Below are 114754 nucleotides of genomic sequence, written 5' to 3'. Positions count from 1 at the left end.
CTGCTCTCCTCACTGTGGTTCATGTGGGTGGCCTGCGGGCTGGCGCGCGAGGGCAGGCTCTACCTTGAGAAGACCCTGGAGCTGTCACCGGAACCGTGTCCCGAGCGGTGCAAGGCGCTGTGGGTGCTCTCCTACATCAACAGTGCCCAGGGCAACATCACCGGCGCCATCGAGGCTGCCGAGAAGTGCAGCGCGGAGGCGGTGCGCATCGGCGACTCGGGTGCGGTGATCCTGGCGACGAAGATGCTCGGCACGGCGGCCTTCCTCCAGAACGACCTGCACAAGGCGAGCGCGCTGCTCGGTGTCGCCATCGAGTTCCACAAGAGCGGCAGGGAGCTGAACCCGGGTCTGCTGCCCTCGATCGTCGAGCTGTCGATGGTGCTGCTCATGCAGGGCGACCCCGGCGAGGCCGAGACGCTGCTGCGCGACTGCATCACGGTGTGCACCCAGCGCGGTGAGCTGTGGTTGCGCTCCTACGCCATCTACGCGCTGGCCAGCGTCTCGCAGGCGATGGGCCGTCCCGCAGAGGCCATGACGAACGCGCGTGAGGCGCTGCGGCTGAAGGGTTACTTCCACGACGTCCTGGGTGTCGGCCTGGCGATCGAGGTGGTCGCGAGGCAGGCCCTCGAAGCGAACCAGCCCGAGCTGGCCTCGCGGCTGATGGGCGGTGGCCAGGCGCACTGGCGCACGTTCGGGTTGCCGCAGCTCGGTTCGCCCTTCTTCAACGCCGAGCACGACCGCTGCGTCAAGGAGTGCAAGGAGCTTCTGGGTGAGCAGGCGCACGAGGAGGCCTTCGCCGCCGGGAAGAAGCTGAGCCTGGAGGAGCTGATCGCCCTCGCACTCGGGGAGCACGGGCAGGAGACCGCCGACCCGCTCCTCCAGGACTGAGGCGTCCCCTCACTCCTCGGAGAGCCGCTTCTGCCAGGCCACCGTGTAGCGGGAGCTGGTCAGTGAGTAGTCGACGCTTCCGCTGATCCAGAACTCCAGGCCGCGCACGTAGGCGCGCACCGCCTCGGAGCCGAGCGCCTCCAGCGAGGGACGCCGTTCGATCATGTTGGCGATGGCCTGGTTGCGCATCGTGCCGATCCGCTCCATCGCGGTCTGCCGGGAGACCTTTCCGTGTACGGCCAGCACGTTCACCAGGTTGTTGCGGGCGTTTCCGCCCTCGCTCTCCTTGGCGTAGGAGATGAGGTCGTTGTCCCAGACGACGACGTCGTTGGCGCTCTCGGTGATCGCGCGCATGGCGGGGTGACGCCACTCCTCGGGGGTGAGGCGGTGGCCCGCCGCGATGTCGATCAGGGCGAAGACCGTGAGCATGGCGCCGGTCCTGCGCCGCATGAACAGGTAGTCCTCAAGGGAGGGGACCACCTCGTCCTCGCGGTTGGCGGCCTCCCAGACCTGCGCGAAGAGGTAGTCCTTCGTGACGGCGCACCAGCGGTCGAGCTGGTCGCCGTCGGCGTGCGCGGCGATCCTGTTCTTGATCTCCAGCAGCGTCCTGGCGAACCGGTCCTCGACCACGTATCCGCCGTCCAGGCCTTCGAGGACGGCGTAGAACTGGGGCAGCGCACGGGCTATCTCGGCGGCTCTGCGGTCGGACTCGCAGAAGGCGTCGTCGAAGGCGAACAGCCACACGCACCAGTCGGTCACCAGGCGGAGCAGGTCGTGTTCCGCGTAGGGGTAGGTCCGGCCACCGAGCCAGCCGTACCTCGCCTGTCTGTAGCGCTCGACCGTCTCGGCGTCCCTGAGCATTCCCGAGGCGATGAGCCACTCCAGGGTCTCCCGGTCGACTCTCTCGACGTGGGGACTCACCTCACTCGGGAAGGGGCAGGGGAGCGGGGGGATGTGCAGACGCTGATCGGACTGAGGTGTAGTAGTAGTTCCCACCTGTCAAGGATCGCTGAACGCCAGATGATTTCAATATGTCGCCATATAGGAGACATCACAAATCGGGATAACGTTCAAACCACTTCAGATACTGTTCGTGGCCGAACATCTGTGCGGCCTCCCTCGCGGAGGGGGTTCCCTGGTCCGGATCGGCGCCCGCGTCCAGGAGTGCCCTGATCACCTCGGGTTCCTTCTTGAAGACCGCCCCGGACAGCGGGGTCTGCCCCCTGTCGTTCGCCAGGCCGGGGTCGGCGCCGAGGGCGGTCAGCGCCCTGACGGTCTCGGCGTGGCCGTGGTAGGCGGCGAGCATCACGAGGGTGTCGCCCCGGTCGTTCCTCAGGTTGGCCGGGACCCCGGCCTCGACGTACGCGCGGAGTCTGTCGGTCTCGCCCGCTCTGGCCAGGTCGAACAGGCGGGTGGCGAACTCCTCCAGCTCAGGGTCGGACTGCATGCGAACCATTCTGCCCCGGTAGGGTTCCCTGTGATCGCCGGGGGCAGGCGGAATTCCGAGGAATTCACCGGACGGCCCGGGGGTTCATGTTGTGGAGAGACGACCGAGGAAAGGCTGGGAGACGGTGTTCGACCCGACGGATCTCTACCGGCTCAGCGAAGAGGTCCCTGAGCTGACCGATCCGGTGCTTCTCTACCACTTCGACGGGTTCGTGGACGCGGGCGGCGCGGGGCGGCTCGCCCTCGGCCACCTGCTGAGCGAGCTGGAGCACCGCGTCGTGGCGACGTTCGACGTGGACCGCCTGCTCGACTACCGGTCCCGGCGTCCGATCATGACCTTCGACACCGACCGCTGGGTTTCCGTGGAGAGCCACGAGCTCGCCCTGCGCCTGGCCCACGACACGACGGGAACCCCGTTCCTGCTGCTCACCGGCCCCGAGCCCGACCGCGAGTGGGAGCTGTTCGCCGAGGCCCTCGGCACGCTCGTCACCCGCCTCGGCGTCGGCAGGCTGGTGACCCTGCACGGCATCCCGATGGCCGTGCCGCACACCCGCCCGCTCGGGATCACCGGTCACGGCAGCCGCCCCGAGCTGGTCTCCGGCCAGGGCAGCGCCTTCGGCAGGGTCCAGGTCCCCGGGAGCGCCGCCGCGCTCGTGGAGTTCCGGCTCGGCGCCCAGGGGCACGACGCCCTCGGATACGCCGTGCACGTCCCGCACTACCTCGCCCAGGCGGAGTATCCCGCGGCGGCGCTGGCCGCGCTCGACGCGGTCACCAGGAGCACCGGCCTGGCGTTCCCGCTCGACGGCCTGCGTGAGGCGGCGACCAGGACCGACGCCGAGATCGCCGAGCAGATCAGCGCCTCCGACGAGCTCTCGACGGCCATCAAGGGCCTGGAGCAGCAGTACGACGCCTTCGCGGCGGGCTCGCAGCACGAGAACCTGATGGCCGAGACCTCCGAGATGCCCACCGGTGACGAGCTGGCCGCCCAGTTCGAGGCCTTCCTCGCCGAGCGCGACGAGCAGCGCGGTGACTGACCGGGCAGGGCGGGTGTCCCGCGATGGGTGAGACGGTGCCCGCCCTGCGTGTCGGTCTCGTCGGGTACGGCGTGGCCGGATCGCTCTTCCACGCCCCACTGATCGCCGCGACCCCCGGGCTGAGCCTGTCGACCGTGGTGACGCGCTCCCCCGAGCGGGCCGCCGAGATCGCCAAGAAGTACGGCGCGCGGGTGGTCGGCGACGCCGAGGAGCTGTGGGGCGCCTGCGACCTGGTCGTGGTCGCCTCCCCCAACCGCACCCACGTCCCACTGGCCGAGGCCGCGCTGCGCAGCGGGGTGCCGGTCGTGGTCGACAAGCCGCTCGCGGCGACCGCGGCGCAGGCCAGGGGGCTGGCGGAGCTGGCGCGTGAGCGCGGCCTGATGCTGAGCGTGTTCCAGAACCGGCGCTGGGACGGCGACTTCCTGACGATCAGGCGGCTGCTGTCGTCCGGGGAGCTGGGCACGGTGAACCGCCTTGAGTCCCGGTTCGAGCGCTGGCGGCCCGTCCCGAAGGGCGGCTGGCGGGAGGCGGGCGGCGCCGAGGAGGTCGGCGGCCTGCTGTACGACCTCGGCAGTCACCTGGTCGACCAGGCCCTGCGCCTGCTGGGGCCGGTGACGCACGTCTACGCCGAGTCCGACGCCAGGCGGGCCGGGATCTCCGCCGACGACGACACCTTCGTCGCGCTGACGCACGCCGAGGGCGCCCGCTCCCACCTGTGGGTGAGCGCGGTCTCGCCCATGCCCGGCCCCCGGTTCCTGGTGGCGGGCTCGAAGACCGGTTACCTGAAGCACGGGCTCGACGTGCAGGAGGAACGGCTGCGCGCCGGGCTCTCCCCCAGCGCCCCCGGCTTCGGCGACGAGCCGCCGCAGCGGTGGGGCACGCTGGGGGCCGGTGAGGACCTCCATCCGGTCCGCACCGAACCCGGCGCCTACCTCGACTTCTACCGTGGCGTCGTGGCGAGCCTGCGCGAGGGGGCGCCCGCCCCGGTCGATCCCTGGGAGGCGGTCGAGACCCTCACGGTCCTGGAGGCCGCCCGCCGTTCGGCCACCGAGGGCGTCGGCGTGAAGCTCTAGTCACGCAGGCGCGAACGCAGGGCCTGGGAGTCGTTCTCGTTCCACCCCTGGGCGCCGAGCCAGGCCAGCGGCCCGCCGAAGCGGTTGTCGAGCACGTCGAGGAACTGCTCGATGTACTCCGCGCGTGGCCGGTGGTCGTCGGCGGGGCGGGCGTCGAGGTCGTCACGGTAGGTGGGGCTCGACCGCAGGCGCGCCAGGATGTGCTCGATGCGGTCGCCGGTCGCGACGTAGTCGGAGACGATCGCCTCCCGGGTGACCCCGGCGACCTCCAGGGCCAGGGCGCTGACCACGCCGGTGCGGTCCTTGCCCGCGGCGCAGTGCACGATGGCGGCGCCGTCGTCGTGGGCCAGGGCCCGCAGCGCGGCCAGGACCGAGTCGGGGCGGTTGTGGAGGTAGCCGTAGTAGAAGCCGGTCACCCGCAGCTCGGCGAGGGTGTCCTCGTCCATGTCCTGCCAGGGCAGCACCCGCTCGGCGTCGATCCTGTCGGCCTCGACGTCGGTGTTCACGCCACCCTCGGCGAAGAGGGTGAGGTGGTGGATGCTCACCTCGGGGAAGCGGGTGAGTGGTCCCGGACCCTCCAGGGTCACCTCGGCCACCGAGCGCAGGTCAACGACGTGGCGGAGCTTGAGGTCCCCGACGAGCAGGCCGAGGTCGCGTTCCGTCAGTCCCTGCAGGTTGTCCGACCGGTACACCCGGCCGAAGCGTGTGGTCCCGCCGTCCTTCGTCGTGAGCCCGCCGAGGTCACGGACGTTGACGGCACCTTCAAGATGAATCCATCGCGTCAGTTCGTTCATCACTGAAGAGCTTATACGTCGGGGTATGACCAGTCAGTGAACACCCGGGACCATTTGTCGCAAATAACGGCGCCTATTACTCAGTGTCCTATTTTCTGGGACGCCGGGGGTTTTCTCAGGAGGTCGTTCTCTCCGCGCACTCCTCCGCCCTGCGGAGCAGTTCGAGCGTACGGCCGGTGCCCGCCTGGTTGCCAAGACTGCGGTAGATGCCCTGGGCCCGCCCGAGCAGCGTCAGGGCCGTCCCGCAGTCGCCCGCCTCCAGGTGCTGCTCACCGAGGTAGCGCAGGCTCCTGGCCATCCACCACCGGTCGCCCAGCTCCTCGAACTGCCCCACGGCCCGCGTCAGCGCCTGCTGTGCCTCTCCGGTACGGCCCAGCCTGCCGTGGGCGCGTCCCGCCGACAGCTCGGCCCTGGCCACACCCCAGGAGTCGCCGATCGCGGCCAGCATCTCGGCGGCCCGCCGTACATAGGTCAGCTCGCGCAGCCCGTTGGCCGGGTTGCCCACCTCACCGGCCGCGCGCAGGCACCGGGCCTCCTCCCACAGCTCCCCGCGCAGCCGGAACATCTCCGCGGCCCGGTCCAGGCTGAACCCGGCCCGGGTGAAGTTCTCCGCCGCGGCCTTGGCGTCGCCCTGGAGCTCCAGGGTCCGCGCGGTCGCGCCGAGCACCTCGCCGTAGACACGCAGGGTCTGCGCCTCCGAGTAGCGGTTGCGGTCGCGCTGGAAGACCCCCAGGGCGTCCTCAAGGAGCTGACCGGCCTCCTCGGGCCTGCGCTGGGCGAGCCTCAGCTCGGCCAGGTTGCGCTGGCTCCTGGCCGTCCACCAGCGGTCGTCCTCGCCCTTGAACGCGGTGATCGCCCCGATCAGGTAGCCCTGGGCCCGGTCGAGGCTGCCCTCGTTGAACAGGGTCATGCCGACCGAGCGCATCGCCCGTGCCGCCCACCAGGACTCCCCCAGCTCGGTGAAGACGTCGAGCGCCAGTTCGGCGTCCTTCCTGGCGCCGTCGCGGTCGCCCTGTCCTCCGGCGACCGCGGCCCGGTCCAGCAGCGCGATGCCCAGGGCCCGCCGGTCGCCCAGCCGGGTGGCGGCCTCGCAGACGATCTCCGCGACCGCCCGCCAGTCGGACCAGTAGGCCCGCAGCGAGTGGCACAGCGAGCAGAAGGCGCGGCCCAGGCTCCAGGTCAGCTCCCACATCTCCAGGCTCCTCGCCTGGTGGATCATGGCGACCAGGGTGCGGCGCTCGGCGTTGAGCCAGTCGGCCGCCGACGCCTGGGTCAGCTCGCCCGAGGCGGCCAGCTCCGTCCGCCTGCCGCTGCGCCCCCAGTCCTGCGGCCAGCGGGCCACCGCGGCGGCCTCGGCGCGGCGCCGGTAGCCGGACAGCACCCGCTCGATCGCCGCCCTCCTGTGCGTGTCGTCGTCGCGGGCGAGGGCCACCTCACGGGCGAAGATCCGGACCAGGTCGTGCAGGCGGTAGCGCATGGCGCCGGAGAAGTCGACGCCGGAGGAGTCGGCGAGCTGGGCGTCGATGAGCACCTCAAGCTGGTCGGCCCCCTCAAGCTCCGAGGTCGCCAGCAGCTCCCCCGGCACCCAGCCGGGCACGTCGGGGGCGGTGAGCAGGCTGAGCGTGCGCAGCAGGCGGCGCTGGATGCCGGTGCAGTCGTCGTAGCTCAACTGGAGCGAGGCCCGCACGCTGCGATCCTGGCCGCCGCCGAGTTCGAGCTGGTCCAGACGGCGCCGCTCGTCCCTGAGGCGGTCGGCCAGTTGGCGCAGGGTCCAGTTCTCCCGGGTGGCCAGGCGCCCGCCGCAGATGCTGATGGCCAGCGGGAGATGGTCGCACATCCGCACGATCTCCTCGGCCGCCTCCAGGTCGGCGGCGACCCGCTCACCCCCGGCCAGCCTGGCGAGCAGCTCCACGCCCTGCGCCGAACTGAACACCGAGAGCTGCTTGTCGTAGGCGTTGCGCAGGAACAACGGGTTCCTCGATGTGACCATGACCACGCATCCGGGGTCGGCCGGGATCAGCTCCATGACCTGGCCCGCCTCCTGGGCGTTGTCCAGGCCGATCAGGATGCGCCGGTCCTTGGTCCAGGTCAGCCAGAGCCTGCGCAGCTCGGTCAGGCCGCCGGGGTCGGTGGTCAGCCGCACGCCCAGCGCCCGCAGGAAGCCGATCAGCACCTCCTCGGGGCGGACCGGCGCCTCGACCGTGCCGCGCAGGTCGGCGTGGAGCCGCCCGTCGGGGAAGCGGTCCGCGACCTCCTGGCCGAACCTGGCGATGAGCGCGGACTTGCCCACGCCGCCTCTGCCGTACACCGAGACGACCAGCGGCGGGCGGTGCTCGGCGCGGAAGCGGTCACGGCGGTGCTCGGCGAAGACCCCGCGCAGCTCGGCCAGCGACTCGACGCGCCCGGTGAAGTGCGCGGGGATCGGCGGCCACTGGTCGGGCGGCCGCCAGAGCGCCCCGTCGTCGGTGACGGCCTCCTGCCGTCGCGCCCGCGAGGTCGCCCAGGCGATCGACCCTGCCAGCAGGCCCGAGGCCGTGACGATCGCGACCGTCCACCACGGCGACAGCGAGACCACGTCGGGCAGGGCCGTCAGGACGCTGACCCCGGCCGCGGCGATCCCCAGTGTCACCGGGGCTGCGAGCGGTATCCGGCGCCTGGGCGAGCCGGTTTCACGACGGTCAGGCACGTTCGGCGGACCGGGCATCCACACCCTCCGGAGAGAACCACACCGCGTCGCGGTCCCCCGACTCCGACGCGTCGTCCCTGCCTTGATTCAACCAGACGCCCGGTGGCTATTGATCACCTAATAGATGGATATTTCGGGAAATGGTGGCCTCCCCACCCTGAGGAGCGGGGAGGCCGTGACTGGGGTCGCCTACAGGCCGACCACGTGACAGGTCGCCCTGGCCGTCTTCGACGGGTCGCTCTCGGAGGTCGCGGTCAGCGTGACCTTGGCCAGGCGGGTGCCGCCGGAGGCCCGCTGGGCGTTGACGGCCACGAGCGTCTGCTCGCCGAAGCCCGCGGTCGCGAGTTGGTTGGGCAGCGAGGCGGTCCAGCCCTTCCCCTCGACGGTCGCCGAAAGACGGTAGACGTCCTCACCCAGGTAGGCGCTCACGTCCTCGGGGTGGTTGCCCTTCGCGGGGGCGTTCCTGCCGGTGTTGAACAGCGGGAAGCGGCAGGTGGACAGCCCCCTGTCCGTGGGCAGACCGGCCGTGGGCAGCAGCCGTACCCCACGCTTCTGGGGACCGGCACCGTCCAGCGAGCGGATCGCCACCGTGTAGGACAGGACGCCCTTGCGGTCGCGCCGCACGTCGAGGACGTAGAAGTGGAGCCGGTTGGCCTTGTCCACGTACTCGAACTCCGAGCCCGAGTTGGTGCCCGCGTGGAACAGCGCGTCGGACAGCTGCCGGTAGTCGCCGATCGTGATGGGCACGGCGGTGCCGTCAGGCAGGACGTAGTCGGTCATCCCGATGTCCTGGGGGTTGGCGTCCACGACCCACTCGAAGGGCGCGTTGTCGGCGTTCTTGGTCTTGGCCAGCAGCACGCCGGAGTCGGGGGTGAAGGAGTCGGCGCCCATCCGGTCCACGACCTCGACCGTGTAGTTGTCGTAGCCGCCGCCGTCGCAGAACGCGTCCTTGGTGATGTCGCAGGCGGGAGCGTGGTCGCCGTCGCCGAAGGCGATGTTGACGCCCGACAGGTCACGCGGTCCCGGCTGTACGGCTCGCGCGGTCACCCTGGCCACGACGAGACCCGACTGGGCCAGCGCCTCGCGGGACAGGCGCAGCACGTTGCGCTCGTCAACCATCTCCAGTTTGATCTTGTTGCGGAGCATGTGCTGGGCGCCCATGGAGCCGCCGGAGGTCGGAGGGATCAGCCAGCGGCTGTGCGGGCCGCCGGGGCCGTTGAAGCTGCCCCGGCTGAGCATCTCCCAGATGCCGGTGTAGGCGCGGCGTGGCGGCACCCCGAACGGGTTGTTGTAGTTGTCGCCGATACCGAGGATGTGGCTGAACTCGTGGGCGTAGACGCCCTGGCCCGAGCTCTCGGCCTGGGTCGAGGAGCCGCCCCCGGCGTTGGGCCAGATGGAGGAGGCCGACGCCCAGGAGGTCCACTCCACGTAGCGGGTCCTGGCCCAGTTGGGCAGCGCGGGGTCGGGCGGGCCGAAGTCGTCGGTCACCGCCTCCTTGGTCGGGAACTTGATCGACCCGAACTCCTGCCAGGTGGCCGACTCGTCCTGTCCGGCGCTCAGGTAGAAGACGAAGTCGAAGCCCGCGGGGACCTCCTGGCCCTCGGCCGCGGTCCAGGCGGCCCTGCCGTCGGTCCTGATATTCCTGTCGCATTTGTCCCCGGCCGGGCAGCCGGTGCCCGCCTGGAACTCCATGGCGTACTCGTGCGACTTGCCGGGCATCTGGTAGGGCCCGAAGGCCGTCAGGTCGACGCCGTAGCGTCCCCCGGAGTCCTCCATCCAGTACTCGTGGATGGTGTGTCCACGGTTGAGCTGGTTCGGGGTGTTCAGGAAGTCCCTGTAGAACGTGGCGACCTTGTCACGGGGGATGTCGTGGGCCTCGGCGCTGGGGTTCCTGAAGACCGTCGAGCCCTTGGGCTGGGTGACCACGAACTGCTGGTTGGGGTAGTCGAGCAGGACGAGCGCGCCACGGAAGGTCCGCTTCGATCCCTTGACGGAGGGGTCGGCCCACTTGGTTCCCGGGGGCTTGCGGTAGTCGGCCCACGTCATGTGGTCCGGGTTCTTCCAGTTCTGCGGGTCGATGGGCGGCGGGTCGCCGGGCCTGCCGCGCAGGGCGGTGTCGGCGGGTTCGTCCTGCTGCCACGGCTGGGTCCGAGGCCACTGGTCGAGGCGCCAGGGGTGCTCGGGGTCGGTTGACGGATCGGCGGAGGCGGGGGCCGAGACGATTCCGATCGGGATCAGCACCGCGGCCGCGATCAACGCTTTCAGTAACCTGGGGGGACGAGTCACGAAAAATGACGCTATAGATCGCTTTCCGACTGATCAATCGACTTCTGTAGGAAGGTCGTCTGTCAGATGTAGGAAGAGAATCTTCCTGACTTCGCCGGTGCGGCGTTTGAGATCACCAGGTCGCTACACTTAATCTCTCTTAAAAGGGACAAACAGCCAGGAGTGCCTATGCCCACGCCCGCCGGCCGGATCGCCGGTGCGCGTGCGCTCCCAGCGGTCAGCGTGCACACCGCGCCGCTCGTCCTGCCGGTCTGCGAGCCTCCCGTCGAGGACGGCGCCGTCGCGGTCAGGGGAAACCGGGTGCTCCGGGTCGGGCCGCGATGGCAGATCGAGAGCGCCTTCCCCGGCGTCGCCCCCACCCGCTGGCCCGGCATGATCGTCCCCGGCCTCGTCGACGCCCACCTCAGGCTCGACCGCGCCTACAGCCCCGCCTTCGCCCACGGCGTCACGGCGGTCGCCGGGGTCGTGGGCGACCTCGACTCCGCCTCCGTCTTCGGCGCGACCGGCATGGGCGGCATCACCTACCTGGAGACGCGCTGCCCCGACGAGGGCACCTGGGAGCGCGAGGGACGCGACCAGCTCATCACCGCCATCCGCGAGGTCGACCACCCGGGGGCCATCGGCATCGCCGCCCACTCCCCCGACCCGGTCGTCATGGAGGACCTGGCCATCCTGTCGCGGACCTTCGGCCTGCGCCTGCACATCGAGCTCGGCCGCCACCCGCTGGCCTTCCTCGACGAGGTGGGCGCGCTCGGCCCCGGCTGCCACGTGGCGGTCTCCAGGCCGCTCGACGAGGCCGACCGCAAACTCCTGCGCATCAGGGGTACGGCGGTGGCCATCACCTCGCCGTTCGCCGTCGAGGGGCTGCTCGACGGTGACGAGACGGTCGCCTTCGGCACCAGGACGGGCGGCGACCCACTGACCCTGGCCAGGACGCTGCTGCGCGAGTCCCCCACGTCCGGCCGCGTCCTCGTCGAGGCGGCGACCACGGGCGGCGCCAAGGCGCTCGGCATGGCTCACGGCCCGCACCGCGTCGGCTGCCTCGGCCAGGGCAGCCGCGCCGACTTCGCCGTCTTCACGGTCGAGGCGAGCGCCCGTACGGCCTGCACCGCACTGCTCGTCGAGGGGGCGGGCCGCTGCGTGGCCACCTTCGTCGGCGGCCGTCCCCGCTGGCGGCTCGACGAGGGCACCAAGAGCGCGGACGGCGGAGTGCGGCGTCCGGCCTGAGACCTACCGGGAGCGATCAACGTGCACCAGAACGGGCAGCCCTTCGACGACCTGCTCGCCGAGACCATCCGGTCCCTCTCCGCGCTGGAGGATCCGGGAGATCCGGCGCCGGAGACGCTTCGGGGCAGTGGCCAGGCGGCGGACGGCCAAGTGAGCGTCCTGGTCGGCCCTGACGGACGGCTGGCCGAGCTGAACCTCAATCCGCGGGTCATGCGGATGGCGTCGGAGGACCTCGCGCGGGAGATCCTCACCGCGGTGAACGCGGCTCTCGACGACCTCCGCGCGGGTATCCCCGGCCTGGACCCCGCGGCGATCCTGGACCCTCGGAGGCTCACGGAGAGCCTGGAGGACGTCCAGGCCGACGTGGCGCGCCGCCTGGACGAGTTCGCCTCGGGGGTCGAGCTCGCCGTACGACGTCTGGAGGAGCGGTGACCGACAGTCACGGGGTGGACGTCTCGCGCGCGGACCTCAGGAGCACGGGCGCCGGGCTCTCCGGGACCGGCACGAGCCAGGCGGAGAACGTCCGGGCCCTGCGCGCCTTCCTTGAGGGCGAGGGCGACCCCTGGGGGGACGACGAGCTGGGCAGCCTGGTCGGCGCGACCTACCACGCGGTGACCCGGCACGCGCTTGAGGTCTACGAGTCACTGGCGGAGCGTCAGGTGACGACGGGCGACGGCGCCGCGTTCATGGCCGCGAGCTACCAGGTGGCGGAGCAGCGGAGCGAGGAGGAGGCCGACCGGATCACCCGGTCCCTCCAGGACGTCAACGGCGCAGGTCCCCGGGGGGCAGGATCACCCCCACCGGTCCCGAGGGATTGATCGCGACACCGACGGCCGGGGGCAGCAGGGCGATCAGGTCACCGCCAAGAATCCGCTGCCAGCCCGTCGCGCCCTCGGGAAGCTCACCGGGCAGGTGTTCCTGGGCCGTGTAGACGAAGGCCGCCCGCCCCTCGCCCGTGTCGAACACCGGGATGCCCCCTCCGGGACCCGCGGCCACGATCACCTCGACCTCCCGGAGCAGGGGGACGATCCTCTCCCCCGTGTCGTAGCCGGTCGCGCTGAGCTGGACCGCCGCGTCCAGCGGGTCGGACGGCTCGGGGTAGCCGAGCGCCACCGGCGAGGGCCGGTAGTTCGGATTGCGGCGGAACTCCCCGGTGATCTCACCGCGCCCGTCGGCCTGCCACGCCCCGACGACGCCGTACGGTGGCACCTCGCCCTCGGGGTCGAAGAAGGGGTCGATCGCGTACAACCACGCCCCGGGACTGCGCCGCGCCTGTTCCCGCAGCTCGTCGGTGAGCGGCGGGGGCGGCAGGGAATCGTTCACTCAACGTCTCCTGATCATGCCTGTGGGTAGCCGGGATAGGGATCGAAGTGCGGATTGGGGATGAAGTGCTCCGGCGTCTTCGGCACGCCCTCCGGCCAGGCGCCGGAGACGTAGCGCCGGTGCACGCCACCGGGGAAGGCGATCTCCTGCTCGTGGTGCAGGCGGGCGCTGCCCGTGGCGAAGGTGCGGTTGGCGTCGATCCCACCGGGGGCGTCCACCTCGTAGGTGTAGCGGCGCGGCAGGACGTTGGAGATGTCCCGGCGCGTGCTGGTCCCCACGAAGGCGGAGGAGGAGCCCCGGTGCACGTAGGCGTCCAGGTCGGTCGCGGACGGGTCCCGTGGGTGGAACCCCTGCTCGAACACCTCGTCCGGTGACCTGTTGTCGGCCCGGTAGAGCGGTTCGCGGTCCCTGCGCCAGATCGGATAGGGAGTGATCGTCCTGACGTCCACACTCCTGTCGGCGGCGGCCTCCAGGTAGTTGTCCGGACCGCGCGGCGGCGTGGGCGGGCGCTGCGGGCCCTTCGGGCTCTTCGGTAGCAGGGGCGGCCCGGCCCCCGCGCGCTCGGCGGGCTTCCGCAGGAGCTTGGAGGCCCGCTCGAAGAGGCGCAGCGCGCTCCGCCTGAGCAGTTCGACCGCCTTACGGATGATCTGCCGTACGGCCTGGCGGGCGTTGCCCACGAGGGCGGGGACGGCCGTCAGGGAGGCTCCGCCCGTGGGGCCCGAGGCCGTGGCGAGCCGCCGCAGGTTCAGCGCCAGCCGTACGAGAACGGCGATCAGTGAGACCTTCATGGCGAGCACGGCCATGGCCGAGATCTGCTGGGCGTAGCCGATGAACAGGGCGGCGGCTATCGCGTCGCCGGACCGTTTCGAGGTGTCCCGCCAGTCGTGGTCGAACGCCTTGATGTCGTCGCCGTCGTTGCGGAACGTGGTCTGGGCGACGTGGGTTTCGGCGGCCGACGTGTTACGGCTCATCGTCGTCGCGAACGTGATCCACCGCTGTCCGGACGCGTGGAGTTTGTCCTCGTCGATCACCGGCCAGGGGGTGACGAGGCTGAGGACGGCGGCGAGCTCGGGCGGAGGTTGCAGTGCCACGGTGACCTACGAACCCGACGACCGACGCGGCATGACCTTGATCCTAACGCCCCTCGACCAGGCTCAGCAGATCTCTCAGTTGCTCCCGCTGGTCGGGGGTGAGCACGGAGAACAGCTCCTCGGCCGCCTGCCTGCGCGCCTCGCGGACCTGCTCGTAGCGGGCCTCTCCCTCGGGGGTGAGCGCCAGGAGGGTCGAACGGCGGTTGGCCGGATCGACCTCGCGCCGCACCAGCCCCATCTCCTCAAGGGCGTCGATCACCGGGGTCACCGAGCGCGGCACGATCCTGAGCGCCTCGGCGAGCTGGACCATCCTGAGCGGCGGTTCGGCCTCGGCGATCACCCGCAGCGCCCGCACCTGCCCGGGGGTCAGGCCCAGCGGGCCGAACCGCGCGCCGTACCCCCGGCGCAGCCGATGGCTGACCCCTCGCAGCAGCTCGGCCAGTTCCGTCTCCACCCCCTGAACGTATCTCATTGTCCACAGGAATGAATATGAGTTAACCTCTGTTTGAGAGAACATCAGAAAGGGGTTGCATGCCTGAACGAACCGAAGGAACCTTCTCCCACGAAAGACCCGATATGACCGACGAACCCCGTGCGCCGCTGCGGCGCATCGTCACCCTGTTCCGTCCCTACCGAGGCCGCCTGGCCGTGGTCGGCGCCCTCATCGGTCTGTCCTCCCTCGTCTCACTCGCCTCGCCGTTCATGCTGCGCGAGGTCCTCGACGACGCCATCCCGCACGGCAGGACCGGCCTGCTGACGCTGCTCGCGCTCGGCATGGTCGCGGTCGCCGTCGTCACCAGCGTCCTGGACGTCGTGCAGACCCTCGTGTCGAACACCGTCGGCCAGCGCGTCATGCACGACCTGCGCACCGGCGTCTACGCGCACCTGCAGCGCATGTCCCTGGCCTTCTTCACCAGAACACGCACCGGCGAGGTGCAGTCGCGCATCGCCAACGACATCGGCGGCATGCAGTCGGTGGTCACCTCCACCGCCGCCTCGATCGTCTCCAACCTGACCACCGTGATCGCGACGATCATCGCCATGGTCGTTCTCGACTGGCGGCTGACTCTCGTCTCCCTCCTGCTGCTGCCGGTCTTCGTGTGGATCAGCCGCAAGGTCGGCCAGGAGCGCAGGAAGATCACCTCGGAGCGGCAACGCAAACTGGCCGCTCTCTCCTCGATGGTCCAGGAGTCGCTGTCGGTCAGCGGCATCCTGCTCGGCCGCACGATGGGCCAGTCCCCCGAGCTGACCGGGCGGTTCACCGCGGCCTCCGACGAGCTGGCCGACCTCGGGGTCCGGTCGAGCATGGCCGGGCGCTGGCGGCAGTCCACCATCCAGATCGTCATGTCGGCGATGCCCGCGGTGATCTACTGGGCGGCCGGGCTGACCTCCGCGGTCTCCATCGGCACGGTCGTCGCCTTCACCACCCTGCAGATGAGCCTGTTCCGGCCGACCGTCTCCCTGCTGCGGCTCGGCGTCGACGTGCAGAGCTCCCTGGCGCTGTTCGGCCGCATCTTCGAGTATCTCGACCTGCCCGTGGACATCCACCCGGGCCGCAAGTCGCTGAAGGACGTGCGCGGCGAGGTCCGCTTCGAGCACGTGGACTTCTCCTACGCCGGGCCCGACGCGGAAGCCGTTCCAACGCTGTCGGACGTGGACCTCACCGTGCCCGCGGGCACGACCCTGGCCGTGGTCGGCGAGACCGGCTCGGGCAAGACGACGCTGAGCTACCTGCTGCCCCGGCTGTACGACGTGACCGGGGGCCGGGTCACCGTTGACGGCGTCGACGTCCGTGAGCTGAGCTTCGAGACGCTGGCCGAGGTGGTCGGCGTGGTCTCCCAGGAGACCTACCTCTTCCACTCCTCGATCGCCGACAACCTCCGCTTCGCCAAGCCGTCCGCGACCGACGCCGAACTGGTCGAGGCGGCCCGCGCCGCCCGCATCCACGACCACGTCATGTCGCTGCCCGACGGCTACGAGACGGTGGTCGGCGAGCGCGGCTACCGCTTCTCCGGGGGCGAGAAGCAGCGCCTGGCCATCGCCCGCACGCTGCTGCGCGACCCGCCCGTGCTGATCCTCGACGAGGCGACCAGCGCCCTGGACACCCGCACCGAGCGTGCCGTCCAGGAGGCCCTGGACACCCTGTCGCGGGGCCGTACGACGATCACCATCGCCCACCGCCTGTCAACCGTCCGTGACGCCGACCAGATCGTGGTCCTCGACCACGGGCGCGTCGCCGAGCGCGGCACCCACGACGAACTGCTCGCCGCCGACGGTCACTACGCCGCTCTCGTACGGCGCGACGCCGCCCTCGCCCCCGCCTGACCGCTGATCGGAAAGCGCTCTCCGGGGGCGTTTATCCCGGTCATCATGGGTAGCCATCCCTTGCGCATCCCATGATCGGTGAGGGGGGACGGACATGACCGTCGAGAACCTGTGGACCTACCGTGCCGGTGTCTTCGAGGACGAGAGCCTGAGCGTGATCGGCTTCGACGTCGAGACCACCGACGGCGTGATCGGCACGGTGGACGAGGAGAGCAACGTGGCCGGTGACAGCTTCGTGGTCGCGGACGTCGGCTTCCTGAGCTTCGGCAAGAGGGTCCTGCTGCCCGCCGCGGCCGTCACCCGGATCGACCCGCACGCCCGCAGCGTCCACTTCTCCCTCGGCAAGGAGGAGATCGAGGGGGCGCCGGAGTTCGACGAGAACACCTACCGGTCACCCGCCTACCGCGCCCGCCTCGACGACCACTACGGCCGCCTGCCGGTCGCCTGAACCCATACGAGAGGGCCGTCCCAACCAGGACGGCCCTTCTTCGGTTCTCTAGGCCGGGAAGGTTCTAGGCGGGAAAGTCGAACTCGCCGTCCTTGACGCCGCCGATGAACGCTTTCCACTCACTTCGCGAGTAGACGATCACCTCACCATCGGGACGATGGCTGTGCCGTACGGCCACCCGCCCACTCCCATCAGCGAACGGCCCCGCCTCCACACAGCTTCCGCCCATGTTCTCGCTGCTCTTCGTACTGATGTGCCAGGCCACCTGGGCCAGGTCCTCAGAAATGGACATGCCATACCTTTCATTCGCTCACCGTGAAAGCTCCCTCGCTATCGCGGCGATGAATTCAACCGATTCCTCGGGACTGAGCGTGAGCTTCAGCGCCTCTTCGTACATCCTCACAAAGCTCTCGCTGTCCGGCGACTCCACGTAGATGGCTCCCTTCGGGGTTTCGGCATAGCCGACCCCAGGAAAACCCTCTCCCAGGGTGAAAATCCGGAATGCGCCTGTAACGCAGGCATGCACTCCCACGCTGAGCGGCAGAACGCGAATCTCCACATTCGGCCTGGCCGCCTGGTCCACGAGGTGACGGAGCTGTTCCACCTGGCATTCCCTGCCGCCGACCTCACGACGCAGCACCGCTTCGTCGAGAATCACCATGAAACGCGGCGGATTCTCTCCTTCGAGGATCTTCTGACGCCCCATACGGAACTCGATCCAGCGGTCGATCTGCGCCTCGTTCGCGTCGCGTTCGAGCGTCGAGATCACCACCCGCGCGTACCGTGGGGTCTGGAACAGACCGGGCAGGATCATGCTGTCGAAACCCCGGATCTCAAGTGACCGGGCCTCCAGCCAGGCGAAGTCGACCAGCGCACCGGTCACCTCTCCGTCGTAGCCGTCCCACCAGCCCTTCTTCCAGACCTCCTGGCTGAGCCTGACGAACTCTTCACGGCGCCTGGGGTCAGCGACGCCGTACAGGTCGAGGAGGGCCAGCAGGTCGGGGCGGCGGATGGGGTAGCCGCCCGTCTCGAAGCGGCTGACGGTTCCTGGATCGCGCTGAAGATACTCGGCGGCGTCCTTGAGAATCAGGCCGTTGGCCTCGCGTAGATCCCGCAGTTGCTGACCGAGCCACTGGGAACGCAGAGTAACCCATTTCACCGCAGCCATAACTCACCTTTCCGGGCATACCCACGCAATACACGGAACTTTCCAAGTAAAGATGCTGGACAACTTGTCGAGCCGTCTGTACGCGTGCCACTATACACACGGTAATTACAAGGTCACGGTGAATACATCACCGGAAAGCCCTCCGCCGAGCGAAGGCAAAAGAAAGGCCGGGACGGGCTCTGCTTGAAGGGCAGCCCGCCCCGGCCTCCGACACCGGAAGGGAAGCACCCGCATGGAGCACCTCACTGATCCATTCCGATCCCCCGATTATCCCTCACCCCCAGGCCCGGTGCGCGCGTTCGCGCTGGTCCAGGAGATCGACGAGGGAGAGACCGAGGTCGTCGCCTACGGTCTCGAACTGCCGACCGGCATCGCCGCGACCGTGGGCGTCGTCCAGGGGTTCGGCAGGTGGCAGAGCGCCCGCAACGCCGCGAAGCGGCTGCACTCCGACCTCGTCTGGCTGACCTAAGCCGACAGGGCGCTCTCCCTGGGACCGGTGTGGGACAGGCGCCGGTACCACTCGTTTCCCAGGGCGAGCGCCCGCAGGTCGTCCGGCAGGGACAGCAGCATGTTCAGCGACGCGCCCCGCTCGATCTCGGACTCGTGGGCACGCATGGCCGCCAGCTTGCGTTCCACCCACGGCCCGACGTCGAGATGGGTGGTGATCTCCTCGTCGGGGATGCCCAGCATCGCCTGGCCCGGCTCGGGGGGCGCACCGAACACCTTCTGCCACTGCGCGAGCACGAGGGAGCGGGGAACGGTCACCAGATAGAGGGCACGGGTGCGCCAGGCCGTCCCCGCATCCTGATAAAGCTGGTCATATCCGGCTGCCTCGACCGCGGCTAGGGTCACCCGGTGCGTGCGGATGTGCTCGGGATGCCCGTAGGCACCGTATCCGTCATAGGTGAGCACGACATCGGGTCTGAACTCCCGGATGTGCTCGACGACCCGTCCCACGGCCTCGTCGAACGGCGCCTCAAGGAAGCCCGGCACCCCGTATCCCGAACCGGGATAGCCCAGCAGCCTGGGCTTTCCCGCGCCGAGGATCTCCAGGGAGCGTTCGAGCTCGGCGACCCTCCGGGGGTTCTCCATCCCGGTGCACGTGACGACGGCGGTCGTGGCGCCCTCGTCGGCGTATCTCGCCAGGGTTCCCCCGGTCCAGATCGCCTCGTCGTCCGGATGAGCGTGCACGCACAACAGCCTGAGCCTCATCCGATCACCGTAATTCAGGCTTCGGGCTCCTGCGGAGGGGCGTAGAAGGCAGTTGTACGGCTCTCCGCCGCCCGGGCCTCTGCCTCGTCGGTGCCCGCCGCCACGCTCGCCTCACGCCAGCCCTGGCTGCTGAGCGCGATGAACCGCCTGCCCTCCTCGGAGAGCGTCCAGGCCAGCCCGTCCTCCTGACTCACGGCCTGGCCCGACGACAGGTGCAGGGCGAGGCCGACGAGCGCCAGGTCCCAGCCGACGCCGACCGCCCCCGGGCCGAACTGGGCCCAGAGGTCGTCACCGACCTGGGCGATGTGCTCCAGCGTGAAGCGCGTCCCACCGCCGGGCTCGGCGTCGAGGCTGACCTCGATCCAGCTCATCCCCCCGCCGAACTCCCAGGTCGCGGTGAAGCCCCTGGGCGGGTCACACGTCTCGATCACGCCGCCCGCGTTGCCTTCGAGCTGGTAGCGGCCCTTCAGCCGCAGGTCGCCCGAGATCGGCAGGAACCACCTGGGGATGCGCTCGGGGTTGGTGCAGGCGTCCCAGACGTCCTCGATGGAGGCGTCGTAGGTCTGGCTGATGGCGGTGACCCGGGCCTCTCCCTCGTCGAGCACACGGGTGCCGACGCGACGCCGTACCGCGTTGATCTGGTGGGTTGTCTCGATCATGAACTGCTCCTGTCGTCGTTTGGGGGCTCTTGTCCGGCCAGGCGGCGCTCGCGCCTGCCCCGGGCCAGCTCGGTGGCCAGGGCGTCCAGACGCGGGGCCCAGAAGCCGCGGAAGCGGCCGAGCCAGGCGTCCAGGTCCCGCAGGGGTTCGTACCGCACGGTGTAGAAACGGCGGGTCCCCTCGGGGCGCACGTCCGCGAAACCGTTGTCCCGCAGCACCCTGAGGTGCTGGGAGACGGCGGGCTGCGAGATCTCGAACTCCCGCTGGATGACCGCGCACACCGCACCCGAGGTCATCTCGCCGTCGGCGAGCAGCTCCAGGATCCTGCGGCGCACCGGGTCACCCAGCACATCGAACGCGTGCACGAGAAAAAACTATCGACAGTCGCTTATATAAGTCAATCCCGATATATACGGCGAGTGAGCCCGGCGAGGCGGACGATCGCGGGCAGCGGGAACAGCAGCAGATAGAGGTTGGGGATCCACCAGGCCAGGGAGAAGTCCCCGCGCAGCGTCCAGAAGGCGACGGCCATCAACCCGGAGGCCGAGGTGAGGACCAGCGAGACCAGCATCAGCCGCTCGGCCTCGGGCACTCCCCGGCGCAGCAGGTGGAGGCTGAGCAGGCCGGTCGCGCTGGCGAGCAGGTCGATCCAGAGGAACGACCAGTTCCACGCGACCATCAGCGGGTTGGCGTAGTCGGCGAAGGCCCAGGCCGCAGGGACGAGCCCCAGCCCCGTCACCGAGAAGTAGACCAGGAACCCCACGTCGGTGAGGAGCATCAGCCTCCTGGTCACCGCGATCTCACCGGCCACTGTCGATCATCTCCAGGAGGTGACGGCGGACGCGCCCGTGCAGGTCAGCATCGGGTACGGCCAGGCCGAGCAGCCGAGCCGCCCACCAGCCGTCGACGGCCAGCCGCACGAGGGTGGCCACGGCCGGATCGACCCCGTCCTCGGTCAGCCTGCGCTGCCAGGCCGCGTAGCGCTCCCGCAGCGGCGCCAGGCCCGCTGGATCGACGAGCACCCCGGCGAGCAGGGCGGCGGTGATCCGGTCGGCGGGCAGGCTCTCGGCGGGCTCCGGGGTCTCCGGGATCGTCGCCGTGACGTAGGCCCGCAGCACGTCGCCGGGACGGTCTCCCGCGTCGGCCAGCGCCGCGTCGAAGGCCCCGACCAGGCGCTCGACCATCCCGGCGACCAGGGCCTGTTTGGTGGGGAAGTGGTAGAACAACCCACCCTTGGAGACCCCGGCGCGGCGCGCGACGGCCTCCAGGGTCAGCGACTCCGCCCCCTCGGTGAGCAGCACCTCGGCCGCCGCGTCGAGCAGCCGGTCCTTCGAACTCGGTCGTGGCATACCTGAAACTATACCGGCCAACCGGTACAGTTTCGAGTGCGGGATTGCATCTCGCAAAACGGGTAGGGCGGGAGTATGAGTGAGATGCCTCCGGACCGTGAAGGTCTGAGCGACGAGCAGGCGACCGAGGTCGAGGGGTGGACCGACGACCTCGGCTTCGACCACGAGATCCTCCCGGACGACCCCGAGCACCGGGACACCCTCGACGAACGCCTCTGGCGTGAGGCGCGCGACCGCGAGCACACCCCGCGCCCCGAGGACCGACTCGTGGCGCCGGACGAGGGCATCGGCCCCGACGAGACCTCGGAGGAGTACGCCACGGACATCGGCCCCGACGGCGGCGACCTGTCCGCAGAGGAGCGCGCCATCCACATAGAGCCGGACTGACCCGGCCCGGGGTTCAGGAGAGGGCTTTCACCAGCTCCGGGAAGCCGTGCACCACATGGTCGGCCAGGGCCGCCTCGGGGCGCAGCGCGTGCAGGTGGCCCCACGGCCCCCTGCGGATCAGCGCCGTGCGCATGCCCGCCGTACGGGCAGGCAGGATGTCGTTGTCGAGCCGGTCGCCCACGTAGAGGATCTCGCCGGGCTCGCGCCCGCAGACCTCCCCCACCCTGGTGAAGAACGCCGGGTCGGGCTTGGCGATCCCCCAGCCGTCCGAGGTGTGCACCGAGTCGACAGGAAGGTCCATCGCGACCAGCGCGTCGTAGGCCTGCGGCGGCTGGTTGCCCGCGACGACCAGCTCGTAACCGAGGTCACGCAGCGCCGCCAGGCCGGGCCGTACGTCCGGATAGAGGTCGTCGGCGTCGAAGTTGACCCGCAGTCCGTCCGGGTCGTCCCGCCGCCAGGCCTCCTGCTCGGCCTCGACGTCGAACCCGGGCCGCAGGAGCTGGAAGGCGTCCTCGAAGGACCTGTCGAGCGCGGCCATCCCGCCCAGCACCCCGAGCATCGTGAACCGGGTGACCCCCAGCCGATCGGCCCACCGCGACCAGATCCGCGTCTCGTCGACCAGGGTCTCCCCCACATCGAACACCACGGCCTTGACCACGACACTCCCCCTTCGATCGGCCAGCCGATCCTACTTTCCGCCTCCCTTCTGAGGGCGGATCCGCATGTCCTTCCGCCCCCGGGTAGTTCATGGAACACTCACAGTGCCTGTTCGGACACGAAGGGATACAGGTCGATGGTCATGACAGCCCCGCAGCGATCCGCTCAGCACCGCGCCCTCGGCAAGCAGCCCGCCTCCCGGAAGCCGGAGGAGCAGGGTGACCCCGGCACACCGAGGGAGCTCTTCGAAGCCCTGCCCCCCACTCTCCGCCTTCGCGCCGAGATCGTCGACGGGAACCTCATCGTGAGTCCTTCCGGCATCCCCCAGCATGGCCGCATCGCCATGCGCCTCGCCTTCGCGCTGTTTCCCCTACTGGAGAAGCACGACTGGGAGAGCTTCGTGGGAAACGTCGACGTGTGCATCGAGGGGCCGAGAGACACCGTCGTTCCCGACTACTGTCTGGCTCCGGTGGACGCGCCGCTCTGGGGAGAGCGCGAGCTGCTCTCCTCCGGGTTGATCATGGCGGCCGAGGTGGTCTCCGCGGGAAGCATGGAGATGGACCGCGCCACGAAGCCCAGGATCTACGCGGGCGGCGGGATCCCGATCATGCTGATCATCGACCCCGTCGCCTCACCTCCGACGGTGACGATCCTCAGCGACCCCGAGGACGGCGCCTACCGGAGCATGAACCACGTCCAGTTGGGCAAGCCGGTCAGGCTTCCCTCCCCCGTCGACTTCGACCTCGACACCTCGATCTTCCTCTGAGGCCTCCGGCCGCTCACAGTTTCTCCATTGCCTTGCGGATGCGTTTGTCGGAGATCGAGTACGGCGTGCCGAGGGTTTGGGCGAAGTAGCTGACCCTCAGTTCCTGGATCATCCAGCGGATCTGGCGGACGTCGTCGCCGGTACGGCGGGCGGGAGGAAGCTTCTCCACCAGCTCGTGATACTCGTCCTCGATGTCGTGGACCCGGTGCATGCGCTCCTCGTCGCGGAAGCGGTCGTCGGGCAGCTTCTCCAGGCGGCGCTGGGCGCCCCTGAGGTAACGCAGCAGGTCGGGCAGGCGCCGGTAGCCGGTCTCGGTGACGAAGCCGGGATGGATGAGATCGTCCACCTGGTCGCGGATGTCCTCAACGGCCGGGGTCGAGGCGCCCTCGGGCAGCAGGGTGACGACCGTGTGCCAGACGGCGAGGATGTCCCTGACCCTGTCGACCACCTCGGCGGTGGTGTCGAACAGCTCCGCGCGGACCTTGTCGTGCAGGGTCGTGAAGGCGGGGCCGTCCCACACCGGCCCGCCGTACCTCGTCATCAGCTCGTCGGTCGCGCAGGCGACGCAGTCGTCGAACAGGGCGACGGCACCGGCGTGCGGGCTGCGGCTGAGCGCGAGTTTCGCCTGGTTGTCCAGGCGGCCGAGCACCCACTTGACCGGGGAGGGGGTGTTGAGCAGCAGGAGCTTGCGGGTGCCCTCCCACATGGCCCTGCGCTGCTCGACCTCGGTCTCGAACATCCGCACGGCCACGGTGGCGCCCTCGTCGGCAAGGGCGGGGTAGGCCTTCATCCTGCGCTGCTCGAAGGTCTTTGGCAGCTCCCCCACGTTCCAGGTGGTCAGGCCCGAGCGTTCGAGGCCGTCTGCCGCCTTGGAGAGGGTCTGGCGCAGCCGGGGGGCGAGCTTGCGTTTCAGCTCGGCCAGGTCTTTGCTCTCGGCCAGCTTGTGCTTGCGGCCGTCGACAACCCGGAAGGTGATCTTCAGGTGGTCGGGGACCAGGTCGGGCTGCCAGGCCTCCCTGGGCACCTGGATGCCGGTCAGGTTGAGCAGTTCCCGCTCCAGCACCGCGAGCAGCGGCTCCTGGGTCGGCTTGGCCCGCTGGAGCACCTGCTTGGCGTAGTTGGGGGCGGGCACGAAGTTGCGGCGGACGTGCTTCGGCAGCGACCGGATGAGCGCGGTGAGCAGTTCTTCGCGCAGGCCGGGGATCTGCCAGTCGAAGCCCTCGACGTTGACCTGGTTGAGCAGGGAGAGCGGGATGTGCGCGGTGACGCCGTCGGCGTCGGTTCCCGGCTCGAACTGGTAGGTCAGCGGGAAGCGCAGACCGCCCTGGCGCCACACGTCGGGGTAGTCGCGCTGGCTGACCTCGCCCGCCGCCTCGCTGATCAGCATCGACTTCTCGAAGCTCAGCAGGTCGGGCTGGTCGGTCCTGGTCTTCTTCCACCAGAGGTCGAAGTGGCGTCCCGAGACGACGTCGGCGGGGACGCGCTGGTCGTAGAAGTCGAACAGCGTCTCGTCGTCCACGAGGATGTCGCGGCGCCTGGCCCGCTCCTCAAGCTCCTCGACCTCTTCCAGGAGCTTGCGGTTCTCCTTGAAGAAGGCGTGGTGGGTCTCCCAGTCGCCCTCGACCAGGGCGTGCCTGATGAACAGTTCCCGGCTCAGCTCCGGGTCGATGCGGCCGTAGTTGACCTTGCGCTGCACCACGATCGGCACGCCGTACAGGGTGACCTTCTCGTAGGCCATCACGGCGCCCTGGTTCTTCTCCCAGTGCGGCTCGGAGTAGGTGCGCTTGATCAGGTGCGGGGCGAGCGGCTCGACCCACTCCGGCTCTATCTTGGCGTTGACCCTGGCCCAGAGCCTGGAGGTCTCGACCAGCTCGGCGGACATCACCCACAGCGGCTGCTTCTTGGCCAGCGCCGAGCCGGGGAAGATCGCGAAGCGGGCGTTGCGCGCGCCGATGTACTCGGTGATGGGCCTGCGGGGGCCGTCGTTTGTGGTCTTCCTGTCGATGTCCTTGACGCCGACGTGGGACAGCAGGCCGGACAGCAGTGAGATGTGGATCTTCTGCTCGTCACCGGGGGTGTCGCTCTGCGCGACGCCGAGCGACTTCGACATCTGGCGGAGCTGGCTGTAGACGTCCTGCCACTCGCGTACGCGCAGGTAGTTCAGGAACTCGCTCTTGCACAGCCGCCGGAAGGCGCTCGACGACAGCTCCCGCTGCTGTTCCTGAAGGTAGTTCCACAGGTTCAGGTAGGAGACGAAGTCCGACTCCTTGTCCGCGAAGCGGCGGTGCTTCTCGTCGGCCGCCTGCTGCTTGTCCGCGGGCCGTTCCCTGGGGTCCTGGATGGACAGCGCGGCGGCGATGACCATGACCTCGCGGACGCAGCCGTTGCGGTCGGCCTCGATCACCATGCGCGCCAGCCGGGGATCGACCGGCAGCCCGGCGAGCTTGCGGCCGAGCGGGGTCATCTGCCGGGACTGGTCGAAGGCGCCGAGTTCGAGCAGCAGGTCGTAGCCGTCCCTGACCTGGCGCTGGTCCGGCGGCTCGACGAACGGGAAGGCCGCGATGTCGCCGAGGCCGATGGAGGTCATCTGCAGGATGACGGAGGCGAGGTTGGTGCGCAGGATCTCCGGGTCGGTGAACTCGGGCCTGGTGACGAAGTCGTCCTCCTCGTACAGGCGGATGCACACGCCCTCGGAGACACGGCCGCAGCGTCCCTTTCGCTGGTTGGCCGACGCCTGGGAGATCGCCTCGATCGGCAGGCGCTGGACCTTGGTGCGGTGGCTGTAGCGGGAGATCCGGGCGAAACCGGGATCGACGACGTACTTGATGCCCGGCACGGTCAGCGAGGTCTCGGCGACGTTGGTCGCCAGCACGATCCTGCGCCCGGAGTGCCGCTGGAACACCCGGTGCTGCTCGGCCGCCGACAGCCTGGCGTACAGCGGCAGCACCTCGGCGTCCTTGCGTCTGGACAGCGCGTCGGCGGTGTCGCGGATCTCCCGCTCGCCGCTCAGGAAGACCAGGATGTCGCCCGGCCCCTCCGCGCACAGCTCGTCCACGGCGCTGCTGATCGCCTGGATCTGGTCGTCGTCCTCGCCGAGAGGGCGGTAGCGGACCTCGACGGGGTAGGTGCGCCCGGAGACCTCGATGATGGGCGCGCCGCCGAAGTGCTTGGAGAAGCGCTCGGGGTCGATGGTCGCCGAGGTGATGACGACCTTGAGGTCGGGGCGCCTGGGCAATAGCTGCTTGAGGTAGCCGAGGATGAAGTCGATGTTGAGGCTGCGCTCGTGGGCCTCGTCGATGATCAGCGTGTCGTACTGGGCGAGGTCGCGGTCGCTCTGCAGCTCGGCCAGCAGGATGCCGTCGGTCATCACCTTGACGAGGGTGTCGTCGCCGACCTGGTCGGTGAAGCGCACCTTGTATCCGACGGCCTCGCCCAGCGGCGTGTCGAGCTCCTCGGCGACGCGCTCGGCCACGGTCCTGGCGGCGATCCTACGGGGCTGGGTGTGCCCGATGAGGCCCCGGACGCCCCGGCCCAGCTCAAGGCAGATCTTCGGAAGCTGGGTCGTCTTGCCGGAACCCGTCTCCCCGGCCACGATCACGACCTGGTTGTCGCGGATCGCCTCCAGGATGTCGTCCCTGCGCTGGCTGACCGGCAGCGCCTCGGGATAGGTGATCACGGGCACGGCGGCTCTGCGGTCGGCGACCCTGCGCTCCGCCCGCTCGATGTCGGAGGTGATCTCCGCGGCGATCTTCTGCTGCGCCGCGCGGTTCCTGACCCGGCGCGCGCCGTCGAGCCTGCGCCGCAGCCGTCGCTGGTCACGCAGCGTGAGCTCGGGCAGGCGTGCCTGGAGTTCGGCGAGTGGAGATGTCAACGGAGGCGTTCCCATACTGCGACCAGAATACGTTCGGCCCGAGGGGCACGGACCAACCGCCCATCGTGCCCGAGGCGGCCCCCCGCCGCACTCCAATATTCCCCTATCTTCCGGTACGGCCCCAGCCTCGCCTTGTCCGGGTACGGCCTCAGCCCCGTCTTGTTCGGGTACGGCCTCAGCCGCGTCGCACCGGGCCGCGTCGTCGCATCAGCGCCAGGGCCCCGGCGCCCGCGATCATCACGGCCGCGCCCGTCTCCCAGCCGGGGGTGAAGCCCGGTTCCCGGTGCCGGGGAGCCGTCTCCCAGCTCTCGACCGCCCGGGCCGCCCCCCTGGCCAGGGCCAGGCCACCCCCCAGACCGCCCCCACCGCCGCGCCGGCCGTACCCGTCCACGACGTAGAACTCGCCGTAGAGGGTGCCGCCGTCACCCCGGCAGCCCACCTCGACCGTGTGCGGGCCGCCCCTGGCGCCGTAGTCGATCTGCGCCCAGCCGACGGCGACGCCCGAGTCGTCCTCCTCAAGCTCGGGCTCGTTCTGGAAGGCGTCCGACCGGGCGTAGGCGGGTCCCCGGCAGTCGTAGGCCGTGATCCTGAGGTCGGCGCCGGGCCCGGCGCGGTACGGCGAGAGCCGTACCTCCTCGCCGCCCTCCCCGTCCGCCACGGCCGTCCCCGCCGTCCCGGTGACCGCGAGGGCGGTCATCCCGGCGACCACCACCCAGCGGGCCAGCACGCAAGTCGACTGCAACACGTCTCCCCCAGCAGATGCGATCTTGCCAACTCCCGCTACCTACCCAGGCCAGAGGGCGTGTCCGTCAAAGGAAGATCCAAATCTTCGCGGCCTTTCCGGCATATGACACTGTTGTGGATCTTCAACGGCTATCTAGGGCGCGGCGGCGGCCATCGCGGCTCCCACGATGCCCGCCTCGTTCTGCAGGGTCGCCGGGACGACGCGGGTGTTCACCTTCACCAGCGGCAGGAACTTATCGGCCTTCTTGCTGACCCCGCCCCCGATCACGATGAGCGAGGGAGAGAACAGCGCCTCGACGTGACGGAGATACTCCTCGACCCGTGCCGCCCACTTGCCCCAGCTCAGCTCGTCCTTCTCCCTGGCGTGGTCGGAAGCCCGCTTCTCGGCCTCCTTGCCCCTGAGCTCCAGGTGGCCGAGCTCGGTGTTGGGCACCAACTGGCCGTTGACGAACAGCGCGCTGCCGATGCCGGTGCCGAAGGTCAGCATCAGCACCACCCCGCCCTGCCCCCTGCCGATCCCGACCTCCATCTCGGCCACGCCCGCCGCGTCCGCGTCGTTGAGCACCACCGTCGGCAGGCCCGTGACCCCGGCGAACAGCGCCCGCGCGTCCGTGCCGATCCACTCGTGGTCCACGTTCGCCGCGGTGCGCGCGACGCCGTCGATCACGACCCCGGGGAAGGTGACCCCCACCTGACCGGTCCAGCCGAAGTGCCTGACGATCTCCGCGACCACCTCGGCGACCGCCTTCGGCTTGGACGGGATCGGGGTGGGGATCCGCAACCGCTCCTGGGTCAGCTCCCCCCTGGCGATGTCCACCGGAGCCCCCTTGATGCCCGACCCGCCGATGTCGATTCCCAGCGTCTCCATGACGACCTCCTCCTGTTCCGGGCTCTTCCCCCCGGCACGTCCCTGATACTCGCTTGCAGTGGGCGGTCAACCGGTTTGAAAGCGGCCCGGCCGAAACTGTGGACACCACCGCAGGAAAGGATCGCTCCGATGACGATCACCCGGGCCTTCGCCGGTCTCGCCGCCGCCACCGCCCTCGCTCTTTTCGCCGCCCCCGCCGTCGCGAGCGCCGCGACCGTCTCCCAGGAGACCGCCGCCACCGCCTGGGGTCCCTACGACTCCGCCGGGCACCGGGCCCGGGCCGCCGGTTCCCTGACCGTCTCGGGCGAGGACCACGCGGACCTCCCGGTCGCCGCGAAGGCCCGCGTCACCGGCAAGGTCCACGACAGGACCAAGGACGCCTCCTGCGGCTGGGTGGTCTTCCGGATCACCTACCGGACCGCCGACGGCAACCTGCCCTTCAAGCAGCGCGGGATCCGCAACTGCACCTACGGCACGCCCAAGTCCTTCACGTTCACCGACAAGAACGTCTACGAGATCGAGACCAAGGTCTGCTCCGAGGCCAAGGCCGCCAAGCCCTCGCTCAACTGCGTCTACGGCGGCACCTGGAAGGTCGTCTACCTGTCGAAGTGAGCGGCCCTCAGCGTTCGGTCACCCGGCCCTCGGTGACGTGCAGGTGCCTGGTGGTGCGCACGGCGCCGAGCATCCGGCGGTCGTGGGTGACCAGCAGGAGCGTGCCGGGGTAGGAGGCGAGCGCGGACTCAAGCTGCTCGATCGCCGCCAGGTCCAGGTGGTTGGTCGGCTCGTCGAGAACGAGCAGGTTGACCCCTCTGGCCTGCAGCAACGCGAGCGCGGCCCTGGTTCGCTCCCCGGGTGACAGGGTCGCGCCCGTACGCGTCACGTGGGCCGCGCGCAGGCCGAACTTGGCCAGCAGCGTCCGCACGTCCGCCGGGGTCATCCCGTCGGCCGCCGCCGCGAAGGCGTCCGCCAGGGGCTCCTCCCCCAGGAACAGGCCGCGCGCCTGGTCGATCTCACCGACGACCACGCCGGGGCCGAGTGAGGCGTCGCCCTCGTCCGGCGGGATCCGGCCGAGCATGGCGGCCAGCAGCGTGGACTTGCCGGAGCCGTTGGCCCCGGTGATCGCCACCCGCTCGGCCCAGCCGATCTGCAGGTCCACCGGCCCGAGGGTGAAGGGGCCGCGCCGTACCACCGCGCCGCGCAGGGTCGCCACGACCGCTCCCGCCCTGGGCGCGACCGCGATCTGCATCCGCAGCTCCCACTCCTTGCGGGGCTCCTCGACCTCGTCGAGCCGTTCGATCATCCGCTCGGTCTGCCTGGCCTTGGCGGCCTGCTTCTCCGTCGCCTCGGTACGGAAGTTCCTGCCGATCTTGTCGTTGTCCTGCGCCTTGCGCCGGGCGTTCTTGACGCCCTTCTCCATCCAGGCGCGCTGCATCCCGGCCCGCTGCCTGAGCGAGCTGAGCGTGTTCGCGTACTCCTCGTACTCGTCGCGGGCGTGCTGCCTGTCGAGCTCACGTTCGGCGAGGTAGGCCTCGTAGCCGCCGCCGTAAGAGCGGATCCGCCGCTGGGGCAGGTCGATCTCCACGACCCGGTTCACGGTCCTGGCCAGGAACTCGCGGTCGTGGCTGACCAGGACCGTGCCCGCGCGCAGCCCCGTCACGAAGCGTTCGAGCCGTTCGAGACCGTCCAGGTCGAGGTCGTTGGTCGGCTCGTCCAGCAGGAAGACGTCATAGCGGCTGAGCAGCAGCGAGGCCATCCCCGCCCGAGCCGCCTGGCCGCCGGACAGCGCCGTCATCGGCCGGTCGAGCCCGGCTTCGAGGCCCACCTCGGCGACGACCTCCCGCGCGCGTTCCTCAAGGTCGGCGCCGCCGAGCGTGAGCCAGCGCTCCAGGCTCACGGCGTAGTCGTCGTCGGCGCCGGGACGCCCCTCGACCAGCCCCTCGGTCGCGGCGTCCAGGTCGCGCTGTGCCTGGGCGACCCCGGTGCGCCTGGCCAGGAACGTCGCGACCGTCTCGTCCTGCCTGCGCTCACGCTCCTGCGGGAGGTAGCCGACCACGGCGGTCGGCGGGCTGAGCCGTACCGACCCGTGCTCGGGGGGCAGCGTCCCGGCCAGGATGCGCATCAACGTTGACTTGCCCGCGCCGTTCACCCCGACCAGGCCGACCACGTCGCCGGGGGCGACGACCAGATCCAGGCCGGAGAACAGTTCGCGGTCGCCGTGCCCCGCGGCGAGATCCTTGGCGACGATCGTGGCGCTCATGGGGGAAACGCTATCCGTGATCCCCCGCCGGGCCGTACTCCATCACGGACAAAAACCCCAAACACGCCTATTCCCGACAAATCGGACAAGATTTACTTCGAGGTCGAAGAAAGGGACGACTTACCTTCATCGCCTTGACCTGCGGGTTTACCGACAAACGTTACTCCGAGGCAACTTTCTTCGGGCTTTTTCAAGATTTGTAGCAACTTTTGCACCTAGCAGCCTGTCTTATAGAGGTGGAAGCGATCGCCCCTGATCGTTTTCGGCAACGGGGAAAAGGAAACGTCTTCATGAAACGAATCACCGTCGGTCTACTGTCCGCAGCCCTGGGCGGCTCCCTCCTGCTGGGCGCGAGCCCGGCCTCCGCCCAGCGTGCGTCCCTCAGCGTGCACATCGACAGCGTGAACCCCAACCCCGTCGTGGTGACCGAGGGCCACGACACGAACGTCACGGTCGAGGTCCGCACGACGGAGGCGACCCGCGTCGAGCTCCGCCTCAGGCCCGCCGTCAACACCCTCGCCGCGCAGGACGCGCCCGAGGCCAAGCTCTTCCACGAGGGCGACCTGTGGCGCTTCAGCACGCGCTTCGACAGCGATGACATCGAGGGCCGCTGGCTCGCCATCGCCGACGCCTACGACAAGGACGGCAAGAAGCTCACCGACCAGGTGAACTTCTCCGTCAAGCACGAGCAGGCCAGGAAGGCCGAGACGCGCATCGCCAGCTTCCGCGTCAGCCCCACCGCGGTCCGCAAGGGCCGCTCGGTCTACTTCACCGGCCGCCTTGAGGTCCGCGACCGCCGCCACTGGGCGGGCGTGCGCAACGAGGAGGTCGGGATCTACTTCCGCACGCGCGGCTCCAGCGCCTGGAAGTGGGTCGCCTCGACCGACACCGGCTGGCGTGGCCAGTTCCGCACCAAGGCCCGCGCCACCCGCGACGGTGAGTACCGCGCCGTCTTCGAGGGCGACCGCAGGCTCGACGACAGCACCAGCCGTTCGGTCCGCGTCCGCGTCTGGGGCGGAGGCTGGCACCGCTGACCCTGCGAGGTCTCCGGTCACAGGCGGCGCCCGCCCCCTTCGGGCGGCCCCGTGTGATGGCGCGGAAGCCCGGGACACCCCGGGCTTCCGCCCCTTTTTCGCGTCAGGACGACACCTCCGGCGCGACCCCGCCGCGACACCGTCGTGGTAGCGCTCCCACATCTTCCCAGGTACGGCGGACGCAAGTCCGGTAATGCTTGCTGCTGAAAATATTGCCTATGACTACACATTGGGCATTACGCTCAGGCTAGAGATCTTCACGACTGTCCAGGCGGAGGGTGAACGTGGCCGACGAAGAGTGGACGCAACGCGGGATCGACGTCAACACTCCAAGCGTCGCCAGGTTGTACGACTACTACCTTGGCGGGAAGGACAACTTCCCCGCCGACCGTCTCGCCGCCGAGGAGATCCTCGCCTCCGTTCCCCAGGTGCGCACCGCCGCCAAGGAGAACCGCGCCTTCCTCGGCAGGGCCGTCAGGTTCCTCGCCCGCGAGGGCATCGACCAGTTCCTCGACATCGGCACCGGACTGCCCACCCAGGGCAACGTCCACGAGGTCGCGCAGGAGATCAACCCGGAAGCCCGGGTCGCCTACGTCGACCACGACCCGATCGTCCTGGCGCACGCCAGGGCCCTCCTGCGGGGGGCGAAGGGAGAGGTCAGGGTCGTCTCCGGCGACCTGCGGCGGCCCGAGGAGATCCTGGAATCCCCCGAGATCCGCGACCACCTGGACCCCTCGAAGCCCGTGGCCCTGCTCCTGGTGGCCATCATGCACTTCATCACCGAGGCCGACGACCCCCGGCGCATCGTCGCCACGCTCAGGGACGCCCTGCCCTCGGGAAGCTATCTGGTCCTCTCCCACGGCACCCACGACGACCGCTTGGAGGCCGCGAGGAAGGGCACGGAGGTCTACAAGCGGGCCAGCTCACCGCTCGTCCTGCGGTCGCGGACTGACATCCGGCGGTTGTTCGACGGGTTCGACCTGGTCAGGCCGGGGCTCGTCTGGCTGCCCGAGTGGCGCCCCGACGACTTCCCGATCTACGACGACCCCTCGGAGTCGCTGATCGTGTGCGGCGTGGGCAGGAAGCCCTGACACCGCGCCCGCGGCGCCCCGGGAGAGAGGCCGGTCAGGCCGGGGAGCCCGCGGCCGTGATCTGGGGTCCGAAGACGAAGTCGGGGTCGATCTGGGCCGCCAGATCCTCTCCCGTGGCCCGGTTCGCCCAGGCCCGCGCGTTGCGCAGATGGAACTCCACCGTCTGACGGCCGAAGCGCTCCCAGTCCTTCTCCCGGCCGTCCACCGCCTCCAGCAGTGTCCCAAGGCCGGAGGAGACCTCCGGCTCCAGGTCCTCCAGCCCGAACGGCCGGCCCTGCTCCATCCCGCGCACCACACCCGAGTGCCCCAGGCACACCAGCAGGTCCGAGCCCACGTGCTCGCGCAGGAACGCCACGTCCTGGGGGCTTTGCACCTTGTTGCCGACCACCGCGACCGCCACCCCGTAGTCGGCGGCGTACTCCCGATACTGCCGATACACCCCCACCCCCTGGCGGGTCGGCTCGGCCACCAGGAACGTCAGGTCGAACCGGGTGAACAACCCCGAGGCGAAGGAGTCGGCCCCGGCCGTCATGTCCACCACCACGTACTGCCCCGGCCCGTCCACCAGATGGTTCAAATACAGCTCGACCGCCCCCACCTTGGAGTGGTAACACGCCACCCCCAGATCGGACTCACCGAACGGCCCCGTCGCCATCAGCCACGGCCCGTACGGCGCCGCCACCGCGAACTCCTCATGGATCGGGTCCGTCGTGGGGAGGCCGGTGACGGCGGCGGGCGGCAGGTCCAGCAGCCGCGAGCCCCAGCCTGGTGGGGTGGTCTTGACCATCGCGGCGGCCGAGGAGATGCGCGGGTTGTCGCCCCGCAACCACTCCTTGATCTCCGTCAGGTGCGAGCCCATCGGGCGGGGAAGCGCCTGATCCTCCATCCCCAGCACCATGCCCAGGTGCTGGTTGATGTCGGCGTCGATCGCCACGACCGGCAGCCCCCGGCTCGCCACATAGCGCGCGAACAGCGCCGACACGGTCGTCTTCCCACTGCCGCCCTTACCGACGAATGCCACCCTCACGACGCCGATCCAATCTGATCCGAGCCAGTCGACAACGAACTTGCGATCAGGTTGCCATCGGCGGTCAAGGCAGGCATACCCCGCACTTGACCATCATCCAGCGGTATGCCCCGAACGGGTCAGCGGTCGCGACGGGTGACAAGCCGGGCGAGTGCCCTCAGCTCGGCGGCGGCCCTGGGGGCGGGGTCGGCCTCGCGCAGGTGGCGCAGCGCGCCGGTCAGCAGTTCGTCGGCCCGTTCCTGGCTCCAGGCCCGGCCGCCCGCGGCCTCGACGAGGTCGGCGGCGTGGGCCAGGTCGGCATCGCTCAGCGGGTGCTCCCGGTGGTAGAGACCCGCCAGCTCACGCCCGGCGGGAGTCTGGGAGGCGAGCGCGGCCACCACGGGCAGGGACTTCTTGCGGCTGCGCAGATCAGAGTAGACCGGTTTGCCGGTCACCTCGGGGTCGCCCCAGATGCCCAGCAGGTCGTCGACCAGTTGGAAGGCCAGCCCCAGATCGGCACCGAAGGCGCGCAGCCGTTCGACCTGCTCCGGGGTGCCGCCGCCGAGCAGGGCGCCGAGCGCGCAGGAGCATCCCAGCAGGGCGCCCGTCTTGCCCGCCACCATGGCCAGGCACTCGGCCAGCTCGACGTCCTGACGCCCCTCGAAGGCCACGTCCGCGTTCTGGCCTTCGAGCAGGTCCTGGATCGCGGCCCCGAAGACACGGGTCGCCTCCTGGGCCGTCGGGTGCCCACCGGCGGACAGGGCGTCGTAGGCCAGCGCCAGCAGGGAGTCTCCGGCCAGGATCGCCGGGCTGATCCCGAAGACGCTCCAGGCCGTCGGGCGGTGCCTGCGGGTCCGGTCGCCGTCCATCACGTCGTCGTGCAGGAGGGAGAAGTTGTGCGCCAGCTCGACGGCGACCGCCGCGGGCAGCGCGGAGGCAGCGCTCGCGCCGACCGCCTCCGCGGCCAGCAGGACGAGCGCGGGCCGGATCGCCTTGCCGCTGTCGGCCCTGGTCGGCCGGGCCTGCTCGTCCCACCAGCCGAAGTGGTATCCGGCGATGTGCCGCATCGAGGAGGGCAGCGTGTCGATCGCGGACCGCAGGACCGGCTCGACCGTGTCACGGCTCCAGCGGAGCACCTCGCCCACCGAGCGGCCCTCCTCGGTGGCCCTCCTGGTCGTCTGGCGGCCCTCCCCTGCCGGTCCGGCCGCCAGGTCCTGCCTGGACGCCGGTCTCCGGCCGGTGGCCGGGGAACACTCCCCGGCCACGGGTCCGGGCATGTCAGCCGTGGTGCTCGCCGTCTGGCCCCTGTCAACCGCCGTCATGTCTTCACGCCCTCGTAGCGGTCGGTCATGAGGTCGAACTCCTCATCTGGCGTGTCCGGGTGGGTGTGCGCGCGTGGAGACCCGTCTCCTGTGGCGTCACACGCGCGCGGGTCCCGGGTGAGCATGCCCGTCCGGTAGCACCCGTATTCGGATGCTACCGGCCTGCACACCCATTTCTCGATATGCGTGAGCGCCATTCTCCGATGAGATTTTCCGCACCCTGGACACGACACGAAGAAAGTGAGGGGCGCGAAAGACCTCATGTCCGGTTCTCAGTGCCCGAGTTCGACGTCTTCCAGGATTCCGAGAGCGTCGGGAACCAGAACCGCGGCCGAGTAGTAGGCGCTGACCAGGTACGAGATAATGGCCTTCTCGTTGATGCCCATGAAACGGACCGACAGGCTGGGCTGATACTCGTCCGGGATGCCCGTCTGGTGCAGGCCGACGACCCCCTGGTCGTCCTCTCCGGTCCGCAGCGCGAGGATCGACGTGGTGCGGCTGCCGGTGATCGGGATCTTGTTGCACGGGAAGATCGGGACACCCCGCCAGGCGGGGACGGTGTGCCCGCCGAACTCGGCGCCGACGGGGTAGATCCCCCTGCGAGTGCACTCCCGGCCGAAGGCGGCGATGGCGCGCGGGTGCGCGAGGAAGAACTGCGTCCTCCTACGGCGGCTGAGCAGCTCGTCGAGGTCGTCCGGGGTGGGCGGGCCCGTCCTGGTGTGGATGCGCTGCTTGAGGTCGGCGTTGTGCAGCAGCCCGAACTCGGTGTTGTTGATCAGCTCGTGCTCCTGGCGCTCGCGCAGCGCCTCGATGGTCAGCCTGAGCTGCTGCTCGACCTGGTCCATCGGGTCGTTGTAGAGGTCGGCGACCCTGGTGTGCACGCGCAGCACGGTCTGGGCGACGCTGAGCTGGTACTCGCGGGGGGACAGCTCGTACTCGACGAACGTGCCCGGCAGGTCGGGCTCACCGCTGTGTCCCGCGGACACCTCGATGGCGGCCTCGCCGTACTTGTTCTGCGGGCCCTTCGGAGTTGTCTCCAGCGCTCGCAGGTGCTCGCGCAGCTCCTGCGAGCGCTCGACGAGCTCGCGGAGGGCGTCTCCCGGCAGGAACAGCGCGGTGCCCGCGGTCTGGGCCTTGACCGTGAAGTCCCAGTCGCCCCGCTGCCCGGTCAGCGCCTCGTCGCCGAAGTGGTCACCCCCGGCCAGCACGGCCAGCACGACCTCGTCACCGTACGGCCCGGCACCGATCTTGTTGACCTTGCCGTGCGCGACGAGCACCACCTCGTCGGCGGGCTCACCCGCCTGGACCAGCACGTCCCCGGCGGAGAAGTCCCGCTGGGTGAAGCGGTCGGCGAGCGCCTGCAGCACCTCGGGGTCGTCGAACTGGCGCAGCGAGGGCAGTTCGCGCAACTCGGCGGGCACGACCCGCACCTCGGAACCGGCGGTGGTGAAGCTCACCCGCCCGTCGCCGAGGGTGTAACTGAGGCGCCGGTTGACCCGGTAGGTGCCACCGGAGACCTGCACCCACGGCAGCATGCGCAGCAGCCACCGGGAGGAGATCTCCTGCATCTGCGGAACCGTCTTGGTCGTGGTCGCGAGATTTCGCGCCGCGTCCACGCCGAGGCTCAGCTGCGACCTTCCGGGATCGAGCTCCGTCACAACACACCGTCCATCCGTAGTCGGATCGAAAAGGGCCGGGAACCTGAATCAGAGAAAAGGAGACCGGGGGGATTGACCGCGACCGAATTCACAGCGCCATTCCGCCCCTGACACGGGGGTTCGGGCACAGGCAGTCGTCGCGGAGCGATCCAATCTTGGTGGTTCGTTAAATAGGTTGTCAAGCATTAAACATCATTCGGTGAAATACAAAAATCGCCATTGTCGGAAAATTCGGATCGAACGGCTATAAAGGATTCTTTGGGCGGAACCCTAAGTCATCATGCGCTGTCCACACATAAGTGATCTTTTACAGGGCGGCCCCGGGTCCGGAGACGGCCGCGCGGCGCGCCGTACAGTGGCGGGATGGGGTTGGTCGAGACGGTCGGACTGGTTCTGCACCCGCGCCGCGACTCGAAGACGGCCATCGACGCCGTCATCGACTGGGCGCGCGGGCGTGGTGTCACGGTGCTCGGCCTGCCTGAGGAGGTCGGGCGCATCGACTGCAGCGCGGTCGCGGTCGACGCCGAGACGCTGGTCGGCAGGGCGGACCTGCTCGTCAGCCTGGGCGGCGACGGCACCATGCTGCGCACCATGCGCCTCATCGCGGGACGGCCGACGCCCATCCTCGGGGTGAACCTCGGCAGGCTGGGATTTCTGCCCGAGATCGACGTCGAGGGGCTGCCCAGGGCGCTGTCGGCCATCGACGGCCACCGCCACACCGTCGAGCCCCGCATGGCGGTCCAGGCCACGCTGCCCGGGGCGGGCACGGTGACCGCGTTCAACGACGTCGCCCTGGTGCGCGTCCCCGGTGACGGGCTCTCGGCGGTCGCGGTCTCCGTCGAGGGGCACCCCTTCGTCAGCTACGCCGCCGACGCCGTCATCGTCGCCACCTCGACCGGATCGACCGCCTACAGCTTCTCCGCGGGAGGCCCCATCGTCTCCCCGACTGTCGAGGGGTTCCTCGTCGTGCCCGCGGCCGCCCACTCGGCGTTCAACCGGGCCATGGTGCTCTCGGCCGACGAGGAGGTCACGCTGGAGCTGCTCCCGGCGAGCGGCACGCTGGCCGTCGAGGTGGACGGCGCGGTCGCGGGCCAGCTGTCCCCGGGAGACCGGCTCACCGTCACGGCACTGCGCGCGGCCGCCTGGGTCGTACGGCTCGGCGACACGACCTTCTACGAGCGCGCCCGCCGCAAGCTCCGCGTCAACGGCAGCGCGGAGGTCGAGGAGCGGGACCCGCCGGTGTGACGGCGGCCCCGCTCCGCGCTCTCAGCCGTGTGAGGAGCCGTTGACGGTGAGGACGCGCTCCTGCTGGGTCTCGATCGCCGGGAAGGTGCCGGTGTCGACGATGCCGTGCTCCTTGAAGGCGGCCTCGATCAGCGCGTGGGCGCGGGGTTCGAGCTTCCACAGGGCGCGGTACTCACGGGCGGTCGCCAGCGAGATGCCGATCTCGTGGGCGATGTCGGAGGCCCTGGGGACGAACTTGCGCTCGATCTGCTTGTCCCAGTACTCCCTGGCGGCGCGCAGCAGGGCCGCGCGCTGGGCGGTGTCGACCACGGGCGCCGGAGAGTCGAGCATCTCGACCTCGCCCTCGTCGTCGTCGTCCATCCCCGCCGCGGGCAGCGCGTGCGCCATACGCGGCTGCTCCTCCTCCGGAGCCCACGGGACCGGCGGGGTCAGGTCGATCAGGGCGGAGGTGTTGTAGAGCGCGCCTATCTGGGACAGCAGCGCCTCCTGGCGGGCGCTGTCGACCGCCAGGCCGGTGTGCTCGACAGCCCGGTCCATCGCCTTGTCCAGCTTGGTGAGCGCGCCGCGCATCTTCCTGTCCGAGGCCCCCGCCTCACGCAGGGCACGGGCGCGCTTGGCCGCGAGCGCGACCCTGGTCAGGCGCCGGTGGGCGTCCACCTCGCTGGCCGTACGGTCGCTGACCTCGGCGAGGCCGACGCGGACCAGCATGCGCTCGGGGGTGAGCCGCCAGTTGATGCGGTGCCGTCCGGTGATGCGGTGCCGTTCGATCGCCATGCCCCGCTCCCACAGCCAGGCGGCGACCAGCGGGGCGGCCAGGCGGAAGACGGCCTCGGCGAGGCTGCGGGCGTCCATGCTGGACAGTACGGCGGACAGACCGGTAAGCGTCCACACGGCGATGCCGTCGATGCCCGCGGAGTAGTTCTCCCGCATGTTGCGGCGGGCCCGCACCGCGCTGGTGATCACCGCGACCTCGATGAACGCGAAGAGCAGCAGCCGCAGCGGGCCGTCGAAGCCGAGCACGTCGCCGGAGAAGCGCCACATGCCCTGGGCGGACACGCCGGTGGCGATGCTGGCGGCCACGATGGTGAGGATGTCCTCGGCCGGGCGGGGCGCGACGTAGCGGTGGAAGAACTGGTTCGCGGCCCGGTAGAGGGCTCTGACCGCGAGGTAGGCCACGCCGAGAAGCGCCAGGCCGATCACACAGATGATGACCGTTACGACCGGTTTGTCCGACGCGAAGGCGGTGATTTCGTCGATGGGGGGCATCTCACTCACTGTCCGTCAGTCTCGATGTCCGACAGGATATGAATGCGATCATTCCAGAATGTCGGCAACTTGTTCGCCAAACAGGGGCCTACGTCCGTGACGAGATCGTACGGAAGTGACGGTCGTGGCCCGCGCGGGGCCTCCCGGGCACACTTTCCGCCTCCGGAAAGGCGAAGGGCCGCCCCCGGACCTCACGTCCGGGGACGGCCCTCGCGGACCGGCTAGCGGCCCTGCAGTGCCTTGACGTTGTCGCCGAAGCTCCAGCTCTTCGACCCGTCCCAGTTGATGGACCAGGTCATCAGGCCCTTGAGCTGACCGCCGAAGGCGTTCCAGCTCTGGGAGACCAGCGAGGGAGACATGTAGCCACCTCCGGCGCCGGGCTGCGCGGGCAGACCGGGAACCTGCTTGTCGTAGGGAACCTTGATCGTGGTGCCCTGGATGACCAGACCGTTGTTCAGGCAGGTGGTCTGGGCGGTGAAGCCCTGGACCGTGCCCGCGGAGTAGGAGTCACCGGAGCAGCCGTACATGCTGCCGTTGTAGTACTGCATGTTCAGCCACCACAGGCGGCCGTTGTCCGCGTACTTCTTGATGATCGGCAGGTAGGCGCCCCAGATGGAGCCGTAGGTCACGCTTCCGCCGGTCACGTAGGCCGTCTCGGGGGCCATGGTGAGGCCGAAGTTGGAGGGCATCTGGGCGAGCACGCCGTCGATGATCCGGATGAGGTTGGACTGCGAGGCGGACAACTGGTTGATGTTGCCGCTGCCGGACAGACCGGTCTCGATGTCGATGTCGATGCCGTCGAAGTTGTACTTCTTCAGGATCGGCACGACGGTCGCGACGAACTTGTCGGCGACGGTGCTGGAGCTGAGGTCGATGCCCGCGGTCGCGCCGCCGATCGACATCAGGATCGTGGCACCGGCGGCCTTGGCCGCGCACATCTCAGCGGGGGTCGAGACCTTGACCGTGGCGTCCATGCCGTCCTCCCACAGCACGGTGCCGTCGGAGCGGATGACCGGGAACGCGGCGTTGATCACGTTGTAGCCGTGCTGGAGGATGCGGGGGTCGTTGATCGGCGTCCAGCCGAACGGCGGGTGCACGCCGTTGATGGCGCCGTCCCAGTTCTCCCAGTAGCCCTGGATGACCTTGCCCGCGGGCCGCGACTTCACCGCGCAGGTGCTGCCGGTGGGCGTGACGGTCGGGGTCACAGTCGGGGTCACGGTGGGCGTCACCGTCGGGGTCACGGTCGGCGTGACCGTGGGCGTCACGGTGGGGGTGACGGTCGGGGTGACCGTGGGGGTCACGGTCGGCGTGACGGTGGGGGTGACGGTCGGCGTCGGTCCGGGCGGGCCCTCGACGCTGATGTCGTCGGCGTAGTAGGTGCCCTGGCCGTACCAACCGTGCAGGTAGATGACCGCGCTGGTCTGGTTGGCGCCGGTGTTGAGGGACACGCTGAGCTTCGTGTACGACGAGGCCGAGGAGGTCCAGGTGGACGAGCCGCCGTTCACACCGAGGTAGACGTAGCTACCGCGCACCCAGGCGCTCACGGTGTAGGCGGAGTTCGGCTTGACGGTCACGGTCTGGGCGCACTGGGCGGTGTCGGAACCGCTGGCCGCGCCGGCGAGCGCGCCGCTGCCGGAGTGCACCGGCGAGCTGACCACCGAGCCCAGCCCTCCGGTACATGACCACGGCGAGACTGATCCGGCCTCGAAGTCCGGGTTCACGACCACGTTGGCCGCGAAGGCCGACGTCTGCGTGATGAGGACACCTACCGCTGCCAGCAGGAATGACACTGCCAGCGCCAGTAGGCGGGGGGTTCGCTTCATGGGGGGTGACCCTTCTGTCGCCCGGCACGACAAGTCGCCGGGCATTGACGACGCGGCGGGTTACGGGCCGCGTTGGTGGGGGCTTGCGAACAACAGGTGCAACGAAACCGAATTATCGAGACAAATTCCGCCAATGTCTACGAAAAGTTCTATTTCGGCACTGACGACTTCATTTCGGCACTGTTGACAAGCGCGTCCCCGCGTGTCAGAGGAGAGCCCCCGTCAGGCCCCTTCCTCCGCGAGGACGTCCAGGATCTCCTGACCGTACTTGGCGAGTTTGTTCTCGCCGACGCCGCTGACCGTGCCCAGCTCCGCCAGGCTCGACGGCATCCTTGCCGCGAACTCCCGCAGGGTCGCGTCGTGGAAGATCACGTACGCGGGCACCCCCTGCTCCTTCGCCGTGGCCGCGCGCCAGGCCCGAAGCCGCTCGAAGACCGGCACCGCCTCCTCCGGCAGGTCCTCCTGGGTCATCCGGCGGGGCTTGGCGCCCTTGGCGCGGGCCTCCCCCTGGGGCTGCTTGTGGAGCTGACGCCGCATCATGACCTGCCGCCTGCGTCCGAGCACCTCGGAACTCGCCTCGGTCAGCAGCAGCGTGCCGTAGTCGCCCTCGACGGTCAGCAACCCCTGGGCCAGCAACTGCCGTACCACGGCACGCCACTCGGCCTCGCCGAGCTCGGTGCCGACGCCGAACACCGTCAGCGAGTCGTGCCTGTGCTGGAGCACCTTGGGCGTGCTCCTGCCCAGCAGGATGTCCACGATCTGCCCGGTGCCGAACCTCTGGCGCCGCTCCCGGTCGAGTCTGAACACGGTGGACAGGACCTTCTGCGCGGCGACCGTGCCGTCCCACGACTCGGGCGGGGTCAGGCAGGTGTCGCAGTTGCCGCACGAGTCGCCCCGCTGGCCGAAGTAGTCGAGCAGGCGAACCCTGCGGCACTCCACGGTCTCGCAGAGCGCCAGCATCGCCTCAAGGTGGGTGCCGAGACGCCTGCGGTGCGCGTCGTCGCCCTCCGAGGTGTCGATCAGCTTGCGCTGCTGCACCACGTCCTGCAGGCCGTACGCCAGCCAGGCCGTCGAGGGCAGGCCGTCCCGCCCCGCCCTGCCGGTCTCCTGGTAGTAGCCCTCGACCGACTTGGGCAGGTCGAGATGGGCGACGAAACGCACGTCCGGCTTGTCGATGCCCATCCCGAAGGCGATGGTCGCGACCATGACCAGCCCGTCCTCCCGCAGGAAGCGCGACTGGTTCTCCGCCCTGGTCCGCGCGTCGAGCCCCGCGTGGTACGGCAGGGCCTGGACGCCGTTGTCCGTCAGGAACTCGGCGATCTTCTCGACCGAGGAGCGCGACAGGCAGTAGACGATGCCCGCGTCGCCGGGGTGCTCGGCGCGGATGAGCTTGAGTAGCTGCCGCTTCGGCTCGTTCTTCGGCTCGATGCGGTACTGGATGTTCGGGCGGTCGAAGCTGGCCACGAAGTGCCGGGCCTGCTCAAGGTTCAGCCGGGAGGCGATCTCGGCGTGGGTGGCCGGGGTCGCGGTCGCGGTCAGCGCGATGCGGGGCACGTCGGGCCAGCGCTCGTGCAGCGTGGACAGCGCCAGGTAGTCGGGCCTGAAGTCGTGCCCCCACTGGGCCACGCAGTGCGCCTCGTCGATGGCGAACAGCGAGATCTTGCCCCGGTCGAGCAGCCGCAGCGTCGCCTCCGTCCGCAGCCGCTCCGGCGCCAGGTAGAGCAGGTCGAGCTCACCCGCCAGGAAGGCCGACTCGACGGAGGCGCGCTCGTCGTAGTCCTGCGTGGAGTTCAGGAACCCGGCCCGCACCCCGAGGGCCCTCAGCGCGTCCACCTGGTCCTGCATGAGCGCGATGAGGGGGGAGACGACGACGCCGACGCCCTGCCGTACGAGAGCGGGGATCTGGTAGCACAGGGACTTGCCGCCACCGGTCGGCATCAGCACCAGGGCGTCGCCACCCCCGACGACGTGGTCGATGATCTCCTGCTGCCCCTGCCTGAACGAGGCGTACCCGAAGACGCGCTGCAGCACCTGTGCCGCCTCGCTCCCCCAGGTCTCGTCCCCGGCGTCGTGGATGTCAGGACCGTTCTCGGAGGTGGGCACCGCGCCATTGTATGAGGACACAGTGCCCACACCGGTGGGAACCGGAGAACGCGCGCCTCCCGGTCAGACGAGTCCGAGGACGACCTTGGCGATCCTTTCTACGGTGCCGAAGTCACCGGCCGAGATGCGGTTCTTCGTCACGCCGACGCTGAGGCCGGTCGCGGTGTCGGCGAAGGCGGCGGTCCCCCCGCTGCCCGCCATCCCGAACAGCGTCCGCGCGGGCAGGGCCTGGGTGAGGCCGATCGAGTAGCCGAGCCCCCAGGTGGCCGGGGCCCCGGTCACCTCGTCCACCCCGGTCACCGCCGGGGAAGACAGCTCGCGCAGCCGTTCCGGGGAGACCAGTTCCCCGCCGAGCAGCGCGTCGTACATGCGGGCGACCGCACGGGCCGTCATCGTGGCCCCCGCCGGGATGTCGGAGCCCAGCACGTCGGCGCGGTTGCTGAACGCCGCGTCGGGCATCGCGGCGAGGGGCGCCGCCGTGTAACCGTGGACCACCCTGAAGAACGGGATCTGGGCCAGCGTCTCGGCGGGCAGCTCCATCGGGGGTCCCACCTCCTCGATCCTGGCCAGTCTGCCCAGCTCGGAGCCGGGAACGCCGAAGAACAGCTCGCCGGCCACGCCGAGCGGCTCCGTGAGCTCCTCGCGGAGCACCTGTGAGACGCGCTTTCCTGTGACCCGGCGCACGACCTCGCCGAGGATGTAGCCGTAGCTCTGCGGGTGGTAGCCCGAGCTGGTCCCCGGCTCCCACCAGGGGGTGGCGTCGGCGACGGCCGCGCACATCCGGTCCCAGTCGCACAGGTCCTCCGGGGTGGTGCCGACCGGCACGCCGGGGATCCCGGTCGCGTGCGTCAGGGCGTGCCGTACGGTCGCCTTCTCCTTGCCGTGGGCGGCGAACTCGGGCCACACGTCCGCGATCGGGGTGTCGTAGTCGACGATCCCGCGCTCGGCCAGCACGTGGACGAGCGTCGCGGTCACGCCCTTGCCCGTCGAGGTGGCGTAGACGGGGGTGTCGGAGGTGAGGGGACGGCCGGTCTCCGGGTCGGCCACGCCACGGGCGACGTCGGCCAGGAGTTCGCCGCGACGGTAGACGGCGACCTGCACGCCGCGCTCCGCCCCCGACTCGACGAGTTCGTCCACGACGGTCAGTACGGCCCGCTGAAGATCGGTCATGGTGATTCCTTCCTTGGTTGCTCCCCCGTAGGACGAGGGCCGCGCGGAAAAGGAATCGGTCCCGCGCCGGGATCAGAGCATCGGGCACGTGCCGGGATCAGAGCGAGGACGGCAGACCGAACGCGGGAAAGACGTCTCCCCCGTAGGTGGTGATCTGGGTGACCAGCCCGTCCTCGACCCGCAGGACCCCCATCCAGGAGGGTGAGAAGACCGTCTCGCCCGGTCTGCGGAGATACGCGGCGGCGGCGGGCTGACGGTTGGCCCCGGTGGTGAGCACCCGCCAGTCGCCCCACGCCTCCGGTCCGACCATCGCGGGCGTCCACGACGCCATGAACGCCGTACGGCCGAGCAGCCAGATGGGCGTGGGCGGCATCGTCTGCCACACGTCGGCCCGCAGCACCTCGGCCAGGGCGGAGGGGTCCGCCTTCTCCAGGGCCTCGACGTAGCGCCGCAGCACCGCCTGCTCTCCCCGGGACGGCGTGGCCCGGGGCGCCCAGTCGAGGCGCCGCGCGGGCAGGTGCTCCCTGAGCGTCGGCCGGGCGCGCTGCAGGGCGCTCTTGACCGCCGCGACGGTCAGTTCAAGCGAGGCCGCCGTCTCCTGCGCCGACCAGCCGAGCACGTCGCGCAGGATCAGCACCGCCCGCTGCCTGGGCGGCAGGTGCTGGATCGCGACGAGGAAGGCCAGCTCGATCGTCTCGCGGTCCACGACCTCCTCGGCCGCGTCCAACAACGTGTCGGGGTAGGGCTGCAGCCACGGCACGGCGCCCGAGGCGGGCGGTTCAAGCCCCGGGTCCGCCTCGATCGCGGGGGCGGGACGTGGCTGCGGGCGCCGTGGGTGCGCCCTGAGGTGGTCCAGGCAGGCGTTGGTCGCGATCCGGTACAGCCAGGCGCGCAGCCCGCCCTCCTCACGCAGCGCCCCGCGTCCACGCCAGGCCCGCAGGAACGTCTCCTGCACCAGGTCCTCGGCCTCGTCGAAGGAGCCGAGTATCCGGTAGCAGTGCACGTGCAGCTCGCGCCGGTGCTCCTCGACCCGCTCGCCGAAACCGTCCCCGCTGGTCATGGGCGGCATTCTAGGCCGCCCCGGAGATCACGGGGACGGCCGCGACGGGGGTGCCGTCGCGGCCGTCTCGGATTCCGCTACGGAAAGGTCAGGAGACCGGGGGCGGCGGGGGCGGGGTCTCCGTCACCGTGGCGGTCGGCTCGGGAGCGGGGGGCGTCGGGACGTCCGTCGGCGTCTCGGTCGGGGGCGCGGTCGGCGTCTCCGTGGGAGGTTCCGTCGGCGTCTCCGTCGGAGGCGGGGTCGGGGTGGCCGTGGGGGTCGCGCAGAGAGCCGGGGTGCGCCACTTGCCGCCCGGCCACCGCGACAGGGACGACCACCAGTCACCGCGCCAGAGTTTCCTGCTGGGCCGTGACAGGTCGAAGACGTGGGCGGCCGTGGCCGTCTCACCCGTGGCCGTCGCGGTCACCGAAATCCAGTCCCCCTGCTTGATTTCGTTGCCGCGCCTGCCCGCGTAGACCTTCGTGGAGTCGTCGATCGTGTACACCTTCTCGAAGCCGTCCTGGCTTCGCACGGTGACGGAGCCCTCCGTCAGCGCCGTCGCCTCCCCCGTCTGGGAGAGCACCGTGAACCCGCAGCCGTCCTTCGACGGCAGCACGAACTCCCCGTGCAGGGTTCCCGGGAAGGCCACCCGGGGGACCCGGGGCGCCGGGGTGGCGGTCGGGACGACGGTCGGTGTGGGGGTGGGGGTCGGGGTCAGCGTCGGGGTCGAGGTGGGGATGTCGGTCGGGAGAGGCTGGCTCGCCGTGGGTGTCGGCGTCTCGGGCCCCGTGGGGGCGGGGACGGGCGCCGCCGAGGCGGCACCTCCGATGCCCCCTGACGCCACCAGCACGACGGCCGCCGCGAGGCTCAGCGAGCGCGGGACGCGCCGCCGCGTATCGTCTGGTCTGTCATCGTTCGTTGGCTTCACCATGTCCTCCATGTGTGTCCTCCATCGGACTTGACAGCAGGTCCTCATCGGAGGATGGACACGGCGAAGCGGGCCTTCCCCGATGAGGCGCGGAGAAGACTTCCCCCTTCCATCCGGCCCATGCCACCAGAAAACGCGACTGACTATCAGAATCCGCCCTTCTCCCAGGTCACACCTATTCATGCCAAATACGAATAAATCGGGAAAGGGGAACTTCCTGCGCTGAAGACCGGATCGTGACATGATCGACGGGAGACCGGTGCGCCCTCTTTTCACGCGAACCGCTTCCCAGAATCCGGCCGCCCTTTTCCCAGGCCTGGCCATACGACAAAAATATGGGAATTCATGGGGTTCTACTCCCCGGCGGCCGGTGTCACCGTTGGGGCAGCCCTGGCCGGCCACGGCTCCTTGCGGACAAGGAGTCACAGCGAATGAACCCTAGAGTCCCCAGAGTCAAGGTGGGGGCGACCGCTCTCCTGACGGTCGTCGCCATGGGCGCCTCGGCGCTGACAGGCGTCCCCGCGCGAGCCGTACCCGACGCTTCGGCCTTCGCGCCACCGGGGGCCGAGGCACGCGAGCGCGCGGTCTCGGGTGTGGCGAGGGTCCTGGCAGAGCGGGCCGGGGAGCTGCGCGTCGGGCGGGGAGACGCCTTCGCGCCTCCCGTGGTCACCTCGGGCGTGCGGGGCCTGCAGTACCTGCTGTACCGAAGGACCCACAACGGACTGCCGGTGTACGGCGGCGACGTGATCGCCTCGACCGACAGCGGCGGCACCGTGGTCCACACCGTGATCACCGGCCAGCAGGCCTCCCTTGAGGGCGTCGCCACCACGCCCGTGATCGACGCCACCAGAGCCGCCGCCGTCGCCGAAGGCCAGGTCAGGGCCGTGCGTGAGGTCGGCACACCCAGCCTGGTCGTCCACGCCACGACCACGCGCCCCCGGCTCGCCTGGGAGGTGGCCGTCACCGGCGGCACCGAGCAGGCCCCCGAGGCGCTGCGCGTCTTCGTCGACGCGCGCGACGCGACCGTCATCGACACCTACGACCAGGTCAGGTACGGCACCGGCAACAGCTTCTACAACGGCAACCCGGTGACCATCCAGACCACGGGCTCGGGAAGCGCCTACGTCATGCGGGACCCGTCCCGGCCCGGGCTCGCCTGCGGCGGCCAGAACGGCGCCCCCTACTCCAAGCCGGTCGACACCTGGGGCAACGGGCTGGGCACCAACCTGGAGACGGCCTGCGTCGACGTCCTGTTCGCGGCGCAGAAGGAGTGGGACATGCTGCGCACCTGGCTGGGCCGCAACGGCCTCGACGGGGCGGGCCACTCCTTCCCGGCGCGGGTCGGCCTGAACACCGTCAACGCCTACTGGGACGGCTCGGCCACCTTCTTCGGCCACAACCCGGCCAACACGCGGCAGCTCACCTCGCTCGACCTGGTCGGGCACGAGTACGGCCACGCCGTCTTCCAGTACTCCGGCTCCAACGGCGGCAACGCGGCCGAGGCCCTGTCCCTCGACGAGTCGACGGGCGACATCCTCGGCACCGCGACCGAGCACTACGTCAACCACGCCCCGCCCCTGGACCCGCCCAACTATCTGGTCGGTGAGGACCTGGACATCGGTCCGAGCGGGGTCCGCAACATGTACAACCCCGCCCTGCAGGGCGAGCCCAACTGCTACACCCCGGGGTCGTCGAGTCCCGGACCGCAGGACCACTGGTTCTATCTGCTCGCCGAGGGGACCAACCCGCCGAACAACCCCCCGAGCCCGGTCTGCTACGGCCCGTCCCCGCTGACCGGCATCGGCATCCGCAAGGCCACGGAGATCTTCTACAGCGGCCTGCAGTACAAGAACGCCCCCTGGACCTACGCCAAGGCACGCATCGCGACCCTCAGGGCCGCAAAGGCGCTCTATCCGAAGAGCTGCGCCGAGTTCAACGCGACCAGGGCCGCCTGGAGTGCCATCTCCGTCCCCGCCCAGCGCGGCGAGCCCGTCTGCTGACCGGCCACTACTCGAACAGGGTGTGCCCGTCGCCGCGCCGGTGACGGCGGCGGGCCACCACGACCAGGTCGACCAGCGCGACGAGCGCGAGCACGGCCATCACGACCGCCAGCCAGGTCAGCCCCGCCGTACCGGCCAGGACCGCGAACACCCCGCAGACGACCAGCCCGAAGATCGCCAGCGCCATCCGCAAATTGAGCGCGCTACGTGGCCGTTCCCCGGTCGGCGAGATCTCCGACCAGATCCTGCTCTGCCCGTTCTCCGGCGCCCTGACCTCGTACGAGGTCTTCCCATGCTTCCTCATGACGGCCAGGCCTCTTCGGGCTATCCCTGTCCACCCAACGGGACGGGCGAAAAGACCATCCCCCTCTTTTCCTCCCTACCCATGCCGGAACAGGCCTCACAGGGAAGGGAAGAAAGGGAAAAGGTGCTGGGTGGGCACTACTGGGTTCGAACCAGTGACATCTCGCTTGTAAGGCGAGCGCTCTACCGCTGAGCTAAGCGCCCCGTCATCCCGCCACAGGGACGGGACAACACCTTACGCCACCGGAGGGGACTTCAGCACATCAAGCGACCACGCGGTGCCCGCCTCCGGCCAGCCCGCCGCGCGCCAGCCGAGCAGGGCCGCGCCGAGCATGCCCGCGTTGACGCCGAGGGCGGCCTTGCGCAGCGGAGGCGCCGCGCGGAAGGCCAGGCGCTTCCTGAGCCGCTCGGCGAGGGGTACGGCCAGCAGGTCCCCCGCCTCGGCCAGGCCACCACCCAGGACGATCGTCTCGGGGTCGAGCAGGAGGGTGTAGGTCGTCAGGGCCAGGGACAGCGCCTCCACGGCGTCGTCCCACACCGCGTTCGCCACCGGGTCACCCGAGGCGATCAGCTCGGCCACCTGCTTGGAGGTCGCGTGCGAGCCGGACCTGGCCGAGTAGCGGCGGCCGATGGCCGAGGCGGAGGCGTAGGTCTCCAGACAGCCGACCTGGCCGCAGGCGCAGGGCTCCCCGTCGGGGAAGACCGGGATATGACCGATCTCGCCGCCCCAGCCGACGCTGCCGCCGTACGGCTCGCCGTGCAGGACGATGGCGCCCGCGATACCGGTGCCGATGGGGATGAACAGGAAGTCGGAGACCTCGCGGCCCGCGCCGAGGACGCTCTCTCCCAGGCCCCCGGTGCGCACGTCGTGGCCGAGCATCACCGGCACGTCCAGCGGGACGAAGTCCTCAGCCTTGACGTCGCGCCAGCCGATGTTCGCCGAGTAGAGCGCCCTGTTCGGGGTGACCAGTCCCGGTACGGCCAGGCCGACGCCCGCGGGATCGCCGCCGCCCGCGACGGCGAGGTCGTCGATGAAGGAGCGGATCGACTCCACGACCGCCGCCGGGCCCCTCTCGCGCGGGGTGTCACGCCGCTCGGTGAAGGCGATCTCCCCCGAGTGGGTGACGACGCCTCCCTTCATGGACGTGCCACCGACGTCAAGGGCCACAACGAAGGAGCTCATGCGCGCATCCAGCAGGTCGAAGGAAGGGGTCCGAGCCTGACCATAGTGCATGGCAATAACGCCACATCACTACAGATGCCCATAAATGCGCTTAAAGCAGATTTATGAGCACTAATGAACGCGTCCCAGGACCCGATCGAGCGCGGCCTCGACCTCGTCGGCCAGCTCCTTCGACAGGCCGGAAGGCCGGGACCCCCCTGCCGCCGCTGGCCGTACCGCCCCGCAGGAACGGCACTCGACCTCGCCGAGCCTGCAGATGAGCGCGGCCGAGCCGCACGAGGAGCACGTGTCGAGATCGAGGTCGTGCGTACGCTGACAGTCCGGGCAGACGAGGACCTGGGCCTCCCCGCGCACCCCGCGCTTCCACGGACTGGCGCCACGGACGGGGTCGGTCTGCCTGGCCCCGCAGGAGAAGCAGGGCATGATCGCCTCCGAAATGTCGTGGACCGCGGACGCCCCATGGACGCCCGCGGGCCCACCGCTGCTTGGAACTCAGGAAAGGTCGGCGAGCACCTTGAGGTACTCGGCGATGTCTCGCGCCTGAGGGATGGGGTTCACGACGCTCCAGCGGACCACGCCTTCGCCGTCGATGACGAAGGTGCCGCGCGTCGCGATGCCCTTCTCCTCGTCGAAGACACCGTACGCCCGCGCGACCTCCCCGTGCGGCCAGAAGTCGGAGAGCAGCGGGAAGGTGTACCCCTCCTGGTCGGCCCAGGCGCGGTGGGTGAAGACGGAGTCGACCGAGGCGGTGAGCACCTGGACGTCCTCGGGCGCCCTGGCGACGAACTCGTCGCGAAGGGCGCACAGCTCGCCGTGGCAGACACCGCTGAACGCGAGGGGGTAGAAGATCAGTACGACCTTTTTACCCCGATGGTCCGAAAGCTTGACCGGGGTGCCGTGCTGGTCCTTCAGCTCGAAGTCCGGAGCCGGGGAGCCCACATCCACCGTCATGGTCAAAGGTCCTTTCATCGGATGACAGACAGGACCATCATCCTGCCGTACGGCTCACCGCGAGCCGTACGGCAGGGCGAACCTTATCGGCGTGCTTTGGGTGTGACCAGCCGCGTTCCCGACCAGTCGGGGGCAGCGCTGATGCTGCTCGTCTGCGACAGGCCCGCCGTGGTGGCGTCCTCCCCGATGTCACTGGGCTCCACATGCCCGTCGCGACCGGCCTTGGGAGTGAGCAGCCAGATCTGGCCGCCGTCGCTCAGGTTGGTCACCACGCCGCTCAGGGCGTCGAACAGATCGCCGTCGCCGTCGCGCCACCACAGCAACACGACGTCAACGACGTCCTCGAAGTCTTCATCGACCAGTTCGTTGCCGGTCAGCTCCTCGATGGAGTCGCGCAGATCGTCGTCGGCGTCCTCGTCCCAACCGACCTCCTGCACCACCTGACCCGGCTTCAGACCGAGTCGTTCGGCCAGGCTGCGTTCGCCCTGCGCCTGACCCGCGGTCGCGCTCACGTTTGTCCCTCCTGCTTGAATGGCCCCGCAGCTACACGGTGCTCAGAGTGCTTCGGCACAGTCCACACGCTGTGACCCTCGGTCGTCAACGGTCGCCACGGCAACGACTGGGCTACGTATGAATTAGTCCGACAAAAATGACAAACGGACCTGGCGTTCCCGATTGTCGACGTTGAGGTCCACCAGCGCGATGGACTGCCAGGTGCCCAGTGCGAGCCGTCCGGCCAGGACCGGGACTGTCGCGTACGGCGGAATGAGAGCCGGCATGACATGTGAGCGTCCATGCCCCCTCGAACCGTGCGCATGCCTCCACCTGTCGTCGGCCGGGAGCAGGTCCTCCAGCGCCGCGAGCAGGTCGTCGTCACTTCCCGAGCCCAGCTCGATCAGCGCGACACCGGCTGTCGCGTGCGGGACGAAGACGTGCAGCAGCCCGTCACCCCCGCACGAACGGACGAAGTCCTCGCATTCCCGGGTGATGTCGTGCACCCTCTCTCGGGAGCCCGTCGTCACCTCGATCGTCATGGATCTCACATACCGATCCTACGATCCGCGCTGAGCTGGGACGACGGACGAGCGCCGGGGCAGGGGCCCGGATCCCTACCCCGCACGCCGCCATCTGCCCATCCCTCGAAAGAACAGTGTGTTTCGTGTCTCCCGGGCCGTCGCGGGGAACCGAAGCCCATGTACCCTTTGGGGACAATTCGTCCTACCATCGGTGGTCTACGCCACTTATGGGGCCCTGCCAGCAGGGACTTCCTGGTTACCGGCCAGTAGAGATGCACTTTCCGGGGTAAGCGACCAGGATGGAAGACGACCTACACCAGACAAAAGTCCATCCTCGGAAGGCGAGACCCAGTGGCTTCCGGACGCCAGCGTTTCTCGGTTATCAGCGACGGCCTACCCAGCCAGCTCCCTGATGTCGACCCAAGCGAGACCCAGGAGTGGCTCGAGTCGCTCGACAACGTCATCAAGACGGAAGGTCGCACTCGTGCCCGTTATCTGATGCTTCGCCTACTGGAGCGGGCCCGCGAACATCAGGTTGGGGTTCCCGGCCTGCGCAGTACCGACTACATCAACACCATTCCTCCTGAGCGGGAACCGTGGTTCCCCGGCGACGAGTACGTCGAGCGCAGGATCCGCGCCTACATCCGCTGGAACGCGGCCGTCATGGTGACGCGCGCGAACGCCCGCACCAACGTCGGCGGGCACATCGCCACCTACGCCTCCGCGGCCTCCCTGTACGAGGTGGGCTTCAACCACTTCTTCCGCGGCAAGGACCACGGCGAGTCCGGTGACCAGGTCTTCATCCAGGGTCACGCGGCGCCGGGCATCTACGCCCGCGCCTTCCTTGAGGGCCGCCTCAACGAGGCCCAGCTCGACGCCTTCAGGCAGGAGCGTTCCCACGGCTTCAGGGGCCTGCCCTCCTATCCTCATCCGCGTCTGATGCCGGACTTCTGGGAGTTCCCGACGGTCTCCATGGGTCTCGGCCCGATCGGCGCGATCTACCAGGCCCGGTTCAACCGTTATCTCCTGAACCGGAAGATCAAGGACACCAGCCGCAGCCACGTGTGGTGTTACCTCGGTGACGGCGAGATGGACGAGCCCGAGTCGCTCGGCGCGATCGGTCTCGCGGCCCGTGAGGAGCTGGACAACCTCACCTTCGTCATCAACTGCAACCTGCAGCGCCTCGACGGCCCGGTACGCGGCAACGGCAAGATCATCCAGGAGCTGGAGTCCTACTTCAGGGGCGCGGGCTGGAACGTCATCAAGGTCGTGTGGGGCCGTGACTGGGACCCGCTGCTGGCCGCCGACGTGGACGGCGTGCTGGTCAACAAGATGAACACCGTCCCCGACGGCCAGTTCCAGACCTACTCCGTCGAGAGCGGCGAGTACATCCGCGAGGACTTCTTCGGCGGCGACCCGCGGCTGCGCAAGATGGTCGAGCACCTGTCCGACGAGGACATCCGCAAGCTGTCGCGCGGCGGCCACGACTACCGCAAGGTGTACGCGGCCTACAAGGCGGCGCGTGAGCACGTCGGCCAGCCGACGGTCATCCTCGCCCAGACCATCAAGGGCTGGACGCTCGGCAAGGACTTCGAGGCGCGCAACGCCACGCACCAGATGAAGAAGATGTCCAAGGCCGACCTGAAGGAGTTCCGCGACCGGCTCTACCTGCCGATCCCGGACTCCGCACTCGAAGGCGAACTTCCGCCCTACTTCCACCCGGGCGAGAACGACCCCGAGATCCAGTACATGATGGAGCGCCGCGCGGCCCTGGGCGGCTTCCTGCCCAAGCGCGTCGTGCGCGCCAAGCCGATCACCCTGCCGGGTGACGCCTCCTACGCGCAGCTCAAGAAGGGCTCGGGCAAACAGAACGTCGCCACGACCATGGCGTTCGTCCGGCTGCTCAAGGACCTCATGCGCGACAAGGAGATCGGCCACCGGTTCGTGCCGATCATCCCTGACGAGGCCCGCACCTTCGGTCTCGACGCGATCTTCCCGACCGCCAAGATCTACTCGCCGCACGGGCAGACCTACGACGCCGTGGACCGCGAGCTGCTGCTGTCCTACAAGGAGTCGACCGAGGGTCAGATCCTGCACGAGGGCATCAGCGAGTCGGGGTCGATGGCCTCGACCATCGCCGTCGGCTCGTCCTACGCCACGCACGGCGAGCACATGATCCCGATCTACATCTTCTACTCGATGTTCGGCTGGCAGCGCACGGCCGACCAGATGTGGCAGCTCGGCGACCAGATGGGCCGGGGCTTCCTGCTCGGCGCGACCGCTGGCCGTACGACGCTGAACGGGGAGGGCCTGCAGCACGAGGACGGTCACACTCCGCTGACCGCCTCGACGAACCCGGCCGCGGTCTCCTACGACCCGTCGTGGGGCTTCGAGCTGGCCCACATCGTCAAGGACGGCCTGCGCAGGATGTACGGCGAGCAGCCGGAGAACATCTTCTACTACCTGACCGTCTACAACGAGCCCTACGCCCAGCCCGCCGAGCCCGAGGGTCTCGACGTCCAGGGCCTGCTCAAGGGCCTGTACCACTTCGCCCCCGCCCCGGCCTCCACCGGTCCGAAGGCCAACATCCTGTCCTCCGGCGTGGCGGGTCCGTGGGCGATCGAGGCGCAGCGGATGCTGGCCGAGGAGTGGGGCGTCGCGGCCGAGCTCTGGTCGGCGACCTCCTGGACGGAACTGCGTCGCGAGGCGCTGGCCGTCGAGGAGCACAACCTGCTCAATCCCGACGCCGAGCAGCGCGTGCCGTACGTCACGAAGGTGCTCTCCGCGGTCGAGGGGCCGTTCGTCGGCGTCAGCGACTACATGCGGGCGGTGCCCGACCAGATCTCCCAGTGGGTCCCCGGTGACTGGGCCTCGCTCGGCACCGACGGCTTCGGTCTGTCGGACACCCGTTCCGCGCTGCGCCGCCACTTCCACGTGGACGCCGCCTCGATCACGCTGGCCGTGCTCACGCAGCTGGTCAAGCGTGGCGAGCTCGACGGCCGGGTGCTGAAGGAGGCCGTCGCCAAGTACCACCTGAGGAACGGTGTCACCGAGGCCGGTGGCGCCGAGAGCAACGACACGCAGTCCCTGGGACTGTGACCTGATCACCCGCCGGGCGGGTCCTTCTTCGGAGGGCCTCGCCCGGTTAGGGTGGAATCGCTTCCCCCGGCGAACAATCTGATTCGAGGGGGGCGCCCAATGCGAAGAATTCTGCCCGCCGCCACCGTGGCGACGGCTCTTTCCGTCGCGCTGACCGCCTGCGGCAGCGCCAACGGGCCCGGTGGATACGGGGCCGTTGCGAACATCTCAGATCCGAGCCCCAGCCCTCCCCCGCCCTGGTCGCCCGGCTCCGGCTCGCCGTCGGCGGCCAAACCCGACCAGATCTCCTGGGGTCTGTGCACCGACATCAGACGTCCCGACGGGGCGACACCCCGGCCCGACCCCAGGTTCCAGTGCGGACGGCTGCAGGTCCCGCTCGACTACCGCAGACCGGACGGCGACAAGCTGGACATGGCGGTGATCCGCGTCCAGGCGACGGAGCCCGGCAAGCGGCTCGGCTCCCTGGTGTTCAACTTCGGCGGCCCCGGCGCCTCCGGCGTCGACACCATGGCCCAGTCCTACAAGATCTTCAGCAGCCTGAACGGCAGATACGACCTGGTCAGCTTCGACCCTCGGGGGGTCGAGCGCACCGCGGGCGTCAGGTGCGGCACCGACAGGGACATGGACCGTTTCCTGTCCATGGACACCATGGTCACCAACGAGGCTGAACGGGCCGAACAGAACGAGACCATCAAAACCTTCGTCGACGCCTGCGAACGGACCTCGGGCAAGATCCTGCCGTACGTCGGCACGGTCAACGCCGCCCGCGACATGGACAGGCTCCGCGCGGCACTCGGCGACAAACGGCTCAACTACTTCGGCATCTCGTACGGCACGCAGCTCGGCGCGGTCTACGCGACGCTGTTCCCCAAGAGGGTGCACCGCTTCATGCTCGACGGCCCGCTCGACCCGAGTGCCACGCTTGAGCAGCGCTCTCTGGCCCAGACGACCGCCTTCCAGCACTCCTACGACTCCTTCCTGAAGAGCTGCATCAGGGGTCCCGGTGAGTGCGAGGTCGGGCCGGACGTCACGAACGCGAACAAGAACGTCAAGTCCTTCCTGGACGACCTGCGGATCAACCCGCTGCCCGTCGGCGACCGCAAGCTCACCCAGGGCCTGGCCGTGACCGGCATCGCCGCCGCGCTGTACTCCGACCTGACCTGGCCGCTGCTCGAACAGGGCTTCGGCCGTGGCTTCAAGGGCGACGGCCGGATCCTGCTGTATCTCGCGGACGCCTACAACGCGCGCATGCCCGACGGCTCCTACTCGACGATCATGAGCAGCTTCCCCGCGATCACCTGCGTGGACACCTCGGAGCGGCCGGCGCGGGAGCAGCTCAACGAGACCGAGAAGGCCGCCCTGGAGATCTCCCCGCTGTTCGGCGGCTCGGGGATGGGCTCGCTGTGCGCGGTGTGGCCGGTGCCGGGCAGCGACGAGGCCAGGCGGATCGACGCCAGCGGTTCGGCCCCGATCGTGGTCATCGGCGGCACCGGGGACCCGGCGACGCCGTACGAGTGGGCGCCGAAGCTGGTCTCCCAGCTCAAGACCGGCGTGCTGGTCACCTACAAGGGCGAGGGGCACGGGGCCTACCTGTCGGGCGACTCGTGCGTGAAGCGGGTCACCGACGGCTACCTGCTCGACGGGAAGGTCCCCGAGAACGGCACAGTCTGTCCCTCACCGTGACCTCCTGACTTCCGGCGAGAAGCCCACGAGGCAATAAATGGTTTGACATTTCCTCAACTGTGCTATCTCGGCACTAAGATGAGCTCCGTGAAGGTGCGGGTGAACTGATGCGCGAGCCATGGCATCCCGCCGCGGATGACATCAAGCTGGCCGAGGTCATGCACGCGCTTGCCGATCCGGTGCGCCTTGAGATCCTGACCAGACTCGCCAGGGGCGAGGGCGGGAACTGCGGGGAGATCGGCAGCGGCATCGACGTGCACAAGTCCACGATGTCCCACCACTACCGGGTCCTGCGGGAGGCCGGGGTCACGCTGACCACCATGGAGGGCCGTTCACGCCTGGTCAGACTGCGGCGTGGCGACCTGAACGCGCGATTTCCCGGCCTGCTCGACTCGGTGCTGAACGCGCTGCTCTGAGGCTTCCCCGGCTCAGAGGGCGACCGCCACGGCCCGTGCGATCCGCGCCGCCGAGCGGGACACCAGGTCGAGCGCCCCACGGGTGTCGGCGTACGGCAGTCGCCCGTCCCGCTTCACGACGCGGCCCGCCACGAGCACGGTGTCCACGTTGGCCGGGCCCGCGGCGGTCACCACGGCGCCGACCGGGTCGTGGACCGGCGCGAGGCCGAGGTCCCCGGCGCGGAGCATGACGAGGTCGGCCTGTTTCCCCGGCCGCAGGGAGCCGATCCTGTCGTCCAGGCCGAGCACCGCGGCCCCCTCGACGGTGGCCATCCGCAGCACCTCGGCCGCGGTGAGCGAGCCGCCCCGGCCCCGCTCGGCGGCGAACGCGGCGCGCATGACGGCGAACATGTCACTCGGCGCCGCGGTGACCGTGTCCACGCCGAGCCCCGTCGTGACGCCGAAGCCACGGAACCTACCGGTCTTTGGCAGGCCAGGTAGTCGCCCAGCGTGGTGTCGGCCGCGACCGAGCGCAGGACGCTCTGCCACAGGTGCCGGTGCGTGTCGACGAGGCCGGGCAGCACGATCAGGCCCGTGGCGTCGAGGACCTCGACATCCCCCGCGTCCAGGCCCGTCCCGACGGCGGTGATCACCCCGTCCTCGACGAGGACGTCCGCCTCCGGCAGGACCCGCACCTCGGGGTCGGTGTCAACGACGGTTCCGTTGGCGATGAGCGTGCGCATCGAGCATCTCCTCATTCCAAAAGTAATCAGAAAAGCTTTTGTAAAAGCTATCAGGAAGGAGAGCTATCCTCAATCCATGGCAGCGGGAGACAGCGCCGGACGTGACCACGTCGACGAGATGATGGAGGGGTGGCGCAGCGAGCTGCCCGAGGCCGCGACCGTCCAACTTGAGATCATCAAGCGCGTCGGGCGGCTGAAGTCCATGGTCGAGGAGGTCACCCAGACCGTCCTCGGCGAGTACGGCCTGACCTACGCCGAGTTCGACGTGCTGGCGACGCTGCGCAGGGCGGGCACCCCCTACCGCCTCAAGCCCAGCACGCTCGCCGCCCGTTCCTCACTGACCACCGGGGGGACGAGCAACATCCTGCAGCGGCTGACCGCGGCCGGGCTCGTCGAGCGTGAGCCGGACCCGGCGGACGGCCGCAGTTCCTGGGTGCGCCTGACACCGCTGGGTTCTCGCCGCTCCGAGGAACTCGCCCTGGCCACGACCGAGGCGCACGAGAACCTGCTGGCGGGCGTCTCCGAGGAGAGCGCGCGGGCCCTGGCCGACCTGCTGCGCGAGGTGCTGCTCACCCTCGGGGACCGGGCCTCGCGCCGGGGCTGATTCCCCAGAGCGGGTCCGCCGGGTGCTCGGGGGCGGTCTCGCCGGTCTCCTCGGCCCTGCGGACGCGGTCGAGCCTGAAGGCGCGGGCGTCCTGCCTGAGCCCGCACACGCCCACGAGATACCAGTGGCCGCCGCGCCCGCCGACCAGGACCGTCGGCTCGACCTCGCGGACGCTCACGCGTCCTCGCCGGTCCTCGTACTCGATCCTGAGCACCCGCCCGTGCAGCAGCGCCCGCTCGACGACCGCGGAGACCCTCGGGTACGGCTCGGCCTCCGCGGCGGGGCCTGGCCGTACGGCGAGCTCCTGCGTGGAGACGGAGGCGGGCAGCGCGGCGTGGAGTTTGCGCAGGGCGTCGCGGGCGGGACCCTCCCCCAGCGGGGTGAGCGCGGCCACGACCGCGGCGGCCTCCCGCGGGGTGAGGTCGAGCGGTCCCAGCGTCGTGCCCTCGGCGAGGAGGTAGCCGCCGTGCCCGTCCGCCGCCGTGCGGACCGGAATCCCGGCCCGCCGCAGGTCGGAGACGTCACGTTCGACCGTGCGGACGCTCACCCCGAGCCTGGTGGCGAGCTCTCCCGCGGGCAGGGCCTCGGGCGCGGCGGCGCGAAGCTCCCCGAGCAGGGTGTGGAGCCGGTCGGTACGGTTCACACTTGCGACGTTACGCGCTGATACCGACACTCCCAACGTATCCCGCCGGTTGAACACACAGTTGGGCGGTTGAACGGACAAAACAGCACCGATACCCTGTGGCGACGCATCTCATTGGAGCTCGATGGCCACAAGTCCTATGTATCCCATGGCCTCCGGTCAGCCCCCCGGTGGAAAGCCCGGCGCCAGCCCCTCGGGGTCCAAGGCGACGAAGGTCATCACCCTCACCGGGATCGGCGTCGTCTCCCTGCTCCTGATCGGCTACTGCTCGGCGCAGGAGGACTACGAGGAGGTCGGGGCCGAGTGCGTCGATCTCAACAGCTACCAGCCGGACGGCTCCTACACGATCGTCGACGACGACTACTGCGACGATGACGACAACGTGACCCACTACCACGGCTCCCACGGCGCCTACCGGTGGTACTACGGCGGCACCAGGATCGGGGCCAGGATCGGGCACGGCACCACGGTGCGCCCCTCCGACGTGCGGATCGTGACCCGCAAGGGCACGGTCATCCAGCGGGGCGGCTTCGGGAGCCGCTGGGGCAGCGGCGGAAGCTGACCCGGACGGATGAGACGCGAGACCTCACCTCCCCGCGACGGCTGGGAGGCCATCATCGAGAGCCAGGGTCTGGCCTACCACCGTACGGCCCACCCCGGCGGCCTTGAGCGTCCCTACTGGGACGAGGGCGCGCACTACGTCTTCTCCATGGACGAGGTGCTCAGCCTTGAGGCACAGGTGGAGGAACTGCACCGGATGTGCCTGGGCGCCGTCGAGCACGTCGTCGAACGGGGCCGCTACGCCGACTTCGCCGTGCCCGAGTGGGCCGCGCGGGAGATCGCCGCCTCGTGGGAGCGCGGCGACCCCCACCTGTTCGGCCGCTTCGACCTGCGCTACGACGGGACGGGCCCGGCCAAGCTGCTGGAGTACAACGCCGACACCCCCACCAGCCTGCTGGAGAGCTCGGTCGTGCAGTGGTTCTGGCTGCGTGACCGTCACCCCGGCGACGACCAGTGGAACTCCATCCACGAGCGGCTGATCGACAGATGGCGGAAGATCGCCGAGGGGCTGCCGACCGGTCCCTCGCACTTCGCCTGGACCAGGATGGACGAGACGGGCGAGGAGGCGATGACGATCGCCTACCTCCAGGAGACCGCCGAGCAGGCCGGGCTGAACACGATCGCCGTGGCCATGGAGGACATCGGCTGGGACGGCCTCAACCTGCGCTTCGTCGACATGGAACGCCGGGTGATCCGCTCGCTGTGCAAGCTGTACCCCTGGGAGTGGGCCGTCGCCGACCCGTTCGGCGCCCAGGCGGTGCGCCAGCAGGTCTCCTCGACCTGGATCGAGCCGCTGTGGAAGATGCTGCTGTCGAACAAGGCGCTGCTCGCGGTGCTCTGGGAGCTGTATCCGGACCACCCCAACCTGCTGCCCGCCTATCTCGACGGCCCCCGTGACATGACCTCCTACATCGTCAAGCCGTTGCTTGGCAGGGAGGGCGCGAACATGCGGGTCGTCACCCCCGGCGGGAACGTCGAGACCCCGGGCGGCTACGGCGCCGAGGGGCACGTCTACCAGGAGTTCATGGCGCTGCCGCTCTTCGACGGGTGGCGGCCCGTGCTCGGCGCCTGGGTCGTCCACGACGAGGCGGCCGGGGCCGGCATCCGCGAGACCTCGGGGTTCGTCACCGACGACACCTCCTCCTTCGTCCCGCACCGCATCGAACTCTGAGGGCGGCAGCCCTCAAGCCCCAAGAAAGAGCGACCATGACCCCCAACCCCCAGCCGCTCACGGCCGTCGAGGCCATCTCGCTCGCCGAGACCCTCGGCCGCGGCGCCCTCGCCATCGCCTCCTACGCCGCGCTCGGCGTGATCCTGATGATCATCGGCTTCTACGTGATCGACCTCGCCATCCCCGGCAAGCTCAGCAAGCTGATCAGGGAGGACCGCAACCCCAACGCCACCATGCTCACCGCCTCCGGCCTGACCGCCGTCGGCCTGATCGTCGCGGCCTCCATCTGGTCCTCCGGTGGGGCGCTGCACGAGGGACTGCTCGCCACGCTGGTCTTCGGGCTGGCCGGCATCGCCGTACAGACCGTGGCGATGGTCGCCTTCGACAAGGTCGTGGGGATCTCCGTCCGCGAACTCGTCACCGAGTCCGACCTGCAGCCCGGCACACGTCTTCTCGCGGTCACCCACGTGGTCATCGGCCTGATCACCGCCGTCGCCGTCATCTGAACGCCGCCCGGGATCAGCGCCGCGGCTGGCGCATCCCGCGCGACCTGGCACTCTTAGTCACGTGAGGGAGCGGAGCGAGCGAGCCAGCAGGAACAGCGACGCCGTGGCAGGGGCCGGGCAGGGAGATCTCGCCTCGGACCGGACACGGCAGGACACCACACGCAGGCTGGAACGAGCCATGGGAGCGCTGGGAACGGCCGCCATGGCGAGGATGGACGAGCGGCTGATGTGGTTCCGCGCCCTGTCGGCCGAGGACAGGTCGTGGGTCGGGCTGGTCGCCCAGGCGGGCATCGCCGCCTTCGTCGAGTGGTTCCAGCACGCCGGGGAGGGCCGCCTGACCCCCAGCATCGAGTTCTTCGGCACCGCGCCGAGAGAGCTGAAGCGGTCCATCTCGCTGCAGCAGACTGTCGACATCGTCCGCATCGTGGTCGAGGTCGTCGAGGCGCAGACCGGCGACCTGGCCGCGCCTGGCGGGGAGGACCAGCTCCAGCAGGCGATGCTCCGCTACACCCGGGACGTCGCCTTCGCCGCCGCGCAGGTCTACGCCCGCGAGGCGGAGGCGCGCGGCGCCTGGGACGCGCGGCTTGAGGCGCTGATCGTGGACGCGCTGGTCAGGGGTGAGGTCGACGACGGCCTGCACTCGTGGGCCGCCGCGCTCGGCTGGACCTCCTCCCCCGTCGTCGTGCTGGCCGGGCAGACGCCGGACGACGACCCGCAGGCCGTGATCGACGGGCTGCGCGACCGGGGCCGCAGGTCCGGTCTCGACATGCTGGCCGGGGTCCAGGGCGGCCGTCTGATCGTGATCGTGGGCGGCGCGGACAGCGTCGGCGCGGCGGCCAGGCACGTGGTGCCGCGTTTCGGCCCCGGCCCCGTCGTGATCGGCCCCGAGGTGAACGACCTGCAGGCCGCCGCCAGCTCGGCCAGGGCCGCGATGGCCGGGCTGCGGGCTGCGGCGGGCTGGCCGGACGCCCCCCGGCCCGTCCACGCGGAGGACCTGCTGGCCGAGCGGGCCATCGACGGCGACACCGACGCCAGGAGCCAGCTGATCGAGAACGTCTACGTCCCGCTCGCGGGCACGCCGCTGCTCGACACCCTGGCGACCTACCTGGAGCAGGGCACCTCCCTGGAGGCCACCGCCCGGTTACTGTTCGTGCACCCCAACACGGTTCGCTACCGTCTGCGCAAGATCACCGAACTGACGGGCTACCAGCCGACCGAGGGGCGCTCGGCCTTCACCCTCCAGGTGGGGCTCATTCTCGGCCGTCTGTCCGAAACAGACATTACGTAGGGGTTTTTCGGAAATATCCTGGAAACCCCCGTTGTAGGCTTCCTACAAGAGAGTGAACACAAAGTTCGTCAGAATCCCCATCCGTGTAGCGAAGTTCTACAGGGCACGCTGGGATTCGTGCTCGTACTCGTCGCGCCGGGCCAAGGCGCCCAGACTCCAGGTTTCCTGACCCCGTGGCTTGAGATACCGGGTCTGGCGGACCGCCTGTCCGCGTGGTCCGACCTGATCGGCCTCGACCTGATCTCCTACGGAACCACCGCGGACGCGGACGAGATCCGCGACACCGCGGTGGCGCAGCCACTGCTCGTAGCCGCCGGGCTGGCCGTCGCCGAGGTCCTCGGGGCCTCCCCCGACATCGTCGCCGGGCACAGCGTGGGCGAGCTGACGGCCGCCGCCCTGGCCGGGGTGCTGACCCCCGAGCAGTCCCTGACCCTCGTGCGCGAGCGTGGCCTGGCCATGGCCGAGGCCGCCGCGGTCACCGAGACGGGCATGATCGTCGTCCTCGGCGGCGAGGAGGAGGACGTGCTCGCCTCCATCGACAAGCACGGTCTCACCCCCGCCAACGTCAACGGCGCCGGGCAGATCGTCGCGGGCGGCACCCTGGCCCAGATCGAGGAGTTCAAGGCCGACCCGCCCGCCCGCGCCAGGCTCATCGCCCTGTCGGTCGCGGGTGCCTTCCACACCGAGCACATGGCCCCCGCCGTCGGCCGTCTGCGTACGGCGGCCGCCGCCGTCACCCCGAACGACCCCGCCGTCACGCTGCTGTCCAATGCCGACGGCGCCGCGGTCGCCAGTGGCGCGGAGTTCGTCGAGCGCCTGGTCAACCAGATCGCCAACCCGGTCCGCTGGAACGCCTGCATGGCGACCATGGCCGACCTCGGCGTCACCACCATGATCGAGCTGACCCCCGGCGGCACCCTGACCGGCCTCGCCAAGCGCGCACTGCGCGGTGTGAAGACCGTCCCCCTGAAGACTCCGGACGACCTGGACGCGGCACGAGAGGCCCTCAAGTGAAAGTACGGCAGGGCTCCCCTGGCGCGAAGATCCTGGCGCTGGGGCACTACCAGCCGTCCAACGTGGTCACCAACGACGACCTCGCGGCGACCATGGAGACCAACGACGAGTGGATCCAGAGCCGGGTCGGCATCAAGGAGCGCAGGGTCGCCCTCGACTCCGAGTCCGAGATCGACCTCGCCGTGCAGGCGGGCGGCAAGGCCCTTGCCGCCAGCGGGCTCGCGGCCTCCGACATCGACCTGGTGATCGTCGCCACCTGCACCCTTGAGACCCAGATCCCCAACGCCTCGGCCAGGGTCGCCGTCCGCCTCGGCATCGAGTCCCCCGGCGCCTTCGACGTCAACACCGCCTGCTCCGGCTTCTGCTACGCCCTGGCCGTCGCCGACAACGCCATCCGCACCGGCTCCGCGACCAACGTCCTGGTCATCGGCACCGAGAAGCTCTCCCAGTGGATCGACTGGACCGACAGGAGCACCGCGGTGATCTTCGCCGACGGCGCGGGAGCTGCGGTCGTCGGCCCCTCACAGACCCCGGGCATCGGCCCCGTGGTGTGGGGCAGCGCGGGCGACAAGGCCGAGGCGATCATGATCAAGGACCGTGACTCCTCCCTGTCCCAGGAGGGCCAGACGGTGTTCCGCTGGGCCACCACGGCCCTGCACCCGGTGGCCAGGCAGGTCTGCGAGGCCGCCGGGGTCGATCCCGCCGACCTCGCGGCGTTCGTGCCCCACCAGGCCAACCTGCGCATCATCGAGGCCATCGCGCGCAAGATCGGCGCGGAGAACGCCGTCGTCGCCAAGGACATCGTCCTGGCGGGCAACACCTCCGCCGCCTCGATCCCGCTGGCCCTGTCCCGGATGGTCGAGCGCGGCGAGGTCCAGTCGGGCGGACTCGCCCTGCTACTCGGCTTCGGCGCCGGCCTGACCTACGCCGGTCAGGTCGTCGAGATCCCCTAGAGCTTGTACGGCCCCGGCCGTACGAAACGCTTGTACGGCTTCGGCCGTGCAAAACCCAAGAAGACCCAACATCATCACCCAATCCCAAGGAGAACACTCGACATGGCCCTGACCGAGCAGGAGATCCTCGCTGGTATCGGCAAGATCATCAACGAGATCACCGGGATCCCGGCCTCCGAGGTCAGCCCGGAGAAGAGCTTCGTCGACGACCTCGACATCGACTCGCTGTCCATGGTCGAGATCGCCGTCGCCGCCCAGGACGAGTTCGGCGTCGAGATCCCCGACGAGCAGCTCAAGAACCTCAAGACCGTCAAGGACGTCATCAACTTCATCCAGAACTGAACGAAGGTCTCTGGACACCCACCGGCTTCGGCCCGCGAATCACAAGGAGCGCAGACAGTGAACACAGACCAGGTACGCGTCGTCGTCACCGGGCTCGGCGCGACCACGCCCCTCGGTGGGGACGTCGCCTCGTCCTGGTCGGCGCTTCTCGCCGGTCAGTCGGGGGTTCGCAACCTCACCGAGGACTGGGTCGACTCAGTCCCGGTGAAGTTCGCAGCCACGGCCGCCGTGGACCCGACCGAGGTTCTGCCCCGGCCGGAGGCACGGCGGCTGGACCGCGCGGAGCAGTTCGCGCTGGTCGCCGCCCGTGAGGCCTGGGCGCACGCGGCGATCGAGAAGGTCGATCCCGAGCGTCTCGGCGTGGTCGTCGGCAGCGGCATCGGTGGCATCACCACCGTCCTGGCCGCCTACGACACCTTCAAGGAGCGGGGCTGGCAGCGGCTCTCGCCGTTCACCGTGCCGATGCTGATGCCCAACGGCCCTGCGGGCTGGATCGGCATCGAGCTCGGTGCCCGCGCCGGCGTGCACGCCACCGTGAGCGCCTGCGCCACCGGCGCCGAGTCGATCGGCTACGGCATCGAGATGATCCGCTCGGGCCGCGCTGACGTGGTGGTCGCGGGCGGCACCGAGGCGGCCATCCACCCGCTGAACATCGGCTCCTTCGCCGCCATGCGCGCGATGTCCACCCGCAACGACGCCCCCCAGCTCGCCTCGCGGCCCTGGGACAAAAGTCGTGACGGGTTCGTGCTCGGCGAGGGCGCGGGCATCGTGGTGCTGGAGTCCGAGGAGCACGCCCGCGCGCGTGGCGCCAAGGTCTACGCGGTGGCCGCGGGTGTCGGCTACTCGGCCGACGCGCACCACATCGCCCAGCCCGACCCCACCGGCGCGGGCATCGTGCTGGCCATGCGCCGCGCCCTGGAGAACTCCGGCCTGACCGGCGCCGACATCAAGCACATCAACGCGCACTCCACCTCGACCCCCGCGGGCGACGTGGTCGAGACGCTGGCGATCAACGAGGTCATCGGCGACCACCCGCTGGTCACCAGCACCAAGTCGATGACCGGCCACCTGCTCGGTGGAGCGGGCGGCATCGAGTCGGTCTTCACCATCCTGGCGCTGCACGAGCGGATCGCCCCGGCCACGACCAACATCGAGGAGCTCGACGAGGGCGTCGCGGTGGAGATCGTGCGCGACAAGCCGCGTGCCCTGCCCGACGGCCAGATCGCCGCGATCAACAACTCCTTCGGGTTCGGCGGACACGACGTCGCTGTGGCCTTCACCAGCGTCTGACAGGAGCCCGTATGACTGTGCTCGACAACAGGGCGGTGGGCGACGCCTCAGCGGACGAGGCCACCGATCCCCGTGACCCCCAGGTGCGTCTGGCCGCTCTCCTCGACGAGGGTTCGGTCAGGCTGATCTCCCCCGTGGACCGCAGTGGTGTGCTGGCGGCGACGGGCCGCGTCGAGGGCGTCCCCGTCGTGGTCTTCGTCAGCGACGCCCGCATGCAGGGCGGCGCCATGGGGAGCCAGGGGTGCGAGCACATCGTCCACGCCTACGACGTCGCGGTCCGTGAGCGGGTGCCGGTCATCGGCGTGTGGCACTCCGGCGGCGCCAGGCTCGCCGAGGGCGTCGAGTCGCTGCACGCGGTCGGCCGGGTCTTCGCCGCGATGACCAGGGCCTCCGGTGTCGTCCCGCAGCTCTCCGTGGTCGTGGGCCCCGCCGCCGGTGGCGCGGCCTACGGCCCCGCGCTGACCGACATCGTGATCCTGGCCGACGAGGGCCGCATCTTCGTCACGGGTCCCGACGTGGTGCGCAGCGTCACCGGCGAGCAGATCGACATGGCCGCCCTGGGCGGTCCCGAGCCGCACAGCAAGCGCAGCGGCGTGGTCCACGTCACCACCAAGACCGAGACCGACGCCTACCTCCAGGCCCGGCACCTCGCGGTGCTGCTCGGCCACCAGGGCAGGGTCCGCACCGACGTCGAGGACGTCGACTTCTCCGGCCTGCTGCCGGACAACCCGCGCCGCGCCTACGACGTCAAGCCGCTGGTCAAGGGCATCCTGGACGAGCCCGGGGTCGAGCTGCACGCCAAGTGGGCGCCGAACGTCGTCACCACGCTCGGCCGCCTCGGCGGCAGGACCATCGGTGTGGTCGCCAACAACCCGCTGCGCCTCGGCGGCTGCCTGGACGCGACCTCGGCGGAGAAGGCCGCACGGTTCGTCCGGATGTGCGATGCCTTCGGGGTGCCGCTGATCGTGCTGGTCGACGTCCCCGGCTACCTGCCGGGTGTCGGTCAGGAGCACGACGGCGTCGTCCGCCGCGGCGCCAAGCTCCTGCACGCCTTCGCCGAGGCCTCGGTCCCGCGCGTCACCCTGATCACCCGCAAGGCGTACGGCGGCGCCTACGTCGCGATGAACTCCCGCTCCCTGGGCGCGACCAAGGTCTTCGGCTGGCCGACCGCCCAGATCGCGGTCATGGGCTCCGTCGCCGCGGTACGCGTCCTCAAGCGGCGCGAGCTGGCCGCCGCCTCCGAGGAGGAGCGCGCCGCCCTGGAGAACAGGCTCGCCGAGGAGTACGACGCCCAGGTGGGCGGGCTCCAGAAGGCCATCGAGCTCGGTGTCGTGGACGAGGTCATCAAGCCGGAGGAGACCCGGAGCGCGGTGGCCAAGGTGCTCGCCCGGGCGACCCCGGCCCGAGGTGCCCACGGCAACATCCCCCTGTGATCTGACTTTTCATCACACACCCCCGCGCGGCCCACGCCGCCGGGGGTGTCGTGTTCTCTCGCGGGAGCGCTCTCCCAGCCGGGCGTGACCGTACGCCATGGGGGCGTGAGGGCGGTCACGGTGGGTGACGGCCCTCCCCCTCACACGGCGGCGTGCAGCCAGCGGACCGGGGCGCCCTCACCCGCGTATCGGAAGGACTCAAGCTCGGCGTCCCACTGCTTGCCGAGCATGCGATCCAGCTCCTCCTCAAGGACCACCCTGCCCTGGCGCGCCATCAACATGGCCGAACGCAACCGGTCCTCGGGGACCAGGATGTCTCCCGCGGCCCCGATCACCGCCGTGAAGGCGCCAAGTGAGGGGGTGTAGGCATGGCGTGACCCGTCGGCGCCCGGTGTGGCGTCCTCCGTGATCTCAAAGCGGATCCGTTGCCAGCCCATCAGTGACGAGGTGATGGCCGCCGCGGTTCCCGGGCGGCCCTCCCACTCGGCCTGTGCGCGCACGTGACCGGGCGCGGCGGGCTGTGGAGTCCAGGTCAGGTCTACGGGCACGCCAAGAACGCCCGCGACCGCCCATTCGATATGAGGGCACAGCGCAGGCTGAGCTGAGTGGACGTAGAGCACGCCACGAGCAGACACCGGACCTCCCGTTTCGTACGAGGTGCGCCTTCCCCAACGGCCTCGCCAGGATGATCACAAGTGACTGAAGGAAGACTACCGTCGGTTGTGACGCCGCACCAGAGGGGGGTCATACCGAGATGTTGCGACGCGCAGGCGCGTCTGCGGCATCCTCTGAGAGGAACACACCCATCGACCTGGTGATCAACTCTGGAGTACCGGATGGACGCCGACATCACCCGTGTGGAGCCCGTCGCGGGAGTGATCTCGCTGATCAGGCCAGGCCAGTTGCTCACCGACGCCCCCGGCGCGACGGCCGCCGCGCGCTGGACGATCGCGCTCGCCGAGACCGACGGGGTCTTCCGCGTACGGCTCTCGCCCGGGGTCGACGTCTGCGACCTGGCAGCCACGCTACGTGACCAAGGTCACACTGCGTCACCCAACCACGTGCTGGTCGGCCAGCCCCTCTTCTTCGGCGGCCCGGCCTCGCGCCCCTTCCCCGTCGATCCCGTTCCCCCGTCCACGGAGGCCCTCGGGGAGGTGCCGGTGACCGTCGCGATCGCCGACACCGGCCTGGCCCCGCACCCCTGGTGGCGGGAGTCGGCCTGGTTCAGGGAGGGACGGCAGGAGACCGAGGTCCCCGACGGCGACGGCGACGGCCTGCTGGACGCCCAGGCCGGGCACGGCACCTTCGTCACCGGCCTGGTGCTGCGTTCGGCCCCCGAGGCGCGGGTGCGCCCGCTGCGGGTGCTGGACGGCCGGGGCATCGGGGACGAGGCCGGACTGCTGCGCGCCCTGGGCAGGCTCGCGAGCGACCCGCCGCAGGTGCTCAACCTCTCCCTCGGCTGCCACACCTTCGACGACAGGCCCTCCCCGCTGGTCGAGGCCGCGCTGGCCGGGCTGGGCGCGACGGCCGTCGTCGCCTGCGCGGGCAACACGGCCTCGGCCCGCCCGTTCTGGCCCGCCGCCCTGCCCGGGGTGATCGCGGTCGGCGCGCTGGACGCGGCGGAGCAGGCCAGGGCGCCCTTCTCCGCGCACGGCCCGTGGGTGGACGCCTGGACGCGCGGCGAGTGGCTGCGCAGCGCCTTCCTGCGTCATGGAGCGTTCCGCGGTTACGCGGCGTGGAGCGGGACCTCCTTCTCGGCCGCCGTGGTCAGCGGGGCGATCGCCGCCGCGACCGGAGAGCGCTCCCCCCTGGAGGCCGCAGCCCACGTCCTCGACCCCGCGCGCAACCGCCAAATTCCCGATCTGGGGGTTGTCGTGCCCACGCCAAGGTAAAGTCTCACCCAAGGTCTTCACGTGAACACGGAGTGTGTTCTTCGCGGTCTCGGAGGCGCCGGTGAGCGACCAGCAGACGATCGACGCCGCGCTGGCAGGCGACCAGGCCGCGTGGGACGCGCTGGTGACCCACCACTCGGGCAGGCTCTGGTCGGTGGCCCGCGCCCACGGTCTGAGCGCGGCCGACGCCGCGGACGTGGTGCAGGGCACGTGGCTGCGGCTGGTCGAGAGCCTGCACACCATACGCGACCCCGAGCGGATCGGCTCGTGGCTGCTCACCACGGTGAGGCGCGAGGCCTGCCTCCTGAGCAGGCGCACCCGGGGTGAGCGGCTCGTCGCCGACCCCGCCGCCGAGCAGGCCGATCACAACCCCACGCGGGCCGACCTCGCCGTCCACCCCGATCCGGCACTGATCGTGCTCACCGCGGACGAGGGCCGCCGCCTGTGGCGCACCGTCGAGACGATGCACGAGCCCTGCCGTTCGCTGCTCCTGCTGATGGCCACCGCGCCGGACGCGGGGGTCCACCAGCTCGCCGTACGGCTGGGCATGCCCAGCGGCAGCTACGGCCCCACCAGGGGGCGCTGCCTGAACCGGCTACGCACCATGCTCACCGCCCAGGAGGCGCAACCGTGACCACCCGACATCCCCCCGCGATCGACGACGAGTCCCTGGTCGCCGCGCTCCGCCTGGCCGCGGGCAGGGATCCCGTCCCGGCGCACGTCCTGGCGGAGGCCAGGGCGGCCTTCGCCCTCCGGGTGCCGGGCGCCTCGACGGCGGCGCCGGTGGCCACGGCCGTCCCCGCGGGGGTGCGGTCGTCCGAGGAGGCGCGATTGCTGCGCTTCACCGTGGGTGCCCTCGTCGTGGAGCTGGAGATCGTCCCCGTGGACGGCCTCGTCGACCTGGCCGGTCAGGTCTCGCCCCTTCCCGAGGCGGGCACGACGGTCGAGGTGCGCACCCCGCACCTCACCGAGTCGCGTGAGGTCTCCGCGACGGGCCAGTTCGCCGTCACCGGGCTGCCGCCCGGCTGGTTCAGCGTGGTGTGCAGGCGCCCCGGTCACGGTCCGGTCGTCACCAGCTGGACCCGGATCCGTCCCTAGGTGGTTCCTGACGAGGCGGTCGCCGCCGCGGAACGGGCGCTGGAGATGTCCGGCAGCGACCCCGCGCGGGCCGCCGAGCTGGCACGTGAGGTGCTGCGCCCCGCGGCGGTCTCCGGCGAGGCTGCGACGGTCGCCCACCGGGCGCTGGCGCTGGCCGCCAGGGAGCTGGGAGACCTGCCGCTGGCCGAGAGCCATCTGCGCAGGGCCGTCGGCATCGCGTTGTCGGCGGGCCTGCGGCATCGGGCGGCCCAGGCCCGTCTCTCCCTGGTCCACGTCAGCGCCGAGCTCGGCCGTCCCGCGCAGGCCCTCACCGTCGCGGCCGCCGCCGAGCCGTACCTCGATCCGGCCGAGGTGGCCAAGCTGGGGGTCCACCGGGCGGTCGCCCTGGCCAGGCTCGGCCGCTACGCCGAGGCCGCCGAGCAGTGCGACCGGGCCATCGGCCTGCTGGAGGACGATCCCAGGTTCCTGGCGGGGGCGCTGCTGAACCGGGGTCTGGCACGGGCCTTCCTCGGGGAGTTCGAGGCCGCCGAGGCCGACCTGACCCGCTGCGCCGAGCTGGCCGGACGGGCGGGTCTCGACCACGTGCTCGCGCTCGCCGAGGGCAACCTGCCTTTCCTGGCCGCGCGGCGCGGTGACCTGCCCGCCGCCTTCGCCGCCTACCGGCGGGCGGAGAACAGCCTGTTCGGCTATCCCGAACGCCTCGCCACGATGCGCTGTGACCTGGCCGAGGCGCTGGTCGCGGCCCACCTGCCGGGTGAGGCGCGGGTGCTGCTCGACCTGGCGGTGCCCGAGCTGACCGCGGCGGGCGCGCGGGGCGCCCTGGCCGAGGCCCTTCTGCTGCTGGCCAGGGCCGAGCTGCGCACGGGTGAGCCGCACCGCGCCCTGCGGACCGCGGAACGCGCGGGCGCCGCGCTGGCCGCGCAGGGCCACGCCGTCCTGGTGCCGCTCACCACGGAGATCGTCCTGCGGGCCCGGCTGGCCCTCGGTCCGCAGGACCGGGAACTGCTCACCGAGTTGCTCTCCTGCGCCGACGACCTCGACGCCGCCGGGCACGCGGAGGTCTCCGGGGAGCTGCGGCTCACCGCCGCCGAGGTCGCGCTCCTGGTCGGTGAGCGCGCGGTCGCCGACGGCCAGCTCGACCGTCTCGCCCGGGGCCCCGGACTGGTCTCCCGGCACGCCTCGGCGCTGAGGCGGGAGCTCGCCGGAGACAGGCGTGGGGCGTTCGCCGAGGTCAGGGCGGGTCTCGCCGAGGTCGCCGCCCGTACGGTCACGGCTGAGGATCCCCGGGTCCGCGCCCACGCCGCCAGGGCCGGGGAGCCGCTGGCCGGGTTCGGGCTCACGCTGGCCCTGCGGACCGGGCGGGGCCGTACGCTCCTGGCCTGGGCCGAGCGCTGGCGGGCCGTGGCGGGTGGCTCGGGACGGCCGCTGGCTCCTGACGTCGAGGAGCTCAGGGCGGCACTCGGTGACGCGGTCCTGGTCGAGTTCGCCAGGAACGGCGACGAACTCCTCGCCGTCGCGGTGGCGCCGGAGCGCGTCGCGCTGCGCCGCCTGGGCTCCTTCTCCGTCGTCGCAGAGGCCGTCGTGCGGCTGAGGTACGGCCTGCGCAGGGCGCATCTGCGTGACGGGAGCGCGGCCTGTGTCGCCGGGGAGGCGGCCCTGCTCGAACGGCTGCTGCTCGGCCCCCTGGCGGGGATCGTGGGTGACAGGGCGCTGGTCGTCGTGCCGACGGGGGCGCTGCACACGCTGCCGTGGCCGGTCCTGCCGTCGAACTCCGGGCGCCGGGTCTCGGTGGCCTCCTCAGCCGCGGCCTGGCTGGCCGGAGGGAGGGGCCGGGCCATACGGGCAGGCAGAGTTGTGGTGGCCGCGGGGCCCGGGTTGCGGCACGCCGAGGCGGAGGCGGAGATGGTCGTTACCCGTCACCCCGGCGCCGAGCGGGTCGCGGCGCTGCGTCCCGAGGTGGTCGCGGCGCTGCGCGGGGCCGAGGTCGCGCACCTGGCCGCGCACGGCACGTTCTGCTCGCGCAGCCCGCTGCTGTCCGGTATCGATCTTGAGGACGGCAGGCTGATGGCCTACGACCTGCTGCGGCTGCGCACCCCGCCCGGGCTGGTCGTGCTGTCGGCGTGTGACGCCGGGATGGCCCACGCCCCCGCGGACGGCGCCCCGCTGGGGCTGGCCGGTGCCTTCCTATCTCTGGGGACGCGGTGTGTGGTGGCCAGCCTGGTCCCGGTGCGCGACGAGGAGACCCTCGACCTCATGACGGTCTTCCACGAACTGCTGGCCACGGGCCACTGCCCCGCCCAGGCGCTCGCCACGGCGAACGCAAAGACGGGGGTGACCGGTTTCGTCTGCCTGGGCTACGGCGATCAGCCGGTGGCGACGGGCCGTGAGGGGTCGGCGACCCAGTTGGACCAGGAGCCGACGTAGAGGGCGGCGGGAATGCCCGCGACCTCAAGGGCCAGCACCTCGTGGGCGGCCGTCACACCGGACCCGCAGTAGGCGCCTACCCGCACGCCGGGGACGGCGCCGAGCGTGTTGAAGCGCTCACGCAGGAAGTCGGGCAGGTGGAAACGCCCCGAGGGATCGACGTTCTCACCCGTGGGGGCGCTGACCGCGCCGGGGACGTGTCCCGCGACGGGGTCGATCGGCTCGACCTCTCCCCGGTAGCGCTCGGCGGCGCGGGCGTCGAGCAGGACCCCGTCCCCGGCCAGCTCCGCGGCCTGGTCGGCGTCGAGGACGGGCATCCCGCCGGGGCGCGCGACGAAGTCGCCCTGAACCGCCTCCTGGTCGCCCTCGGCGAGGGGCAGCCCCTCCGAGACCCAGGCGCGCAGGCCGCCGTCCAGGACCCGGACGTCCGGGTGGCCGAAGTGGCGCAGCGTCCACCAGGCCCGTGCCGCGGCGGTCGAGTCGGCTTCGTCGTAGACCACGACCGTGCGGGAGCCGGAGACGCCCAGGCGGCGCGCGGCCTCCTGGAAGTGGTCGGCGGCGGGCAGCGGGTGGCGGCCCGCCTCCCCCGGCGGGGCGGCGAGGTCGGCGTCCAGGTCGCAGAAGACGGCGCCGGGGATGTGTCCCTCGCGGAAGAGGTCGGCCCCCGGCGGGCCGCCCAGCTTCCAGCGGACGTCCAGGACCGTCGCCCCGGTCAGGGCGGACAGCTCGGACGGGGTGATCAGCGGGCTCATCGGGTGCTTACCTCCAGCAGGGGAACGTGCTGCTCCGCGGCGGTCAGGGAGCCGTGGACGCCGATGAACGACGACTCCAGCGTCTCTCTGGCCGAGGCGACGATCACGCAGTCGGTGTACGGCACGGCCAGGACGTCGCCGATCCTGGGCAGCCAGTCCTGCCGCACGCGGGGCCCGAACCAGCCGGACTCGACGGCCTCCTGCCGGGAGACGACCCACGCCCTGCCCTCCAGGAGCTCACTCCAGGTGCCGAGCACGGCCTGGGTGGCGCCCGGCGCGGTGTAGACGTGCCTGACCCTGGTGTCGCCGCCGAGCAGGGCCACGCCCTCACGCAGCGCGGTGTAGCGCCCCTCCTGGCTGTCCACGTCGATCCACTCGGTGGCGTTGACCATGCCGTGGTCGGCGGTGACGTACATCGCCGAACCCTGCGGGAGGGTGCCCGCCAGCCGTTCGGCGAGGTTGTCGGCGGCGGCGAGCCGTTCGAGCCACTGCGGGGAGCCCCAGCCGAACCTGTGGCCCGCGGCGTCGAGGTCGCCGTAGTAGACCGTCACGTGGGAGCGGGGCCTGGCCAGGGCCACGCGCGCCCCCTCGACCCGGTCGTCGAGGGTGTCGGCACCGATGAACTCGGTGCCCCGGTAGACGGCCCGGTTGAACGCGGTCGGCCCGAACTCGGAGGGGGCGACGTAGCTCACGGAGACGCCCGCGGCGGCGGCGCGCTCGAAGACGGTCGGGGTCGGCTGCCACTCGTCCGGCGGGACCGTCGGGCCCGCCGAGGTCCAGCGCAGGCAGTTGAGCAGGTGGCCCGTGCCCGGCATGGCGAGCTGGTAGCCGAGCATGCCGTGCTCGCCGGGCGGCAGGCCGGTGCCCAGGGTGCTGAGGCTGGTCGCGGTGGTCGCGGGGAAGCCCGCGGTGAGCACCCTCGGCCGTCTCGCGGTCAGGAACGGGGCCGTCTCCGGGTGGGCGTCGAGCAGCTCGGCGCCCAGGCCGTCGACGAGGAACACCAGGACGCGCTTGGCGGGCTCCAGCCCCAGGGGGTTGTCGCCAGGCCCCGAACCCATCCCGAGCACGGCGAGCAGGGAGCGGGACAGGTCGGCCAGGGAGGCCGTGCCGTACGCCGGGAGGAGCGGGGCCGTCATGAGGCGGCGTGGGCGGTGGCCTCGGACAGTGCCTTGGCGAAGGCGAGCACGTGTGAGACGGCCTCGGGGCCGTCGGCGGCCTCGCTCACCCTCAGGGACAGGTCGTCGGCCGTGATAGCGCCGGTGTATCCGTGGTCGGCCTCGCAGTTCTCGTCGCCGCAGGTCGCGGGTTCGAGGTCCACGTGGGAGATGGCCCCCCAGCCGATGGTGAGGGTGACCTCGTTCGGCGGGACGCCCGGCACGTAGGAGGCCGGATCGGGCACGACCCTGGTCACGGCGACCGACTGGATCCGGCTCAGGCGCACGGCCTCGGTGGTCGTCGAGGCGTGCGAGACCGAGACGCCCTCGACCGGTGAGTGCTCGTCGGTGTGGCAGACGAGCAGGCGGCTGGGGGTGAGCACCAGGACGGTGACGTGTCTGCGCACCTCCATGGCGGGGTCGAAGGTGGCCTCGTGGTGCACCACGTAGGCGCCCACCTGCTCCTTGCCCAGGGCGGAGTCGACCGCGTCGGCGACCAGGTCGGGATAATAGCCGCTGCGATCGATTGCCTCGCGCAGACCGGCGGCCGAGAGTCGGGTTTCCCTCATGGGTCCATCCTGCCCTGTCCGGGGCATCGCTTTCGCCTGGAGGCCGGGAGGTTCGGCCATCGGCGAAAAGACGCTCCCCGCGAAATGCGGTTTCCCCGAAGTAGGTAGGCGGTTAATTCGGGTTTTGGCGTTAATTGTATTGATAAGGCGGTGGCGGGGTTTTCATCACCACCCGCGTCCCGCCCAGCCGAGACGGCGCGGTCCCGCGTCCACCCGCGGCCCCTCCTGACTGCTCAGTACGGCACGCGCCCCGAGCACGATCACCTCCGACTCTCCCACCAGCACCGGGTCGAGGTCGAGCCTGGCCACCTCGGGAAGGTCGTCGGCCAGTCGCCCGACCCGGATCAGCAGCTCCTCAAGGGCCTCGACCGCGACCGGCGGATAGCCGTACTCACCGAACAGCAGGGGAGCCGCGTGCGGCGACCTGACCAGTGTCGCGGCGTCCTCCGAGGTCAGCGGGGCCAGCCGGTAGGCCTCGTCGTGCAGCAGGCGGGCGGTGACCTCCCCGAGCCCGAAGGAGACGACGGCGCCGAAGGCCGAGTCCTCGATGACGCTGACCACGGTCGGCACCGCGGGCTGCGGGACCATCCGCTGCACCGCGAGCACCGCGTCCTGGCCGAGCTGCTCCTTCAGCCCCGCGAAGGCCTCGCGCACCCCGTCGGGACCTGTCAGGCCGAGCCGTACCGTTCCGGCGCGTTTGGCCGCCTCCGGGTCGGCCGCCTTCAGCACCACCGGCCAGCCGAGCCGCTCCGCCGCCTCGACGGCCTCCTCGGGGGAGGCGGCCACCTCGGCGGGCCACACGGTCAGCCCGTAGCAGGCCAGCAGCTCGGAGGGGTCGATCCGCACATCCCCGTGCGGCTCTCCCAATCTCGACAGCACCAGCCGTCGCGCGGCGGCGGTGTCCACGCCCTCGATCTCCTCGGGCACCCCGGGGGGCCGCTTGCGCCAGCGGGCGTGCCGTACGACATGGGCCAGGGCACGGACCGCCTCCTCGGGGGCGGCGTAGGACGGGATGGACCCCCGCTCGGGCGTCGCGCCGGTCCGCAGTCCCTGGGGCACGCCGACCCTTCCCTCGAAGGTGGCCAGGACCGGTTTGCCGCAGTCGCGGGAGACCCGCAGCAGCTCGGCGGCCACCTCGTCGGCGGGGCCGGGGATCGGCGGCATGTAGATGACGACGACCGCGTCCACATCCTGCAGGACCGAGGTCAGCGCGGCACCGAACTCGGCGGCCCCGGCCCGCGCGCCGAGGTTGACCGGCGGCGCCGGGTCCAGCCCGGCCCGCACGCAGGCGTCGGCGGCCAGCAGCGCCAGCGCGTCGGAGTTGCCGACCAGGCCGACCCTCGGACCCTTCGGCAGCGGCTGGTAGGCCAGCAACTGGGCGACGTCGAACTGCTGGATGAGGTCGTCCACCCGGATCACCCCGGCCTGCTCGAACAGCGAGCTGAGCGCGGTGTCGGGCAGTCCGAGCACCGGCGCCGCGTGACCTCTGGGCACGTTCTGGGTGGTTCCGCCGCTCTTGACGACCACGATCGGCTTGCGCCGTGAGATGCGCCGCGCGAGACGGGCGAACTTGCGGGGGTTTCCCAGCGACTCCAGATAGAGCAGGATCACGTCGGTCCTGGGGTCCTCCTCCCAGTACTGCAGCAGGTCGTTGCCCGAGACGTCGGCGCGGTTGCCCGCGGAGACGAACGAGGAGATGCCCATGCCCCGCTGGGCGACCCGCTGCAGCAACGCGGTGCCCAGGGCGCCCGACTGGCTGAAGAAGCCGACCCTGCCGTGGCCGGGGATGGTCGCGGCCAGCGTGGCGTTCAGCCTGACCGAGGGGTCGGTGTTGGCGATGCCGAGGCAGTTGGGGCCGACGACGCGCAGGCCGTACGCGCGGGCGATGCGGGCCAGCTCGTCCTGCCGCTCCCGCCCCTCAGGACCGGTCTCGCCGAACCCGGAGGAGACCACGACCAGCCCGCGCACCCCTTTCTCCGCGCACTCCTTGACCACCTCGATCACCCCGTCGGCGGGTACGGCCAGCACCGCGAGGTCCACTTCCCCGTCGATGGCCGTCACGCTCGGGTAGGCGCGCACCCCGGCCACCGCCCGCGCCTGCCGGTGCACCGGGTAGACGGGACCGGTGAAGTCGGCGGCGAGCAGGTTGCGCAGCACGGTCTGGCCGACTCCACCCGGTTCCCTGCCCGCCCCGACGACCGCGACCGAGCCCGGCGAGAGCAGCCGCTCGATGGAGCGGGACTCGGCCCGGTGCTCGCGGGAGGCGGTCACCTCCTGGGAGGTCTCGGTCGGGGTCAGGTCGAGGGTCATCCGCACGACGCCGTCGGCGAAGCGGCTCTGCGCGGTGTATCCGGCCTGCTTGAGCACGGCCGTCATCTTGCGGTTGGCGGGCAGCACGTCGGCGACGAAGCGGGTGATGCCCCGCTCCCTGGCCGTCTCCGCCAGGTGTTCGAGCAGCACCGAGGCCACCCCACGGCCCTGGTGGGCGTCCTCGACGAGGAAGGCGACCTCCGCCTCCCCCGGTCCCATCCGGTCGTAGCGGATCACCGCAACCATGTCGGCGCCGATCGTCGCGATGAGCGCGACGCGGTCGACGTAGTCGACGTTGGTGAACCGGGTGACCTCACGCTCGGACAGCCGGGGCCTCGGACCGAAGAAACGGAAGTAAATGGACTCCTCGGACAGCCGGGAGTAGAACGAGCGGAGCCGATCGGCGTCGGCCGGTTTGATCGGTCGTACATGGGCGGTGCCGCCGTCGGAAAGGACGACGTCCGCCTCCCAGTGAGCGGGATACTGAGCAGCCTCCACAGTCCCGAGAGTAGACGTCAGACGCGTATGCCAGATCGGCAGGGCGGTTCGCGCCCGGTTCACGCAACGCTTGTGCATCGACTATGGCACGCTGTCCGGTCCGGACCCCATACGCTGGCCGGAAGCTGTTAAGTTTTTCGCGGCTAGAGGCACGTCAGCATCGAAGGCAGCAAGGCGGTGACATCATGACGCGGGTGGTCGTGGTGGGCGATCTGATGACCGATGCGGTCGCACGAGCCCGCTACCCATTGGCACGAGCCAGCGACACACCGGCGATCGTCACCATGCACGGCGGCGGCTCCGGAGCGAACATCGCCTCCTGGCTCGCGGTCGAGGGGGCCGAGGTGGCCTTCATCGGGCGCAGGGGTGCCGACATCACGGGCCGTAACCGCGACATGGAGCTGATGGGCTACGGGGTCGACGCCCGCCTCGTCATGGATCCCGAGCGCCCGACCGGCACCTGCGTGGTGCTCGTCACCCACAAGGGCGAGCGCACGATGCTGTCCGACCCCGGCGCCAACGCCGCCCTCTCGCCGGAGGACCTGCCCCGCGACCTGTTCACCCAGGGAAGCCACCTGCACCTGTCCGGTTACACCCTGATCAACGAGGGTTCCCGCGAGGCCGGGCTCGCCGCCCTGGAGATGGCCCGCCGCTCCGGGATGTCGGTCTCCGTCGACTGCTCCTCCTCGGCCCCGCTTGAGCGCACCGGCGCCGAGCCGTTCCTGGAGTGGACGCAGAACGCCAAGCTGCTCTTCGCCAACGCCGACCAGGCCAAGGTCCTGACGGGCCGTGACGACCCCGCCGCTGCCGCCAAGGTGCTGACCGCCTGGTTCCCGCAGGTCGTCGTCAAGCTCAGCGACGAGGGCGCGCTGTGGTACAACGGCCGTGCCGAGCCGATCCAGGTGGCCGCGGAGGCCGTCGAGCGCGTGGTCGACGGGACCGGGGCCGGTGACGCCTTCACCGCCGGGTTCCTGCCCGTCTGGCTGGAGAACAAGCCGCCGACCGAGGCCCTCGCCGCGGGCTGCCGCCTGGCCGCCAAGGCCATCTCCCACCTCGGCGCCCGCCCCCGCCTCTAGATCTTTCTGAGGTACGGCCCTGCGCGGGCCGTACCTCCACATGTCTCTAGGCCGTGACCGCGAGGGTGAGCGGAAGCACCGCTGGGGCACCCGCGTGGCGGAGCATGGCGGCGGCCAGGGTCAGCGTCCAGCCGGTGTCGAGACGGTCGTCGACCAGCAGCACCGGCCCGCCCACCTCCGCGACGGCCTCGGACAGCGCGGCGGGCATGGCCAGCGTGGCACGGACCGCCTGGACCCGCTGGGCGCTGTTGAACTGACGCCCGGGAGGCCCGGAGCGATATCCCAGATCACCCAGGTACGGCAGGCGTCCCACCTGGGCCAGCCGCTCGGCCAGGCTCCGGACCAGTTGGGGACGGCTCGCCGAGGGAACCGCGACGACCGCGGCCGGGCGGTGTCGCCACTCCCAGTGCGAGAGCACCGTGACCACGGCCGCGAAGACGTCGTCGGGGACCGGGCCGTCGGGGGCGCCCTCGGCCAGCAGCCCGCGCAGCCTGTTGCCCCAGCCGATGTCGGTCAGCCTGCCCAGCGCCCTGCCCGGCTCGGCCCCCAGCTCGGGCTTGATGCGCCCCCTGAGGTCGCTCAGGCCGCTCGGCCACTGCTTGCGCGCCTCGATCTCGACCCCGGGGCGGCTCAGGCTCTCGGCCGCCCGCTCGACCGCCCGCGCGTCCACCTCGGGTGAGCGGTGCGCGCCGGTGCAGTTGTCGCAGCGCCCGCACGGCGTGGCGCTCTCGTCGTCGAGGCGCAGCCGCAGGAACCGCTCGCGGCACTCGGTGGTCTCCAGGTAGTCGAGCATGGCCCGCTGCTCGGCCTCGCGTTCGGCCGTGACCCGGGCGTAGCGGCCCGCGTCGTAGGCCCACTCCTCGCCGGTGGCCTCCCAGCCGCCCTTGACCCGGCGCACCGCGCCGTCCACGTCGAGGACCTTGAGCATCGTCTCCAGCCTGCTCCTGCTGAGATCGACCCGGTTCTCCAGCGCCGCCGTGGACAGCGTCCCGCCCTCGGACAGGGCGTCGAGCACGGCCCGCACCACGGGCTCCGGCGGGAAGGCGAGCGAGGCGAAATAAGCCCAGATCTCCCGGTCCTCCGCGCCGGGAAGCAGGATCACCTCCGCGCGCTCGACCCCACGCCCGGCCCTGCCGACCTGCTGGTAGTAGGCGACCGGGGACTGCGGGGCGCCCACGTGGACCACGAACCCGAGGTCGGGCTTGTCGTAGCCCATCCCGAGGGCCGACGTCGCGACCAGCGCCTTGATCTTGTTGTCGAGCAGGGCCTGCTCTGCGGCGAGCCGTTCCGCCTGCTCGGTCTGGCCCGAGTAGGACAGCACCTCGTGCCCCTGCTCCCGCAGGTAGGCCGCGATCTCCTGGGCCGCGGCGACGGTGAGGGTGTAGACGATGCCGGAGCCCGGCAGCTCGTGCAGCGTCTGGGCAAGCCAGGCCAGGCGCTGCTCCGCGCCGCGCAGCCGTACGACACTCAGGTGGAGGCTCTCGCGCTCCAGCGGGCCGCGCAGGACGAGGGTCTCACCGGAGTGCGTGTCGTCGGCGCTGAGCTGCTCGGCGACGTCGTGGGTGACCCTGGCGTTGGCCGTCGCCGTGGTCGCCAGGACCGGGACACCCTCGGGCAGGTCCTGGAACAGCGTGCGCAGCCTGCGGTAGTCGGGCCTGAAGTCGTGACCCCAGTCGGAGATGCAGTGCGCCTCGTCCACCACGACCAGGCCCGCGCTCTCGGCCAGCTCGGGCAGGACCCGGTCGCGGAACTCGGGGTTGTTGAGCCGCTCCGGGCTGACCAGGAGCACGTCGACCAAGCCCTCGGCGACCTGCCCGTAGGTCTGCTCCCACTCCTCGGGGTTGGCGGAGTTGACGGTGACCGCGTTGATCCCGGCCCGCTCCGCGGCGGCGATCTGGTTGCGCATCAGGGCGAGCAGGGGGGAGACGATGACGGTCGGGCCCTCGCCCAGCTCGCGCAGGAGCGCGGTCGCGATGAAGTAGACCGCCGACTTGCCCCAGCCCGTCCGCTGCACCACGAGCACCCTGCGCCGGTCCACGACCAGCGCCCTGATGGCCTCCCACTGGTCCTCGCGCAGCCGGGCGTGCTCACCGGCGAGGGCCCGCAGCCGCTCCTCTGCCTCTTCGCGCAGCATCTGCTCTTCGCTCACCGGCCTATTGGTACCAGGTCGGGGTGACCGTTTCACTTCACCCGGGTCCCGTCGCCGTTCGGCGGGCCTGCCTGGTTCCACGTCGTGGTTTGATGCATCTCAACATGGACGTCACAACGTGGTACCTCGAACAGACCTCGCGCTCGGACCTGCTCCCGGCAGGAACGCCCGCGATCGAGGCCGACATCGTGCGCGCCGAGATCGTCTCCCCCGAGTTCAGCAGGTTCCTCTACACGGCCGTCGGAGGCGACTGGCAGTGGACGGACAGGCTGCGCTGGACCTGGCGGGAGTGGAAGGACCTGCTCGACGGCGACGTGGAGACCTGGGTCGCCTACCACAGGGGCACACCGGCGGGTTACGTCGAGCTCACCCCCGGCCAGGACGCGGAGGTCGAGATCAGCTCCTTCGGCCTCATGTCCTGGGCCACGGGCAGGGGCCTGGGCGGCCGTCTCCTTGAGTCCGGTACGGCCCGCGCCTGGGACCTCGCCGACCGGCACGAGGGCCGTGAGCCCACCCGGCGGGTGTGGCTGCACACCTGCTCCCTCGACGGCCCGCACGCCCTGGCCAACTACCGGGCCCGGGGCTTCCGGCTCTACGACACCCGGCACGGCGCCCCGGGGGACGAGGACGAGGGAACCACCCCCGGTCCGTGGCCCGGCGCGGGACCCCGCGCGGGGCCGGAAGAACAGTGAACGCGGGGAGTGTCGGCCACGGTGAGTATGGTGGCGGGACTCCACACGATGTACGGTCACGTCGATCGGGGACCGCCACCACCGAGCCTCCGACGCCCGCCCGGCACCCAGGCTGAACCACACCACGAGGACTCAAAGGAGGATGCGCTCTCCCTCGGCAGAAAACCGAGGCGCCCGCGCAGGAAAAACTGATGGCCCGACGGACGACCACACCCCCGACCGACGGTGACTTCGAGGAGCGGATCGTCGACATCGACGTCTCCGCCGAGATGCGCACCAGCTTCCTCGAATACGCCTACTCGGTCATCTACCAGCGTGCGCTGCCGGACGCCAGGGACGGCCTCAAGCCGGTCCAGCGCCGCATCCTCTACTCCATGAGCGAGATGGGCCTGCGCCCTGACCGGGGGCACGTGAAGTCGTCGCGGGTCGTCGGCGACGTGATGGGCAAGCTGCATCCGCACGGCGACACCGCCATCTACGACGCCCTGGTGCGCATGGCGCAGCCGTTCTCCATGCGGCTGCCCCTGGTGGACGGGCACGGCAACTTCGGCTCCCCCGACGACCTGCCCGCCGCGATGCGCTACACCGAGGCGAGGCTGGCCGCGGCGGCCATGTCGATGGTGCAGTCGATCGACGAGGACACCGTCGACTTCAAGCCCAACTACGACGGGCAGGAGACCGAGCCCACGGTCATGCCGTCGGCTTTCCCGAACCTGCTGGTCAACGGCGCGACCGGCATCGCGGTCGGCATGGCGACCAACATGGCGCCGCACAACCTGGTCGAGGTCGTCGCCGCCGCCCGCCACCTGATCAAGAAGCCCGACGCGACGCTCGACGACCTGATGCGTTTCGTGCCCGGCCCTGACCTGCCGACCGGCGGCACGATCATCGGCCTCGACGGCATCCGCGACGCCTACGCCAAGGGCCGCGGCACCTTCAGGATGCGCGCCAGGTGCGCCGTCGAGCAGGTCAGCCCCAGGCGCAAGGGCATCGTCGTCACCGAGCTGCCCTTCAACGTCGGCCCCGAGCGGGTGGTCACCAAGATCAAGGAGCTGGTCACCGCCAAGAAGCTCCAGGGCATCTCCGACCTGAAGGACCTCAGCGACCGGCACAAGGGCCTGCGCCTGGTCATCGAGATCAAGAACGGCTTCATCCCCGAGGCCGTGCTGGAGGAGCTGTACCGGCTGACGCCGATGGAGGAGACCTTTGGCATCAACAACGTGGCGCTGGTCGACGGCGAGCCGCGCACGCTGGGCCTGCGCGAGCTGCTCCAGGTCTACGTCGACCACCGCATCGACGTCACCAGGCGCCGTTCCCTGTACCGCAGGCGCAAGCGGGAGGAGCGTCTGCACCTCGTCGAGGGCCTGATCATCGCCCTGCTCGACATCGACAGGGTCATCCAGGTCATCCGTTCCTCCGACGACTCGAGCCAGGCCCGCCAGCGGCTGATCGAGACCTTCGCGCTGTCGGAGACCCAGGCCGTCTACATCCTGGACACCCCACTGCGCCGCCTGACGCGTTTCGACAAGCTCGAACTCGACCAGGAGAAGGCGACCCTGGAGGCGGAGATCGCCGAGCTGAGCGAGATCCTCGCCTCGGAGACCAAACTCCGCAAGGTCGTCTCCGACGAGCTGGCGCAGGTCTCCAAGACCTTCGGCACGCCCCGCCGTACGGTCCTGCTGGAGTCCTCGGGCGTCGCCAGGAACGTCTCGGTGCCCCTTGAGGTCGCCGACGACCCGTGCCTGGTCCTGTTCTCCTCAACCGGCCTGCTGGCCCGTACGGCTGACGCCTCCCCACTGCCCGCCGGCGGCGAGCGCTCGGCGCACGACGTGCTGGTGTCCGTGGTGCGCAGCACGGTCAGGGGGGAGGTCGGAGTGGTCACCAACCTGGGCCGGATGATCCGGGTCCAGGTCGTCGACCTGCCGACGCTTCCGCCGACCAACAGCCCGCCGTCGCTGTCCGGCGGCCATCCCGTCTCCGAGTACGTCACGTTGGAGCAGGGCGAGACGGTCGTGGGCCTCGGCTCGCTCGATCCCGAGGGCCCCGGTCTGGCCCTGGGCACCGCGCAGGGCGTGGTGAAACGGGTCGTCCCCGACTATCCAGCCAACCGTGACGACTTCGAGGTCATCGGGCTGAAGGAGGGCGACACCGTGGTGGGGGCCGCCGAGCTGACCTCGGAGGACCACGACCTGGTCTTCATCACCTCCGAGGCCCAGCTGCTGCGTTATCCCGCGACGAGCGTCCGTCCGCAGGGCCGTCCCGCGGGCGGCATGGCGGGCATCCGCCTCGACGGGGACGCCCGGGTGATCTGGTTCGGCGTGGTCGATCCCACCCGTGAGTCCAGGGTCGTGACGATCGCGGGCTCCTCGACCGCGCTGCCCGGCACCCAGATCGGCGGCGCGAAGATCTCCGACTACGCCGAGTATCCCCCCAAGGGCAGGGCCACCGGCGGGGTGCGGGCCCAGCGCTTCCTCAAGGGCGAGGACGTCCTGCTGCTCGCCTGGGCGGGTCCCGCCCCGGTGCGCGCCGTCTCGACCGTCGGCAAGCCCGTCCCGCTTCCCGAGGAGCTTGGCCGCCGCGACGGGTCGGGCCTGCGCCTCACCCACACCGTGGCGGCCGTCGGCGGCTCCCTCGGCGCCTCCGGCGACGAGCCCCCCGCCGAGAGCTGAACCTTCCGTCCTCCGGGAGCCCTCTCCCGCCCTCACAGCCCGTAGGGCGGGGGTTTTTCCCGGCTTACCCCGCGGGAGAGCCTGGAGGGCCCTTCAGGGCCCTCCCTGTCCCCTTTTCCGGCCTGGCAATCACCCGGTGTGAGAGGGCTCTCCCACGCAGAGGCAGAACGGGTGCCCGACCGGGTCGAGGAAGACGCGGAAACTGTCGTCCTCACTCGGCTGGTGGGCGTGCTTGACCGCGCCGAGCGCGAGCACCCCGGCCTCGCCCTTCTCCATGTCGTCCACGGTGAGGTCGAGGTGGAACTGCTGGGGGCTCTCCGCACCGGGCCAGCTCGGCGGCCGGTAGTCCTCGGCCAACTGGAAACAGAGCCTGCTCCGCCCGTCGGTCAGGACCACCCAGTCGTCCTCGACCGAGGCCGTCTCCCACCCCAGGACGGCACCGTAGAAGTCGGCCAGGCTCTTCGGATCCGGACAGTCGAGGACGACCGACCGCATACGCGCGATTGCCATGGTCCCTCCCAAAAACACCAACGACGAAATTACGCGGCTGTCCTTCCCCCGCACACCCGCGTCACACCACCACCGCCCAGGCCGCGCCGTACCCCTGAAAACGCTCCCCTGCCGTACGGCGCGGCACGCTCAGGCGGGTGAGGTCTGCAGGGCGAACCTGATCGCCATCAGCAGTTGCCAGGGCTCCCCCGACTCCCAGGAGCGGATGAGCCGCGCGACCTGCTCGCCGGGCTGGAAGTCGTCGAAACCGTGCGGACCGAAACACCCCGCCTCCGCGAGCACCTCGACCAGCGGGTCGTCCTCGCCGAGAGACTCGGTGTAGATCGCCGCGTCGAGCAGGGCGAGCGCCGAACGCGCGTTACGGCCCCCGTCGCGGGTCTCCACCCGGTCCAGTCTCCGCCTGGCCTGCGCACGCAGGTATTCGGCCAGCGATGCGATCCTGCCCATGACTCCCCCAAAATCCGGACTCTGCGTCACGACATCATCACCCATCGTGAGGGGAGATGGTGGGATCTTTCCCCACGGGATGAAGTCCAGGTGAAGAAGGCCGCCCCGGAAGGCATCAGGAAAGCCGCATGAGGGATTATCAATCCATAGTTTCCGCCGACCGAAAGGTGTTTGCGTGGGTGCCTTCGACGACCTTCTGGCCGCAAACGAGGAGTTCTCCGCCACGTTCACCGACTCCGAGCTCACCGGCACGGCAGCCCGCGGCCTCGCGGTTGTCACCTGCATGGACTCGCGGATCGACCCGCTCGGGCTGTTCGGCCTGAAAGCCGGGGACGCGAAGATCCTGCGAAACGCGGGCGCCCGGGTCACCGACGACGTCCTGAGGACGCTGGTGCTCGCGGTCTACCTGCTGGGGGTGAACCGGGTGCTCGTCATGCCGCACACCGACTGCGGCATGTCGAAGGCCACCGACGACGACGTGCACAAGCTCGCCGCGGAGCGCGGCGTCGACACCCGCAGCCTGGAGTTCCACACCGTGCCCGACCAGAGCGCGGCCCTGCGTCACGACCTGACGCGCATCAGGACCAGCCCGTTCCTGCCCAATGGCCTGTCGGTCGGTGGCGCCGTCTACGACGTGCGCACGGGGAAGATCCTGCCCGTCGAGGTGTGAGAGAGGGCCGGTCCCCTTCCCGGGGACCGGCCCTTCCCGTGCTTCGGATGTCTCAGGCGCCTCAGGCGCCTCAGGCGCCTCAGGCGCCTCAGGCGCCTCAGGCGTCGATGTGGTCGCGGTCGACCTCGGCCGCGCTGCCCACGATGAACTCCCTGCGCGGGGCCACGTCGCTGCCCATCAGCAGGTCGAAGATGCGCTCGGCCTCCTGGACGTCCTCGATCCTGACCCTGCGCAACGTCCTGCGCCGGGGCTCCATCGTGGTCTCGGCCAGCTGGTCGGCGTCCATCTCGCCCAGGCCCTTGTAACGCTGGACCGGGTCCTTCCAGCGCTTGCCCCTGCGCTCCAGGTCACGCAGGACCCGGTGCAGTTCGGCGTCGGAGTAGCAGTAGACGTACTTGTCCTGGCCGCGTCCCGGGTTGGTGACCTCGATGCGGTGCAGCGGCGGCACCGCGGCGAAGACCCTGCCCGCCTCGACCATCGGCCGCATGTAGCGGTGGAAGAGCGTCAGCAGCAGGCACCGGATGTGCGCGCCGTCGACGTCGGCGTCGGCCATCAGGATGATCTTGCCGTAGCGGGCCGCCTCGATGTCGAACGAGCGTCCCGATCCCGCACCGACGACCTGGATGATCGCGGCGCACTCGGCGTTCTTGAGCATGTCGGCGACGGACGCCTTCTGCACGTTCAGGATCTTGCCGCGGATCGGCAGCAGCGCCTGGAACTCCGAGTCGCGGGCCGCGCGGGCGGTGCCGAGCGCCGAGTCACCCTCGACGATGAACAACTCGCTGCGGTCGACGTCGTCACTGCGGCAGTCGACCAGCTTGGCCGGGAGCGCGGAGTTCTCCAGGGCGGTCTTGCGCCGCTGGTTGTCACGGTGCTCACGGGCGGCGATCCTGGCCTTGGCCGCCGCGGTGATCTTCTCCAGCACCGCGCGCAGCTGCTGCTTGGCGCCGCGGGGCGGGTTGGTGAAGATCTCCCTGAGGTCCCGGGAGACGACGTGGGCGACGATCCTGGAGGCGGCCGAGGTGCCGAGGACCTCCTTGGTCTGCCCCTCGAACTGGGGCTCCGGCACCCGCACCGTGACGACCCCGGTGAGGCCCTCCAGGATGTCCTCCCTGGTGACCGGGGCGTCGCCGTTCTTCAGCAGCCGGGTCTCACGGAGCAGCTCGTTCAGCGTGCGGACCAGGGCCCGCTCAAGGCCGTTGACGTGGGTGCCGCCCTTGGGGGTGGCGATCACGTTGACGAAGGACCTGACGGTGCTGTCGTAGCCCTTGCCCCAGCGCAGCGCGACGTCCACGGTGAGCTCACGCTGCACCTGGGTCGGTGTCATGTGCCCCAGCTCGTCGAGGACCGGGACGGTCTCGTGGAAGTGGCCGACGCCCTGCAGGCGCAGCACCTCGCACAGGGCCTCGTCACGGGCCAGGAACTCGGTGAACTCCGAGATGCCCCCGTCGAAGCGGAACTCCTCCTCGGCGACCTCCTCACCACGGCTGTCACGCACCGTGAGGGTCAGGCCGGGGACGAGGAAGGCCGTCTGGCGGAGCCGTACGTGGATCTCGTCGAGGGAGACCTCCGCCTCGGGCAGGAAGATCTGGTGGTCCAGCCAGAAGCGGACGCGGGTGCCGGTGCCCTTGCGGGCGAGCGGGCCGCCGTCGCGCAGGCCGGACTTCTTCTTGAACTTGGCCGAGGGGCCGTCCCCGTCGAAGACGCCGGGCACACCCCTGCGGAAGCTGATCTCGTGGATCCGGCCGTCACGGTCCACCTCGACGTCCAGGCGGGAGGACAGGGCGTTCACCACGGAGGCGCCGACGCCGTGCAGGCCACCGGAGGCACCGTAGGAGCCGCCGCCGAACTTACCTCCGGCGTGCAGCTTGGTGTAGACCAGCTCGACTCCGGCCAGGCCGCTCTTGGGCTCGATGTCCACCGGGATGCCACGACCGTTGTCACGGACCTCGATCGAGCCGTCGGCGTGCAGCTCGACCTCGATGCGGGTGCAGTATCCGGCCAGGGCCTCGTCGACCCCGTTGTCCACGATCTCCCAGAGGCAGTGCATGAGACCGCGGCTGTCGGTCGACCCGATGTACATGCCCGGGCGTTTGCGGACGGCTTCAAGACCTTCAAGCACCGACAGATGGCGCGCCGTATAGCCCTTCTCCGCGCTAACTGCGGTCACACCCACTCCCACTCTGCTCGAACACGTGTGCGCAGCTTACCGTTCTTCCCGCCACGACGGGTACAACCTTCTCACGCGACCACCACGGCGTTACGACGAGTGAAAAGCCCGTTACTTTCGGGCACTTTCCGCTCTCGGCGTAGCCGGGGGCCGGTTGGGAAGCCTCGCATCCGGTTAGATGTTGTCTCAAGTGACTGACGCCAGATCCTCCACACAAGGGGATGACCTGAAAGGCGATACGTGACTGGAACACTCGCCCCCACCAAGCAGCTGACGGCCACGGACCGCTGTGACCGGTGCGGCGCCCAGGCTTACATCCGCGCGACCCTGCCCGCAGGTGGGGAGCTGCTGTTCTGCGCCCACCACGGGCGACAGCACGTAGCCGTGCTGAGAGACAAGGGAGCCGACATCCAGGACGAGTCGGCGCGCCTCAGCGACACCCCGGCAACCGCCAGCAACGACGAACGATAGAGACCGGCAGGTCCGGTGGCGCCACCGGACCGACGTCGTGGGGTGACGCCGTTCCCATGAACGGCCCATCCCGCGGCCCGGCTTGACCATCATCGGATATTACCGCCGCGTGCCCCGCCTCCATGCCATCGGAGGCGGGGCACGCGGCCTTCACCGGCATGCCGTGTCCCGCCGCGTTACGCTCGGCGACTGTGTTGATTCTGCTGCCGCCATCCGAGGGGAAGGCCGCGCTGGGCGACGGCCCCGCCCTCGACCTGTCCCTGCTGAGCTTTCCCGCCCTGACCTCCTCCAGGAGGAAGGTCCTGGGCACACTCGTCACACTGTCCGGAAAGACGCGGGCACAGGACGTGCTCGGTCTGTCTCCCGGGCAGGTGGGTGAGCTCGGCAAGAACCGGCAGCTGCGGACCGCCGCCACACTGACGGCCGCAGAGCTGTACACCGGTGTGCTCTACGACAACCTCGACCTGGCCTCGCTGTCTCCCGGCGCCGCCAAACGGGCCGAGAGCAGCCTGTTGATCTTCTCCGGCCTGTGGGGCCTGCTGCGCACCACCGACCGGATCCCGCCCTACCGCCTGTCCATGGCCGTACGGCTACCGCCGATCGGCGCCCTCGGGCCCTACTGGCGCAAGGCGATCACTCCGGTCCTCGACGCCGAACCCGGCCTGGTCGTCGACCTGCGCTCCAGCACCTACGCGGCGGCCTGGCAGCCAGGGCAGCGGGCGGTCGGGGTGCGGGTCCTCAAGGACGGCAAGGTCGTCAGCCACATGGCCAAGGCCACCCGGGGGGTGATCGCCCGAGCCCTCCTGGAGGGGGACGCGGACCCTCAGACGCCTCAGGAACTGGCCAAGATTCTGGACGAACTCGGCCACACCGTGGCGCTCGGCCCCGCCCCCACGGGCAAGAGGCCGTGGACCCTCGACGTCACCGCCTGATCCCTCCGCATGACAAGGGGGCCGCACCGGATGGCGCGGCCCCCTCACCGTGAGAGATCAGTCCAGGTAGTCGCGCAGGACCTGGGACCTGGACGGGTGACGCAGCTTGGACATGGTCTTGGACTCGATCTGGCGGATGCGCTCGCGGGTGACCCCGTAGACCTTGCCGATCTCGTCCAGCGTCTTCGGCTGGCCGTCAGTCAGCCCGAACCGCATCGAGACCACGCCCGCCTCACGCTCGGACAGCGTGTCCAGGACGGAGTGGAGCTGCTCCTGCAGGAGGGTGAAGCTGACGGCGTCCGCCGGGACGATGGCCTCGGAGTCCTCGATGAGGTCACCGAACTCGCTGTCGCCCTCCTCACCCAGCGGGGTGTGCAGGGAGATCGGCTCGCGGCCGTACTTCTGGACCTCGACGACCTTCTCGGGGGTCATGTCCAGCTCGCGGGCCAGCTCCTCGGGCGTGGGCTCGCGACCCAGGTCCTGGAGCATCTGCCGCTGCACCCGGGCCAGCTTGTTGATCACCTCGACCATGTGGACCGGGATGCGGATCGTCCGCGCCTGGTCGGCCATCGCACGGGTGATCGCCTGCCGGATCCACCAGGTGGCGTAGGTGGAGAACTTGTAGCCCTTGGTGTAGTCGAACTTCTCCACCGCGCGGATCAGGCCCAGATTGCCCTCCTGGATCAGGTCCAGGAAGAGCATGCCCCTGCCGGTGTAGCGCTTGGCCAGCGAGACCACCAGACGCAGGTTGGCCTCAAGCAGGTGGTTCTTGGCGCGGCGGCCGTCCTCGGCGATCCACTCAAGCTCGGCGCGCACGTCGACCGGCAGCCGTTCGCCGTCGGTGCCCAGCTGCTCCTCGGCGAACAGGCCCGCCTCGATGCGCTTGGCCAGCTCGACCTCCTGCTCGGCGTTGAGCAGGGGAACCTTGCCGATCTGCTTGAGGTAGTCCTTGACCGGGTCGGCGGTGGCACCGGCCGCGGCGACCTGCGGGACAGGAGCGTCATCGTCGTCATCGGACAGGATGAGGACCTCGTCCTCGTTCTGCCTGACGGTCTCGGCCTTCGGCTCCTCCTCCGTCTCGGTCTCAGCCTCGGCTTCGACCTCAACGTCGACCTCGACCTCGGCTTCGACCTCGACGTCGATGTCGAAGTCCTCGATCTCGACGTCCTCAAGGTCGATGACCTCTTCGTCGTCACCGGAGCCCTTGGGCTTCGGCTCGGCCTTGGGCGCGGCGGGAGCGGCCGCCTCCGGGGCGGACTTCTTCGGCGGGGTGGGAACCGGCTTCTTCGCCGACGGCGCGATCTTCCTCGCCGGGGGCGCGGGCTTCTTGGCCGCCGGAGCGGGCTCGGAGCCGCTGACGACCGCCGTGACGGTCTCCGGCTGCTCCTTGGCCGCCGCGGCGGTCTTCGTCTTCTTGACCGGGGCGGGAGCGGCGGGGGTACGACGCTTGGTCGAAGTCCGGGACTTCTTGGGAGCCGCGGAGTCCTCAGCAGTCAGCCGTACGGTGATGCCCTCTTTGCTGAGGCTGCGCAGAATCCCTGCGACCTGCGCCATCGGAATGTCCGCTTCCTCGACGGCCTTGCGGACATCCTCGGACTCGAGGAACCCCTGCGAGCGCCCCCGCTCCATCAGCTGCTGAATGACGGGCTCGTTCAGCTCGGATGGCTTCGAGCGAGTCGAACTTGCAGGCGACACGAACACCTCTCGAAGGAAAGCGTGACGAGAATGGACCAAGGTGCCCCACTAGGGGCGGAACCTCTAGTTGTTGATGAACGAGGCCGCGCGAACCGCGACGCACCTGTCCAGCATTGTGACACGACACCGTGATCCATACGGCCGCCTCCTGGCGGTTGCCCTCCACCCTAGGCCGACCAAGAGAGTAGTGCGTACGGAAGCGAGGCACCGATACCCGAAAGCAACCGTTATGACTGTTTCATTCAGTCACTCTTCGTGGCCAGGGGGACATGAATCGCGAGCACCGTGACGTCATCATCCTGTTCATACCCAGACAGCATCCGGTCAACAAGGAAATCCAGCAACATATGCGGACTTCCAACAACTTCTGGCGGCGCTTCGGTCACAACAGAGCAAAGATCGGCGAGGCCGGCGTCCAGACCGCGTTTACGGTTCTCCACGAGACCGTCCGAATACAGGACCGCGGTGTGTCCCGGCGGCACGCAGAAGCGGAACTGGCGACGGCTCGTCGGCCAGCCCAGGGGCGTGCTGGGCTCGCCCTCGCACAGCAGGGGCACGCCCTGCGGGGAGACCAGCAGGGGCGGTGGATGCCCGGCGAGCGCCAGCGTGCCCTCGCCGGTCCCCGGCTCGACGACCATGTAGGCCAGGGTGGTGACCTGCTCTTCCTCCTCGGTCGCCTCGAAGACCCTGTCCAGGCCCGTGAGGACAGCCGCGGGCGGCGGGTTGGTCAGCGCGAGCGCCCGCATGGCGTTGCGGATGCGGCCCATGCCCGCGGCCGCCTTGACGCCCTTGCCCATGACGTCGCCGACCACCGCGGCGACCCTGCCGTCCTGCAGCACGAACGCGTCGTACCAGTCGCCGCCGACCTGCACGTGGCGGCTTCCCGAGCGGAAACGCTGGGCCAGCACCAGACCCCGGACCACCGGCAGGCGGTCGGGCAGCAGGCTGCGCTGCAGCGTCTCGGCGGTACGGTGCTCACGCTCGAACAGCGTCGCCCGCTCCACGGCCAGGGCGCACTGCCCCGCGAGCGCCTCAAGGAAGACCCCGTCCTCCTGGGATATCTTCTGAGGCCTGGTGAAGGAGAAACGCAGCGCGCCGAGGGCGCGTCCCGCGGCCAGCAGCGGCAGGCCGACCCACGCCCGCTCGTCGCTGTGGGCCAGGAAGCCCGCGATGGCGTCGTCATCGGCCCCGGCGTCCACGAGCTGGGCGCGCAGGCTCTCGGGTGACTCGGCGAAGACCGGGCGGCGGCTGTTGACCGCCATGGTCATCACGCTGGAGTGGGTCAGCGGGATCTCCTCGCCGGGCGCGCCGGGGATGTCAGGGATACCGCCGTTGTTGACCAGTTTCAGGGCGGCCCGCTCGACGTCGAGCAGCGCCACGGCCGAGCGGTCGGCCGCCAGCGCCGTACGGCCGACGTCGATGATGACCTGGACGACCTGCTCGACGGTCAGCGCCTCGGCGAGTATGGCCGTGGCGCCCTGCAGCCGGGCCGTGCGCAGCGCGGCGGCCCCGAGCTGGTCGGTGAGCCTGCCGCGCATCTCCTCGGCCTCGCGCTGCGGGGTCACGTCGGTGTTAGCGCCGACCCACTCGACCACCCGCCCATGCCTGATGATCGGTACGGCGCGCACCTCGAAGTGGCGGTAGCCGCTGGCCCTGGTGCGGGCCCGGTAGCTCCACTCGAACATCGTCCGGCCACGGAGGGCCTCGTGCCAGGCCTCCTCGGTGTACTGACGGTCGTCGGGGTGCACGGCGTCCAGCCAGCCGTGGGCGAGATACTCCTCAAGCCCCTGGCCGGTGATGGCCCGCCACTGCGGGGCGTCCTCAAGCACGGCCCCGGTCGGGGCGGTGATCCACACGAGCTGGGACTGCGCCTCGACGAGCGAGCGGTAGCGCTCCTCGCTGCGCCTCAGGTCCTCCTCGACCTGGCGGCTCTCGGTGATGTCCACCCCGACCAGGCAGACCGCCCTGAGCGTCCCCTCCTCGTCGTGGACCGGCGAGAACGTCAGCGACCAGTGGTGGGTCTCCCCGTCGGCCGTCCTGACCCGGATGCGCTGGTCCCCCTCGACCTCGGCGCCCTCGGCGATGGCCCTGACCGATCCCTCGATCAGGGCGGTCAGGTCGGCGGAGAGCATCTCGCCGGGAGTCCGGCCGACCAGGCGCTCGGCGGGCAGGCCGACCACGTCAGCGAAGACCTCGTCCACGCGGTGGAAACGGCCCTCGGGGTCGAAGAACGCGAAGGCGAACGGTGACTGCGAAAGCAGGCCCTGCAGCAGGCCGGAGTCCGAGATGTCCACACCCGACTTCCGGGGACGGGGCACGGAGGTTTCGGCGCTCATGGTCGGCACCTCCGTCGCGTGCCAGGGTCTCCCACGAGGCACATCTCCAAACTTGCGAATTGGCGTAGCGCAGCTCCGGGGGACCGGATCCTGCAGTACATCATCGGCGATGGGCGGGGGCGGACGGAAGCCCCGCCCATGATGCGGTCGGCGCGTCCGGTGGGCCCTGCCCCTGGACTGCCACGGGCGAGACGGCCCGGGAGCGTTCCGCGCGCGGCGCGGTCACCCGCCCCGAAGGAGCCGCGTCGGCCGGGGCCCGATGTCGCTCCCACCGCCCTCCCGAAACACCGGGGCGGTCGCCTCCGGCGCGTTCAAACGTTTGCGGCCAGGACCCTAGCAGGATCAAGCCGGACCGTCCCGACAACTGCCCACCTCGTCTCCCACGAGCGTCCCAGGGAAGATCAGGCTACTGACTCATTCCCGATTTGGCTCCCCCTTCGGGGACAGTGGTTTACTCCCCTGTCGACAAATCCAGTCAAGACACGCCTCACCTCGCACCTCTTCCTCGCAAACATCGGCCGACACGGCCTCACGAGGGTTGACACCCCGGCGATACGTTGTGGAATGGGAACGCACGTCCCCGTCGTCCGTCTGGGGATCACCTCACGGAGAAGCCGGAGGAAGGCGACGTCATGCCCGCTCTCGCCACAGGCCTCGACGGCCCGCCCGCGTTCCGTGACCGGGTGAGCTCGGGCCTCGCCGCCGAGTTCCCCACCGTCCCGCCGGGCACCGTCGCCCGCCGCGTGGCCGACGCGCGGGCCCGTGCCGAGCACCTCGGAATCGAGGCGACACCCGAGGTCGTCGAACGCGTCGCCCGGGAGCATCTGCTCGCCCTCGTCAACTCAGCGCCGCCACCGCGGAGTCCCCGGTAACATCGAGATCACCGGGCCGTTTTCCACGCGCCGTTCGGCTCGGGAACGCGAGAAGGTTGGGACGTGAGCGAGCAGGGCGAGCGAGCCGATCGGCACGGCACCGGGCCCATGCCGCCGACGGAGGGGGCGGCTTGAACCGGCGGCACCGGCGGCACCCGAGAGAGAGCCAGTCCCCGGACGAGGTGTTCGCCGAGATGCTGCTCGCCTCCAGGGAGCTGCTGGCCGTACGCAGTCCGCTGGACGCCGAGCTCATGGTCTCCGACATGGTCGGGGCCTGGTGGGGGCGGCGGCTGCGGGGCGGGGACGCCGAGCAGGTCCTCGGCGAGGGTCTTGTCGACTACGCCGCCAAGGCGGGCTCCCCCGCCGCGTTGACCCTCTTGATCGCCCTCGCCTACCTCGGCACCGCGCGCCAGGCCGCCAAGGCGGAGGGTGCCGCCCTCGCGCTCATCGAGCGCGGCGTCGCCAAGCCCCGCTGGGCCGAGCGGCTCGGCGTCGTCAAGCCGACCGGCTGCTACGTCTCCCGCGACGCCTACGGCGACCAGGACACGGTGGTGTGCACCTTCGGCTACCGGGGCGCCGACAACGACGAGGACCGCCACGCGCTGGTCATGGTCGTCGACTACAACATGCGGGGCATCGCCCGCGACGCCTGGGTCTCCTCCCACGTGGACAAGCTGCTCGACCAGGCCAGGACCGAGGCGGGGGCCAACCCCATGCTCAGGTTCGAGGAGATCGAGCCGCAGCAGGCCAGGGCATTGCTGGAGTCGGCCATGAAGGCCACCGCAGAGTACGGCGACCGCAGGACGAACGTCCCGGTCAGCGACAGCTACAGCGCCTACCACGCCTTCGCCCGCGCCAGGATCAAGGCGCTGCCGCCGGGGCGCAAGCGTCCCGCCCCGCTGTACAGCGAGGCCCCCTACAGCCGTGACCGCAGGGCGATGCTGGCCGCGGAGTTCCTCTCCTCCGACGCCGCCGAGCACCTGTCCGACCCGTCGGCGGCCTCGCGGTGCGCCGACCACATCATCGACTACGGCTGTGACCAGGACTTCGGCAGGCCGCTGCGGGTCAGCCCGACCAAGTGCCAGACGTTCCTGCTCGACTGGCTGCCGCGCAAGGTGCTGCTCACCCCGGCCGAGCAGGAGGCCGTGCCGTACGTGCTGGGGGCGTGGGCGCGGTTCGCGGCGCGGCGCAGCGGGCTGGCTGACCGGGGGCTGCGCGCCACGCTGGACGGCATCTGGGAGGCGACGGCCAGGTTCGCCGAGGCATACCGCGACCCGACCACCTTCGGGCTCGACCGTGACCTGCTCGAACGACTGCTGCCCGACGGCGACCTGTCCGCGCTCGCCCGCAGGGTCTTCGCCTTCCCGTTCCTGCAGGGCACCCACGGCGAGATCAAGCTGGACCTGCTCAACCCCTCGGACGAGGCGGACCGCAGGATACTGCTGGGCATCGACCACGCGGGCGAGTTGGACCGGCCCGACTACGACGAGCATCTGGCCTGGCACGAGGAGATCGCCGGCAGGCTCTGGGAGGGTGACCCCCCGCAGCTCTGGGAGGCCGCCCAGCGGCTGCTCGACCTGGGGCACGACCGGCACGACGTGCTGCACGTGCTGATCGAGATCGCCGAGCGGATCGGCGACGACCCCGAGGAGCTCTCCATCGCCCTCGACGACATCGCCGACATTCCCGACGAGCCTCCGGTGTAGGTGAGCCATGGTGATCGACCTCAACGCCGACCTCGGGGAGGGCTTCGGTGTCTGGCGGCTCGGTGACGACACGGCCCTTCTCGACGTGGTGACCAGCGCGAACGTCGCCTGCGGGTTCCACGCGGGCGACCCGCTGACCATCCGCCGCACCTGCGCGGCCGCGGTCGACCGGGGGGTGCTGATCGGCGCCCAGGTGTCCTATCGGGACCTGGCCGGGTTCGGGCGCCGGGAGATGGACGTGGATCCCGAGGAGCTGTGCGCCGAGGTGCTCTACCAGCTGTCCGCGGTGGACGGCATCGCCAGGGCCATGGGCGGGCGGGTCTCCTACGTCAAGCCGCACGGCGCGCTCTACAACCGGATCTGCCGTGACCGCGAGCAGGCGGAGGCGGTCGTCGCGGCCGTCGCCGACCACGGCGAGCGGCTGCCGCTGCTCAGCCTGCCCGGCTCCGTCGTCCACGAGATCGCCGTCCGCGAGGGGGTTCCCACGGTCACCGAGGCCTTCGCCGACCGCGCCTACACCCCGGAGGGCACGCTGGTGTCCCGCCGCAGTCCCGGGGCGGTGCTGCACGACCCCGGCGAGGTGGCGGCCAGGGCCGTGCGCATGGCGACCAGGGGGACGGTGACCGCCATAGACGGTTCGGAGGTCACGGTCGGCGCCCGGTCGATCTGCGTGCACGGCGACACCCCCGGCGCCGTGGCGCTGGCGCGGGCCGTGCGTGACGGTCTGGTCGCGGCGGGCGTCACCCTGCGGGCGTTCGGGTGATCCGCAGGGCCGGGGAGCACGCGCTGCTGGTCGAGACCGGGTCGCTCGACGTCTCCCACCGGCTCGACGCCCTGCTGCGGGCCCACCGCCCGCCCGGTGTCGCCGAGATCGTGCCCGGCCCGGAGACCGTCCTGGTGAGCGCGCCCGGCGCCGACCCGTCCCGGCTGCTGCCCGAACTGGCCCGCCTGCTCGGTACGGCCGCCGCCCACGCTGGGCAGGAGCTTCCCGGCGCCCCCGCCGTGACGGTCCCCGTGGTCTACGACGGGGCCGACCTGCGGGAGGTCGCCGACCTGACCGGTCTGTCCCCCACAGAGGTCGTCGAGCGGCACACCGGGCGGGAGCTCGTCGTCGGCTGGCTGGGCTTCGCCCCCGGGTTCGCCTACCTCACCGGGCTTGACCCCGCGCTGCACGTGCCCAGGCTCGCCACGCCACGGACCTCGGTGCCCGCCGGGTCCGTCGCGGTCGCCGGGCCGTACTCGGCGGTCTATCCCTCGGCGTCCCCTGGCGGCTGGCGGCTGCTCGGCCGCTCCCCCATGACGGTGTGGGACGTGGCCGCCGATCCGCCCGCCCTGCTCACGCCGGGGACGCGGGTCAGGTTCGAGGCCGTGACCGCTTCATGATCGAGGTCATCGCGGCGGGGCCGTACGCGACCGTGCAGGATCTTGGCCGTCCCGGCTACGGTCATCTCGGGGTGCCGTGCTCGGGGGCGGCGGACGCGCCGAGCCTGCGCCTGGCCAACCGGCTGGTCGGCAATCCGGAGGGGGCGGCCGGGATCGAGCTGACCTTCGGCGGCGCCGGGCTTCGCTTCACCACGGGGGCCTGGGTCGCCGTCACCGGGGCCGCCTGCCCGCTTGAGGTGGTCGCGGACGGCATGATGACCAGGCCCGCGATGCTGGCGCCGTTCTGGGTGCCGCCGCTGGGTGAGCTGCGGGTGGCGTTTCCCTTGGCTGGACTGCGGACCTACGTCGCGGTCAGGGGTGGACTCGACACGCCCGCGGTGCTGGGCAGCCGTTCGACGGACTCCCTGTCCGGGCTCGGGCCCGCCCCGCTCGGCGCGGGTGACGTGCTGCCGGTCGGCCCCTCGGAAGACCTGCCCGCCCTCACCGTGGACGCCGTGCCCCCGGGCACGCCCCGGGAGGTGCTGCGGGTCGTCGCCGGGCCCAGGGACGACTGGTTCGCCCCCGGCGCCCTGGAGACGCTGTGCGCCCAGCCGTACGTGGTGAGTCAGGACAGCAACCGGGTCGGCGTGCGGCTGGACGGCGCGCCGCTGCCACGGGCCCGGGAGGGAGAGCTGCCCAGTGAGGGCATGGTCGCCGGGGCCCTGCAGGTGCCGCCGGACGGTCAGCCGATCGTCTTCCTGGCCGACCACCCCCCGACCGGGGGGTATCCGGTGATCGCCGTGCTCGCCTCGGACTGCCTGGGCGCGGCGGCCCAGCTCCGCCCGGGAGACCGGGTGCGCTTCCGCCTCGATCGGCTCGCTCCCCCGTGAGGGCTATCTGAGCAGCGCGGCGACCCGCTCGATCTCCTGGGCCAGGGCCGCGGCGGGGACCTCCTCAAGCAGGTCGAGGTCGATGACGCCGTCCTTGACCTGCCAGACCCCGGTGACCCTGCCCTGGTGGACCACGACCGGGGAGATCCATCCGGCGGCCCGGCTGACCTTGGACTTGGCCTCGGCGGGCAGCAGGGGTTCGAGGTCGCGGGGAGCACCCAGGATGTACTGGTCGAAGCCCGGCAGCAGGTGGACGCCGGTCGCGGGCTCGGTCGTCATGAGGTCGTCGAGGTGCTCGGCGAGCACGACCATGGGGTGGCCGTCCACCTCGACCTCGGCCAGCTCCGGTGCGAGGTCGCGGAACCAGCCGCGCAGCACGGCCTTCGGGGCGACGTTGCGGTAGAGCCAGCCGTTGAAGGTCTCCGGGGTCCCCGGGCCGTGGGCGCCGAGGAAGGACCTGACCAGGCGAATGCCGCCCTCGTCGCGGGAGGGCGGCGCCGAGGAGTGGCCGGACACCCAGTCGCGGGGGCTGACGAAGGTCACGCGGCCCTCGCGCGGCGGGCCGTAGCACAGCTCGCCGAGGTAGCTCAGCGGCTTGAGCAGCGCCCCCCAGCCCGAGGTGAGGGCCTGTCGCAGATGCTCGTCGCCGGTGACCTCGATAACGGCCTCGACCAGCTCCTCGCGGGTCAGCACGTGCCCCGAGAGCGCCTTGGGGACCGCATCGAGAATGGCCGCGACCTCGTCGGCGGTGACGCCGTGGCCGCGCTGCCACGAGCCCTTCTCCCAGTTGCGGAAGGAGCCGAGGACCGCGGCGTAGGAGGACAGCTCGTCGGAGGGGACCAGGTGCAGGGTGCCGCGCGCCGTCCAGGTCTTGACCAGCGTGCGGTCCAGCCACAGGGCCTCGCCGACCTCACCGGGACGGGGATCCGCGCGCCGTACGGCGACGGCCAGCTCGGCGGAGGAGGCCACCTGGGCCTGCACCCCCGCCAGGCGGCGGACGACGGACACGACGTCCGGGCCGGAGGCGGGATCGACGAACTGCCGTCTCAGCCGCCATGCGAGCACCCTGGACCAGGTCGTGGAGAGAGCCATGGGACAACTTCTATCGTGTCGCCCCGACAGAACGCGCTACCGGGTAAACCCGATGTCCTGATATTTCAGGTCATAGAAGCCGCGGGCGCCGTAGTTGGCGATGTTCTTGTTGACCGCCACGTTCTGTGGGCGCTGGTAGAGCGTCACCACGTTCACCGCCTCCCAGATCAGTTTGTCGGCGGCGTTGGTGTCCGCGATGGCCTGGGTGCCCTCAAGATCGCTGGTCGCCTTGTCCATGGCGGCGTCGATCTCCGGGGAGCCGATGCGGCCGAGGTTGGCGTTCCACTGCGGCTGGCCCCTGGAGTCGCGGACGGCGTTGGCGTACTGGCCGTAGGCGCTGGAGACCGGGAACGGCGTGCCCACGTAGGCGAACGCGGTGATGTCGTAGTTGCCGGGAATGATGTATTTGGTGAAGTAGTCGTCACTGGGCACCGCCTGGAGGGTGACCTTGACGCCGATCTGGGCCAGCATGCTCTGGGTGATCTCGGCCTCCGACTTGGTCAGCTGCAGGCCGGAGGGCATGACGAAGCGCAGGTTCAGCTCGTGGCCGTCCTTCGTCCGGGTCTGGCCCGACAGCCTCCAGCCTGCGGCGTCCAGCAGCTGCTTGGCCCGCTCGGGGTTGTAGACGCCGACCTCGCCCGCGTTGTCGCGGTAGCCCTCCTGGGTGTTCATGAAGAAGTGGTTGTTCAGCAGCACGATCGGCCAGTCGAGACCCTGCAGGTCGGACTGGGTGATGGCCTGGCGGTTGATGCCCATGGCGACGGCCCTGCGGACGTTGACGTCGGACAGCAGCGCGCTCTCGCCGTTCAGCGTGAAGTGCCGGAAGTCGGGCCCCGCCGCCTGGCGGATGATCGCGCCCTGGCTGCTCTTGGCCCGCGCGTAGTCGGGAGCGGACGGCCCCACGTCGAAGGTGTCCAGCTCGCCGTTGCTGAAGGCGCCGACCAGGGCGTCGCTCTCAAGGGCCCGGTAGATGATCCTGTCCAGCTTGGCCCGCTGGCCCCACCAGCGCTCGTCCCTGGCGATCGTGATGGTCTTGGCCGTCTGGTCGAAGGAGGCGAACCTGAACGGGCCCGCGGTGACCGGGACGCGGTTCAGCCAGGCGGTGTTGAAGGTCTCGGCGGTGGCGTTCGTGCTCTTCGGGTAGAGCGGGCCGAACAGGGACTGCCAGTCGCCGAACGGCTTGGCGAAGGTGACGACGACCTCGTGGTCGTCCTTTCCCCTGGCCACGTCCTCGATGTCGCGGTAGCCGGTGGTGCTCGCGACCCGGTAGTCGGGGTTGGAGCCGTTCATCGCCTGCCACTGGGCCCGGTAGTCCTCCCAGGTGATGGGGGTCGCGTCCGACCACCTGGCGCGGGGGTTGAGGGTCAGCGTGACGACCTGCTTCGGCCTGGTCTCGGTGACCTTCCCGGCCAGCAGGTAGTCGGTGTTCGCCGAGATCTCGCCCTTCTCGTTGGAGCGGAACGCCGAGGGCATGAGCGCGTCGACGACCTTCTTGACCATGGCCAGGTTGCCGTCGAGGTGGTTGAGATTCCAGTTGGCGGGATACTCGTTGATGCCCACGCGGAGCAGGCCGCCGTCCCTGACCCTGTCGCGGGGGACCGGGTTGATGTCGTAGGCCTTGATCGAGTTGCCGCGTTCGTCCCCGTCGCTGCCCGGGCCGCCTCCCCTGGCTCCCCCCTGGCTCCCGCAGCCGGTGAGGGCCAGCGAGCCCGCCATGGTCAGCGCGGTGGCGAGCACGCCCACACGCCGGATTGCTGTCACAGTTCCTCCAGGGTTATACGACTTCGACCTTCTCGGCGAAGTGGCACGAGACGCCGTGGTCCTCGCCGAACGGCCGGACCTGGGGCTCCTCGTTCACGCATCGGCTCTGGCCGGTCTCGTCGAGGGTCCTGAACAAGGGGCAGCGGGTACGGAAACGGCACCCGGAGGGAGGTGCCGCCGGGCTCGGCAGGTCGCCCTCCAGCAGGACACGCCTCCTGGAACGTTCCCTGCGCGGGTCGGGCAGGGGGACCGCCGACAGCAGCGCCTGCGTGTAGGGATGCATCGGGGCGTCGTAGACATCGCCGACCCCGCCTATCTCGGCGATCCTGCCGAGATACATGACCGCGACCCGGTCGGCGATGTGCCTGACCACGGCCAGGTCGTGCGCGACGAACAGGTAGGACAGGCCCAGGCGCCGCTTCAGGTCCTCCAGCAGGTTGACCACGCCCGCCTGGATGGAGACGTCGAGCGCCGAGACCGGCTCGTCAAGCACCACCAGCCGAGGTTCCAGGGCGAGCGCGCGGGCGATGCCGATCCGCTGGCGCTGACCGCCGGAGAAGTCCTGCGGGTAGCGCGCGGCGTGGCCGGGATCGAGCCCGACCAGGCCGAGGAGCTCCTGGATCCTCGGCCCCGGGTTCCCGAAGCCGTGCGCGCGCAGCGGCTCGGCGACGATGTCGTAGACGGTCATCCTGGGGTCGAGCGAGGCCAGCGGGTCCTGGAAGACGACCTGCATGTCGCGTCTGACGGCCATCCGGTCGCGGGCGCCGAGCGCCGAGGTGTCGTGCCCCAGCACCACGATCGTGCCGTGCTGCGGCCTGGCCAGCTCCAGGATCTCCATCAGGGTCGTCGTCTTGCCGCAGCCGGACTCGCCGACCAGGCCCAGCGTCTCGCCCTCGCGGATGTCGAAGCTGATGCCGTCGACCGCGTGCACCGTGCCGACCCTGCGCCGGAAGACCGCCCCCCTCATCAGGGGGTAGTGCCTGGTCAGGCCGTCGACCGCCAACACCACCTCCCGTTCTTCGCGGGGCCGTACAGGAGAGGCCGTCTCCTCGGTCGGGACCTGCGGCTCGGCGACCCGGTAGACCTCGGCGGGCGACCAGCCCTCCGCCTCGATCTCCCCGGCCCGGACGCAGGCGGCCAGGTGGTCCGGCGCGTCCACCGGTTCGAGCGCGGGCTCCTTCTCCGAGCAGGCGGGCACCGCGATCGGGCAGCGCGGCTCGAACGGACAGCCCGGCGGCAGCGCGACGGGTGAGGGCGGACTGCCCGCGATGGGCACCAGCGGCCGGCCGCCGCCCGTGTCGAGGCGCGGGATGGAGCCCAGCAGCCCCATGGTGTACGGCATGCGGGGGCGGTAGTAGACGTCGTCGACGGAGCCGGTCTCCACGGACCGCCCCGCGTATATGACCATGACCCGGTCGGCGAACCCGGCGACGATCCCGAGGTCGTGCGTGATCATGATGATCGCCGCCCCGGTCTCCCGCTGCGCCCGTTTGAGCACCTCAAGCACCTGGGCCTGGATGGTGACGTCGAGGGCGGTCGTCGGCTCGTCGCAGATGATCACGTCGGGGTCGTTCGCGATGGCCATCGCGATCACCGCGCGCTGGCGCATTCCCCCGGAGAACTCGTGCGGGAAGGCCCTGGCGCGCTGTGCGGCGTTGGGGATGCCGACCAGGTCGAGCAGCTCGACGGCCCGTTTGGCCGCCTGCTGCCTGGAGACGCGCTGGTGGATCCGTACGGCCTCGGCCACCTGGTCGCCCACGCGGTAGACGGGGGTCAGGGCCGAGAGCGGGTCCTGGAAGACCATCGAGATGGTCTTGCCGCGGAAGGCGGTGAGCGTCTTCTCCGTGGCGCCGAGGATCTCCCTGCCGAGCAGCCGCACCGAGCCGGTGGCGCGGGCGTGCGGCGGCAGCAGGCCCATCACGGCCAGCGAGGCGACCGACTTGCCGGAGCCCGACTCGCCGACGATGCCGAGCACCTCCCCCGGCCTGACCGCGTAGCTCACCCCCCGCACGGCGTGCACCGCGTCCGGCCCGGTGCCGAAGGTGACGTCGAGGCCGGTGACCTCAAGGACCGGCCCGGTGGTCACCGCGGGCACGGGCAGGGCGCGACGCCGGTGCCGTCCCCCTCTCTCCTGCCTGGCCATGAGGCCCTGGAACTGCGAGAGGGGAAGCCGCCCGGGGAAACGCGCCCCCGCCCGGCACTCGTCGCGTTCGCTCACCGTGCTCCTCTCCTGACGGCTCTCTTCGAGGCGGGGTCGAGGGCGTCGCGCAGGGAGTCGCCGACCAGGTTCACCGCGAGCACGGTGACGATCAGCAGCCCGGCGCAGAACCAGAACGTCCACGGGGCGTAGACGGCCGTCCGCGCGCCGTCGGCGATGAGACTGCCCAGCGAGACGTCGGGGGGCTGGATGCCGAAGCCGAAGTAGGACAGGGAGGTCTCGGTGAGGATCGCGGCGCTGACGTTCAGCGTCGCGTCGACCACCAGCAGCGAGGACATGTTCGGGATGACGTGCCGGAAGATGATCGTCGTCGGCGGGACGCCCATGAACCTCGCGGCCTGGATGAACTCCCGCTCCTTGAGGGAGACGGTCATGCTCCGGACGACCTTCGAGGTGATCATCCAGAGGAACATCGCCAGCAGCAGCACGAACAGCGGCCACTGGCCCCCCGCGAACAGCGGCGACATGATCGCCAGGATCAGGAAGGCCGGGAGCACGAGCAGCAGGTCGGTGAACCACGTCAGCACTCGGTCGGCCCAGCCTGGGAAGTATCCGGCGAAGGCGCCGACCACGGCGGCCAGGGACGTGCCGACCACGGCGGCCAGCAGCCCGACGATGAGTGACTTCTGCATGCCGCGCAGCGTCACCGCGTACACGTCGGCGCCGGTCTGCAGGGTGCCCCACCAGTGCTCGGGCGAGGGCGGCTGCAGGAACGCCATGAAGTCCTTGTCGGTGTAACCCCACCTGCCGACGTACGGCCCGGCGAAGGCCAGCAGGAACAGCAGCCCCAGGAGGGCGAACCCGACACGGCCCTGGAGGGAGCCGAAGAAGCGGCCCGCGACCACCCGCAGCCTGGAGGGCGCCGCGAGGCCCGCGGCAGCCGCCTCCTGCTCGGCGAACCGTTCGTCCGTGATGGCCATCTCACCCCACCCGGACCCGGGGATCGAGGACCGCGTGCAGGACGTCGGAGGCCAGGGAGGCCACCAGCACCGCCAGCGCCGCGAAACAGCTGATCGCCGCGACGGTGTTGACGTCGTTGGTCGAGATGGAGTCGACCAGCCACTCGCCCATGCCGTGCCAGCCGAAGATCTTCTCGGTGAAGGTCGTGCCGACCAGCAGCGCGCCGAAGGTGAAGGCGAAGTAGGTGACCGCCGGGATCAGCGCGGTGCGCAACGCGTGCCTGACCAGTGCGGTACGGCGCCGCAGCCCCTTGGCCATGGCCGTGCGGACGAAGTCGGCGCCGAGGACGTCGAGCATCATGTTGCGCTGGTAGCGGCTGTAGACGGCGATCAACCCGAGCGACAGGGAGAGCGTGGGCAGGATCAGGTGCCGCAGACGGTCCACGAGCTGGGTCAGGAGGTCTCCTTCGAGGCCGGGGGTCTCCTCACCGCTGACCAGGAAGACCTGGGTGCCGGTCAGCTCGTTGAACGAGACCGCGCCGATGATCAGGATGTTGGCGAGCACGACCGTGGGGATGGCCAGGACGGCGAAGGAGGCCCCGGTCGCGAGGCGGTCGAAGACGCCGTACTGCCTGACCGCGGCGTAGGCGCCGACGAGCACGCCCGTGAGGCTGCCCAGGACCACCCCGACGGTGATCAGGCGCAGCGTGACGCCGACGCGCCGCCCGAGGTCGTCGTTGACCGAGCCACCGGCGACCGTCCTGCCGAAGTCGCCGTGCGCGACGTCGCCCGCCCAGGTCAGGTAGCGCTGGACCAGCGGCGTCTGGTCGTTCAGGTTCAGCTCGGACAGGCGCGCGTCGATGACCTTCTCGGGGATCGGCGGGTTGCGGCCCTCGTAGTTGGAGCGGGGGTTGAGCGCGGAGGCGGCCAGCATGTAGGCCAGGCTCGTGGCGACGACGATCAGCACCAGATAGTTGAGCAGCCTGCGGAGAAGAAACCCCGCCATAGCGCCCCCTTCACCGTCGTCCCTGTTGTCGATGGCCATCCTGCTACATCTTGCGGCCACTCAACTACAGGGAGTGCTCAATCGGGAGTTCGATCTCGGTCAAGGGCGGTGTTTACCACGCTATCTCTCCGGTTGTGGAACCGAAAAGCACATGTCGGCCAGGTCGCGCCGTACGAGAAGGAGCGGGGTCAGCGGCCGGCGAGCTCGTCGACGGCGGCGCGCAGGTCGGCGCTGGTGATGGTGGTCAGGTCGGCCGCGCTCGCGGTGCCGCCCGTCTGGGCGGCCAGGCGCACGTCCCTGCGCATCGCGGCGCGTTCGAACAGCGAGCGCGCGAACCTGCCGTTGCCGAGCCTGTCGATGAGGCCGTCCGCGCAGACCCAGGCGAAGACCTCGTCCAGGTCGCGGGCGGCGGCCTCGTCGAAGCGGTCGCCCGCGTTGTGCGCGAGCAGCCCGGCGATCTCGGCCAGCTCCTGGGGCGAGTAGGAGGGGAAGCGCACCCGCTGGCCGAACCTGCTGGCCAGGCCGGGGTTGGTCGACAGGAAGGCGTCCATCTCCCGTTCGTAGCCCGCCAGGATGATCACCAGCCGGTCGCGGTCGTCCTCGGCCCGTTTGAGCAGCGTCTGCACCGCCTCGGTGCCGAAGGCGTCGCCCCCCGCGTAGCCGGGGTTGACCAGGCTGTAGGCCTCGTCGACGAACAGCACCCCGCCCAGCGCCCTGTCCACCAGCTCGTTGGTCTTGATCGCGGTCGCGCCGAGGTGCTGGCCGACCAGGTCGGCTCGCTGGGCCTCGACCACGTCGGGCTGGGTGAGCAGGCCGAGGGCGGCGAAGATGCGGCCCAGGATGCGCGCCACGGTGGTCTTCCCGGTGCCCGGCGGGCCGGTGAAGACGAAGTGCCGCGTCTGCGGGGGCGTCGGCAGCCCCCGCTCCTGGCGCATCCTGGCCACCTTGAGCTGGGCGGTGATCGCGTGCACCTGCCGTTTGACCGGTTCGAGCCCGGCCATCCTGTCCAGGTCGGCCAGCGCCTCCTCCAAAGAGGGGGTGGCCTGGTAGCCCCGGTAGCGGGCGGTCAGCTCGTCGAAGGCCTTGGCGACGTCCTGCGCGGTCGTGGTCACCAGGTCCTGCGCGGTCGGTGAGCCGCCCGCGCCGACCACCCGCACATCGCGGGCCTGGGCGGCGGCCTCGACGAGGCTCCTGGCGAACCTGGCGTTGCCCAGCTCGTCCACGAGCGCGCGCCGGTGCACGTCCTCGAAGCGGTCGAGCAGCGCGGGCCTGGCGTCGTCGGCGAGCTGGTCGCCGCGCCGCCGCTGCAGCAGCTCGGTGATCTCAAGCAGCTCCCCGGGGGCGTAGCTGGGGAAGCGGACCCGGCTGGAGAAACGGCTGGACAGGCCGGGGTTCGACGACAGGAAGGAGGCCATCTCCTTCTCGTATCCGGCCAGGATGATGATCAGTCGGTCGCGGTCGTCCTCGGCCCGCTTGAGCAGCGTCTGCACCGCCTCGGCGCCGAACCGGTCGGGCTGGCCGTCCCCCGAGTTGATCAGGCCATAGGCCTCGTCGATGAACAGCACCCCGCCCAGCGCCCTGTCGATCACCTCGTTGGTCTTGATCGCGGTCGCGCCGAGGAACTCCCCGACCAGGTCGGCCCGCTGAACCTCGACCACGTAGGGGGTGTCGAGCAGGCCGAAGGCGTAGAAGATCTTCGCGACGGTCCTGGCGACGCTGGTCTTGCCGGTGCCGGGGGGGCCGACGAAGACGAAGTGGCGCATCGGCGGCTCGGTGGAGTATCCCGCCTCCTTGCGCAGCCTGGCCGCCTCGATCGAGGCGGCGATGGAGCGCACCTGCTCCTTCACGGGGGCCAGGCCGATCATGTTGTCCAGCTCGCCGAGCGCCTCCTCGACGGAGATCTGCGGCGGGGCGGCGGGCTCGCCCTGCGCCTGGACGGGCTGTCCGCTCTCGCGCGCCCTGACCCGCACCCGCTGGTCGCCCGCCCTGAGGGCGGCCCTGGCCTGGCGGGCCTGGACGAACCGGTAGACCAGCACGGCGGCGGCGACGCCGTAGGCGGCCCACGGCGCGACGCCGGGGGCGAAGAAGGAGATCGCGGCGGCCACGACGGCGGCGGGTACGAGCGCGGCGAGCGTGGTCAGCCACGGCGGGACCCAGCGGATGAGGTGGGCCGCCACGGCGACGGGCAGCGCCAGGAGCGTCAGCGGCATCGAGGCGGGCACCCCGACGCCGTACAGGCTCTGGAAGGCGGGCATGAGCAGCAGCCACGCGACCACCACGACCAGGGTCGCCGCGGCGCGGGGGAAGCGCAGGGTCAGTTCGGCGAAGCCGAGCAGGACCAGGATCGTCAGGAAGGTGTCGCGCGACCAGCCCATGCCCAGGGTCAGCCCGACAGCCAGGACCAGCGCGAGAAGGTAGATCAACCGGCGTTTGCCGGGGGTGAGCTGGAAATAGCGCAGCCGTACCCCTTCGAACGCATCCCGCACCGCCGCCCGCCCCGCAGGCCGGGCCCTGTCGGGTTCCCGCATCACGCCTCCCCGGATCCGCCCCCGGTTATACCGCACCGGGCAGACGTTTGCGCGTGCGTGAGCGCCACGCCACGCCGCCACACTGACACGATCAGATAAACGGATGAGTCCGGATGAACCCCACGATCCGGGTGCCGGGTTCCTGCCCCGCCCTCCGACGCCGAAACGGTCTGTCCCACGGGCCTTTCCGTGGTTTCAGCGCGTCCGCGTGACCCCGTGCCGGTGCCGCCGACGGCGGTCGCGGTAACGGCCGTGGTGGGGGACGAGGACCCGCTTCGGGGTGATCCTGAGCACGCCCGTCTCCGCGTCGCCGACCGCGACCCCCCGCACCTCGGCCCAGAACCGGCGTTCCACCGGATCGGTGACGAACACCGCGACTCTCGGGTCCCTTCCGACCGCCTCCCAGGCCTCGGCGGGGGCGGCCAGGCGCAGTTCGCCGTCCGCGCCGACCACCTCGGCGGCCACCTCGGCGGCCAGGGTCCTCGGGCCCTCCCAGTCGGCGAAGGCCAGGACCACTCCCCTGGACCGGGCCAGTGCCCGCCGTACTCCGCCGTCGAGCACGACCGGCGCCCGCGTGTCCCCCGGTGGTCGCGTGCCACGGCCCTCGCGCATGGCCAGGGCCGCGCACCACGGTCCCGGCACCCCGCGCCCGTCCTGGTCCCGCGCGGCCCTGACGGTCCTGAGGGCAAGGGCCCCGGCCGGTACGGCAAGCGGCACGGCACAGGCCGACCACGCCCAGCCGCCCGTGACGGCCGGGAGACCGAGCAGCGTCATGGCCGCGACGGCGGCGAGCGCCACCGAGGCGAGGGTCAGCAGGTGCCGGGTGGCCACGAGCAGGCGGTCGGCGGCCAGCGCCAGGTCGGAGCAGTAGGCCGCCGTGCCCTTCGGACGGGCCAGGGCGAGCGCGACGGGCACGGCGGGGGCGGCCAGGGCCAACCAGGGCCCGCCGAGCGCCCCGACCACCAGGAGCGCCACGAGCGCCGACCAGGCGCGGACCGTGAGGATCCACAGCGCCGCCCCCACGTTTCGCCGTGCCGTACGGTCCATGGGGACGGCGGCGAACTCGGCCAGCGCCCTGACCGGACGCCCGCGCCAAGCCCGCGCCGGGACCCGCAGGAAGGGCAGGGCGGCGCCGTTGAGCAGGACGAACCCCGCGAGCACGGGCCAGGCCGTACCCGACGGGGTGAGGACGGGCGGGAGGGTGGCGATCGCCGCCACGTAGGCCACGACGGCGAGCGTGGCGGCCGAGACCGAGACGCCGAGCCAGGGGTCGCGCACGAGCATGCGCGGCACGTAGCGCCAGAGCCTGACCTCACGGCCCCGCCTGAAGGTGATCGCGGGCACCCCGGCCAGTACGGCCACGCCCCAGGCACCGGCCGTCCTGGCGAGGCCGATCCTGAAGGCGAGCAGGGCGGCCACGGCGAGGGCGACGGCCAGCAGCACGCGGACCTGCCGGGACCAGGCCTCGACGACGTCCCTCACGCGGCCGGTCTCGCGAGGGTCGATCGGCCAGGCGGGGTCGTGGTGGCCGCGTGGGGGCCGCCAGCGCAGCAGGGCGAGCCCGAGGTTGACCCGCGCGAGCGGATGGTCGTCCGCCAGGCGCAGCGCGGCGCGGTAGGAGGCCTCCGCCTCGCGGTGCTCGCCGCGCAGCAGCGCGAGGTCGCCGGCGAGGACGTGGGGGTCGGGCTCCTCAGGGGCGTAGCCGACGGCCCTGTCCGCCTGGACTGCGGCCTCCCACCCGCGGCCCGGCACCCGGCGCAGGGCGGCGCCCAGGCGCAGCCGCGCGGCCCACGACCCGGGGGCCGTCCGTACGGCCTCCTCGGCGGCGGCCACGGCCTCGGCGTCCCTGCCGAGGCGTTCGAAGGCGAGGCTCAGCAGCCGGTATCCCCAGTCGGCGACCCCGTTCGCCTGGCCGATGGCCTCAATGGCCTCCCGGGGCCGGTCCAGCTCCAGCAGGGCGGCGGCCTTCGCGCACCGCTCACGTGGGTCGCCGGGAACCGAGGGCGGCACGGGCTGCTCATGGACCTCACGCTGACTCCCCACGACCGTCATCGTGCGCGTGAGATCACTGTTTGCCTAGATGACAGATATATCCCTGTATCTCTCTAGAGAGGTCGGATATATGGGGACAAAATCCACATTTAGCGGTAAGCCAATCTCCGATTCCTGGCTTCCCCACTACCCGGCTTCGCCTAAGCTGCGTGGCATGTCCGTCGAGGCCGGCAATCCCTTCAGCGGCCCCTTCAGCAGTTCATGAGCTCAATGGGAGTTCTGGACAGTGCGGTCCGCACGGGGATCGACCCGCGAAGGCGAGGGACCGGCCGCTGGTCGGTCCTGATCCTGCTGTGTTTCAGTCTGCTGCTCATCGCGGTGGACGCGACGGTCCTGCACATCGCCGTTCCCGCGCTGACCGCGGCCCTCGAACCCTCCTCGGTCCAACTGCTGTGGATCATCGACTCCTACTCTCTGGTGGTCGCGCCGCTGCTGCTGACCTTCGGCACACTCGGCGACCACTACGGCAGGAAACGCCTGGTGCTGATGGGGTACGTGGTGTTCGGCGTGGCCTCGGCGGCCGCGGCGTTCGCACCCAGCGCCCCCGCGCTCATCGGCGCGCGGGCCCTGCTCGGCGTCGGCGGCGCGATGATCATGCCCGCCACGCTCTCCATCATCCGGCAGGTCTTCACCGACCGGCGGGAACGCGCCGTCGCCCTGGGCGTGTGGAGCGGGGTCGCCGCCGCGGGAGCCGCGGTCGGCCCCCTCATCGGCGGGCTGCTCGTCGAGCACCTGTGGTGGGGCGCCGTCTTCCTGATCAACGTCCCGATCCTGCTGGTGCTGCTGCCCGCGGCCGTCAGGCTCCTGCCCGACTCCTGCTCGCGGGCGCTGCACCCGTGGGACGCCTTCAGCGCGCTGCTGTCGGTCGTGGGCATCCTCGCCCTGGCCTTCGGCCTCAAGGAGATGGGGACCGGCGAATCCGGGGGGACCGTGGTGTTCCTGGCCGGGATCGGGCTGCTTGCCTGGTTCGTGCGCAGGCAGCGGAGGGCGGCCTTCCCGATGCTCGACCTCAGCCTGTTCAGGCAGCGGGCGTTCTCCATCGGGGTCGCCGCCGTGCTGCTCACGGTCTTCGCCCTGGTCGGGCTCGAACTGATGCTCGCCCAGTATCTCCAGCTCGTGCTCGGCGACAGTCCGTTCCAGGCGGCGGTCCGCCTGCTGCCACTGATGGCGGCCGCGGTCACGGGCGGTCTCGCCGGGGCGCGGCTGCTGCACCGCTTCGGGCTGCGCGCGACGATGAGCGGCGGTCTGACGCTGACCACGCTCAGCCTGCTGCCCACGCTGGCCTGGGGCACGGAGCCGCACACCCTGATGCTCGCGCTCTGCTTCGTCGGCATCGGGTTCGGCATCCAGGTCACCCTGCTCGCCGCCTCCGACACGATCATGTCCTCGGCGCCGGAGTCGCGGGCCGGTGGCGCGGCGGCGGTCGAAGAGACCGCCTACGAGCTGGGCGCCGGTCTGGGGGTCGCGGTCCTCGGCACGGTCACCACCGCCGTCTACGCGCCCTCGCTGGCCCCGGTCGCCGGGGTCCCCTCCGGCCTGATGGCCCTCGCACGTCAGTCGCTCGCCGCCGCCGCGCACGCGGCGCAGGAGATCGGCGGTGACACCGGGGTCGCGTTGCTGACGGCCGCCAGGATCGCGTTCGTCAGCGGTCTGCACTCGACGATCGTGGTGAGCGCGCTGCTGCTCGGCGCCACCGCGGTGACCGTCACCCTGCTGCTGCCCCGTGGCACCGTCGCCACGGAGCCGGATCGTCACTGACGGGGAGCCGGTCGAGACCGCGGGCCGGTGATCACCCGTCCGCCCCACGGACCGGTGACCGCCCCCCTTCCTGCCGCGTCCCCTCCCGTGAGGAGGGAACGGCCCGGCCTGACGGCCCGTGGTCTCGGCCGTCGTCCGCGGCGCCTCGACTACGGCGTCCGCCTACGGCACCGGGATGCCGTGGTCCGAGGTGTGGTGGCGCTCACCCTCCAGATCGCGCCACCACACCCGGCATAGGGGGCGTCGTGTGACGGCCTGACCGTCCAGATCACCCCTGCTCTGTCGGCGGGACACACCGGTGCCCGCCCGCCACGGCGCCGTGCGGGCGACTCGTGGCGTGTGTGACACGGACCTCCCCCACCCCCGGGGCGGCCACGTGATCCCGTGACGGTGTTCCCGAGCCGTTCAGCGACGCGGGTGGCAGCCAGTCGGACGGTCGGATCGTAAGCGTTCATTGCTGTTTCTCCTTTCGGCGCGGGAGGGGTGCGCGGTCGTTTCTTCATCTAAGGGTGCCCGAGGAGTCGACTTTCGGCAGCCACATGATTGCGACGATCTGTCCGCACATTGAGTTTTGTTTTCTGTAGGACACCCACAGGTTTGTGTAGGACCGTGCAGGATTCCCTTCCCCGACCCCGAACATATTCCACAAATACCGCATAACGGGTGGCCGACGCCAGGCCCCACCTGCGCGGAACCCGGTACCGCGGCGCGACTCCTCGGCCATGCTTCGTTGATCACGTGCTCGTTTGCGGATAGGTTCCCCTACTGACCGCGAAGCGCGAGAGAAAAACGGAGATATCCGGCAATCAGAACATTGCCCATATATCGTAGTTTGTCATTTAAGTCCTTTTTCTTTCGCTTGTCTGTCGTCGCGAAACCACCAGCGGAGGGACTCGTCTTGCTGGATCGCCTTCTGTCTCCCCCGGTCGTACGGCGTCGCACCGCCGCCGTCGCCGTCCTCCTCGGCACCTGGGCGGTCACCTGCGTAGGACCGGCGGCCCTGGCTGGGGACACGGCTGTTGGCACGGGCTCCGTCGGCGACTGCGGCACCCTGTCCTTCTCCGGCTCCGCCTTCGGCTACCTCGACAACGGCACGCTCAGCGCCGGGTTCTGCGTCAGCGGGACGCGCTCCCTGCGCCGCATCAACGTCGCCTACGACAAGGCGAAGGGGGCACCGACGGCCGTCAGGCTCGGCTACCAGCGGACCGACAGCTCGGGCGTCGGGATCAGGAAGCCCGTCTACGGGTCCACCGTGACGGCCAGGGCGGGCGGCACCACGCTCAGGAGCTTCTCGCTGCCGGTCTCCCCCGGCTGCTACCACGGGGTCATGCTGAACACCGCGACCCGTTTCCAGTACGTCACCAAGGTCTGGGGCGACTGCTGATCCACCTGCCCCTGCCCGTCGAGGTCTTCCTCGCCAACCGTGACCTCTGGGTGCCGGTCGCCTGCCTGCTGACGGTCCTCACGGCGGTGTGCGTCCCGCTGAGCCGCGGGGCCGCCGCCGTGTTCGCGGTGAACCGGCCGACGGCGTTCCTCTGGCTGTTCTCGCTGGCCGTGATCCCGGCCCTCACGATGCCGACGAGCCTGGCGACGCACGGCGTGGCCTTCTGCGCGACCGGTGGCCTGACCTCCCCCGTGGAGGCGCAGAACCTCCTCAACCTCCTGCTCTACGCCGTCCCGGCCCTGCTGGGGGTCCTGGTGACCCGCCGCCCGCTGCCGGTCGTGACGGGGCTGGCGCTGGCCTCCCTCTCCCTGGAGGTCGCCCAGGCCTTCTCCGCCGGACGCAGCTGTGACGTGGCGGACGTGCTCTTCAACGTCCTGGGCGCCCTCGCCGGCACGGGTACGGCGCTGCCGGTCCTGCGGACGCCGAGAACGGCCGCCCGGCGCTAGCCGCGCGCGGCGGCCACGAACTCCCTGATGAGCCCGGCGTCCTTCACCCCCGGTGCGGTCTCGACGCCGCTGGAGACGTCGACCCCCCACGGCCGCGCGGCGGCGACGGCCTCGGCCACGTTCGACGGGGCGAGTCCCCCGGCCAGCATCCAGCGGCCCTGCGGGCGTCCGCGCACCGCGGCCCAGTCCCACGGCTCCCCGGAACCGGGCCTGGGCGCGTCGACGATGAGCAGGTCCTCGTCGAAGGCCCCGCAGCGCAGGTCGGCGCCCGCCGCCGCCCCGGCGCGGACCAAGGTCAGGCCGAGGTCCTTGAGCGCGGTGAAGTCCCCGTGCGGATGGGCGCCGTGCAGTTGCACGGCCCGCACCCCCGACTCGACCGCGGCCCGCCGTACCTCGTCGGGAGTCTCACCGGCGAAGACCGCGACAGTCAGCACGTGGGCGGGCACCGCGGCGGCCAGCTCGCGGGCAAGCTCAGGGGTGATCCGCCGGGGACTCCGGGTGAGGACGAAGCCGATCGCGTCGGCTCCCGCCTCGACGGCGGCCGCGACGTGGCCGGGCTCTCGCAGCCCGCAGATCTTCACATACACCCCTGCACACTAGCGGTGCCCGCCCGTTCAGGCCCCCTGCTGCATCGGGATGCCGACCCGGTCGACGATCGCGTCGGCCCCCTCGGAGCGGGCGCAGTGCGCGCAGCAGAACCAGCGTCTGCCCGCCTGGACCCCGTGGCCGACGATCTTCACCCCGCAGTGCTCGCACACCGGCGCCATCCGCTGGATCGCGCACT

Annotated in this window: 104 protein-coding genes and 1 tRNA gene (2 of these 105 only partly in view); 47 read left to right on the top strand and 58 right to left on the bottom strand. The window is 70.5% G+C overall.

What is annotated here, in order from left to right:
- Positions 1–888, top strand: the 3' portion of a protein-coding gene (locus tag FHS44_RS17065) for an ATP-binding protein (protein ID WP_184715745.1). It extends 1236 nt beyond the left edge of the window; 888 of the gene's 2124 nt are visible here — the last part of the coding sequence; the start codon falls outside the window, past its left edge; it ends in the stop codon at positions 886–888.
- A gap of 9 nt (positions 889–897) precedes the next feature.
- Here the strand turns inward: FHS44_RS17065 and FHS44_RS17060 are convergent, their stop codons facing one another.
- Positions 898–1809: a 4-epi-cubebol synthase gene (locus FHS44_RS17060; RefSeq protein WP_184715743.1), complete on the bottom strand. Its 912-nt coding sequence runs from the start codon at positions 1807–1809 to the stop codon at positions 898–900.
- 130 nt (positions 1810–1939) lie between these two features.
- Positions 1940–2335: an ankyrin repeat domain-containing protein gene (locus FHS44_RS17055; RefSeq protein WP_376771599.1), complete on the bottom strand. Its 396-nt coding sequence runs from the start codon at positions 2333–2335 to the stop codon at positions 1940–1942.
- 124 nt (positions 2336–2459) lie between these two features.
- On the opposite strand from FHS44_RS17055, the gene FHS44_RS17050 reads away from it, so the two are divergent.
- Both FHS44_RS17050 and FHS44_RS17045 read left to right on the top strand, forming a co-directional pair.
- Complete coding sequence (locus FHS44_RS17050) at positions 2460–3368, top strand: proteasome assembly chaperone family protein (protein WP_184716590.1); 909 nt, start codon at positions 2460–2462, stop codon at positions 3366–3368.
- A gap of 23 nt (positions 3369–3391) precedes the next feature.
- On the top strand, positions 3392–4441 hold the full coding sequence (locus tag FHS44_RS17045; protein ID WP_184715739.1) for a Gfo/Idh/MocA family oxidoreductase: 1050 nt from the start codon (positions 3392–3394) through the stop codon (positions 4439–4441).
- Here FHS44_RS17045 and FHS44_RS17040 read toward each other — a convergent pair.
- The 3 genes from FHS44_RS17040 to FHS44_RS17030 all read right to left on the bottom strand — a co-directional run bounded on the left by FHS44_RS17040 (position 4438) and on the right by FHS44_RS17030 (position 10207).
- A complete protein-coding gene (locus tag FHS44_RS17040) occupies positions 4438–5235 on the bottom strand; it encodes a tyrosine-protein phosphatase (RefSeq protein ID WP_184715737.1) in 798 nt (265 codons plus the stop codon). The genes FHS44_RS17045 and FHS44_RS17040 overlap by 4 nt on opposite strands.
- 115 nt (positions 5236–5350) lie before the next feature.
- Positions 5351–7864: a tetratricopeptide repeat protein gene (locus FHS44_RS17035; protein WP_184715735.1), complete on the bottom strand. Its 2514-nt coding sequence runs from the start codon at positions 7862–7864 to the stop codon at positions 5351–5353.
- Positions 7865–8110: 246 nt separating this feature from the next.
- Positions 8111–10207 carry a M6 family metalloprotease domain-containing protein gene (locus FHS44_RS17030; protein WP_184715733.1) on the bottom strand — a complete coding sequence of 699 codons (2097 nt, stop codon included), beginning with the start codon at positions 10205–10207 and terminating at the stop codon, positions 8111–8113.
- Between the two features lie 168 nt (positions 10208–10375).
- Between FHS44_RS17030 and FHS44_RS17025 the strand changes: the two genes are divergently transcribed.
- Genes FHS44_RS17025 through FHS44_RS17015 form a run of 3 tightly spaced genes read left to right on the top strand, consistent with a single transcriptional unit; the run spans position 10376 to position 12252 of the window.
- A complete protein-coding gene (locus FHS44_RS17025) occupies positions 10376–11434 on the top strand; it encodes an amidohydrolase family protein (protein WP_184715731.1) in 1059 nt (352 codons plus the stop codon).
- Between the two features lie 21 nt (positions 11435–11455).
- Positions 11456–11866 (top strand): YbaB/EbfC family nucleoid-associated protein, encoded by a 411-nt coding sequence (locus FHS44_RS17020; RefSeq protein ID WP_184715729.1) that lies wholly within the window; start codon positions 11456–11458, stop codon positions 11864–11866.
- Positions 11863–12252 carry a hypothetical protein gene (locus FHS44_RS17015; protein ID WP_184715727.1) on the top strand — a complete coding sequence of 130 codons (390 nt, stop codon included), beginning with the start codon at positions 11863–11865 and terminating at the stop codon, positions 12250–12252. Before FHS44_RS17020 ends, FHS44_RS17015 begins: the two co-directional genes overlap by 4 nt.
- On the opposite strand, the gene FHS44_RS17010 is transcribed toward FHS44_RS17015, so the two are convergent.
- Genes FHS44_RS17010 through FHS44_RS17000 form a run of 3 tightly spaced genes read right to left on the bottom strand, consistent with a single transcriptional unit; the run spans position 12197 to position 14302 of the window.
- Positions 12197–12757: a type VII secretion system-associated protein gene (locus tag FHS44_RS17010; protein ID WP_184715725.1), complete on the bottom strand. Its 561-nt coding sequence runs from the start codon at positions 12755–12757 to the stop codon at positions 12197–12199. The two genes, FHS44_RS17015 and FHS44_RS17010, sit on opposite strands and share 56 nt — an antisense overlap.
- Positions 12758–12771: 14 nt before the next feature.
- Positions 12772–13848 (bottom strand): scabin-related ADP-ribosyltransferase, encoded by a 1077-nt coding sequence (locus tag FHS44_RS17005; protein ID WP_184715723.1) that lies wholly within the window; start codon positions 13846–13848, stop codon positions 12772–12774.
- 43 nt (positions 13849–13891) lie between these two features.
- The gene (locus tag FHS44_RS17000) at positions 13892–14302 is read right to left on the bottom strand and encodes a MarR family winged helix-turn-helix transcriptional regulator (protein WP_312863685.1); all 411 of its coding nucleotides are present in this window, start codon (positions 14300–14302) and stop codon (positions 13892–13894) included.
- Between the two features lie 122 nt (positions 14303–14424).
- On the opposite strand from FHS44_RS17000, the gene FHS44_RS16995 reads away from it, so the two are divergent.
- Complete coding sequence (locus tag FHS44_RS16995) at positions 14425–16173, top strand: ABC transporter ATP-binding protein (RefSeq protein ID WP_281401479.1); 1749 nt, start codon at positions 14425–14427, stop codon at positions 16171–16173.
- Between the two features lie 94 nt (positions 16174–16267).
- Positions 16268–16621: a PRC-barrel domain containing protein gene (locus FHS44_RS16990; RefSeq protein ID WP_184715717.1), complete on the top strand. Its 354-nt coding sequence runs from the start codon at positions 16268–16270 to the stop codon at positions 16619–16621.
- A 64-nt stretch (positions 16622–16685) separates the two neighbouring features.
- Here the strand turns inward: FHS44_RS16990 and FHS44_RS16985 are convergent, their stop codons facing one another.
- Together FHS44_RS16985 and FHS44_RS16980 are read right to left on the bottom strand one after the other, a co-directional pair.
- A complete protein-coding gene (locus tag FHS44_RS16985; protein WP_221460917.1) occupies positions 16686–16913 on the bottom strand; it encodes a DUF397 domain-containing protein in 228 nt (75 codons plus the stop codon).
- A gap of 18 nt (positions 16914–16931) precedes the next feature.
- Positions 16932–17789 carry a helix-turn-helix domain-containing protein gene (locus tag FHS44_RS16980; protein WP_184715715.1) on the bottom strand — a complete coding sequence of 286 codons (858 nt, stop codon included), beginning with the start codon at positions 17787–17789 and terminating at the stop codon, positions 16932–16934.
- Positions 17790–18078: 289 nt separating this feature from the next.
- Here FHS44_RS16980 and FHS44_RS16975 point away from each other — a divergent pair, with 289 nt between their 5' ends.
- Positions 18079–18258 carry a hypothetical protein gene (locus FHS44_RS16975; RefSeq protein ID WP_184715713.1) on the top strand — a complete coding sequence of 60 codons (180 nt, stop codon included), beginning with the start codon at positions 18079–18081 and terminating at the stop codon, positions 18256–18258.
- Here FHS44_RS16975 and FHS44_RS16970 read toward each other — a convergent pair.
- From FHS44_RS16970 to FHS44_RS16950, 5 genes are read right to left on the bottom strand one after another with little or no spacing between them, the layout of a single operon-like run.
- On the bottom strand, positions 18255–19001 hold the full coding sequence (locus tag FHS44_RS16970) for a PIG-L family deacetylase (RefSeq protein WP_184715711.1): 747 nt from the start codon (positions 18999–19001) through the stop codon (positions 18255–18257). The genes FHS44_RS16975 and FHS44_RS16970 overlap by 4 nt on opposite strands.
- Positions 19002–19015: 14 nt before the next feature.
- Complete coding sequence (locus tag FHS44_RS16965) at positions 19016–19660, bottom strand: SRPBCC family protein (protein WP_184715709.1); 645 nt, start codon at positions 19658–19660, stop codon at positions 19016–19018.
- On the bottom strand, positions 19657–20025 hold the full coding sequence (locus tag FHS44_RS16960; RefSeq protein ID WP_184715707.1) for an ArsR/SmtB family transcription factor: 369 nt from the start codon (positions 20023–20025) through the stop codon (positions 19657–19659). Before FHS44_RS16960 ends, FHS44_RS16965 begins: the two co-directional genes overlap by 4 nt.
- Before the next feature lie 32 nt (positions 20026–20057).
- The gene (locus FHS44_RS16955; protein WP_221460916.1) at positions 20058–20471 is read right to left on the bottom strand and encodes a DUF5360 family protein; all 414 of its coding nucleotides are present in this window, start codon (positions 20469–20471) and stop codon (positions 20058–20060) included.
- Entirely contained in the window at positions 20461–21009 is a 549-nt protein-coding gene (locus tag FHS44_RS16950; RefSeq protein ID WP_184715705.1) for a TetR/AcrR family transcriptional regulator, read from the bottom strand. Before FHS44_RS16950 ends, FHS44_RS16955 begins: the two co-directional genes overlap by 11 nt.
- Positions 21010–21084: 75 nt before the next feature.
- On the opposite strand from FHS44_RS16950, the gene FHS44_RS16945 reads away from it, so the two are divergent.
- Positions 21085–21396, top strand: a complete 312-nt coding sequence (locus FHS44_RS16945; protein WP_184715704.1) for a DUF5709 domain-containing protein — start codon at positions 21085–21087, stop codon at positions 21394–21396.
- Between the two features lie 13 nt (positions 21397–21409).
- Here the strand turns inward: FHS44_RS16945 and FHS44_RS16940 are convergent, their stop codons facing one another.
- Positions 21410–22054: an HAD family hydrolase gene (locus tag FHS44_RS16940; RefSeq protein WP_184715702.1), complete on the bottom strand. Its 645-nt coding sequence runs from the start codon at positions 22052–22054 to the stop codon at positions 21410–21412.
- A gap of 135 nt (positions 22055–22189) precedes the next feature.
- Here FHS44_RS16940 and FHS44_RS16935 point away from each other — a divergent pair, with 135 nt between their 5' ends.
- Positions 22190–22819, top strand: coding sequence for a Uma2 family endonuclease (locus FHS44_RS16935; protein ID WP_246435608.1), 630 nt, complete (start codon positions 22190–22192; stop codon positions 22817–22819).
- A 13-nt stretch (positions 22820–22832) separates the two neighbouring features.
- Here FHS44_RS16935 and hrpA read toward each other — a convergent pair whose 3' ends face one another.
- The 3 genes from hrpA to ppgK all read right to left on the bottom strand — a co-directional run bounded on the left by hrpA (position 22833) and on the right by ppgK (position 28302).
- Positions 22833–26705, bottom strand: a complete 3873-nt coding sequence (gene hrpA / locus FHS44_RS16930; RefSeq protein WP_184715698.1) for an ATP-dependent RNA helicase HrpA — start codon at positions 26703–26705, stop codon at positions 22833–22835.
- A 160-nt stretch (positions 26706–26865) separates the two neighbouring features.
- Positions 26866–27435 (bottom strand): hypothetical protein, encoded by a 570-nt coding sequence (locus FHS44_RS16925; protein ID WP_184715696.1) that lies wholly within the window; start codon positions 27433–27435, stop codon positions 26866–26868.
- Positions 27436–27567: 132 nt separating this feature from the next.
- Positions 27568–28302 (bottom strand): polyphosphate--glucose phosphotransferase, encoded by a 735-nt coding sequence (gene ppgK / locus FHS44_RS16920; protein WP_184715694.1) that lies wholly within the window; start codon positions 28300–28302, stop codon positions 27568–27570.
- A gap of 129 nt (positions 28303–28431) precedes the next feature.
- Here ppgK and FHS44_RS16915 point away from each other — a divergent pair, with 129 nt between their 5' ends.
- Complete coding sequence (locus tag FHS44_RS16915) at positions 28432–28914, top strand: hypothetical protein (RefSeq protein WP_184715692.1); 483 nt, start codon at positions 28432–28434, stop codon at positions 28912–28914.
- Between the two features lie 7 nt (positions 28915–28921).
- Here FHS44_RS16915 and FHS44_RS16910 read toward each other — a convergent pair whose 3' ends face one another.
- A complete protein-coding gene (locus FHS44_RS16910; protein WP_184715690.1) occupies positions 28922–30559 on the bottom strand; it encodes an ABC-F family ATP-binding cassette domain-containing protein in 1638 nt (545 codons plus the stop codon).
- Between the two features lie 290 nt (positions 30560–30849).
- Here FHS44_RS16910 and FHS44_RS16905 point away from each other — a divergent pair, with 290 nt between their 5' ends.
- Entirely contained in the window at positions 30850–31593 is a 744-nt protein-coding gene (locus FHS44_RS16905) for a hypothetical protein (protein WP_184715688.1), read from the top strand.
- Positions 31594–31877: 284 nt separating this feature from the next.
- Positions 31878–32684: an SAM-dependent methyltransferase gene (locus FHS44_RS16900; protein WP_184715686.1), complete on the top strand. Its 807-nt coding sequence runs from the start codon at positions 31878–31880 to the stop codon at positions 32682–32684.
- A gap of 34 nt (positions 32685–32718) precedes the next feature.
- Here FHS44_RS16900 and FHS44_RS16895 read toward each other — a convergent pair whose 3' ends face one another.
- From FHS44_RS16895 to FHS44_RS16885, 3 genes are all read right to left on the bottom strand, one after another.
- Entirely contained in the window at positions 32719–33711 is a 993-nt protein-coding gene (locus FHS44_RS16895) for an ATP-binding protein (protein ID WP_184715685.1), read from the bottom strand.
- Positions 33712–33830: 119 nt separating this feature from the next.
- Positions 33831–35012, bottom strand: coding sequence for a family 2 encapsulin nanocompartment cargo protein polyprenyl transferase (locus tag FHS44_RS16890; RefSeq protein WP_246435607.1), 1182 nt, complete (start codon positions 35010–35012; stop codon positions 33831–33833).
- 272 nt (positions 35013–35284) lie between these two features.
- On the bottom strand, positions 35285–36670 hold the full coding sequence (locus tag FHS44_RS16885) for a family 2B encapsulin nanocompartment shell protein (protein WP_184715684.1): 1386 nt from the start codon (positions 36668–36670) through the stop codon (positions 35285–35287).
- Between the two features lie 363 nt (positions 36671–37033).
- Between FHS44_RS16885 and FHS44_RS16880 the strand changes: the two genes are divergently transcribed.
- Complete coding sequence (locus tag FHS44_RS16880; protein WP_184715683.1) at positions 37034–37915, top strand: NAD(+)/NADH kinase; 882 nt, start codon at positions 37034–37036, stop codon at positions 37913–37915.
- Between the two features lie 21 nt (positions 37916–37936).
- On the opposite strand, the gene FHS44_RS16875 is transcribed toward FHS44_RS16880, so the two are convergent.
- The 6 genes from FHS44_RS16875 to FHS44_RS16850 form a co-directional block, all read right to left on the bottom strand.
- On the bottom strand, positions 37937–39181 hold the full coding sequence (locus FHS44_RS16875; protein WP_184715682.1) for a hypothetical protein: 1245 nt from the start codon (positions 39179–39181) through the stop codon (positions 37937–37939).
- Positions 39182–39402: 221 nt separating this feature from the next.
- Positions 39403–41004, bottom strand: a complete 1602-nt coding sequence (locus FHS44_RS16870) for a glycosyl hydrolase family 18 protein (protein WP_184715681.1) — start codon at positions 41002–41004, stop codon at positions 39403–39405.
- Positions 41005–41226: 222 nt separating this feature from the next.
- Positions 41227–43107, bottom strand: a complete 1881-nt coding sequence (gene recQ / locus FHS44_RS16865) for a DNA helicase RecQ (RefSeq protein ID WP_312863684.1) — start codon at positions 43105–43107, stop codon at positions 41227–41229.
- Between the two features lie 63 nt (positions 43108–43170).
- On the bottom strand, positions 43171–44277 hold the full coding sequence (locus FHS44_RS16860; RefSeq protein WP_184715679.1) for a serine hydrolase domain-containing protein: 1107 nt from the start codon (positions 44275–44277) through the stop codon (positions 43171–43173).
- A 97-nt stretch (positions 44278–44374) separates the two neighbouring features.
- Positions 44375–45337: an RNA polymerase subunit sigma-70 gene (locus FHS44_RS16855; protein WP_184715677.1), complete on the bottom strand. Its 963-nt coding sequence runs from the start codon at positions 45335–45337 to the stop codon at positions 44375–44377.
- Positions 45338–45425: 88 nt separating this feature from the next.
- Positions 45426–46256 carry a hypothetical protein gene (locus FHS44_RS16850; RefSeq protein WP_184715674.1) on the bottom strand — a complete coding sequence of 277 codons (831 nt, stop codon included), beginning with the start codon at positions 46254–46256 and terminating at the stop codon, positions 45426–45428.
- A gap of 419 nt (positions 46257–46675) precedes the next feature.
- Here FHS44_RS16850 and FHS44_RS16845 point away from each other — a divergent pair, with 419 nt between their 5' ends.
- Positions 46676–48244 (top strand): M4 family metallopeptidase, encoded by a 1569-nt coding sequence (locus tag FHS44_RS16845; protein WP_184715672.1) that lies wholly within the window; start codon positions 46676–46678, stop codon positions 48242–48244.
- Between the two features lie 7 nt (positions 48245–48251).
- On the opposite strand, the gene FHS44_RS16840 is transcribed toward FHS44_RS16845, so the two are convergent.
- The 7 genes from FHS44_RS16840 to FHS44_RS16810 form a co-directional block, all read right to left on the bottom strand.
- Positions 48252–48548: a DUF6343 family protein gene (locus FHS44_RS16840; protein WP_221460915.1), complete on the bottom strand. Its 297-nt coding sequence runs from the start codon at positions 48546–48548 to the stop codon at positions 48252–48254.
- Between the two features lie 131 nt (positions 48549–48679).
- Positions 48680–48751: transfer RNA gene (locus FHS44_RS16835), tRNA-Val, on the bottom strand.
- A gap of 31 nt (positions 48752–48782) precedes the next feature.
- The gene (locus FHS44_RS16830; RefSeq protein ID WP_184715670.1) at positions 48783–49730 is read right to left on the bottom strand and encodes an ROK family protein; all 948 of its coding nucleotides are present in this window, start codon (positions 49728–49730) and stop codon (positions 48783–48785) included.
- 111 nt (positions 49731–49841) lie between these two features.
- Complete coding sequence (locus FHS44_RS16825) at positions 49842–50153, bottom strand: hypothetical protein (protein WP_184715668.1); 312 nt, start codon at positions 50151–50153, stop codon at positions 49842–49844.
- A 69-nt stretch (positions 50154–50222) separates the two neighbouring features.
- Positions 50223–50681 (bottom strand): peroxiredoxin, encoded by a 459-nt coding sequence (locus FHS44_RS16820; protein WP_184715666.1) that lies wholly within the window; start codon positions 50679–50681, stop codon positions 50223–50225.
- Between the two features lie 83 nt (positions 50682–50764).
- Complete coding sequence (locus FHS44_RS16815; protein WP_184715664.1) at positions 50765–51193, bottom strand: DUF3052 domain-containing protein; 429 nt, start codon at positions 51191–51193, stop codon at positions 50765–50767.
- A gap of 123 nt (positions 51194–51316) precedes the next feature.
- Complete coding sequence (locus FHS44_RS16810) at positions 51317–51715, bottom strand: secondary thiamine-phosphate synthase enzyme YjbQ (protein WP_221460986.1); 399 nt, start codon at positions 51713–51715, stop codon at positions 51317–51319.
- Between the two features lie 333 nt (positions 51716–52048).
- Between FHS44_RS16810 and aceE the strand changes: the two genes are divergently transcribed.
- The 3 genes from aceE to FHS44_RS16795 all read left to right on the top strand — a co-directional run bounded on the left by aceE (position 52049) and on the right by FHS44_RS16795 (position 56895).
- Positions 52049–54796: a pyruvate dehydrogenase (acetyl-transferring), homodimeric type gene (aceE, locus tag FHS44_RS16805; RefSeq protein ID WP_184715660.1), complete on the top strand. Its 2748-nt coding sequence runs from the start codon at positions 52049–52051 to the stop codon at positions 54794–54796.
- 99 nt (positions 54797–54895) lie between these two features.
- Positions 54896–56479 (top strand): alpha/beta hydrolase, encoded by a 1584-nt coding sequence (locus FHS44_RS16800; protein ID WP_184715658.1) that lies wholly within the window; start codon positions 54896–54898, stop codon positions 56477–56479.
- A 107-nt stretch (positions 56480–56586) separates the two neighbouring features.
- Positions 56587–56895 carry an ArsR/SmtB family transcription factor gene (locus FHS44_RS16795; RefSeq protein WP_184715656.1) on the top strand — a complete coding sequence of 103 codons (309 nt, stop codon included), beginning with the start codon at positions 56587–56589 and terminating at the stop codon, positions 56893–56895.
- A gap of 12 nt (positions 56896–56907) precedes the next feature.
- On the opposite strand, the gene FHS44_RS16790 is transcribed toward FHS44_RS16795, so the two are convergent.
- Positions 56908–57423: an amidohydrolase family protein gene (locus FHS44_RS16790; RefSeq protein WP_221460914.1), complete on the bottom strand. Its 516-nt coding sequence runs from the start codon at positions 57421–57423 to the stop codon at positions 56908–56910.
- Between the two features lie 270 nt (positions 57424–57693).
- Between FHS44_RS16790 and FHS44_RS16785 the strand changes: the two genes are divergently transcribed.
- Entirely contained in the window at positions 57694–58221 is a 528-nt protein-coding gene (locus FHS44_RS16785) for a MarR family winged helix-turn-helix transcriptional regulator (protein ID WP_184715654.1), read from the top strand.
- Here FHS44_RS16785 and FHS44_RS16780 read toward each other — a convergent pair.
- Entirely contained in the window at positions 58187–58864 is a 678-nt protein-coding gene (locus FHS44_RS16780) for a helix-turn-helix transcriptional regulator (protein WP_184715652.1), read from the bottom strand. The two genes, FHS44_RS16785 and FHS44_RS16780, sit on opposite strands and share 35 nt — an antisense overlap.
- 124 nt (positions 58865–58988) lie before the next feature.
- Between FHS44_RS16780 and FHS44_RS16775 the strand changes: the two genes are divergently transcribed.
- The 9 genes from FHS44_RS16775 (at position 58989) to FHS44_RS16735 (ending at position 67422) form a co-directional block, all read left to right on the top strand.
- The gene (locus FHS44_RS16775) at positions 58989–59426 is read left to right on the top strand and encodes a hypothetical protein (RefSeq protein ID WP_184715649.1); all 438 of its coding nucleotides are present in this window, start codon (positions 58989–58991) and stop codon (positions 59424–59426) included.
- 9 nt (positions 59427–59435) lie between these two features.
- Positions 59436–60596 carry a glutathionylspermidine synthase family protein gene (locus tag FHS44_RS16770; protein WP_184715647.1) on the top strand — a complete coding sequence of 387 codons (1161 nt, stop codon included), beginning with the start codon at positions 59436–59438 and terminating at the stop codon, positions 60594–60596.
- A gap of 35 nt (positions 60597–60631) precedes the next feature.
- A complete protein-coding gene (locus FHS44_RS16765; protein WP_184715645.1) occupies positions 60632–61102 on the top strand; it encodes a DUF350 domain-containing protein in 471 nt (156 codons plus the stop codon).
- Between the two features lie 178 nt (positions 61103–61280).
- Positions 61281–62390: a PucR family transcriptional regulator gene (locus FHS44_RS16760; RefSeq protein ID WP_184715644.1), complete on the top strand. Its 1110-nt coding sequence runs from the start codon at positions 61281–61283 to the stop codon at positions 62388–62390.
- A gap of 117 nt (positions 62391–62507) precedes the next feature.
- Positions 62508–63404 carry an ACP S-malonyltransferase gene (locus FHS44_RS16755; RefSeq protein ID WP_184715642.1) on the top strand — a complete coding sequence of 299 codons (897 nt, stop codon included), beginning with the start codon at positions 62508–62510 and terminating at the stop codon, positions 63402–63404.
- A complete protein-coding gene (locus tag FHS44_RS16750; protein WP_184715640.1) occupies positions 63401–64357 on the top strand; it encodes a beta-ketoacyl-ACP synthase III in 957 nt (318 codons plus the stop codon). Before FHS44_RS16755 ends, FHS44_RS16750 begins: the two co-directional genes overlap by 4 nt.
- A gap of 102 nt (positions 64358–64459) precedes the next feature.
- Positions 64460–64699, top strand: coding sequence for an acyl carrier protein (locus FHS44_RS16745; protein ID WP_184715638.1), 240 nt, complete (start codon positions 64460–64462; stop codon positions 64697–64699).
- Positions 64700–64756: 57 nt separating this feature from the next.
- A complete protein-coding gene (fabF, locus tag FHS44_RS16740; protein ID WP_184715636.1) occupies positions 64757–65989 on the top strand; it encodes a beta-ketoacyl-ACP synthase II in 1233 nt (410 codons plus the stop codon).
- 11 nt (positions 65990–66000) lie between these two features.
- Positions 66001–67422: an acyl-CoA carboxylase subunit beta gene (locus FHS44_RS16735; protein WP_184715634.1), complete on the top strand. Its 1422-nt coding sequence runs from the start codon at positions 66001–66003 to the stop codon at positions 67420–67422.
- A 140-nt stretch (positions 67423–67562) separates the two neighbouring features.
- Here the strand turns inward: FHS44_RS16735 and FHS44_RS16730 are convergent, their stop codons facing one another.
- Complete coding sequence (locus FHS44_RS16730; protein ID WP_184715632.1) at positions 67563–68057, bottom strand: DUF3145 domain-containing protein; 495 nt, start codon at positions 68055–68057, stop codon at positions 67563–67565.
- Positions 68058–68258: 201 nt separating this feature from the next.
- On the opposite strand from FHS44_RS16730, the gene FHS44_RS16725 reads away from it, so the two are divergent.
- The 4 genes from FHS44_RS16725 to FHS44_RS16710 all read left to right on the top strand — a co-directional run bounded on the left by FHS44_RS16725 (position 68259) and on the right by FHS44_RS16710 (position 72836).
- On the top strand, positions 68259–69314 hold the full coding sequence (locus tag FHS44_RS16725; RefSeq protein WP_184715630.1) for a S8 family peptidase: 1056 nt from the start codon (positions 68259–68261) through the stop codon (positions 69312–69314).
- 61 nt (positions 69315–69375) lie between these two features.
- On the top strand, positions 69376–69948 hold the full coding sequence (locus FHS44_RS16720; RefSeq protein ID WP_184715628.1) for an RNA polymerase sigma factor: 573 nt from the start codon (positions 69376–69378) through the stop codon (positions 69946–69948).
- On the top strand, positions 69945–70412 hold the full coding sequence (locus FHS44_RS16715) for a hypothetical protein (RefSeq protein ID WP_312863683.1): 468 nt from the start codon (positions 69945–69947) through the stop codon (positions 70410–70412). The genes FHS44_RS16720 and FHS44_RS16715 overlap by 4 nt, the downstream gene beginning before the upstream one ends.
- Complete coding sequence (locus FHS44_RS16710) at positions 70413–72836, top strand: CHAT domain-containing protein (protein WP_184715626.1); 2424 nt, start codon at positions 70413–70415, stop codon at positions 72834–72836.
- On the opposite strand, the gene FHS44_RS16705 is transcribed toward FHS44_RS16710, so the two are convergent.
- From FHS44_RS16705 to FHS44_RS16690, 4 genes are all read right to left on the bottom strand, one after another.
- On the bottom strand, positions 72776–73588 hold the full coding sequence (locus FHS44_RS16705; protein WP_184715624.1) for a sulfurtransferase: 813 nt from the start codon (positions 73586–73588) through the stop codon (positions 72776–72778). The genes FHS44_RS16710 and FHS44_RS16705 overlap by 61 nt on opposite strands.
- Complete coding sequence (locus FHS44_RS16700; RefSeq protein WP_184715622.1) at positions 73585–74724, bottom strand: alkaline phosphatase family protein; 1140 nt, start codon at positions 74722–74724, stop codon at positions 73585–73587. The genes FHS44_RS16705 and FHS44_RS16700 overlap by 4 nt, the downstream gene beginning before the upstream one ends.
- A complete protein-coding gene (locus FHS44_RS16695; protein ID WP_184715620.1) occupies positions 74721–75311 on the bottom strand; it encodes a DUF5998 family protein in 591 nt (196 codons plus the stop codon). The genes FHS44_RS16700 and FHS44_RS16695 overlap by 4 nt, the downstream gene beginning before the upstream one ends.
- A 165-nt stretch (positions 75312–75476) precedes the next feature.
- The gene (locus tag FHS44_RS16690) at positions 75477–78119 is read right to left on the bottom strand and encodes a bifunctional acetate--CoA ligase family protein/GNAT family N-acetyltransferase (protein WP_184715618.1); all 2643 of its coding nucleotides are present in this window, start codon (positions 78117–78119) and stop codon (positions 75477–75479) included.
- A gap of 185 nt (positions 78120–78304) precedes the next feature.
- Between FHS44_RS16690 and FHS44_RS16685 the strand changes: the two genes are divergently transcribed.
- A complete protein-coding gene (locus tag FHS44_RS16685; protein ID WP_184715617.1) occupies positions 78305–79195 on the top strand; it encodes a carbohydrate kinase family protein in 891 nt (296 codons plus the stop codon).
- A 46-nt stretch (positions 79196–79241) separates the two neighbouring features.
- On the opposite strand, the gene FHS44_RS16680 is transcribed toward FHS44_RS16685, so the two are convergent.
- A complete protein-coding gene (locus FHS44_RS16680) occupies positions 79242–81329 on the bottom strand; it encodes a RecQ family ATP-dependent DNA helicase (protein WP_184716577.1) in 2088 nt (695 codons plus the stop codon).
- 119 nt (positions 81330–81448) lie between these two features.
- On the opposite strand from FHS44_RS16680, the gene FHS44_RS16675 reads away from it, so the two are divergent.
- Complete coding sequence (locus FHS44_RS16675) at positions 81449–82036, top strand: GNAT family N-acetyltransferase (RefSeq protein ID WP_184715615.1); 588 nt, start codon at positions 81449–81451, stop codon at positions 82034–82036.
- A gap of 191 nt (positions 82037–82227) precedes the next feature.
- Complete coding sequence (locus tag FHS44_RS16670) at positions 82228–84705, top strand: DNA gyrase/topoisomerase IV subunit A (protein WP_184715613.1); 2478 nt, start codon at positions 82228–82230, stop codon at positions 84703–84705.
- A 129-nt stretch (positions 84706–84834) separates the two neighbouring features.
- Here the strand turns inward: FHS44_RS16670 and FHS44_RS16665 are convergent, their stop codons facing one another.
- Positions 84835–85215, bottom strand: coding sequence for a VOC family protein (locus FHS44_RS16665; RefSeq protein WP_184715611.1), 381 nt, complete (start codon positions 85213–85215; stop codon positions 84835–84837).
- 129 nt (positions 85216–85344) lie between these two features.
- On the bottom strand, positions 85345–85662 hold the full coding sequence (locus FHS44_RS16660) for a hypothetical protein (RefSeq protein WP_184715609.1): 318 nt from the start codon (positions 85660–85662) through the stop codon (positions 85345–85347).
- Positions 85663–85837: 175 nt separating this feature from the next.
- Here FHS44_RS16660 and FHS44_RS16655 point away from each other — a divergent pair, with 175 nt between their 5' ends.
- Complete coding sequence (locus FHS44_RS16655) at positions 85838–86332, top strand: beta-class carbonic anhydrase (RefSeq protein WP_184715607.1); 495 nt, start codon at positions 85838–85840, stop codon at positions 86330–86332.
- A gap of 97 nt (positions 86333–86429) precedes the next feature.
- Here the strand turns inward: FHS44_RS16655 and FHS44_RS16650 are convergent, their stop codons facing one another.
- Positions 86430–88502, bottom strand: coding sequence for a DNA gyrase/topoisomerase IV subunit B (locus tag FHS44_RS16650; RefSeq protein ID WP_184715605.1), 2073 nt, complete (start codon positions 88500–88502; stop codon positions 86430–86432).
- 240 nt (positions 88503–88742) lie between these two features.
- Between FHS44_RS16650 and FHS44_RS16645 the strand changes: the two genes are divergently transcribed.
- Together FHS44_RS16645 and FHS44_RS16640 are read left to right on the top strand one after the other, a co-directional pair.
- Positions 88743–88973, top strand: coding sequence for a DUF7455 domain-containing protein (locus FHS44_RS16645; protein WP_184715603.1), 231 nt, complete (start codon positions 88743–88745; stop codon positions 88971–88973).
- A 191-nt stretch (positions 88974–89164) separates the two neighbouring features.
- On the top strand, positions 89165–89905 hold the full coding sequence (locus FHS44_RS16640) for a YaaA family protein (protein WP_184715601.1): 741 nt from the start codon (positions 89165–89167) through the stop codon (positions 89903–89905).
- A gap of 57 nt (positions 89906–89962) precedes the next feature.
- On the opposite strand, the gene FHS44_RS16635 is transcribed toward FHS44_RS16640, so the two are convergent.
- Positions 89963–91600, bottom strand: coding sequence for an RNA polymerase sigma factor (locus tag FHS44_RS16635; RefSeq protein ID WP_184715599.1), 1638 nt, complete (start codon positions 91598–91600; stop codon positions 89963–89965).
- A gap of 242 nt (positions 91601–91842) precedes the next feature.
- A complete protein-coding gene (locus FHS44_RS16630) occupies positions 91843–93936 on the bottom strand; it encodes a SpoIIE family protein phosphatase (RefSeq protein WP_184715597.1) in 2094 nt (697 codons plus the stop codon).
- A gap of 632 nt (positions 93937–94568) precedes the next feature.
- On the opposite strand from FHS44_RS16630, the gene FHS44_RS16625 reads away from it, so the two are divergent.
- The 5 genes from FHS44_RS16625 (at position 94569) to FHS44_RS16605 (ending at position 98766) form a co-directional block, all read left to right on the top strand.
- Entirely contained in the window at positions 94569–94808 is a 240-nt protein-coding gene (locus tag FHS44_RS16625; RefSeq protein ID WP_184715595.1) for a hypothetical protein, read from the top strand.
- A gap of 194 nt (positions 94809–95002) precedes the next feature.
- The gene (locus tag FHS44_RS16620; RefSeq protein WP_221460975.1) at positions 95003–96514 is read left to right on the top strand and encodes a hypothetical protein; all 1512 of its coding nucleotides are present in this window, start codon (positions 95003–95005) and stop codon (positions 96512–96514) included.
- A gap of 7 nt (positions 96515–96521) precedes the next feature.
- Positions 96522–97277, top strand: coding sequence for a LamB/YcsF family protein (locus FHS44_RS16615; protein ID WP_184715594.1), 756 nt, complete (start codon positions 96522–96524; stop codon positions 97275–97277).
- A complete protein-coding gene (locus FHS44_RS16610) occupies positions 97274–97897 on the top strand; it encodes a 5-oxoprolinase subunit B family protein (protein WP_184715592.1) in 624 nt (207 codons plus the stop codon). The genes FHS44_RS16615 and FHS44_RS16610 overlap by 4 nt, the downstream gene beginning before the upstream one ends.
- A complete protein-coding gene (locus FHS44_RS16605; protein ID WP_184715590.1) occupies positions 97894–98766 on the top strand; it encodes a 5-oxoprolinase subunit C family protein in 873 nt (290 codons plus the stop codon). Before FHS44_RS16610 ends, FHS44_RS16605 begins: the two co-directional genes overlap by 4 nt.
- A 3-nt stretch (positions 98767–98769) precedes the next feature.
- On the opposite strand, the gene FHS44_RS16600 is transcribed toward FHS44_RS16605, so the two are convergent.
- From FHS44_RS16600 to FHS44_RS16570, 7 genes are all read right to left on the bottom strand, one after another.
- A complete protein-coding gene (locus FHS44_RS16600; protein ID WP_184715588.1) occupies positions 98770–99858 on the bottom strand; it encodes a winged helix DNA-binding domain-containing protein in 1089 nt (362 codons plus the stop codon).
- 36 nt (positions 99859–99894) lie between these two features.
- A complete protein-coding gene (locus FHS44_RS16595) occupies positions 99895–101619 on the bottom strand; it encodes an ABC transporter family substrate-binding protein (protein ID WP_184715586.1) in 1725 nt (574 codons plus the stop codon).
- Between the two features lie 13 nt (positions 101620–101632).
- Positions 101633–103762 carry an ABC transporter ATP-binding protein gene (locus FHS44_RS16590; protein WP_184716573.1) on the bottom strand — a complete coding sequence of 710 codons (2130 nt, stop codon included), beginning with the start codon at positions 103760–103762 and terminating at the stop codon, positions 101633–101635.
- A 71-nt stretch (positions 103763–103833) separates the two neighbouring features.
- Complete coding sequence (locus tag FHS44_RS16585) at positions 103834–104757, bottom strand: ABC transporter permease (RefSeq protein ID WP_184715584.1); 924 nt, start codon at positions 104755–104757, stop codon at positions 103834–103836.
- Position 104758: 1 nt separating this feature from the next.
- On the bottom strand, positions 104759–105742 hold the full coding sequence (locus FHS44_RS16580) for an ABC transporter permease (protein ID WP_184715582.1): 984 nt from the start codon (positions 105740–105742) through the stop codon (positions 104759–104761).
- A gap of 188 nt (positions 105743–105930) precedes the next feature.
- On the bottom strand, positions 105931–108270 hold the full coding sequence (locus FHS44_RS16575; RefSeq protein ID WP_184715579.1) for an AAA family ATPase: 2340 nt from the start codon (positions 108268–108270) through the stop codon (positions 105931–105933).
- A gap of 195 nt (positions 108271–108465) precedes the next feature.
- Positions 108466–110322 carry a tetratricopeptide repeat protein gene (locus FHS44_RS16570; RefSeq protein ID WP_184715577.1) on the bottom strand — a complete coding sequence of 619 codons (1857 nt, stop codon included), beginning with the start codon at positions 110320–110322 and terminating at the stop codon, positions 108466–108468.
- A gap of 210 nt (positions 110323–110532) precedes the next feature.
- Between FHS44_RS16570 and FHS44_RS16565 the strand changes: the two genes are divergently transcribed.
- From FHS44_RS16565 to FHS44_RS16555, 3 genes are all read left to right on the top strand, one after another.
- Positions 110533–112080 (top strand): MFS transporter, encoded by a 1548-nt coding sequence (locus tag FHS44_RS16565; protein WP_184715575.1) that lies wholly within the window; start codon positions 110533–110535, stop codon positions 112078–112080.
- Positions 112081–112978: 898 nt separating this feature from the next.
- Positions 112979–113464 carry a hypothetical protein gene (locus FHS44_RS16560; RefSeq protein ID WP_184715573.1) on the top strand — a complete coding sequence of 162 codons (486 nt, stop codon included), beginning with the start codon at positions 112979–112981 and terminating at the stop codon, positions 113462–113464.
- A gap of 50 nt (positions 113465–113514) precedes the next feature.
- Complete coding sequence (locus FHS44_RS16555; RefSeq protein ID WP_184715571.1) at positions 113515–113970, top strand: VanZ family protein; 456 nt, start codon at positions 113515–113517, stop codon at positions 113968–113970.
- On the opposite strand, the gene FHS44_RS16550 is transcribed toward FHS44_RS16555, so the two are convergent.
- The gene (locus FHS44_RS16550) at positions 113967–114557 is read right to left on the bottom strand and encodes a phosphoribosylanthranilate isomerase (protein ID WP_184715569.1); all 591 of its coding nucleotides are present in this window, start codon (positions 114555–114557) and stop codon (positions 113967–113969) included. The genes FHS44_RS16555 and FHS44_RS16550 overlap by 4 nt on opposite strands.
- Before the next feature lie 27 nt (positions 114558–114584).
- Positions 114585–114754 carry the 3' portion of a metallothionein gene (locus FHS44_RS16545; RefSeq protein ID WP_184715567.1) on the bottom strand. Its footprint extends 88 nt past the window's final position, so 170 of the gene's 258 nt are visible here — the last part of the coding sequence; the start codon falls outside the window, past its right edge — the gene reads right to left on this strand; it ends in the stop codon at positions 114585–114587.

The sequence above is a fragment of the Streptosporangium saharense genome (assembly GCF_014203715.1).
GTDB classification, from domain to species: domain Bacteria; phylum Actinomycetota; class Actinomycetes; order Streptosporangiales; family Streptosporangiaceae; genus Streptosporangium; species Streptosporangium saharense.
The sequence above is the reverse complement of the archived record's forward strand: the minus strand, read 5'-3'. Positions and strand labels throughout refer to the sequence as shown.

Bases quoted from the DNA above. Each gene is read 5' to 3' on its own strand.
- FHS44_RS17055 (WP_376771599.1), bottom strand. From the start codon at position 2,335: ATGCAGTCCGACCCTGAGCTGGAGGAGTTCGCCACCCGCCTGTTCGAC.
- FHS44_RS17045 (WP_184715739.1), top strand. From the start codon at position 3,392: ATGGGTGAGACGGTGCCCGCCCTGCGTGTCGGTCTCGTCGGGTACGGC.
- FHS44_RS17040 (WP_184715737.1), bottom strand. From the start codon at position 5,235: ATGAACGAACTGACGCGATGGATTCATCTTGAAGGTGCCGTCAACGTC.
- FHS44_RS17025 (WP_184715731.1), top strand. From the start codon at position 10,376: ATGCCCACGCCCGCCGGCCGGATCGCCGGTGCGCGTGCGCTCCCAGCG.
- FHS44_RS16995 (WP_281401479.1), top strand. From the start codon at position 14,425: ATGACCGACGAACCCCGTGCGCCGCTGCGGCGCATCGTCACCCTGTTC.
- FHS44_RS16990 (WP_184715717.1), top strand. From the start codon at position 16,268: ATGACCGTCGAGAACCTGTGGACCTACCGTGCCGGTGTCTTCGAGGAC.
- FHS44_RS16985 (WP_221460917.1), bottom strand. From the start codon at position 16,913: ATGTCCATTTCTGAGGACCTGGCCCAGGTGGCCTGGCACATCAGTACG.
- FHS44_RS16980 (WP_184715715.1), bottom strand. From the start codon at position 17,789: ATGGCTGCGGTGAAATGGGTTACTCTGCGTTCCCAGTGGCTCGGTCAG.
- FHS44_RS16970 (WP_184715711.1), bottom strand. From the start codon at position 19,001: ATGAGGCTCAGGCTGTTGTGCGTGCACGCTCATCCGGACGACGAGGCG.
- FHS44_RS16965 (WP_184715709.1), bottom strand. From the start codon at position 19,660: ATGATCGAGACAACCCACCAGATCAACGCGGTACGGCGTCGCGTCGGC.
- FHS44_RS16950 (WP_184715705.1), bottom strand. From the start codon at position 21,009: ATGCCACGACCGAGTTCGAAGGACCGGCTGCTCGACGCGGCGGCCGAG.
- FHS44_RS16945 (WP_184715704.1), top strand. From the start codon at position 21,085: ATGAGTGAGATGCCTCCGGACCGTGAAGGTCTGAGCGACGAGCAGGCG.
- FHS44_RS16935 (WP_246435608.1), top strand. From the start codon at position 22,190: ATGGTCATGACAGCCCCGCAGCGATCCGCTCAGCACCGCGCCCTCGGC.
- hrpA (WP_184715698.1), bottom strand. From the start codon at position 26,705: ATGGGAACGCCTCCGTTGACATCTCCACTCGCCGAACTCCAGGCACGC.
- ppgK (WP_184715694.1), bottom strand. From the start codon at position 28,302: ATGGAGACGCTGGGAATCGACATCGGCGGGTCGGGCATCAAGGGGGCT.
- FHS44_RS16915 (WP_184715692.1), top strand. From the start codon at position 28,432: ATGACGATCACCCGGGCCTTCGCCGGTCTCGCCGCCGCCACCGCCCTC.
- FHS44_RS16910 (WP_184715690.1), bottom strand. From the start codon at position 30,559: ATGAGCGCCACGATCGTCGCCAAGGATCTCGCCGCGGGGCACGGCGAC.
- FHS44_RS16905 (WP_184715688.1), top strand. From the start codon at position 30,850: ATGAAACGAATCACCGTCGGTCTACTGTCCGCAGCCCTGGGCGGCTCC.
- FHS44_RS16890 (WP_246435607.1), bottom strand. From the start codon at position 35,012: ATGACGGCGGTTGACAGGGGCCAGACGGCGAGCACCACGGCTGACATG.
- FHS44_RS16880 (WP_184715683.1), top strand. From the start codon at position 37,034: ATGGGGTTGGTCGAGACGGTCGGACTGGTTCTGCACCCGCGCCGCGAC.
- FHS44_RS16875 (WP_184715682.1), bottom strand. From the start codon at position 39,181: ATGCCCCCCATCGACGAAATCACCGCCTTCGCGTCGGACAAACCGGTC.
- FHS44_RS16870 (WP_184715681.1), bottom strand. From the start codon at position 41,004: ATGAAGCGAACCCCCCGCCTACTGGCGCTGGCAGTGTCATTCCTGCTG.
- FHS44_RS16860 (WP_184715679.1), bottom strand. From the start codon at position 44,277: ATGACCGATCTTCAGCGGGCCGTACTGACCGTCGTGGACGAACTCGTC.
- FHS44_RS16855 (WP_184715677.1), bottom strand. From the start codon at position 45,337: ATGACCAGCGGGGACGGTTTCGGCGAGCGGGTCGAGGAGCACCGGCGC.
- FHS44_RS16850 (WP_184715674.1), bottom strand. From the start codon at position 46,256: ATGGAGGACATGGTGAAGCCAACGAACGATGACAGACCAGACGATACG.
- FHS44_RS16845 (WP_184715672.1), top strand. From the start codon at position 46,676: ATGAACCCTAGAGTCCCCAGAGTCAAGGTGGGGGCGACCGCTCTCCTG.
- FHS44_RS16840 (WP_221460915.1), bottom strand. From the start codon at position 48,548: ATGAGGAAGCATGGGAAGACCTCGTACGAGGTCAGGGCGCCGGAGAAC.
- FHS44_RS16830 (WP_184715670.1), bottom strand. From the start codon at position 49,730: ATGAGCTCCTTCGTTGTGGCCCTTGACGTCGGTGGCACGTCCATGAAG.
- FHS44_RS16825 (WP_184715668.1), bottom strand. From the start codon at position 50,153: ATGCCCTGCTTCTCCTGCGGGGCCAGGCAGACCGACCCCGTCCGTGGC.
- FHS44_RS16820 (WP_184715666.1), bottom strand. From the start codon at position 50,681: ATGACGGTGGATGTGGGCTCCCCGGCTCCGGACTTCGAGCTGAAGGAC.
- FHS44_RS16810 (WP_221460986.1), bottom strand. From the start codon at position 51,715: ATGACGATCGAGGTGACGACGGGCTCCCGAGAGAGGGTGCACGACATC.
- FHS44_RS16800 (WP_184715658.1), top strand. From the start codon at position 54,896: ATGCGAAGAATTCTGCCCGCCGCCACCGTGGCGACGGCTCTTTCCGTC.
- FHS44_RS16795 (WP_184715656.1), top strand. From the start codon at position 56,587: ATGCGCGAGCCATGGCATCCCGCCGCGGATGACATCAAGCTGGCCGAG.
- FHS44_RS16785 (WP_184715654.1), top strand. From the start codon at position 57,694: ATGGCAGCGGGAGACAGCGCCGGACGTGACCACGTCGACGAGATGATG.
- FHS44_RS16775 (WP_184715649.1), top strand. From the start codon at position 58,989: ATGGCCACAAGTCCTATGTATCCCATGGCCTCCGGTCAGCCCCCCGGT.
- FHS44_RS16770 (WP_184715647.1), top strand. From the start codon at position 59,436: ATGAGACGCGAGACCTCACCTCCCCGCGACGGCTGGGAGGCCATCATC.
- FHS44_RS16765 (WP_184715645.1), top strand. From the start codon at position 60,632: ATGACCCCCAACCCCCAGCCGCTCACGGCCGTCGAGGCCATCTCGCTC.
- FHS44_RS16760 (WP_184715644.1), top strand. From the start codon at position 61,281: ATGGGAGCGCTGGGAACGGCCGCCATGGCGAGGATGGACGAGCGGCTG.
- FHS44_RS16745 (WP_184715638.1), top strand. From the start codon at position 64,460: ATGGCCCTGACCGAGCAGGAGATCCTCGCTGGTATCGGCAAGATCATC.
- FHS44_RS16735 (WP_184715634.1), top strand. From the start codon at position 66,001: ATGACTGTGCTCGACAACAGGGCGGTGGGCGACGCCTCAGCGGACGAG.
- FHS44_RS16725 (WP_184715630.1), top strand. From the start codon at position 68,259: ATGGACGCCGACATCACCCGTGTGGAGCCCGTCGCGGGAGTGATCTCG.
- FHS44_RS16705 (WP_184715624.1), bottom strand. From the start codon at position 73,588: ATGAGCCCGCTGATCACCCCGTCCGAGCTGTCCGCCCTGACCGGGGCG.
- FHS44_RS16700 (WP_184715622.1), bottom strand. From the start codon at position 74,724: ATGACGGCCCCGCTCCTCCCGGCGTACGGCACGGCCTCCCTGGCCGAC.
- FHS44_RS16695 (WP_184715620.1), bottom strand. From the start codon at position 75,311: ATGAGGGAAACCCGACTCTCGGCCGCCGGTCTGCGCGAGGCAATCGAT.
- FHS44_RS16685 (WP_184715617.1), top strand. From the start codon at position 78,305: ATGACGCGGGTGGTCGTGGTGGGCGATCTGATGACCGATGCGGTCGCA.
- FHS44_RS16680 (WP_184716577.1), bottom strand. From the start codon at position 81,329: ATGCTGCGCGAAGAGGCAGAGGAGCGGCTGCGGGCCCTCGCCGGTGAG.
- FHS44_RS16675 (WP_184715615.1), top strand. From the start codon at position 81,449: ATGGACGTCACAACGTGGTACCTCGAACAGACCTCGCGCTCGGACCTG.
- FHS44_RS16670 (WP_184715613.1), top strand. From the start codon at position 82,228: ATGGCCCGACGGACGACCACACCCCCGACCGACGGTGACTTCGAGGAG.
- FHS44_RS16665 (WP_184715611.1), bottom strand. From the start codon at position 85,215: ATGGCAATCGCGCGTATGCGGTCGGTCGTCCTCGACTGTCCGGATCCG.
- FHS44_RS16660 (WP_184715609.1), bottom strand. From the start codon at position 85,662: ATGGGCAGGATCGCATCGCTGGCCGAATACCTGCGTGCGCAGGCCAGG.
- FHS44_RS16630 (WP_184715597.1), bottom strand. From the start codon at position 93,936: ATGAGCGCCGAAACCTCCGTGCCCCGTCCCCGGAAGTCGGGTGTGGAC.
- FHS44_RS16625 (WP_184715595.1), top strand. From the start codon at position 94,569: ATGCCCGCTCTCGCCACAGGCCTCGACGGCCCGCCCGCGTTCCGTGAC.
- FHS44_RS16620 (WP_221460975.1), top strand. From the start codon at position 95,003: ATGCTGCTCGCCTCCAGGGAGCTGCTGGCCGTACGCAGTCCGCTGGAC.
- FHS44_RS16615 (WP_184715594.1), top strand. From the start codon at position 96,522: ATGGTGATCGACCTCAACGCCGACCTCGGGGAGGGCTTCGGTGTCTGG.
- FHS44_RS16605 (WP_184715590.1), top strand. From the start codon at position 97,894: ATGATCGAGGTCATCGCGGCGGGGCCGTACGCGACCGTGCAGGATCTT.
- FHS44_RS16600 (WP_184715588.1), bottom strand. From the start codon at position 99,858: ATGGCTCTCTCCACGACCTGGTCCAGGGTGCTCGCATGGCGGCTGAGA.
- FHS44_RS16590 (WP_184716573.1), bottom strand. From the start codon at position 103,762: ATGGCCAGGCAGGAGAGAGGGGGACGGCACCGGCGTCGCGCCCTGCCC.
- FHS44_RS16585 (WP_184715584.1), bottom strand. From the start codon at position 104,757: ATGGCCATCACGGACGAACGGTTCGCCGAGCAGGAGGCGGCTGCCGCG.
- FHS44_RS16580 (WP_184715582.1), bottom strand. From the start codon at position 105,742: ATGGCGGGGTTTCTTCTCCGCAGGCTGCTCAACTATCTGGTGCTGATC.
- FHS44_RS16575 (WP_184715579.1), bottom strand. From the start codon at position 108,270: ATGCGGGAACCCGACAGGGCCCGGCCTGCGGGGCGGGCGGCGGTGCGG.
- FHS44_RS16570 (WP_184715577.1), bottom strand. From the start codon at position 110,322: ATGACGGTCGTGGGGAGTCAGCGTGAGGTCCATGAGCAGCCCGTGCCG.
- FHS44_RS16565 (WP_184715575.1), top strand. From the start codon at position 110,533: ATGGGAGTTCTGGACAGTGCGGTCCGCACGGGGATCGACCCGCGAAGG.